Source organism: Microbacterium sp. B35-04 (assembly GCF_010634885.1).
GTDB lineage: Bacteria > Actinomycetota > Actinomycetes > Actinomycetales > Microbacteriaceae > Microbacterium.
Genome location: NZ_MWLP01000014.1, coordinates 1 through 113919, shown reverse-complemented (window position 1 = coordinate 113919; position 113919 = coordinate 1). Strand labels below are relative to the sequence as shown.

General features: G+C 71.1%; 98 protein-coding genes, 1 tRNA gene and 1 pseudogene (1 of these 100 only partly in view). 61 read left to right on the top strand and 39 right to left on the bottom strand.

All coding sequences use genetic code 11. The annotated features are described in order from the left end of the window. A protein-coding gene (locus B1729_RS04650; protein WP_163618567.1) for a DUF445 domain-containing protein crosses the window boundary here: on the bottom strand, positions 1–374 show its 5' end (the start). It extends 898 nt beyond the left edge of the window; the window shows 374 of its 1272 coding nt (coding positions 1–374); it begins with the start codon at positions 372–374; its stop codon lies beyond the left edge, outside the window. A 36-nt stretch (positions 375–410) separates the two neighbouring features. After that, positions 411–947, bottom strand: coding sequence for a helix-turn-helix transcriptional regulator (locus tag B1729_RS04645; protein ID WP_163630942.1), 537 nt, complete (start codon positions 945–947; stop codon positions 411–413). Between the two features lie 51 nt (positions 948–998). On the opposite strand from B1729_RS04645, the gene B1729_RS04640 reads away from it, so the two are divergent. Continuing rightward, positions 999–2135 (top strand): serine hydrolase domain-containing protein, encoded by a 1137-nt coding sequence (locus B1729_RS04640; protein WP_163630941.1) that lies wholly within the window; start codon positions 999–1001, stop codon positions 2133–2135. 27 nt (positions 2136–2162) lie between these two features. Here the strand turns inward: B1729_RS04640 and B1729_RS04635 are convergent, their stop codons facing one another. After that, a complete protein-coding gene (locus B1729_RS04635; RefSeq protein ID WP_163630967.1) occupies positions 2163–3365 on the bottom strand; it encodes an acyl-CoA dehydrogenase family protein in 1203 nt (400 codons plus the stop codon). On the opposite strand from B1729_RS04635, the gene B1729_RS04630 reads away from it, so the two are divergent. Then, complete coding sequence (locus B1729_RS04630; protein ID WP_163618570.1) at positions 3364–4371, top strand: TIGR00341 family protein; 1008 nt, start codon at positions 3364–3366, stop codon at positions 4369–4371. The genes B1729_RS04635 and B1729_RS04630 overlap by 2 nt on opposite strands. A 33-nt stretch (positions 4372–4404) precedes the next feature. Here B1729_RS04630 and B1729_RS04625 read toward each other — a convergent pair whose 3' ends face one another. Continuing rightward, complete coding sequence (locus B1729_RS04625; RefSeq protein ID WP_163630939.1) at positions 4405–5163, bottom strand: alpha/beta hydrolase; 759 nt, start codon at positions 5161–5163, stop codon at positions 4405–4407. A gap of 65 nt (positions 5164–5228) precedes the next feature. On the opposite strand from B1729_RS04625, the gene B1729_RS04620 reads away from it, so the two are divergent. Next, positions 5229–5633 (top strand): pilus assembly protein CpaE, encoded by a 405-nt coding sequence (locus B1729_RS04620; RefSeq protein ID WP_163618572.1) that lies wholly within the window; start codon positions 5229–5231, stop codon positions 5631–5633. A 21-nt stretch (positions 5634–5654) separates the two neighbouring features. Here B1729_RS04620 and B1729_RS04615 read toward each other — a convergent pair whose 3' ends face one another. Further along, positions 5655–6863, bottom strand: coding sequence for an MFS transporter (locus B1729_RS04615; RefSeq protein WP_163618573.1), 1209 nt, complete (start codon positions 6861–6863; stop codon positions 5655–5657). A 406-nt stretch (positions 6864–7269) separates the two neighbouring features. On the opposite strand from B1729_RS04615, the gene nrdH reads away from it, so the two are divergent. From nrdH to B1729_RS04590, 5 genes are all read left to right on the top strand, one after another. Then, entirely contained in the window at positions 7270–7503 is a 234-nt protein-coding gene (nrdH, locus tag B1729_RS04610; protein ID WP_163618574.1) for a glutaredoxin-like protein NrdH, read from the top strand. A gap of 72 nt (positions 7504–7575) precedes the next feature. Then, a complete protein-coding gene (gene nrdI, locus B1729_RS04605; RefSeq protein ID WP_163618575.1) occupies positions 7576–8007 on the top strand; it encodes a class Ib ribonucleoside-diphosphate reductase assembly flavoprotein NrdI in 432 nt (143 codons plus the stop codon). Next, a complete protein-coding gene (nrdE, locus tag B1729_RS04600; RefSeq protein WP_163618576.1) occupies positions 7992–10145 on the top strand; it encodes a class 1b ribonucleoside-diphosphate reductase subunit alpha in 2154 nt (717 codons plus the stop codon). The genes nrdI and nrdE overlap by 16 nt, the downstream gene beginning before the upstream one ends. Before the next feature lie 28 nt (positions 10146–10173). Next, complete coding sequence (gene nrdF, locus B1729_RS04595) at positions 10174–11148, top strand: class 1b ribonucleoside-diphosphate reductase subunit beta (protein WP_163618577.1); 975 nt, start codon at positions 10174–10176, stop codon at positions 11146–11148. Positions 11149–11644: 496 nt separating this feature from the next. Then, a complete protein-coding gene (locus B1729_RS04590; RefSeq protein WP_204318854.1) occupies positions 11645–12292 on the top strand; it encodes a hypothetical protein in 648 nt (215 codons plus the stop codon). 4 nt (positions 12293–12296) lie between these two features. Here B1729_RS04590 and B1729_RS04585 read toward each other — a convergent pair whose 3' ends face one another. Next, entirely contained in the window at positions 12297–13427 is a 1131-nt protein-coding gene (locus B1729_RS04585; RefSeq protein WP_163618578.1) for a methyltransferase, read from the bottom strand. 83 nt (positions 13428–13510) lie between these two features. On the opposite strand from B1729_RS04585, the gene B1729_RS04580 reads away from it, so the two are divergent. Both B1729_RS04580 and B1729_RS04575 read left to right on the top strand, forming a co-directional pair. Continuing rightward, positions 13511–13939 (top strand): helix-turn-helix domain-containing protein, encoded by a 429-nt coding sequence (locus B1729_RS04580; protein WP_163618579.1) that lies wholly within the window; start codon positions 13511–13513, stop codon positions 13937–13939. A gap of 39 nt (positions 13940–13978) precedes the next feature. Next, positions 13979–14443 carry a DUF3817 domain-containing protein gene (locus tag B1729_RS04575; RefSeq protein WP_163618580.1) on the top strand — a complete coding sequence of 155 codons (465 nt, stop codon included), beginning with the start codon at positions 13979–13981 and terminating at the stop codon, positions 14441–14443. Between the two features lie 95 nt (positions 14444–14538). On the opposite strand, the gene B1729_RS04570 is transcribed toward B1729_RS04575, so the two are convergent. Beyond that, positions 14539–14910 (bottom strand): GNAT family N-acetyltransferase, encoded by a 372-nt coding sequence (locus B1729_RS04570; protein ID WP_163618581.1) that lies wholly within the window; start codon positions 14908–14910, stop codon positions 14539–14541. 190 nt (positions 14911–15100) lie between these two features. On the opposite strand from B1729_RS04570, the gene B1729_RS04565 reads away from it, so the two are divergent. Continuing rightward, positions 15101–17677 (top strand): ATP-dependent Clp protease ATP-binding subunit, encoded by a 2577-nt coding sequence (locus B1729_RS04565; RefSeq protein ID WP_163618582.1) that lies wholly within the window; start codon positions 15101–15103, stop codon positions 17675–17677. Between the two features lie 107 nt (positions 17678–17784). On the opposite strand, the gene B1729_RS04560 is transcribed toward B1729_RS04565, so the two are convergent. Further along, positions 17785–18504, bottom strand: a complete 720-nt coding sequence (locus tag B1729_RS04560; RefSeq protein ID WP_163618583.1) for a DUF72 domain-containing protein — start codon at positions 18502–18504, stop codon at positions 17785–17787. 137 nt (positions 18505–18641) lie between these two features. Between B1729_RS04560 and B1729_RS04555 the strand changes: the two genes are divergently transcribed. From B1729_RS04555 to B1729_RS04535, 5 genes are all read left to right on the top strand, one after another. Further along, complete coding sequence (locus B1729_RS04555) at positions 18642–19517, top strand: LLM class flavin-dependent oxidoreductase (protein WP_163630937.1); 876 nt, start codon at positions 18642–18644, stop codon at positions 19515–19517. Beyond that, complete coding sequence (locus tag B1729_RS04550; protein ID WP_163618585.1) at positions 19514–20278, top strand: LLM class flavin-dependent oxidoreductase; 765 nt, start codon at positions 19514–19516, stop codon at positions 20276–20278. Before B1729_RS04555 ends, B1729_RS04550 begins: the two co-directional genes overlap by 4 nt. Further along, positions 20278–20703, top strand: a complete 426-nt coding sequence (locus B1729_RS04545; protein ID WP_163618692.1) for a hypothetical protein — start codon at positions 20278–20280, stop codon at positions 20701–20703. The genes B1729_RS04550 and B1729_RS04545 overlap by 1 nt, the downstream gene beginning before the upstream one ends. A 10-nt stretch (positions 20704–20713) precedes the next feature. Next, positions 20714–21706, top strand: a complete 993-nt coding sequence (locus B1729_RS04540; protein WP_163618586.1) for a DUF1731 domain-containing protein — start codon at positions 20714–20716, stop codon at positions 21704–21706. A 66-nt stretch (positions 21707–21772) separates the two neighbouring features. Next, positions 21773–23308, top strand: coding sequence for an ATP-dependent DNA ligase (locus B1729_RS04535; protein WP_163618587.1), 1536 nt, complete (start codon positions 21773–21775; stop codon positions 23306–23308). Positions 23309–23327: 19 nt separating this feature from the next. Here B1729_RS04535 and B1729_RS04530 read toward each other — a convergent pair whose 3' ends face one another. Both B1729_RS04530 and B1729_RS04525 read right to left on the bottom strand, forming a co-directional pair. Beyond that, positions 23328–23984: a response regulator gene (locus B1729_RS04530; protein WP_163618588.1), complete on the bottom strand. Its 657-nt coding sequence runs from the start codon at positions 23982–23984 to the stop codon at positions 23328–23330. Then, the gene (locus B1729_RS04525; RefSeq protein ID WP_204260109.1) at positions 23981–25630 is read right to left on the bottom strand and encodes a sensor histidine kinase; all 1650 of its coding nucleotides are present in this window, start codon (positions 25628–25630) and stop codon (positions 23981–23983) included. The genes B1729_RS04530 and B1729_RS04525 overlap by 4 nt, the downstream gene beginning before the upstream one ends. A 256-nt stretch (positions 25631–25886) precedes the next feature. On the opposite strand from B1729_RS04525, the gene B1729_RS04520 reads away from it, so the two are divergent. The 3 genes from B1729_RS04520 to B1729_RS04510 all read left to right on the top strand — a co-directional run bounded on the left by B1729_RS04520 (position 25887) and on the right by B1729_RS04510 (position 28868). Continuing rightward, entirely contained in the window at positions 25887–27419 is a 1533-nt protein-coding gene (locus B1729_RS04520) for a CitMHS family transporter (RefSeq protein ID WP_163618589.1), read from the top strand. Positions 27420–27516: 97 nt separating this feature from the next. Continuing rightward, a complete protein-coding gene (locus B1729_RS04515) occupies positions 27517–28137 on the top strand; it encodes a hypothetical protein (protein ID WP_163618590.1) in 621 nt (206 codons plus the stop codon). Then, positions 28134–28868 (top strand): NAD-dependent deacylase, encoded by a 735-nt coding sequence (locus B1729_RS04510; RefSeq protein WP_163618591.1) that lies wholly within the window; start codon positions 28134–28136, stop codon positions 28866–28868. The genes B1729_RS04515 and B1729_RS04510 overlap by 4 nt, the downstream gene beginning before the upstream one ends. Before the next feature lie 72 nt (positions 28869–28940). Here the strand turns inward: B1729_RS04510 and B1729_RS04505 are convergent, their stop codons facing one another. The 7 genes from B1729_RS04505 to B1729_RS04475 all read right to left on the bottom strand — a co-directional run bounded on the left by B1729_RS04505 (position 28941) and on the right by B1729_RS04475 (position 37033). Continuing rightward, positions 28941–30212: an ABC transporter permease gene (locus B1729_RS04505; RefSeq protein ID WP_163618592.1), complete on the bottom strand. Its 1272-nt coding sequence runs from the start codon at positions 30210–30212 to the stop codon at positions 28941–28943. Beyond that, a complete protein-coding gene (locus tag B1729_RS04500) occupies positions 30209–31018 on the bottom strand; it encodes an ATP-binding cassette domain-containing protein (protein WP_163618593.1) in 810 nt (269 codons plus the stop codon). Before B1729_RS04500 ends, B1729_RS04505 begins: the two co-directional genes overlap by 4 nt. Positions 31019–31100: 82 nt before the next feature. Then, positions 31101–32180: a substrate-binding domain-containing protein gene (locus B1729_RS04495; protein WP_163618594.1), complete on the bottom strand. Its 1080-nt coding sequence runs from the start codon at positions 32178–32180 to the stop codon at positions 31101–31103. A 297-nt stretch (positions 32181–32477) separates the two neighbouring features. Further along, the gene (locus B1729_RS04490) at positions 32478–33722 is read right to left on the bottom strand and encodes a sugar ABC transporter permease (protein ID WP_163618595.1); all 1245 of its coding nucleotides are present in this window, start codon (positions 33720–33722) and stop codon (positions 32478–32480) included. Continuing rightward, positions 33719–34654 carry an ATP-binding cassette domain-containing protein gene (locus tag B1729_RS04485; RefSeq protein ID WP_239525999.1) on the bottom strand — a complete coding sequence of 312 codons (936 nt, stop codon included), beginning with the start codon at positions 34652–34654 and terminating at the stop codon, positions 33719–33721. Before B1729_RS04485 ends, B1729_RS04490 begins: the two co-directional genes overlap by 4 nt. 69 nt (positions 34655–34723) lie before the next feature. After that, positions 34724–35821 (bottom strand): substrate-binding domain-containing protein, encoded by a 1098-nt coding sequence (locus B1729_RS04480; protein WP_163618597.1) that lies wholly within the window; start codon positions 35819–35821, stop codon positions 34724–34726. A 9-nt stretch (positions 35822–35830) separates the two neighbouring features. Continuing rightward, a complete protein-coding gene (locus B1729_RS04475; protein ID WP_204260110.1) occupies positions 35831–37033 on the bottom strand; it encodes an ROK family transcriptional regulator in 1203 nt (400 codons plus the stop codon). A gap of 121 nt (positions 37034–37154) precedes the next feature. Between B1729_RS04475 and B1729_RS04470 the strand changes: the two genes are divergently transcribed. Both B1729_RS04470 and B1729_RS04465 read left to right on the top strand, forming a co-directional pair. Next, complete coding sequence (locus tag B1729_RS04470) at positions 37155–38540, top strand: FAD-linked oxidase C-terminal domain-containing protein (RefSeq protein WP_163618598.1); 1386 nt, start codon at positions 37155–37157, stop codon at positions 38538–38540. A gap of 1 nt (position 38541) precedes the next feature. Next, positions 38542–39369 (top strand): alpha/beta hydrolase, encoded by an 828-nt coding sequence (locus B1729_RS04465; protein ID WP_163618599.1) that lies wholly within the window; start codon positions 38542–38544, stop codon positions 39367–39369. A gap of 41 nt (positions 39370–39410) precedes the next feature. Here the strand turns inward: B1729_RS04465 and B1729_RS20935 are convergent, their stop codons facing one another. From B1729_RS20935 to B1729_RS04445, 4 genes and pseudogenes are all read right to left on the bottom strand, one after another. Beyond that, positions 39411–39668, bottom strand: coding sequence for an OST-HTH/LOTUS domain-containing protein (locus B1729_RS20935; RefSeq protein WP_345770802.1), 258 nt, complete (start codon positions 39666–39668; stop codon positions 39411–39413). A gap of 453 nt (positions 39669–40121) precedes the next feature. Next, a pseudogene (locus B1729_RS20930) lies at positions 40122–40682 on the bottom strand (NYN domain-containing protein); the annotation flags it as partial. A gap of 1 nt (position 40683) precedes the next feature. Next, positions 40684–41709 carry a Gfo/Idh/MocA family oxidoreductase gene (locus B1729_RS04450; RefSeq protein WP_163630935.1) on the bottom strand — a complete coding sequence of 342 codons (1026 nt, stop codon included), beginning with the start codon at positions 41707–41709 and terminating at the stop codon, positions 40684–40686. Between the two features lie 41 nt (positions 41710–41750). Next, positions 41751–43157, bottom strand: a complete 1407-nt coding sequence (locus tag B1729_RS04445; RefSeq protein ID WP_163630933.1) for a PLP-dependent transferase — start codon at positions 43155–43157, stop codon at positions 41751–41753. 138 nt (positions 43158–43295) lie between these two features. Here B1729_RS04445 and B1729_RS04440 point away from each other — a divergent pair, with 138 nt between their 5' ends. Beyond that, entirely contained in the window at positions 43296–44147 is an 852-nt protein-coding gene (locus B1729_RS04440; protein ID WP_163630931.1) for a sulfurtransferase, read from the top strand. A gap of 9 nt (positions 44148–44156) precedes the next feature. Here B1729_RS04440 and B1729_RS04435 read toward each other — a convergent pair whose 3' ends face one another. Beyond that, positions 44157–45098, bottom strand: coding sequence for an NADP-dependent oxidoreductase (locus B1729_RS04435; RefSeq protein ID WP_163630929.1), 942 nt, complete (start codon positions 45096–45098; stop codon positions 44157–44159). Between the two features lie 61 nt (positions 45099–45159). Next, positions 45160–49173: an ATP-dependent RNA helicase HrpA gene (gene hrpA, locus B1729_RS04430; protein ID WP_163630927.1), complete on the bottom strand. Its 4014-nt coding sequence runs from the start codon at positions 49171–49173 to the stop codon at positions 45160–45162. A gap of 116 nt (positions 49174–49289) precedes the next feature. Here hrpA and B1729_RS04425 point away from each other — a divergent pair, with 116 nt between their 5' ends. Genes B1729_RS04425 through B1729_RS04395 form a run of 7 tightly spaced genes read left to right on the top strand, consistent with a single transcriptional unit; the run spans position 49290 to position 55587 of the window. Continuing rightward, the gene (locus B1729_RS04425; protein ID WP_163630925.1) at positions 49290–50111 is read left to right on the top strand and encodes a CPBP family intramembrane glutamic endopeptidase; all 822 of its coding nucleotides are present in this window, start codon (positions 49290–49292) and stop codon (positions 50109–50111) included. Beyond that, positions 50108–50809, top strand: a complete 702-nt coding sequence (locus B1729_RS04420) for a hypothetical protein (RefSeq protein WP_163630923.1) — start codon at positions 50108–50110, stop codon at positions 50807–50809. The genes B1729_RS04425 and B1729_RS04420 overlap by 4 nt, the downstream gene beginning before the upstream one ends. Continuing rightward, positions 50802–51098: a transcriptional regulator gene (locus B1729_RS04415; protein ID WP_163618607.1), complete on the top strand. Its 297-nt coding sequence runs from the start codon at positions 50802–50804 to the stop codon at positions 51096–51098. Before B1729_RS04420 ends, B1729_RS04415 begins: the two co-directional genes overlap by 8 nt. Next, positions 51095–52018 carry an ABC transporter ATP-binding protein gene (locus tag B1729_RS04410; RefSeq protein WP_163630921.1) on the top strand — a complete coding sequence of 308 codons (924 nt, stop codon included), beginning with the start codon at positions 51095–51097 and terminating at the stop codon, positions 52016–52018. Before B1729_RS04415 ends, B1729_RS04410 begins: the two co-directional genes overlap by 4 nt. After that, positions 52015–52824, top strand: a complete 810-nt coding sequence (locus B1729_RS04405) for an ABC transporter permease (protein ID WP_163630919.1) — start codon at positions 52015–52017, stop codon at positions 52822–52824. Before B1729_RS04410 ends, B1729_RS04405 begins: the two co-directional genes overlap by 4 nt. Positions 52825–52856: 32 nt before the next feature. Next, positions 52857–53693, top strand: a complete 837-nt coding sequence (locus B1729_RS04400; protein ID WP_163630917.1) for an aldo/keto reductase — start codon at positions 52857–52859, stop codon at positions 53691–53693. 28 nt (positions 53694–53721) lie between these two features. Continuing rightward, on the top strand, positions 53722–55587 hold the full coding sequence (locus B1729_RS04395) for a DUF255 domain-containing protein (RefSeq protein WP_163630915.1): 1866 nt from the start codon (positions 53722–53724) through the stop codon (positions 55585–55587). A gap of 13 nt (positions 55588–55600) precedes the next feature. On the opposite strand, the gene B1729_RS04390 is transcribed toward B1729_RS04395, so the two are convergent. Continuing rightward, the gene (locus tag B1729_RS04390) at positions 55601–57289 is read right to left on the bottom strand and encodes a glycosyltransferase family 39 protein (RefSeq protein ID WP_239539409.1); all 1689 of its coding nucleotides are present in this window, start codon (positions 57287–57289) and stop codon (positions 55601–55603) included. A gap of 23 nt (positions 57290–57312) precedes the next feature. Here B1729_RS04390 and rsmI point away from each other — a divergent pair, with 23 nt between their 5' ends. Next, the gene (rsmI, locus tag B1729_RS04385) at positions 57313–58131 is read left to right on the top strand and encodes a 16S rRNA (cytidine(1402)-2'-O)-methyltransferase (protein WP_163630913.1); all 819 of its coding nucleotides are present in this window, start codon (positions 57313–57315) and stop codon (positions 58129–58131) included. Here the strand turns inward: rsmI and B1729_RS04380 are convergent. After that, on the bottom strand, positions 58104–62462 hold the full coding sequence (locus B1729_RS04380; protein WP_163630911.1) for a hypothetical protein: 4359 nt from the start codon (positions 62460–62462) through the stop codon (positions 58104–58106). The two genes, rsmI and B1729_RS04380, sit on opposite strands and share 28 nt — an antisense overlap. Before the next feature lie 90 nt (positions 62463–62552). Between B1729_RS04380 and B1729_RS04375 the strand changes: the two genes are divergently transcribed. The 4 genes from B1729_RS04375 to B1729_RS04360 all read left to right on the top strand — a co-directional run bounded on the left by B1729_RS04375 (position 62553) and on the right by B1729_RS04360 (position 65922). Continuing rightward, positions 62553–62705: a hypothetical protein gene (locus tag B1729_RS04375; RefSeq protein ID WP_163630909.1), complete on the top strand. Its 153-nt coding sequence runs from the start codon at positions 62553–62555 to the stop codon at positions 62703–62705. A gap of 88 nt (positions 62706–62793) precedes the next feature. Next, a complete protein-coding gene (metG, locus tag B1729_RS04370) occupies positions 62794–64374 on the top strand; it encodes a methionine--tRNA ligase (protein WP_163630907.1) in 1581 nt (526 codons plus the stop codon). A 93-nt stretch (positions 64375–64467) separates the two neighbouring features. Beyond that, positions 64468–65388 (top strand): TatD family hydrolase, encoded by a 921-nt coding sequence (locus B1729_RS04365; RefSeq protein ID WP_163618617.1) that lies wholly within the window; start codon positions 64468–64470, stop codon positions 65386–65388. 21 nt (positions 65389–65409) lie between these two features. Next, a complete protein-coding gene (locus B1729_RS04360; RefSeq protein ID WP_163618618.1) occupies positions 65410–65922 on the top strand; it encodes an NUDIX hydrolase in 513 nt (170 codons plus the stop codon). A gap of 10 nt (positions 65923–65932) precedes the next feature. On the opposite strand, the gene B1729_RS04355 is transcribed toward B1729_RS04360, so the two are convergent. Then, positions 65933–67237, bottom strand: a complete 1305-nt coding sequence (locus B1729_RS04355; protein ID WP_163630905.1) for an MFS transporter — start codon at positions 67235–67237, stop codon at positions 65933–65935. 44 nt (positions 67238–67281) lie between these two features. Continuing rightward, positions 67282–68745, bottom strand: a complete 1464-nt coding sequence (locus tag B1729_RS04350; RefSeq protein ID WP_163630903.1) for a sugar porter family MFS transporter — start codon at positions 68743–68745, stop codon at positions 67282–67284. A gap of 106 nt (positions 68746–68851) precedes the next feature. Here B1729_RS04350 and rsmA point away from each other — a divergent pair, with 106 nt between their 5' ends. Both rsmA and B1729_RS04340 read left to right on the top strand, forming a co-directional pair. After that, positions 68852–69712, top strand: a complete 861-nt coding sequence (gene rsmA, locus B1729_RS04345; protein WP_163630901.1) for a 16S rRNA (adenine(1518)-N(6)/adenine(1519)-N(6))-dimethyltransferase RsmA — start codon at positions 68852–68854, stop codon at positions 69710–69712. Between the two features lie 118 nt (positions 69713–69830). Further along, positions 69831–70751, top strand: coding sequence for a phosphodiesterase (locus tag B1729_RS04340; protein WP_163630899.1), 921 nt, complete (start codon positions 69831–69833; stop codon positions 70749–70751). Here the strand turns inward: B1729_RS04340 and B1729_RS04335 are convergent. Then, the gene (locus B1729_RS04335; RefSeq protein ID WP_163630897.1) at positions 70699–72285 is read right to left on the bottom strand and encodes a stealth conserved region 3 domain-containing protein; all 1587 of its coding nucleotides are present in this window, start codon (positions 72283–72285) and stop codon (positions 70699–70701) included. The two genes, B1729_RS04340 and B1729_RS04335, sit on opposite strands and share 53 nt — an antisense overlap. Positions 72286–72475: 190 nt before the next feature. On the opposite strand from B1729_RS04335, the gene B1729_RS04330 reads away from it, so the two are divergent. The 4 genes from B1729_RS04330 (at position 72476) to B1729_RS04315 (ending at position 77843) form a co-directional block, all read left to right on the top strand. Continuing rightward, a complete protein-coding gene (locus tag B1729_RS04330) occupies positions 72476–73561 on the top strand; it encodes an aldo/keto reductase (protein WP_163630895.1) in 1086 nt (361 codons plus the stop codon). Continuing rightward, positions 73558–74484, top strand: a complete 927-nt coding sequence (locus B1729_RS04325; RefSeq protein WP_163618625.1) for a 4-(cytidine 5'-diphospho)-2-C-methyl-D-erythritol kinase — start codon at positions 73558–73560, stop codon at positions 74482–74484. Before B1729_RS04330 ends, B1729_RS04325 begins: the two co-directional genes overlap by 4 nt. Positions 74485–74517: 33 nt before the next feature. Further along, positions 74518–75867: a GNAT family N-acetyltransferase gene (locus B1729_RS04320; protein ID WP_163630893.1), complete on the top strand. Its 1350-nt coding sequence runs from the start codon at positions 74518–74520 to the stop codon at positions 75865–75867. A gap of 164 nt (positions 75868–76031) precedes the next feature. After that, positions 76032–77843 carry an ABC-F family ATP-binding cassette domain-containing protein gene (locus tag B1729_RS04315; RefSeq protein ID WP_163618627.1) on the top strand — a complete coding sequence of 604 codons (1812 nt, stop codon included), beginning with the start codon at positions 76032–76034 and terminating at the stop codon, positions 77841–77843. Positions 77844–77853: 10 nt separating this feature from the next. Here B1729_RS04315 and B1729_RS04310 read toward each other — a convergent pair whose 3' ends face one another. Next, entirely contained in the window at positions 77854–78357 is a 504-nt protein-coding gene (locus B1729_RS04310) for a MarR family transcriptional regulator (protein ID WP_163618628.1), read from the bottom strand. A gap of 100 nt (positions 78358–78457) precedes the next feature. Here B1729_RS04310 and B1729_RS04305 point away from each other — a divergent pair. The 8 genes from B1729_RS04305 (at position 78458) to B1729_RS04270 (ending at position 87547) form a co-directional block, all read left to right on the top strand. Continuing rightward, a tRNA-Gln gene (locus tag B1729_RS04305) sits at positions 78458–78529 on the top strand. 1 nt (position 78530) lies between these two features. Then, entirely contained in the window at positions 78531–80003 is a 1473-nt protein-coding gene (gene glmU, locus B1729_RS04300) for a bifunctional UDP-N-acetylglucosamine diphosphorylase/glucosamine-1-phosphate N-acetyltransferase GlmU (RefSeq protein ID WP_163630891.1), read from the top strand. Further along, a complete protein-coding gene (locus B1729_RS04295) occupies positions 79978–81012 on the top strand; it encodes a ribose-phosphate diphosphokinase (protein ID WP_163618630.1) in 1035 nt (344 codons plus the stop codon). The genes glmU and B1729_RS04295 overlap by 26 nt, the downstream gene beginning before the upstream one ends. A 57-nt stretch (positions 81013–81069) precedes the next feature. After that, complete coding sequence (locus B1729_RS04290) at positions 81070–83907, top strand: HAD-IC family P-type ATPase (protein ID WP_163630889.1); 2838 nt, start codon at positions 81070–81072, stop codon at positions 83905–83907. A 90-nt stretch (positions 83908–83997) separates the two neighbouring features. Next, positions 83998–84477 carry an FMN-binding protein gene (locus tag B1729_RS04285; RefSeq protein ID WP_163630887.1) on the top strand — a complete coding sequence of 160 codons (480 nt, stop codon included), beginning with the start codon at positions 83998–84000 and terminating at the stop codon, positions 84475–84477. Positions 84478–84480: 3 nt separating this feature from the next. After that, positions 84481–85416, top strand: coding sequence for an FAD:protein FMN transferase (locus B1729_RS04280; RefSeq protein ID WP_163630885.1), 936 nt, complete (start codon positions 84481–84483; stop codon positions 85414–85416). Then, positions 85413–85979 (top strand): MOSC domain-containing protein, encoded by a 567-nt coding sequence (locus B1729_RS04275; protein ID WP_163618634.1) that lies wholly within the window; start codon positions 85413–85415, stop codon positions 85977–85979. Before B1729_RS04280 ends, B1729_RS04275 begins: the two co-directional genes overlap by 4 nt. Positions 85980–85984: 5 nt before the next feature. After that, on the top strand, positions 85985–87547 hold the full coding sequence (locus B1729_RS04270; RefSeq protein ID WP_163618635.1) for a flavodoxin reductase: 1563 nt from the start codon (positions 85985–85987) through the stop codon (positions 87545–87547). A 10-nt stretch (positions 87548–87557) separates the two neighbouring features. Here B1729_RS04270 and B1729_RS04265 read toward each other — a convergent pair whose 3' ends face one another. Together B1729_RS04265 and B1729_RS04260 are read right to left on the bottom strand one after the other, a co-directional pair. Beyond that, the gene (locus B1729_RS04265) at positions 87558–88949 is read right to left on the bottom strand and encodes a HAMP domain-containing sensor histidine kinase (protein ID WP_163630960.1); all 1392 of its coding nucleotides are present in this window, start codon (positions 88947–88949) and stop codon (positions 87558–87560) included. A gap of 197 nt (positions 88950–89146) precedes the next feature. Further along, on the bottom strand, positions 89147–89875 hold the full coding sequence (locus tag B1729_RS04260) for a response regulator transcription factor (protein ID WP_163630883.1): 729 nt from the start codon (positions 89873–89875) through the stop codon (positions 89147–89149). A gap of 195 nt (positions 89876–90070) precedes the next feature. On the opposite strand from B1729_RS04260, the gene B1729_RS04255 reads away from it, so the two are divergent. Together B1729_RS04255 and B1729_RS04250 are read left to right on the top strand one after the other, a co-directional pair. After that, on the top strand, positions 90071–91540 hold the full coding sequence (locus B1729_RS04255) for an ABC transporter permease (RefSeq protein WP_163630881.1): 1470 nt from the start codon (positions 90071–90073) through the stop codon (positions 91538–91540). A gap of 95 nt (positions 91541–91635) precedes the next feature. Beyond that, complete coding sequence (locus B1729_RS04250; RefSeq protein WP_163630879.1) at positions 91636–92364, top strand: ABC transporter ATP-binding protein; 729 nt, start codon at positions 91636–91638, stop codon at positions 92362–92364. A 62-nt stretch (positions 92365–92426) separates the two neighbouring features. Here the strand turns inward: B1729_RS04250 and B1729_RS04245 are convergent, their stop codons facing one another. Then, complete coding sequence (locus B1729_RS04245) at positions 92427–93431, bottom strand: SDR family oxidoreductase (RefSeq protein WP_163630877.1); 1005 nt, start codon at positions 93429–93431, stop codon at positions 92427–92429. 105 nt (positions 93432–93536) lie between these two features. On the opposite strand from B1729_RS04245, the gene B1729_RS04240 reads away from it, so the two are divergent. After that, the gene (locus B1729_RS04240) at positions 93537–94880 is read left to right on the top strand and encodes an FAD-binding protein (RefSeq protein ID WP_163630875.1); all 1344 of its coding nucleotides are present in this window, start codon (positions 93537–93539) and stop codon (positions 94878–94880) included. 115 nt (positions 94881–94995) lie between these two features. Here the strand turns inward: B1729_RS04240 and gndA are convergent, their stop codons facing one another. Next, entirely contained in the window at positions 94996–96438 is a 1443-nt protein-coding gene (gene gndA, locus B1729_RS04235) for an NADP-dependent phosphogluconate dehydrogenase (RefSeq protein WP_275575837.1), read from the bottom strand. Between the two features lie 411 nt (positions 96439–96849). Here gndA and B1729_RS04230 point away from each other — a divergent pair, with 411 nt between their 5' ends. Then, positions 96850–97338, top strand: coding sequence for a gluconokinase (locus B1729_RS04230; RefSeq protein ID WP_163630958.1), 489 nt, complete (start codon positions 96850–96852; stop codon positions 97336–97338). Here B1729_RS04230 and B1729_RS20865 read toward each other — a convergent pair. Beyond that, positions 97323–97445, bottom strand: a complete 123-nt coding sequence (locus tag B1729_RS20865) for a hypothetical protein (protein WP_275575836.1) — start codon at positions 97443–97445, stop codon at positions 97323–97325. The genes B1729_RS04230 and B1729_RS20865 overlap by 16 nt on opposite strands. A gap of 280 nt (positions 97446–97725) precedes the next feature. Between B1729_RS20865 and B1729_RS04225 the strand changes: the two genes are divergently transcribed. Together B1729_RS04225 and pth are read left to right on the top strand one after the other, a co-directional pair. Then, positions 97726–98361 (top strand): 50S ribosomal protein L25/general stress protein Ctc, encoded by a 636-nt coding sequence (locus B1729_RS04225; RefSeq protein ID WP_163618642.1) that lies wholly within the window; start codon positions 97726–97728, stop codon positions 98359–98361. A 110-nt stretch (positions 98362–98471) separates the two neighbouring features. Further along, positions 98472–99056, top strand: a complete 585-nt coding sequence (gene pth, locus B1729_RS04220) for an aminoacyl-tRNA hydrolase (RefSeq protein WP_163618643.1) — start codon at positions 98472–98474, stop codon at positions 99054–99056. Between the two features lie 171 nt (positions 99057–99227). Here the strand turns inward: pth and B1729_RS04215 are convergent, their stop codons facing one another. Beyond that, positions 99228–99878 (bottom strand): hypothetical protein, encoded by a 651-nt coding sequence (locus tag B1729_RS04215; protein ID WP_163618644.1) that lies wholly within the window; start codon positions 99876–99878, stop codon positions 99228–99230. A 157-nt stretch (positions 99879–100035) separates the two neighbouring features. On the opposite strand from B1729_RS04215, the gene mfd reads away from it, so the two are divergent. Further along, entirely contained in the window at positions 100036–103668 is a 3633-nt protein-coding gene (gene mfd, locus B1729_RS04210) for a transcription-repair coupling factor (RefSeq protein ID WP_163618645.1), read from the top strand. Between the two features lie 133 nt (positions 103669–103801). Here the strand turns inward: mfd and gdhA are convergent, their stop codons facing one another. After that, entirely contained in the window at positions 103802–105184 is a 1383-nt protein-coding gene (gene gdhA, locus B1729_RS04205) for an NADP-specific glutamate dehydrogenase (RefSeq protein WP_163618646.1), read from the bottom strand. A 173-nt stretch (positions 105185–105357) separates the two neighbouring features. On the opposite strand from gdhA, the gene B1729_RS04200 reads away from it, so the two are divergent. Both B1729_RS04200 and B1729_RS04195 read left to right on the top strand, forming a co-directional pair. Then, positions 105358–105729 carry a VOC family protein gene (locus tag B1729_RS04200; protein ID WP_163618647.1) on the top strand — a complete coding sequence of 124 codons (372 nt, stop codon included), beginning with the start codon at positions 105358–105360 and terminating at the stop codon, positions 105727–105729. A 106-nt stretch (positions 105730–105835) separates the two neighbouring features. Then, positions 105836–106435, top strand: coding sequence for a gamma carbonic anhydrase family protein (locus B1729_RS04195; RefSeq protein WP_163618648.1), 600 nt, complete (start codon positions 105836–105838; stop codon positions 106433–106435). 440 nt (positions 106436–106875) lie between these two features. On the opposite strand, the gene B1729_RS20560 is transcribed toward B1729_RS04195, so the two are convergent. Next, on the bottom strand, positions 106876–107058 hold the full coding sequence (locus B1729_RS20560) for a hypothetical protein (RefSeq protein WP_204318855.1): 183 nt from the start codon (positions 107056–107058) through the stop codon (positions 106876–106878). A gap of 146 nt (positions 107059–107204) precedes the next feature. Between B1729_RS20560 and B1729_RS04185 the strand changes: the two genes are divergently transcribed. Both B1729_RS04185 and B1729_RS04180 read left to right on the top strand, forming a co-directional pair. Beyond that, positions 107205–108224: a cyclic nucleotide-binding domain-containing protein gene (locus B1729_RS04185; RefSeq protein WP_163630869.1), complete on the top strand. Its 1020-nt coding sequence runs from the start codon at positions 107205–107207 to the stop codon at positions 108222–108224. Positions 108225–108248: 24 nt separating this feature from the next. Then, positions 108249–108956: a DUF2652 domain-containing protein gene (locus tag B1729_RS04180; protein ID WP_163618650.1), complete on the top strand. Its 708-nt coding sequence runs from the start codon at positions 108249–108251 to the stop codon at positions 108954–108956. A gap of 109 nt (positions 108957–109065) precedes the next feature. Here the strand turns inward: B1729_RS04180 and B1729_RS04175 are convergent, their stop codons facing one another. Beyond that, entirely contained in the window at positions 109066–109236 is a 171-nt protein-coding gene (locus B1729_RS04175) for a hypothetical protein (protein ID WP_163618651.1), read from the bottom strand. 69 nt (positions 109237–109305) lie between these two features. Then, a complete protein-coding gene (locus B1729_RS04170; protein ID WP_163618652.1) occupies positions 109306–111993 on the bottom strand; it encodes a phosphoenolpyruvate carboxylase in 2688 nt (895 codons plus the stop codon). Positions 111994–112167: 174 nt separating this feature from the next. Here B1729_RS04170 and nhaA point away from each other — a divergent pair, with 174 nt between their 5' ends. Both nhaA and B1729_RS04160 read left to right on the top strand, forming a co-directional pair. After that, positions 112168–113328, top strand: a complete 1161-nt coding sequence (gene nhaA, locus B1729_RS04165) for a Na+/H+ antiporter NhaA (protein WP_163618653.1) — start codon at positions 112168–112170, stop codon at positions 113326–113328. Between the two features lie 53 nt (positions 113329–113381). After that, positions 113382–113919: MazG family protein (locus B1729_RS04160; protein WP_239539420.1), on the top strand; the 538-nt coding region annotated here is incomplete at its 3' end.

The window sequence follows — 113919 nt, the reverse complement described above, 5'->3', positions numbered from 1 at the left end:
GCGATCGAGGTCTGCTCGAGTTTTGCGCGCACGACGTCGCCGCGCAGGAACTCGGTCTCGACGAACTCGCCCAGCGTCTGGCCGATCTCGTCCTTGCGGCTCGGGATGATCGCGGTGTGCGGGATCGGGATGCCGAGCGGATGCCGGAACAGCGCCGTCACCGCGAACCAGTCCGCGAGCGCACCGACCATTCCGCCCTCCGCCGCGGCCCGCACGTAGGCGAGGGCGGGGATGTCCTGCTGGAACGCGAACGAGAACGCGAACAGCACCGCCATGAACACCAGCGCGCCGAGGGCGACGCCTTTCATGGTGCGCAGGCCCCGTCGGCGCTCCTGGTCGGCGGGGCTCAGCAGCTGGGTCGGGGTCCGCGCCATGGGGTCATCCTCGCACGCGCTCGCCGGGCACGGGCCTTACGCCCTGAGGCTTGCGGCGAGCTCGTCGCACCAGGTAAGAGCGAGCAGATTCGAGCGGATGCCGTAGTCCAGCGTCGCGCGCTGGAAGGCGAACACGTCGGCGAACTCCGCCGGGATCTCTGCCGCGTCGACGCCGCGCGCGACGGCTTCCAGCTCCGCGAGGTCGGACGCCACGCGGGCGCGGATCGCGGCGACGACCTCCCGGCGTTCGGTCCGCTCTTCCAGCAGGCCGACGAAGAACGTGCGCGCCAGGGCGGTGGTCTCGACGTCTCCGCCGGTGACGGGCGAGAGCATCCACTCCCGCCAGGCGCGGCGTCCGGCATCCGTCACCGTGTACGGCTTGCTGCCTCGGGCGTCGGCGGCGGCATCCGCGACGGTTGCGAGTCCCTGCTCGGCCAGCTGCTTCAGCGCGCGCTGGATGCTGCCGAAGCTCGCGCTGTAGAAGAGCGACACGCCCTGCTGGAACTGCCGCTGCACGGCGTAGAGCGACAGCGGGCCGTGCAGGATCAGCAGTCCGAGGATGACCTGTTGCATCTGCGCGCCTTCCTGCGGTATATCTAACAGATATATCTAGGAGGTATATCTGTGAGCGATGTCGAGACCGATCTTCCCACGCACACCGTCTCCGAGCCCGACCGCCTCGCTGCCGCGATGGCGCGCGTCGTCGCGACGGCCGATCGTGCGCGTACCCGGCGCCGCCTGCCGGCGGCGCAGGTGCTGGTGCAGGGGCCGGGCTTCGAGTTCAGCTCCGGCGACCGATCCGGGCGCTTCCATGCGGCGAGCGTCGGCAAGTCCATGACGGCGACGCGCGCCTTCCAGCTCGCCGAGGCGGGTGCGCTCGACCTCGACGCGCCGATCACCGAGGTGCTGCCCGACACCGACTGGCGCGGCCTCTTCGTCCGCGACGGGCGCGATCGGGCCGCCGCCGTCACCACCCGGCATCTGCTGACCCACACGAGCGGCGTCGCGGACTACTTCGAGGGCAAGGTGACCGGCGGCCCGCGCTTCGGGCAGCTTCTCGTGAGCGAGCCCGACCGGCTGTGGACGCCCGCCGATCTGCTGGCATTCAGTCGCGATCACCAGCGACCCGTCGCCGAGCCGGGGCGCCGGTTCTCGTATTCCGACACCGGCTACGTGCTGCTCGGCCGTGTGATCGAGCACGTCGGCGGTGCTACGCTCGGCGCCCAGCTGAACGAGGGGATCTTCGCGCCGGCCGGGATGGCGGACTCGTGCCTGCTGTTCCACACGCTGCCCGGTGGCGCACCGTCCGACGCGGCGGATCCGGCCGCGCAGCTCGACATCGCTCCTCTCCGGCTCGGCCGCGACGAAGTCAGCCAGGCCCGCAGCCTCAGCTGCGACTGGGGCGGCGGCGGGGTCGTCACGACGCTCGACGACCTCGCACGGTTCTGGGCGGCGTGGGGAGAGGGCGCCCTCGTGGGCGAGCGGTCACGCCGCGCGATGGCCGACATCCGCAGCAGCTTCCGCCCCGGCATTCGCTACGGGGCAGGGCTCATGCGCCTGCACTACGAGGGATTCTCCCCGTTCCTCCGCGGGCTGCCGCGGCCGGTGGGCCACCTCGGGGTGACGGGCGCTCACGCCTTCACGGTGCCCGAGCGCGGCATCCGCATCGTCTTGAACTTCCACTCCACCCGCGAGATGCTGCGGAGTTTCCGCGTGCACGTCCGCCTCATGCAGCTGCTGACGCGGGCGCTGCCTGACTGAGGGCGATCCGCTCAGTCCTGGAGCGGCTCAGTCCTGGAGCGGGCCGAGCCACGCCGTCGCGACGGTGGAGTGCGCCGACTCCGGGTCGGACGGGTGGAAGGGTCCTGCGAGCACGTCGCGGTAGAGCCGGCTCAGCTCGTTGCCCGAGAAGTACGACGAACCTCCGGCGACCAGCACGGCGTCGTCGACGATCGACTTCGCCGCCGTCACCGCCCGGTGCTTGACGCCGGCGAGCAGCGAGAACCACTGGGCGCCGTGGTCGGCGAGCTCGTCGACGTCGCGCGCGAGCGTCTGAATCTGCGGTGGCAGCGCGTCGTACGCGAGCGCCATGTCGGCGATGCGCCAGCGGATGTCGGGGTCCTGGCTGTACGCCTTGCCGGTGCGCTTCGAGGTGCGCTTGCCCGCCGCGGCCACCGCGAGATCGAGCGCCCGGCGCGCGATTCCGGTGTACACCGACGCCAGGAGCAGCTCGAAGACGCTGAAGATGCCGAACACGAGCGGGTCCGGGTTGGGGCCCGGCGCGAGCCGGCGCACGACCCGGTCGGCAGGCGCCACCGCATCGCGCAGCTCGGTGGTGCGGGACTGCGTGCCGCGCATGCCGAGGGTGTCCCAGTCGTCGCGCACCACCACGCGGCCGACCTGCACCTCCGACCGTGGCACGAACGCGTAGACCATCCGCGGGGCATCCTCGGACGACGTGTCGAGGCCGTGCAGGCCCAGCTGCGTCCACACCGGCGCGAGCGAGGTGAAGATCTTGGTGCCCGTGAACGAATAGCCGCCGTCGGGCAGAGGCGCGGCATCCGTCCCGCTGCCGAACAGCACGAGGTCGTTGCCGGCCTCGCTGATGCCGAACGCGAACACCTCGCCGGCGGCCGCGCCCTCCTGCACGAACCGCAGCGCGTCGATTCCGCGATCGGCCAGCACCTTCGCGACGCCGGTCCACACCAGGTGCATGTTGATCGCGAGCGCCGTCGCCGGTGCGGCGCCCGCCAGGCGCTGCTGGAGGACGGATGCCTCGGCGAGGCCCAGCCCCGCACCGCCGAGCTCGCGGGGCACGAGGATCGCCAGGTAACCGGCATCCTTCAGGTCCGCCAGATCGTCGTCGGGGAACGTGTTCTCGCGGTCGTGCACGGCCGCCCGGGCGCGGAACCGCTCGAGGAGTTCGTCCGGGAGGAGGGCAGCGGCATCGTTGGGGGTCACCCCGCCATTCTTGCGCCATGATGTGCCCATGGCGACGCTCTCCCAGATGATGCAGGCGCTCATCCCCGCGACGCAGCGGCAGACGGCGGCGGAGGTCACCGAAGCGCTCGACCTCGGGTCAGGGGACCGGGTCGGCAAGCGCAGCGGGTTCCTCATCATGCTGACGCTCGCGGGGATCATCGCCATCGCGGGGGTGCTCACGGACTCGACGGCGACGGTGATCGGCGCGATGATCATCGCGCCGCTCGGTACCCCGATCCTCGCCATCGGCCTCGGCATCGTGCGGGGGCACCTCAGCCTCGTGGTGCGCTCGATCCTCTGGGTGCTCCTCGGGGTCGCCATCGTCATCGTGCTGGGGCTCGCGTTCTCGGGGTTCGTCGCGACGCCCGAGAGTCTGGAGACCAACTCCCAAGTCGTGGGCCGCACGTCGCCGAGCTTCATGGATCTGGTGGCGGCGCTCGCCACCGGGTTCGCGGGCGGCTTCGCCATGTGCCGCAAGGACCTGAGCGCCATCCTCCCCGGTGTCGCGATCGCGATCTCGCTCGTTCCCCCGCTCGGAGTGGTCGGCGTGTGCGCAGGCCAGGGTCTCTGGACGGACGCCGTAGGCGCGCTGTGGCTGTTCCTCTCCAACGTGGTCGCGCTCATCATCGCGGGCAGCATCGTGTTCACCCTCGCGGGGTACGCCCGCGATCCCGGGTCGTCACGCGTCGCCAACCGGCGCCGCGCCTACATCATCGTCACGGTGCTGGCGGTCGTCATCACGATCCCGCTGGTCGTCAACTCGGTCGTCTCGGTGGCACTCGCGCGGTGGTCGGTCGGCATCCAGGATGCCGCCACGCAGTGGCTCGCCGATGAGGAGGGGGCTCGCGTCTACGGCGTCGACTGGTCGGGCGCGACGGCGACGATCGAGGTCACGACCGGCGACGGCGAGACCCCGTCCGTCGACGACCTCCAGCAAGCGGTCGCGGAGGTCGTCCCCGCGTTCATCGGCGTGGTCGTCGATGTCGGGCAGGGCGTCGAGATCCCCGTGCAGTAGACCCGGCCTTCGAGGGTCCGGCTCCGCGCATCGTCAGGCCAGCGCGGCGCGCAGCGCCGCCAGGGTGTCCTCGGGCCTGTCACGGTGCGGTGAGTGGCCCGCGTCCGGGACCACCGAGACGGTGAACAGCGGGTTGGCGGCGACGGCCGATTCGGCGGGCTTGCCGCGGAAGATCGAGTACACGCGCGGGTCGGACGCGATGACGTGGGTGGGCACGCTCACCCGGAGCGCGGCATCCGTCACATCCCAGCGCGGGTTCTGCGCGCTGGTCTGCTCGACCGCCCACCGGCTCGCCTGCTGCGCCGACAGCGCCTTCAGCTCGATGTCCTGCGGGTGCCAGTGCGGGTGCTCGGCACGCACCGCCTCTTCGGTCGGGTCGTCGAACGAGCGGGTCTGGCTGTTGCGGACGATGTCGCGATCCCGGTCGGTGAGCGAGATCGCCGGGTCGATCAGGACGAGCCGGCGCGTCCACGACGCATCCGCTGCGGCGGCGAGGACGGATGCCGCACCCCCGAGCGAATGCCCGATCACCAGGTCCCACGGCCGGCCGTCGCCGGCGCGGGCCGCCGCGACGTCGGCGCCGTATGCGCCCAGCGTGTAGTCGAGCGCACGCGGGGCGATGCCGTGTCCGCGGAGGTCCACGGCATCCGCTCGCCATCCGGCGTCCGCGAGGGCGACGCCGTAGCGCCACATCAGCGCGCCGTTCGAGCCGAGGCCGTGGATGAGCAGTGCGCGGCGCTCGGCGGAGGGGGAGCCCCACGACAGACGGGGGAGGGCGACGGGACTGGGCATACTCTCAGCCTAGAAGCGCGGCCCCGGCCGCCTCGGCGCACGGCAGGATGGGAACGGGGGTTGGCATGATCTCGACGGAACTGGCGGTGGCGCTGCGCGACGCGGGCCTGGTGTGGCATCCGCACTCCGGCGACCGGTTCCAGCTCGACGAGCCGGAGTTCGAGGCCGACGTCTTCACCGTCAGCGAGATGACCATCGAGCCGCGCGAGTACCCGACCGGTCGCATCCTCGCCTTCAACGGCACCACCGAATGGGCGCTGGATTCGGTCGCGCTGGAGGACGCGCTGTGGCTGCCGCACGAGCACCAGCTGCGCGAGCTGCTGCGCGGCGCCTTCCGGGGCCTCCGGCGCCTGCCGGACACCCACGAGGTGGAGATCGTCATGGGCGGCGAGCGGCGGGTGTTCGAGCATCCCGAACCCGCCGACGCCTACGGCCTCGCCCTGCTGGAGATGCTCCGGCGCCTGGAGTGACCCCGGCGTGCGCCCAGGGGCTCAGCGGATGGTCGGCACCGGCTCGGTATCGGGGATCGGGCTCGCCCCGCGGACGCGGAGATCGGGCAGGCCCCGCGCGAACACGATCGCGACGAGGAGTCCGAGCGCGCAGAACGCCGCGGCGGCGATGTAGGCAGCGGTCACGCCGCCCGGGCCGTCGATGAGCAGGCCGGCCACGGCCGAGCCGGCCGCGGCGCCGATGAGCTGACCGGTGCCCACCCATCCGAAGGCCTCGGCGGTGTCGCTGAACTTGACGCTCGCCGTCGTCACGGCCGAGAGCACCGCGAGGGCGGGAGCGATGCCGATGCCGGCCACGAACAGCGTGGCGCCGATCCACCACACGTTGATCCAGATGCCGGTCAGGGCCAGCCCGATCGCCACCACGGTCAGCCGTCGCGCCAGCGCCCAGCGCCCCATCGGCAGGTGCCCGAACGCGAAGCCGCCGGCGAGGCTGCCGATCGAGAAGACCGCGAGCACGAGCCCGGCCTCGAGTCCGCCATGGTCGAACGTCGCCACGACGCCCGCCTCGACGGCGGCGAACGAGCCGATGAGGAGGAAGCCGATGACGGTTGCGAGCAGGATGGGCGGGCGGGTGAGCACCGTGCCGAACGACCGCTTGCTGCGGGGGATGCGCACCCGGCCGACCTCGGGGGAGAGGATGAACCACGCGCCGCCCCCGACCAGGAACACCACGACGAGCACGAGGCCGACGACGGTGCCGGACTGCGTCGCGACGAAGGTGATGAGCACCGGGGCGAGGATCCAGATGACCTCCTGCAGGGAGGCGTCGAGCGAGTACAGCGCCGTGAGCTGGGTCGAGTTGACCATCTTGGCGTAGATCGTGCGGACCGCCGCCACGATCGGCGGCGTCGAGGCGCCGGCGATGAACCCCAGCACGATGTACGCCGGCACGGGCACGACGAGGAACGCGATCGCCAGCAGGGATGCCGCCGACACGGCCGTCGTGAGGGTCAGCACGCGACGCATGCCCCAGCGGCCCATCCAGCGGCTCGTGACCGGGCCCGCCAGCGCCTGGCCGATCGACACGGCGGCCAGCACGATGCCCGCGGCCCCGTAGGAGCCGGTGATCCCCTCGATGTGCAGGAGGATCACGAGGCTGATCATCCCGTTCGGGAAGCGCGCGGTCAGCTGTGCCGCGATGATGCGAGCGACCCCGGGGGTGCGCAGAAGATCCCGGTAGCCGGCCACCCGACAACGTTACGCCACCGGCCCCGACGCACGACTCGCTGGGCAGGCGTCCGCGACGCGCCCGCGACGCGTCCACGACACGCCCGCGACACGCCGGAGGACTTCTCCACAGGCGGATCCGATGTCGGACCCCGGATCTACCGTCGTGCCTGTGGAGGGATGCGGCCGTGGCGTCCGAAAGCCCCGTGATCCTGGACTTTTCCAGACCCTTCGGGCTGTGGATGAATCCGTGGAGAACCTGTGTTGTACATGGGGAGAACGGTGGAAAATGACACCGATGTAACTACTAGCCCTTGTGGTGCTATCGGATGTCGGTACCCATATGTAGTATTGGACTCCCGGTGGGGGGACTACCGGGAAGAGCACCGGATGCCACCGGGGGAAGCACTGAGGAGACGGAATCGACATGGCGATCACGGTTTACACGAAGCCCGCGTGCGTGCAGTGCACGGCGACGTATCGAGCACTCGATTCCAAGGGGATCGAGTACGAAATCCACGACCTCTCCGAGGACCCGTCGGCCCTCGAGCAGGTCAAGGCGCTGGGGTACCTCCAGGCGCCGGTCGTCATCACCGATGAAGACCACTGGTCGGGCTTTCGTCCCGACAAGATCGACGAACTCGCAGCGCGGCTCGCGTAGTTCGGCGCAGCGCGCCCGTCCGTCTCGACGGAGCTCGACGACCCGACGGGTGCACCCGAGCAGGGGGGCGTCATGGGTGTCGTAGCGACGGAGACACCGCTGCTTGTCTACTTCTCGAGCGTGTCGGGCAACACCGCGCGCTTCATCGAGAAGCTCGGAGCACGCGCGCTCCGGATCCCGCTCCATGCGACGGATCCGGCGCTCGTCGTCGACGAGCCGTACGTCCTCGTGACACCGACCTATGGCGGAGGCCAGGGGCGCGGCGTCGAGAAGGGCGCCGTTCCGAAGCAGGTGATCCGGTTCCTCAACGATGAGCGCAACCGGCGCCTCATCCGCGGAGTGATCTCCGCGGGGAACACCAACTTCGGCGAGCACTTCTGTCTCGCCGGCGACATCATCAGCCGCAAGTGCCACGTGCCGCACTTGTACCGGCTCGAAGTATTCGGCACGCCTGAAGATGTGGAACGCGTGAACGCGGGATTGGAACGATGGTGGGAACTCTGACGCAGACCGACTTCAAGACGGAGGCACGCTTCGAGGGCATGGACTATCACGCCCTCAACGCGATGCTCAACCTCTATGACGCCGACGGCAAGATCCAGTTCGGGGCCGACAAGCGCGCGGCGCGGGAGTACTTCCTGCAGCACGTGAACCAGAACACGGTGTTCTTCCACTCCCTCAAGGAGCGCCTGGACTACCTGGTCGAGAAGGAGTACTACGAGGGCGCCGTGCTCGAGAAGTACTCGTTCGAGTACATCCAGAAGCTCAACGACCTGGCCTACTCCAAGAAGTTCCGCTTCGAGACGTTCCTCGGGGCGTTCAAGTACTACACGAGCTACACGCTGAAGACCTTCGACGGCAAGCGGTACCTCGAGCGCTTCGAGGACCGGGTCGTGATGACCGCGCTCGCGCTGGCGGACGGCGACGAGAAGCTCGCCACCGCGCTGGTCGAGGAGATCATCTCGGGCCGGTTCCAGCCGGCGACGCCCACCTTCCTCAACGCCGGCAAGGCGCAGCGCGGAGAACTGGTGTCGTGCTTCCTGCTGCGCATCGAAGACAACATGGAGTCGATCGCCCGCGGCATCAACTCCGCGCTGCAGCTCTCCAAGCGCGGCGGCGGCGTGGCGCTGCTGCTGTCGAACATCCGCGAGTCGGGTGCGCCGATCAAGCAGATCGAGAACCAGTCGAGCGGCATCATCCCCGTGATGAAGCTCCTCGAAGACTCGTTCTCGTACGCCAACCAGCTGGGGGCACGTCAGGGTGCGGGGGCGGTCTACCTCAACGCGCACCACCCCGACATCCTGCGCTTCCTCGACACCAAGCGTGAGAACGCCGACGAGAAGATCCGCATCAAGACGCTGTCGCTCGGCGTCGTCATCCCCGACATCACGTTCGAGCTCGCCAAGAACGGCGAGGACATGTACCTGTTCTCCCCGTACGACGTCGAGCGCGTCTACGGCGTGCCGTTCGGCGACATCTCGGTGTCCGAGAAGTACCGCGAGATGGTCGACGACCCGCGCATCAAGAAGACCAAGATCAACGCGCGCGAGTTCTTCCAGACCCTCGCCGAGATCCAGTTCGAGTCGGGCTACCCGTACATCATGTTCGAGGACACGGTGAACAAGGCCAACCCGATCAAGGGCCGGATCAACATGTCCAACCTGTGCTCCGAGATCCTCCAGGTGAACACGCCCACCACGTTCAACGAGGACCTCTCCTACGCCCAGATCGGCAAGGACATCTCGTGCAACCTGGGATCGCTCAACATCGCGCTGGCGATGGACGGCGGTGACCTGGCGCAGACCGTGGACACCAGCATCCGTGCCCTCACCGCGGTGAGCGACCAGAGCCACATCCGCTCGGTGCGCTCGATCGAGGACGGCAACGACCGCTCGCACGCCATTGGCCTCGGCCAGATGAATCTGCATGGCTACCTCGCCCGCGAGCACGTCTACTACGGGTCGGAAGAGGGTGTCGACTTCACGAACATCTACTTCTATTCGATCCTGTTCCACGCGCTGCGCGCGTCGAACCGCATCGCGATCGAGCGCGGGGAGACGTTCGACGGGTTCGCCGACTCGACCTACGCGTCCGGCGAGTTCTTCGACAAGTACATCGAGCAGGAGTGGGTGCCCGCGACCGACAAGGTCAAGGAGATGTTCGCCGGTCACCACATCCCCACGCAGGACGACTGGCGTGAGCTGAAGGCCTCGATCCAGCAGCACGGCATCTACAACCAGAACCTGCAGGCGGTGCCGCCGACCGGCTCGATCTCGTACATCAACAACTCGACGAGCTCGATCCACCCGATCGCGGCGAAGGTCGAGATCCGCAAGGAAGGCAAGCTCGGCCGCGTCTACTACCCGGCGGCGTTCATGACGAACGACAACCTGGAGTACTACCAGGACGCCTACGAGATCGGCTACGAGAAGGTCATCGACACGTACGCCGCGGCCACCCAGCACGTCGACCAGGGCCTGTCGCTCACGCTGTTCTTCAAGGACACCGCGACCACGCGCGACATCAACAAGGCTCAGATCTACGCCTGGCGCAAGGGCATCAAGACGATCTACTACATCCGCCTGCGTCAGATGGCGCTGGAGGGCACGGACATGTCCGAATGCGTCTCCTGCACGCTGTGACGCTGATCCGGACTTCGAAAGAGGAGAGATGAGCGAGAAGCTCCAGCTCCTGGACCACGTCCAGGCCATCAACTGGAACCGCATCCAGGACGACAAGGACCTCGAGGTGTGGAACCGCCTCGTGAACAACTTCTGGCTGCCCGAGAAGGTGCCGCTGTCGAACGACATCCAGTCGTGGAACACGCTGACGCCCGACGAGCAGACCCTCACGATGCGCGTGTTCACGGGCCTCACCTTGCTCGACACGATCCAGGGCACGGTGGGCGCCGTCTCGCTCATCCCCGACGCGCTCACCCCGCACGAGGAGGCCGTCTACACGAACATCGCGTTCATGGAGTCGGTGCACGCCAAGTCGTATTCGTCGATCTTCTCGACGCTGTGCTCGACGAAGGAGATCGACGAGGCCTTCCGCTGGTCAATCGAGAACCCGAACCTTCAGAAGAAGGCTCAGATCGTCATGGAGTACTACCGCGGCGATGAGCCGCTCAAGCGCAAGGTCGCCTCGACCCTGCTCGAGAGCTTCCTGTTCTACTCGGGCTTCTACCTGCCGATGCACTGGTCCAGCCGCGCGAAGCTCACCAACACGGCCGACCTCATCCGCCTCATCATCCGCGACGAGGCCGTGCACGGGTACTACATCGGCTACAAGTTCCAGAAGGGGCTCGAGAAGGTCGACGAGGCCACGCGCAACGAGATCAAGGACTACACGTTCTCGCTGCTGTACGAGCTCTACGACAACGAGATCCAGTACACGCAGGACCTCTACGACGGCGTCGGCCTCACCGAGGACGTCAAGAAGTTCCTGCACTACAACGCCAACAAGGCCCTCATGAACCTGGGCTATGAGGCGATGTTCCCCTCGACGGTCACCGACGTGAACCCGGCGATCCTGTCGGCCCTGTCACCGAACGCCGACGAGAACCACGACTTCTTCTCGGGGTCGGGCTCGTCGTACGTCATCGGCAAGGCGGAGGCCACCGAGGACGAGGACTGGGACTTCTGAGGCCGGACTGAAGACACCGAGGACGGATGCCGCGACCCGCGGCATCCGTCCTCTCTTTCGTTGCCGGCGCTGGCAGAAGGCGCCGCGTGCTCGGGTATCGGCAGAGTCGCGTAATAGACGGCCGTCGATGCTGTCTCTTGAGTGGGGGATGCGCCGGAGCCCCGGTCCGGCATCCCGGCCGTGGGTCCCGAGCCCGCGGCTACCGGGGGCGCCGGCATTCTCGCGTCGGCCCCCCGGTCAGCCTCTCGCTCCGCCTCCCGGTCGACTATCTGCTCCCTCGGCCGGCTCCATCGTGAAAGCGAATTCCCCTGGAGCAGGTGACACGGAGCCCCCGGGTTCCTACAGTTGTGGCAGCGGCGTCTGGTTGTGGGAACCGCCGCCGCCGGCGGTGCACGCGGCGGAAGGGGACCTTGCCGTGGACAGTGAAGCCCGTCCGACAGGTGGTTCCGGTAGCGCGCATGCGGCGGAGCCTGCGCCCGCGCCGGCGGGTACGGCTGTGACGCGCACCACTCTGGTGTGGTTCGGGCTGGGCTTCGTGCTGCTCTCGTTCTTCGCGGCGTTCCTCGGCTCGTGGCTCGCGCGATCGGTCGATACGGCCGAGCCGGCGCCGTCGGCGTCGGCGTCGGCGACGCCGGCTCCCGACTACGAGGAGGCGCTCGCGGAGATCCTCCCGGCCGGCTCGGCCGTCCGGGCGGGATCGGGCGCGCCGGAATCGGGCAAGGGGTACGAGGGCGACGTCTACATCGACGTCCTCACCGCCGACGTGTATCTCTTCCAGGACGACTGGACCTTCGTCGGCAACATCCGCCAGTCGGCCGCCGAGAACCTCAGCGGCGAACAGGGGCCTGAAGGCGCGCCGGGTGCGCAGGGGGAGCAGGGGGAGCAGGGGGAGCAGGGGGAGCAGGGGGAGCAGGGGGAGCAGGGGGAGCAGGGGGAGCAGGGGGAGCAGGGGCCGACCGGAGCGCCCGGCACCCAGGTGACGCTCGGCACGGCGGCCCCCGACGCCGCGGACTGCACTGCGGACGGCGACGTGTTCATCGACACCGCAGCGGTGCAGTTCTACGAGTGCGCCGACGGCGCGTGGGCGCTGTTCGGCCCGACGCCGGAGTCGGAGCCGGAGACCGAGGCGGAGCCGACCGAGTAGGGGGTCAGCGCCGGGTCGAGGCGGTCACGGTGAACTTCGCGTTGCGCGCGATCTGCCGCGTCGGGCCCACCACCTTCTCGAGTGTCTGCCGGTAGCGCAGACCCGAGTTCCACACCGTCCACAGCTCGCCGCCGGGACGCAGCACGCGCGCCGCCTCGGCGAACATCTGCGGCGCGATGCCCTCGTGCACGGCCGAGCCCGAATGGAACGGCGGATTGAGTGCGATGAACGACGCGCTGCCGTCGGGCTGCTCGCCGAGCATGTCGTCGCGCACCACCTCCACGCGCTCGTCCACCCCGTTCGCCCGCGCCGTCGCCGTCGCCGAGGCGACGGCTGCGGCCGACTGATCCGTCGCCAGGATGCGGAGATCGGGATGCCGCACCGCAAGTCCCGCGGCGATCACCCCCGTGCCGCACGCGAAGTCGATCACCGCTCCCGGCTCATCGGCGAGTCCGTGCGGTCGGCCGGTCGGCCCCGGCAGATGGTCGAGCAGGAACCTCGTGCCGATGTCGATCGACGCGCCTGCGAACGCTCCGCCGAAGGCGCACACCACGATGCCGTCGTGGGACGCCCGGCGAGGCGCCGGGTCGCGGCCGTCGTGGGGCTCCCGCGCCACGAGAACCCGGGACTTCTGCCGCGCGTGGCTGACGTCGAGCCGGCCGAAGCTCTCGCGCAGGACGTCGTTCATGCCGAGCGTCATGTGCTTGATGCGCCCGCCGGCGAAGACGACGACCTCGGGCGCCGCATGCGCGGCGATGAGTCCCGCGATGTCGCGCAGCGCCTCGAGCGACCGGGGCAGGCGAACCAGCACCACCCGTGCGCCACGCACGAGGTCGGGCGCGAGCGGGAGCGACGCGAACGCGCCGCCGAGTCCGAACCGCCCGGCATTGGCGGCCAGCGCTCGTTCGCCCGTGAGCGGGTCCTGATGGACACGGATGCCGCGGCCGCCGTCCGCCGCTGCTCCCAGGGTCAGTGCGCCGTAGCCGTCGCCGATCACCGTGAGCCCGCCGTCCCCGACGCCGGCACGCGCAGCGGCTGATTCGTCGAGCAGCAGCCGGTCCGCGGCATCCGTCGCCACGAGGCCCGGAGCCTCGACGTCGGGCCAGCGGCGCAGTCCGTCGAGTGAGAACGTCACAGTCCCACGGTAGCGGGCGGGCGATCGCACCGGAGACCGGCGAATGCGCCGCGTCGCGCGGCAGCCGGACTAGCATTCAGCACATGTCCGAGCGCGCTTTCAGTCCCGTCATCTCACTGCTGACGGTCGCGAGCGTCTGGGACGGCCACCTGGGTGCGCAGCTGCGCGACCTCGGGCTCACCACCCGCAAGTACGCGCTCCTGGCCCACATCGAGGCGACGCCGGGCATCTCGTTCAGCGAGCTCTCGCGGCGGTCGCAGATCACCGTGCAGTCGGCTCACACCGCCGTGCAGACCCTCGTCGCCGACGGGCTCGTCGAGGACGCCACGAAGCACGCCGGCTCGGCGTCCGACCTGCGGGTCACCGCGCGGGGGAGTGACGTGCTGGAGGCGGCGCAGCAGCGCCTCGCCGCGCTCGACGCCGACCTCACGCGCGACGCCCCCGCCCTCGCCACCGCGCTGGAAGGTCTGCACGAACAGCCGTACACCGCGGCCGGTGGGCCCGCCCGCTGACCTTCAGGTCGACTGAAGTCTTTCAGTTAGACTGAAGGTGTGTTCCGCAACCCTCACTCCCTCTTCCGTGCGCTCGCGATCGCCGAAGCGATCTCGTGGACGCTTCTCATCGGGGGTCTCATCCTCCGTGCCGTCACCGGCTGGGCGCTCGGTGTCACGATCGGCGGCGGCATCCACGGCTTCGTCTTCCTGTCGTACGCCGCCACGGCGATCCTCGTCGCGCTGAACAACCGCTGGCCCGCCTGGCCGGCCGTTGTCGCGCTCGTCAGCGCCGTCATCCCGTACGCCACCATCCCGGCCGAGCTGTGGCTCCAGCGCAGCGGGCGGCTGGCCGGCGCCTGGCGGCTCGAGCCGACCGACGACCCGCGGGACGGCGCCTGGTACGACCGGCTCATGCGGTGGTTCCTGCGGCGCCCGTGGGTGCTCGCCGCGCTCATCGCCCTCGCCGTGGTGGCGCTGTTCGTCGTGCTGCTGATCCTCGGGCCGCCGGGGGGCCGCGACTGACGGTCGCCACCCGTCAGCCGGACCGCTCAGTCGCCGCGGCCGGGTAGCTCAGTCGCGCGGCGGGCGGACCGCTCAGTTGCTCGCGGCTCGAAAGCTCAGTCGCGCGGCGGGAGCTGCTGCAGCGTCCAGGTGTTGCCGTCGGGGTCGTCGAACTGCACGAACCTGCCCCAGCCCTGCTCGTCGACGCCTCGTGCCTCCACGCCCACGTTCCGCAGGTGGGCGAGCGCCTCGTCGGCGTCGGGGACGACGACCTGGATCGTGTTCTGGCGGCCCGGTTCGAGATCGTTGCCGAGGCCGGTGCCGAACGCGATCGAGCAGGCCGACCCCGGCGGCGTCATCTGCACGAACCGCAGGCCCTCGAAGGGGACCTGGTCGTGGTCGGCGTGGAATCCGATCCGCTCGTAGAACTCCTTCGCCCGGTCGACGTCGGTGACGGGCACGAAGATGAGCTCGATCTTCCAGTCCATGGTTCTCTCCTCTGAGACGCGGTCCCCCCGAGTGACGAGGCTACGCCGCGCCACCGACGTCGACGCGGGCGGAGTCCGGGGGAAACCGAAAGGGAAGGGAATACCTGCGCGCGGGTGCCGTTGAACTTGACAATCCCTGTATCAAGTTCAAAACTTGATGCTCGATCACTCAAGTTTCAGGAGAGACGGAATGCCCGAAGACTTCACTCCCCAGGCCGGCGACGACGGGAGCTCGTTCGACGAGTTCCTGGCGCGCTACCTCGCGGGGGAGCGTGCGCGTGTCGAGCGGTCGATCGACCTCAGCCGCTATCTCGGCGCCCGCACCCAGGAGATGCTGCAGCGTGCCGGCAAGTACGCCCTCGACCGCGGTCAGCGCGAGCTCGACGCCCTGCACATCCTGCGCATCCTCGTCACCGAGGCTCCGGCCCGTGACGCGGTCCGGCGCATCGGCGCGGATCCCGACGCCATCTCGCGCGCGACCGAGGAGCGCCTTCCCGCAGCCTCCGCCGCGGCGGACGTCGACGGGGCCGTGGTCACCGCGTCGGTGCAGCGCGCGCTGTTCCACGCCTTCCAGGTCGCGCGCTCGTCCGGCTCGACGTACGTCGACCCGGAGCACCTGTTCTTCGCCCTGGTCCTCGCCCAGGACACGCCCGCCGGCCAGGTGCTGGCGCACGCCGGCGTGACGGCCGAGGCGCTCATGCAGGGCGCGCGCGAGACGGTGACGCCGGGCGAAGCCGCCTCGGCCGAAGCGGGGACGGATGCCGCGGCATCCGTCACCCCCATGCTCGACACCTACGGCACCGACCTCACGGCACGCGCCGTGGCGGGCGAGCTCGACCCCGTGATCGGACGCGCCGACGAGATCGAGCAGACCATCGAGATCCTCAGCCGCCGCACCAAGAACAACCCGGTGCTCGTCGGCGAGGCCGGCGTCGGCAAGACCGCGATCGTCGAGGGACTCGCGCAGGCGATCGTCGACGGCGGCGTGCCCGAGCAGCTGCTCGGCAAGCGCGTGGTCGCACTGGACCTTCCTGCGATGCTCGCGGGCACCCGCTACCGCGGCGACTTCGAGGAGCGTCTCACCAAGACGATGGACGAGATCGCCGAGCACAGGGGCGAGCTGATCGTCTTCATCGACGAGGTGCACACCGTGGTGGGCGCCGGCGGTGCCGGCGACGGCGGCATGGATGCCGGAAACATCCTCAAGCCCCGCCTCGCGCGCGGCGAGCTGCACCTGGTGGGCGCGACGACGCTCAAGGAGCACCGCGTCATCGAGAAGGATCCCGCGCTCGAGCGCCGGTTCCAGCCGGTGCGGGTGGGGGAGCCGTCCGTCGAGGACGCCGTGCTCATCCTGCGCGGACTGAAGCCCGCGTACGAGGAGCACCACGGCATCGTCTACACCGACGAGGCCCTCCGTGCCGCGGTCGAGCTCAGCGACCGCTACGTCACCGAGCGCGTGCTGCCCGACAAGGCCATCGACCTCATCGACCAGGCGGGTGCGCGGCTGCGCCTGCGCCTGGGCTCCAAGGTCGACGTGAGCGGCCTCATCGAGCGTCTGGCGACGCTCGAGGCCGACAAGAACGCCGCCGTGTCCGCCGAGCACTACGAGGAGGCCTCGCGCATCCGCGACCAGATCGCCGCGGTGCAGGCCAAGCTCGACGAGGCGACGGCGTCCGGCGCTTCGACGGGCTCAGCGACCGGTGGACGCGTCGACGCGATCGTCGGCGAGCCCGAGATCGCGGCCGTCATCAGCCGGGCCACCGGCATCCCGGTCAACCGTCTCACCGAGACCGAGCGCGAGCGGCTGGCGTCCCTCGAGGACGAGCTGCACCACCGCGTGATCGGCCAGGACGACGCCGTCGTCGCGGTCGCGAAGGCCGTGCGCCGCAATCGGACCGGCATGGGCGACGCGCACCGCCCCGTGGGCTCGTTCCTGTTCCTCGGCCCGACCGGCGTCGGCAAGACCGAGCTGGCCAAGGCGCTCGCCGCCAGCCTGTTCGACGACGAGAGCGCCGTCATCCGCTTCGACATGAGCGAGTTCGGCGAGCGGCACACGGTGTCGCGCCTGGTCGGCGCCCCTCCGGGATACGTCGGCTACGACGAGGCCGGGCAGCTCACCGAGCGCGTGCGACGCAACCCGTACTCGATCGTGCTGTTCGACGAGATCGAGAAGGCGCACCCCGACGTGTTCAACCTGCTGCTGCAGGTGCTCGACGACGGCCGCCTCACCGACGGCCAGGGACGCACGGTCGACTTCCGCAACACCGTGGTGGTGATGACGTCGAACCTCGGCTCGGAGTTCCTCGCCTCGCGCGGCGGTGCCATCGGCTTCCTCGCCGACGGCGGCGGCTCGACCGGCTTCGGCTCGGAGAAGGATCTGCGCGACCGCGTGTTCGCCAAGCTCCGCGAGGCGATGCGGCCCGAGTTCCTCAACCGCATCGACGAGATCGTGCTGTTCCGCAAGCTCGACAAGCCGCAGCTGCAGCGCATCGTGCGGCTGCTGCTCGGCGCGTCCGAGGCGCGGCTCGCGAAGCGCGAGGTCGACCTCGTCGTCACCGACGGTGCCGTCGCCTGGCTCGCCGAGCACGGGTACGAGCCCGAGTACGGCGCCCGGCCGCTGCGCCGCCTGATCCAGCGCGAGGTCGACGACCGCATCGCCGACCTGTTCGTCACGGGTGCGCTCGTCGACGGTGGTGCCGTGACGGTGGATGCCGTGAGCGACGAGCTCTCGGTGGTCGCCGGGGCGTCGTTCCCGCTCGCCGCGTGAGCTGAGCACCACCTCTGCGAGAGGCGCCGCGCCTTCGGGCCGGCGCCTCTCGCCGTGTCGCGGGACGTCTGTGACCCGGCGCCCGGCGCCCGGCGCCCGGATCGGCGTCAGGCCTCCAGCATCCGTTTCAGCGTGATCGCGTTGCGGACGGCGTTGCCCTCGCCGTCGTTGTTGAAGTACGCCTGCACCTCATGCCCGCCGCGCTCCCATTCGCGGATGCGCTCCGCCCACCAGGCGAGGTCGTCGTCGGAGTACGAGCCCCCGTACAGGTGCTCCGGATCGGGGCCGTGCAGCCGCACGTAGACGAGGGGAGCGGTGGCGCGCAGGACGCAGGGCAGCCGCGCGCCGCTCATCACGCAGTACGCGGCGCCGTGGCGCTCGAGCATCGCGAAGACGGCGTCATCCACCCACGACGGATGCCGGAACTCGATCGCCGGGCGGGTCCACTCCGGCAGCTGCGCCAGGAAGTGCTCCAGCCGCGCGTCGTCGCGCTCCATCGCCGGGTGCAGCTGGACGATGAGCGGCCCGCGGCGGCCGTAGAGCTCATGGAGTCCCCGCGTGACCCGCGAGATCCAGACCTCGGGATCGCGGAGCCGCCGCGCATGGGTGAGGCCGCGCGGCGCCTTGACGGCCATCTGGAAGCCGTCCGGCATCCGTTCTCGCCATGCCGAGAACCTGGCGTCGGCCGGCCAGCGATAGAAGCTGCCGTTGAGCTCGACCGCGTCGAACGCCGCGATGTACTGCGAGAGCCAGTGGCTCTGGGGCCCTTCGTAGAGCACACCCCGCCAGTGGGGATAGACCCAGCCGGATGTCCCGATGCGCGCCATCCCCCCAGCGTGCGCGGTGGGCGCGGTACGAGCGACGGGGTTGCGTCGGCGCGCCCGCCGCGATAACCGCGTGCGGCGGTCGGCCAGGCGTCCCGCGTCAGGATGCGCGTGTCGGCGACCGCTGACAGAGTGGGGGGATGACCCGCATCGGCGCGATCTTCAACCCCTATACGCACGCTCCCGACGAGTTCCGTGACGCGGTGCTCGCCGCCGAGTCCGCGGGCCTCCCCGAACTGTGGATCTGGGAGGACTGCTTCCGGCAGTCCGCGTTCGCCACGGTCGGCGCGGCGCTCGCGTGGACCGACGCCCTGCGCATCGGGATCGGCATCGCGCCCATGCCGCTGCGCAACGTCGCCGCGACCGCCATGGAGCTGGCGACCATCGAGCGGCTCTTCCCCGGCCGCCTGCTGCCGGGCGTCGGGCACGGCGTGCTCGACTGGATGGGACAGGCGGGTGCGCGGGTGGCCTCGCCGCTGACGCTGATGCGCGAGTACGTCCCGGCGCTGCGAAGCCTGCTCGCGGGCGATGAGGTCACCACGGCCGGGCGCTACGTGTCGCTCGACGGCGTGCGGCTCGACTACCCGCCGGCGAGCCCGCCGCTGGTCTACGCGGCGGCCGAGGGCCCCAAGACGCTCCGGCTGAGCGGCGAGGTCGCCGACGGCACGGTGCTCGCCAGCGGGCACACCGCCGAGGAGTACGCGACCGCGACGGCCGCGATCCGCGAGGCGCGCGAACTCGCCGGGCGCGGCGGCCGCCACGACGTGGTCGCCTACGTCGTCACGGCGTTCGGCGCGGATGCCGAGGCGCGGGCGATCGCGGACGTCGGCGACAAGCCCGACCCGGCCGAGCGCGCGCTGTGGGGCGATCCGGCGCAGGTCGCCGCCGGCGCGCAGCGGTTCTTCGACGCGGGGGTCGACGACGTGATCCTCCTTCCGGCCTCCCGCGGCGACATCGCCGAGTTCTACCGCGGGGCCGCCGACGTGGCGCGCCTGGTCGCGGCGGACGCCTCGTGACGGCGGCGCTGTCCCTCGGGATCGCGGCCGCCGCAGGCCCGGACCTCGCGGAGCGGGTGGCACCCGCCGCCGAGGCGGCCGGATTCCACGCCCTCTGGGTGAACGACACACCGGGCCACGACGCGCTCGCCGTGCTCGCCGCGGCTGCCACCGCGACCGAGCGCCTGGTGCTCGCCACGGGCGTCCTGCCGGTGGACCGCCGCACCCCCGACGACATCGCCGTCGCGGCGTCGGGCCTCCCGGCCGGCCGCCTCGTGCTCGGCATCGGCTCGGGGCAGGCGCGCAGCGGCGCGGTGGAGCTGGTGACGGATGCCGCGGCCGCGCTGCGCCGCCGCACCGACGCGCGCGTCGTCGTCGGTGCGCTGGGCCCGAGGATGCGACGGGCAGCGGCTGCGGCATCCGATGGCGTCCTGCTGAGCTGGCTCACCCCGCAGACCGCCGCCGCGCAGGCCGCGGAGGCGCACGCGATCACGCCGGAGACCCACGTCGCGCTGTACGTGCGCACGGCCGTCGACGACGCGGCTGTCGCCGCCCTCGACGAGGAGACTGCCCGTTACGCCGGCTACCCCGCGTACGCCGCGAACTTCGCCCGACTGGGTGTGGACCCCGCAGAAACCGTGATCCGTCCGGCAGTGCTGCGCGACCGGATCGCGGCCTACCGGGCCGGCGTGGACGAAGTCGTGCTGCGGGCCATCACGCCGACGGGCAGCGCCGACGATCATCTGCGGTTCATCGACGCGATCGTCGAGGCCGTCGCGTGATGCGCGTCATCGCCCGGTGGGCGCTCGCGGCGCTCCTCGTGGTCGCGGGCGCCTCGCACCTGACCTGGGGCCGCCGCGGCTACCGCATCGTCGTGCCGGACTGGGCGACGCGCCTGCTCCGCACCGACGAGGACACCATCGTCGTCGCCTCAGGTGTGGTCGAGCTGATGCTCGGCGGCGCGCTCGTGGCGCTTCCGGCTGAGCGCCGCCGCGTGGGCTGGGTCATCGCGGCGTTCTTCGTCGCGGTCTTTCCCGGCAACGTCCATCAGTGGCGCACCGGCAGGTCGGCGCCGATGCTGCGCACCGGCCGGGCACGGTTCGTGAGGCTGCTGCTGCAGCCGCTGCTCGTGGCCTGGGCGCTGTGGAGCGCCGACGCCGTGCCGGCCCGCCGCGCCCGTCCGAGGCGGAAGAGGTCGCGCCGGTGAGGCAGGGTCGATGAGCCGACCGGTCGCCGTCGTCGCGGGCGCCTCGGGCTTCGTCGGTCGCGCGCTCGTGCGAGCTTTCGCCGAGGACGGCTACGACGTGCGCACCATCGGCCGGGCGGGCGCCGACGCGACGTGGCCCGATGCCGACGGCATCCGCGCCCTCATCGACGGCGCGGCGATCGTGGTGAACCTCGCGGGCAAGTCGGTCGACTGCCGCTACACCGACGAGAACCGCGACGATATCCTGCGTTCGCGCGTCGAGACCACCCGCGCGCTGCGTCACGCCATCGAGGGCGCCGCCGCCCCGCCGCCGCTGTGGCTGAATGCGAGCACGGCGACCATCTACCGCTACGCCCTCGACCGGCCGCAGACGGAGCAGCAGGGTGAGCTCGGCACGGGGTTCTCCGTCGACGTGGCCCGCACCTGGGAGGACGAGTTCTTCGCGGCGAGTCTTCCGTCCACCCGTCGGGTGGCACTGCGCATGGCGATCGTGCTCGGCGACGGTCCCGCGACGCGCAGCCTCGTGCGGCTGGCCCGTGTCGGACTCGGCGGTCCCCAGTACGACGGATGGTGGTTCCCGCACACGCGCTATCGCGGCATCGGCCCGGAACCGACCGGTGACGGTCGCGCGCCGCGCCACCGATCGCGCGGCCGGCAGCGGTTCAGCTGGATCCACCTCGACGACGTGGTCGGAGCGGTGCGGTTCGTGCGCGACGACCCGAAGATCGCGGGACCGGTCAACCTCGCGGCTCCCGAGACCTCCGACAACCGCGGGCTCATGGCGACGCTGCGCCGCATCGTCGGCGCGCCGATCGGACTGCCCGCCTGGCGGTTCATGCTCGAACCGGCGATGTGGGTGCTGCGCACCGAGCCGGAGCTCATACTCAAGAGCCGCTGGGTGGTTCCCGAGGCGCTCACCGCGGCGGGGTACGGGTTCGCCCATCCCGAGCTGGAACCGGCGCTGCGCGACGTCGTCGCGTCGCTCGGGTCGCGACGGCGCTGACGCCGGTCGTGGTCCCCGACGCCTGCGGGGTGGGCGCGTGTCGGGGCCGGGTGCGAGAATGCGGGCATGCTGCTCCACGAGCTCGTGACGGCGACGGATGCCGTGGCCTCGACGTCGTCGCGACTGGCCAAGGTCGCCGCGCTCGCGGAGGTGCTCCGCCGGCTCGACGCCGATGAGATCCGGCCGGCGATCGGGTTCCTGACCGCGAGTCCGCGGCAGGGGCGCCTCGGCGTCGGGTGGCGGAGTCTCTCGAATCTCGCCGTGACGCACGCCGACGAGCCGACGCTGACCGTGGGCGACGTCGATGAGGCGCTCGACCGGCTCGCCGGGGCAGACGGCCCGGGGTCCGTCGCCACCCGCGCCGCCGCTCTCGACCAGCTGGCGCGCACCGCCACGGCGGGGGAGTGGGACTTCCTCGCCCGCGTCATGCTCGGCGAACTGCGCACCGGGGCGCTCGAGGGCGTGCTGCTCGACGCCGTCGCGAAGGCATCCGACCGCGACGCGCCGACCGTGCGGCGTGCCGCCATGCTGTCGGGCGACCTCGGCGCCACGGCGCGGACCGCCCTCATCGGCGCGCCCGAAGAGCTGGCCGCCATCGGCCTCGAGGTGGGGCGCGGCGTGCTGCCGATGCTCGCCGCGACGGCGGGCTCGACGGCGGAGGCGCTCGAGACGCTCGGCGGCGCGGCATCCGTCGAGTACAAGCTCGACGGCGCACGCATCCAGGTGCACCGCGACGGCGACGACGTGCGCGTGTTCACCCGCAGCCTCGCCGACATCACCCACCGCGTGCCCGAGATCGTGTCCGCCGTGCGGGCGCTGCCGGCCGACCGGGTGATCCTCGACGGCGAGACCCTCTCGCTCGATGAGGACGGCGGCCCGCGTCCTTTCCAGGACACGATGGCCCGCTTCGGCTCGCTCGGGGCGGACGACGCGGCCGCCGTCGTGCTGCGGCCGTGGTTCTTCGACATCCTGCATCTGGACGGCCGCGACCTCATCGACGAGCCGCTCGCGACGCGCCTCGAGCTGCTCGACCGTGCCGTCGGCGATGCCCGCGTGCCCGGCATCGTCACCGACGACGCGGCGCGCGCCGAGGAGTTCTCGCGCGAGGCGCTCGCCGCCGGGCACGAGGGCGTGATGGTGAAGGGGCTCGATGCCCCCTACGCCGCCGGGCGCCGGGGAAAGAGCTGGCTCAAGGTCAAGCCCGTGCTGACCTACGACCTCGTCGTGCTCGCCGTCGAGTGGGGATCGGGCCGGCGCACCGGGCAGCTCTCGAACCTGCGCCTGGGTGCCCGCGACCCCGAGGGGGCGTTCGGCGAGCCGGGAGCCTTCGTGATGGTGGGCAAGACCTTCAAGGGCCTCACCGATGCGACGCTGCGCTGGCAGACCGAGTTCTTCCCGACCATCGAGACGCACCGCTCGTCGCATGCGGTGCACGTGCGGCCCGAGACAGTCGTCGAGGTCGCCATCGACGGGGTGCAGCGCTCGACGCGCTACCCGGGCGGTGTCGCTCTGCGCTTCGCGCGTGTGAAGGGCTATCGGCCCGACAAGGGCCCCGCGGAGGCGGACACGATCGACGCGCTGCGGAGTCTGCTGCGGGGATGAGTGGGGGGCCGCCCCGACGTCAGCGGCGGACCGCGATGTACCGGTGCTCGGGCCTGCCCGTCGTCCCATAGCGCAGTCGCACATCGACCAGGCCGCGGCTGGCGAGCCCCGCGAGGTGCCGCTGGGCGGTCGCTCGCGAGATGCCGACCCGGTCGGCGATCTCCGCAGCGGACGCCTCGTCGTCGCCGAGCCCCTCGAGGATCAGCTGCTCGGTCGCCGAGCGGGTGACGGTCGCGGGCTCCGCGCCGCCGTGCATGATCGCGAGGGCGCGATCGATCTGCTCCTGCTCCAGCGGCCGGTCGGTGACCAGCAGGTTGCGCATCCGCGCATAGCGGTCGAGCCGCTCGGCGAGCACCCGGGCGTCGAAGGGCTTCGTCAGATAGGCGAGCGCCCCCGCCTGCAGGGCGCGGCGCACCGTGGCGGCATCGGTGGCAGCCGACAGCACGAACGCGTCGATGTCGGCCGCGGCGGCGAACTCGACGCCGTCGCCGTCGGGAAGGAAGGCGTCGACGAGCAGCAGATCGGGGGCGTGCGCCCGCACCGCCTGCCGTGCGGCGCCGAGCGACTGCACGGCATCGAGTGCGGTGAATCCGGGCCGCGACGCCACGATGTCACGGTGCAGTCCGGCGACGCGGAAGTCGTCGTCGACGACCAGCACCCGGATGGGACGATTCATGCGCTCTTCTCCTCGGGGTTCCCGCTGGCGGGGCGCAGTGCGCCGGGCAGCCGAGCGCCGAACACGGCACCGGACCCCTGGCCGCCGGGGTCGATCAGCCACACGTCACCGCCGCGGCGGCGTGCGAGGTCGCGTGAGAGCGGAAGCCCGAAGCCGTGCCCGTGCACGGTGTCGCTCCGGCTCGCCGCCGCGTCTCGGGTGGTGGCGCGTGCAAAGGGGTCGGCTCCCGGCGGCTGGATGCCGCCACCCGAGTCGGCCACCGTGATCACCAGTTCGCCGCCGTCGCCCAGCAGCGCGATCTCGACCCAGCCGGGCTGTGCGCCGCCGACCGCCGCGGTGACGGCGTTGCCGACGAGGTTGCCCAGCACCGCCGCCACGTCCTCCGCCTCGGCCACCTCGCTCAGCAGCAGGGTGTCCTCCGAGACGCGGACCGTCACGCCGCGCTCCCGCGCCGTCGCGGCCGTCGCGCCGAGCAGCGACGTCAGGAACGCGTCGGGCACGCGCTCGAGCCCGGCGACGCCGAAGTCCACGGCGCCGCGCTCGGTCAGGTCGCCGAGGAACGCGCGCGCCTCGTCGACGCGTTCCGCGTCGATCAAGCCGGACGCGACGTGCAGGCGATTGGCGAACTCGTGCCGCTGCACCCGCAGCGCCTCGGTCATGGCACGCACGGTCTCGAGCCGGCCGGCGAGCGCCTCGACGTCGGTGCGGTCCCGCACGACCACGATCTGGCCCAGCGCCCGTGCGTCCCGCTGCACCGGCCGGGTGTCGAGGTACAGCACCCGGTCGCCGACGACGGCCTCGACGCCCGACGCCCCGTCGCGCACGGCGTCGCGCACGGTCTCGGGCAATGGGAGCTCGTCGAAGCGGCGCCCGGCCGCCGCGTCGATCCCCAGCATCCGTTCGGCGGCCTCATTGCACACCCGCACGACGCCGTCGGGATCCAGCGCCACGACGCCGTCGCCGACCCCCTCGAGCACCGCCGCCTGATTCTGCACGAGTGTCACGAGCTCTTCCGGCTGGAGCCCGAGGGTGAGCCGCTCGAACCGACGTCGAAGCAGCAGCGTGGCCACGGCGGCCAGCGCCAGCCCGCCGACCGCGGCGATCGCGATGGTGGCGACGAGTGCGGGGAGGTCGTCGAAGACGCTCGCGCGTTCGAATCCGACACTCACCTCGCCCACGGGCGCGCCGCCGTCCTCCGGGTAGACCGGCACCTTGGCACGGGCGGATTCGCCGAGGGTGCCCACCTCCCAGTCGACGACCTCGTTGCCCTCGAGCACCTCGGCGAAGGGCGTCGAGACGACCTGGCCCAGAAGCTCCTCCGTCGGGTGGGCGAGACGGATGCCGTGATCGTCGGTGATGACGACGAACAGCGCGTCCGTGCGATCTGCCACGTCGGCCGCGATCTGCTGGAGGGCGCCGGTGCGCAGCTGCGCGGCATCCGGCGTTCCCGGGTCGGCGGAGAACTCGGCGACCAGCGACTTCACGTCGGGATCCTCCGCGACCGTGCGGGCGATGTTGAGGGCGGCGGCCTCGGACTCCGCCCGGAGCTGGCGCACGCCCAGCCACCCGAAGACGAGCGCGCACACGGCGACGACGGCGGTCACCGTCGCCAGCTGCATCAGCAGCAGCCGTGTCGCGAAGCGCATCCCACCTCCCTGGGCTGATGTGTGGACGGGCTGATGTGTGGACGGGCTGATGTGGGGACGGGCCGACGAATGGCCGGGACCGATGAGGGGACCCGTCTCCGCGTACGTGAGCACAATGCGCAGAACACACGCTACGCGCACAACCTGCGGGAATGCGACTTAACGCGCGACGAGCCGTGCCTCGCGCCTAGCCTCGCGGGAACGCACCGAGACCGGTGCGACGCCACCACCCGCACGACACGACGAAGGAGTCGAGATGAACGCGGCAGTTCCGATCCTGTTCCAGGCCGCCGAGGCCGACGAGGGCTACGCCACCGCCTTCGTGCCGTCCGAGGGCGTGCTCGTCGCGCTGGGCTTCACGATGGTGCTGGTCTTCATGGCGCTCATCATGACGCGCCGGCTGACGCCGATGGTCGCGCTCATCCTCGTGCCGACCGTGTTCGGGCTGTTCGCCGGCGCCGGACTCGGGCTCGGCGACATGATCCTCGACGCCATCGGCAGCATGGCGCCGACCGCCGCGCTGCTGATGTTCGCCATCATGTACTTCGGCATCATGATCGATGTCGGACTGTTCGATCCGCTCATCCGCGCGATCACGCGGCTGCTCGGCGACGATCCCGCCAAGGTCGTGCTGGGCACGGCGGTGCTGGCCGGAGCGGTCTCGCTCGACGGCGACGGGTCGACGACCTTCATCATCACGACCTCCGCGATGCTGCCGATCTACCTGCGCCTGGGCATGAGCCCCGTCGTGCTCACCTGCGTCGCAGGCCTCATGAACGGCACGCTGAACATCGTCCCGTGGGGCGGCCCCACGGTGCGCGCGGCGACCGCGCTGGGCCTGCAGCCCACCGACATCTTCGTGCCGATGCTGCCCTCGCTCGCTGCCGGCATCGTCATCTCCCTGGCCTTCGCCTGGTTCCTCGGACTCTCCGAGCGCAAGCGCATCGGCAGCATCGACGAGTCGCGCCTCGACGGCGGGGGAGTGCTCGCCGGACCTCGCATCTTCCGCGGCAGCGACACGAAGCCGGGCGCCCGCGCGACGCTGCGCACCGGCAACATCGTGACGCTCGCCGGCGGGCGGGGCAGCCTGCCCATCGCCACGGCCGTCGTCGACCGCGAAGACACCGCGATGGCTGACACGATGCTCGACCCGAACCGCGCCACCCTGCGGCCGAAGCTCATCTGGTTCAACCTGGCACTGACCCTCGCGGTGATGGTGCTGCTGGTGCTCGACGTCTTCCCGCTCGCCTACGTCTTCATGGTCGGCGCCGCGATCGCGCTGTTCGTGAACTTCCCGAAGCTCAAGAGCCAGGCCGACGAGATCGTCGCCCATGCGCCGAGCATCGTCGGCGTCGTCTCGATGGTGCTGGCGGCCGGTGTGCTGGTCGGCGTGCTGAACGGCACCGGCATGGTCGATGCGATGGCGACCTGGATCACGACTGTGATCCCCGCCTCGCTCGGACCCTTCCTGGCCGTGATCACCGGCATCCTGTCGATCCCGTTCACGTTCTTCATGTCGAACGATGCGTTCTACTACGGCATCCTCCCCGTGCTGGCGCAGAGCGCCGAGCACTTCGGGATCGCGCCGGTCGAGATGGCCCGCGCCTCGATCACGGGCCAGCCGGTGCACCTGCAGAGCCCGCTCGTGCCCGCCATCCTGCTGCTGGTCTCGCTGGCGAGCGTCAACCTCGGCGATCACCACAAGAAGGTGCTGTGGCGGGCCTGCGTCGTGTCGCTCGCGATGCTCGCCGTCGGCGTGCTGGTGGGTGCGATCCCGCTCATCGCCTGAGCGGGGGATGCCTGCTCCCGGCGCGCGCCTGATTCTCGGCGCGCGCCGGCCGCGCGGTGACTGCCCCGGCGGCTCCTGCGGCTCGTAGGCTTTCGCCATGACCAGAGCAGCTGCACCCGACGCCGCCTACGAGCACCGCAGCTTCGGGGCACCCGGCGCAGAGCGCACCGTCTTCCTTCTCCGCGGAGGCGCCTCGGCGCTGTCCGATCCGCTGCCCGACGCCACGATGCGACGCGACGCGCGCGTCGTGGCCATCGGACTGACTGTCGACGACGTCGACGACCCGGTGGCCTACCGCGGAACGACGCCCGCGGAGGCCACCGCCCGGCGGATCGCGCAGTTCGTCACCGAGGAGCGTGAGGATCGCCCCGCCGGCATCGTCGGCGTGGCCGCCGCCGGGGAGCTGGCCGTCAGGGTCGCCGCCCTCGTCGGCGTCGGAGTCGACCGGCTCGCCCTCGTGGCCGTGCCGCGTCCCGAGTCCGAGCTCGGGGGCTACGAGCTCGGACAGCTGCTGCAGCGCATCGACGCGAAGACGCTGCTGATGAACGGGCGGGACGACCCGGATGCCGCCGCCGGCGCGGCGCGCTGGTTCGCCGAGCGGCTCCCGTCTGCGCGCGTCGAGATGGTCCCGAAGACCACCGATCCCACCTCTCGCCTGATCCTCGCCGACGTGTGGGAGCGCGTGCTGTCGCACGTGGCGCCGGGAACGGTCCGATGACGCGGATCGTCGTCCTCACCGGGGCCGGCATCTCCGCCGAGAGCGGCGTGCCCACCTTCCGCGGCGCCGACGGCCTGTGGGAGGGGCACCGCGTCGAAGACGTCGCGACGCCGGAGGCCTACGAGCGCGACCCCGACACCGTGCTCGCCTTCTACGACGAGAGGCGCCGTGCCCTCGGAGCCGTGGCGCCCAACGCCGCCCATCGCGCCCTCGCCCGGCTCGAAGGCGCGATCGGGGACGACTTGCTCGTGGTCACGCAGAACGTCGACGACCTGCACGAGCGCGCCGGCAGCCGCCGCCTCGTGCACATGCACGGCGAGCTGCGCCGGGCGCTGTGCGGCGCGTGCGGCTCACGGCCCGAGTGGGACGGCGACCTCATCGATCGCCCGCCCTGCCCCGAGTGCGGAGAGCGGATGCTGCGCCCCGACGTGGTCTGGTTCGGCGAGATGCCGTACGAGCTCGAGCGCATCGAGAACGCGGTGGTGGCGTGCGATGAGTTCGTCTCCATCGGCACGTCCGGGGCGGTCTATCCCGCCGCGGGGTACGTCGCGCTCGCGGCGGCCTTCGGCGCGCGGACGACCGAGCTCAACCTCGAGCCGCGCGACACCCTGCTGCTCTTCGAGGACGCGGTGCCGTTCGACGAGGCGCGCGCCGGTCGTGCGACCGAGCTCGTGCCGGCATGGGTCGACGAGGTGATCGCGGCACAGCGCGATCGGATCGTTGAGTCCTGAGGTCGCCACGGAGGCGGACGACGAAGGCGCCGAGCGGTCCTCCGCCCGGCGCCTCCGCGTTGCCCGATGGATCTACGTTCTGCCGCCGCCCGATCGCACACGCGACAGCGCATCCACCGTTGCGGCAAGGATGAGGACGCCGCCTGTGACGAGCAGGTTGATGCCTGCAGGGAGGTTCAGCAGGCCGAGGCCGTTGGTGATCGTCGCGATCACGAGCGCACCGATCGCGGCGTGCATCAGGCGCCCCTTCCCGCCGAAGAGGCTCACGCCGCCGACGACGGCCGCGGCCACGCCCGAGAGCACGATGTCACGGCCGACGGTGGCATCCACCGAGCCGACCCGCGACACGCTGAGGAGGGCTGAGGCCACCGCCAGGCTCGAGCAGATCACGAAAGCCCACCACTTGATCCAGCGGACCTTTATGCCCGATCGTCGGGCCGCCTCCGCATTCCCACCGATCGCGTATATGTAGCGACCGAATTTCGTGCGGTCCAGCACGAAGGTGCCGACCCAGAGGATCGCCAGGACGATCGGGACGACGAGGGGAACCCCCGAGACCTCTACGACCGACTGACCCCGGTCCCGATTGAGCACGTACACAACCGCTCCGCCGAGGACCGCGATCACCGCGAGCTTGATGAACACGAGCGAGACCGTGCGGTTGGGCACGCCGGCGCGACGGCGCCGAGCGCGATCCCAGAACGATGTCGCCGCCGAGATTGCGAGGATCACCGCCAACAGCACCCAGCCGCCCCACGTCGGCAGGTTCGCACGCTGCAGCGCGATGAGCTCGGGAACCTCGATGCGGTAGAGCCCTCCCGCTCCGATGACGGTCAGCGCCAGACCCTGGAACCCCAGGAAGAGACCCAGCGTCACGACGAATGACGGGATGCCGATCCTGGCGACGAAGAAACCTATCAGCGCACCGGTCAGGAAGCCGAACCCGAACCCGACGAGGAGCGCCAGCGGCCAGGGGAAACCCCACACCGTGTTGAGAACCACGAACAGGGCCATTCCGACCCCGCCCGTGACGCCGGCGGAAAGGTCGATCTCGCCGAGCAGCAGCACGAAGACCAGCGCCATCCCGAGCACGACGAGTGTTGCGGCCTGGTTGAGCAGATTGGCGAAGTTGCGCTCGGTGAGGAAGAAGTCGCTCAGCAGTGAGAAGAGGATGCCGAGGACGATGAGGCCGCCGATGGCGGGGAGGGCTCCCATGTCGCCTGCGCGAACGCGCTGCCACCATGCCTGCGCCTGCTCGCGCAGGCCGCCTTCGACACCGCTCCCGATGAGGTCGCTCGCCACCGGATCGGGTGCAGCTTCGGTGCGTGTCGCGTTGGTGCTCATTCCGCGCCCCCTTCGGTGCGAATCGTCTCGGTGCTCATGATCTGGACTCCGCCGAGCGTCTTGGTGCCGGTGATGTACCCCACGACGTCGTCGCGGTTGGTGTCCTTCGTGTCGATCTGCGCCACCATCTGGCCGAGATAGAGCACAGCGATGTCGTCGGCCACCTCGAAGACGTCGGCGAGGTTGTGACTGATGAGAATGACGGCGACGCCCTGCTCGGAGAGCCGCTTCACGAGGTTGAGCACCTGCTCCGTCTGGGCGACGCCCAGTGCGGCGGTCGGCTCGTCGAGGATGACCACTCGGGCCTTCTTCAGGACCGCGCGCGCGATCGCAACCGTCTGCCGCTGGCCGCCGGAAAGGCTCGACACCTTTTGTCGGACCGATCTCACCGTGCGCACTGAGAGCGATCGGAGGGTGTCGGACGCCTCCTTCTCCATGCGCCCTTCGTCGAACGTCCCGAACGCCGTCTCCTCGCGGCCGAGGAACATGTTCTGCACGATATCGAGGTTGTCGGCCAGGGCGAGGTCCTGGTAGACGACCTCGATGCCGAGCGCCGAGGCATCTCTTGGCGCGTGAAGGTCCCGATGGACGCCGTCGATCAGCACTTCGCCTTGATCGTACGGCTGGACGCCCGCGAGGCCTTTGATGAGGGTGGACTTTCCGGCGCCGTTGTCGCCGACCAGGGCGGTGACCCGTCCTGGATGAACGCGGAGGTCCACTCCCTTGAGGACGCTGACGGGACCGAATGACTTCTTGACGCCGACGAGCCGGATGATCGGCTCCGTCGCCGTGAGGGTTTCTGACATGCTCGCTCCTTGGGATGCGCCGTGTCGCCGGACGGGGCGCCGCGCCTTAGACGCGACGCCCCGTGGCGATGAACTGCAGGACTTACTCGGTCACTCCGTACTGTTCGCAGGCGGCCAGGACCTCGGCGGTGCAGACCTCGTCGTACGCCGTCTGTCCTGACGCGACGACGTCCTTGACCTCTTCTGGGCCGACGAGGATGGGCGTCGACTGGAAGAACGGCGTGCCGTCCTCGAGCTCCGCGTCCGCCTCAGGGGTCTCGCCTTCCAGCAGCGCTACCGCGAGCTCGACAGCCTGGGTGGCAAGCTCTTCGATCGGCTTCCAGACGGTCGCCGTCTGCCAGCCGAGCAGGACGTTCTGCAGCCCGGCGACATCGGCGTCCTGCCCGGACACTGCGACACCGGTCAGGTTGTTGTCCTGAAGGACCTTGATCACGCCCGCGGCGTTCGTGTCATTGGCCACCCAGACGCCGTCGACCTGGCCGTTCAAGCTGGTCAGCGCCTGCTCGAAGTTGGTCTGCGACTGCGCGCCGTCCCAGACTCCCGGCGGCTCTGCGGCGGGAGTGATCCCGGCCGCTTCCATGACCTCCACCGCGCCTTCCTTGAACATCCCGGCGTTGTTGTCGGTCGGGTCGCCGCCCATGTACACGACGGTGGCGGTGGCGGGGTCCTTCCCCGCGGCCTCGAGTCCGTCCAGCACCGTCTGGCCCTGCAGTCGCCCGACCTCGACGTTGTCGAACGAGACGTAGTAGTCGGAGCCCTTGAAGGAGCGGTCATAGGCGATGACCGGGATGCCCTCGGCCTTCGCCCTCTCGGCAACCGAGACGGCAGCGCCGTTGATGTCGACGAGCATCATGACGCCGCAGCCCTGCGTGAGCTGCTGGTCCGCGATGGTCGCGAACGCCTCGACGTCGTCCTGGGCGTTCTGGATGTCGGCCTCGAAGCCCGCGGCCTCGAGCCCTTCCTGGAGGTAGCGGCGGTCGAGGTTCTCCCAGCGGGCCGACGAGGCGGCGTCGGGGAGGATGACGCACGCTCGCGTGCTCGCGGCGTCGCCGCCGTCGTCACCGCCGTCCCCGGTGTCGCCGTTGCCGCCGGCGCAGCCGGCCAGCATCACCGCGGCCGCGCCCGTGAGGGCGGCCACCGCGAGGAGTGAAGACTTCTTCATCATTCGCCTTTCGTCATTGAAGCGAGCGAGCCCCAGGATCGTCCCCGGTTTCTTCGCGCTGATGCGATCATCGATGACGGGCATTCTTGGCGTCAAGTCTTGAACGTAACGCTTTGGCAACGCCGGCGGTTTGACCACGGGCCAGCCGAGAAGCTCGCGCCGAAGAGAGCGCTTACCGTGCAGAATGTGTGCGAGACCCGCCTTGCGCATGCATAATGCGCACCGGGGCTGGCCAAGCGTCGGAGTGCCCCTCGCCGAGTGTTCGCCAAGTGAACCCAGTGCGTCGCCGCACTGGGTTCAGGCGCGGCCGGTGGCTGCGCGTGTGCGGCGGGAGAGCGAGTCGACGATCACCGCGAGCACGAGCACCACGCCGGTGACCATGAACTGCACCGACGAGTCGAGGTTCATGAGGGTCAGGCCCGACGAGATCGACTGGATCACGACGACGCCGACGAGCGCCGAGAACGCCGATCCGCGCCCGCCGAAGAGGCTCGTCCCGCCGATGACGGCCGCCGCGATCGCGTTGAGGTTCACATCCCCCGTGCCCGAGCTCTGGTTCGCCGATGCCAGCCGTGCGGCCGCCAGGATGCCTCCCACCGCGGCGAGCGTGGAGCACATCGCGAACACCGAGAGGTAGATGCGGTCGACCCGGATGCCGGCACGCCGGGCGGCCTCGACCGATCCGCCGACGGCGTACACGGCCCGTCCCCAGCGGGTGCGGGTCAGCACGAAGTTCATGGCGACGATGAGACCGAGGAAGAACAGGAACATCACGCCGACGCCGCGGTAGATGTTCAGGTACCACGTCGCCACCAGGAGGAAGGCGAGCAGGACGGCGCTGCGCACCGCGATCTCGGTGTAGCTCTGACTCACCAGATTCGCCGCCGCCCGCCGTCGCGCGCGGCGCAGGAGCGACCAGGCGAACGCGGCCGCCGCCAGCACCGCCACGACGTAGGACGCCCACGCGGGCAGGAACATCTGCTGCGCGAACTGCACGAGCCAGGAGTCGAACGGGATGGCGATCGAGCCCGTCTCGCCGAGCACCCACAGCTGCAGTCCGAGGAACCCGAGAAGACCGGCCAGCGTGATGACGAAGCTCGGCAGCCCGAAGCGCGTGAAGAGATAGCCGTAGAGCAGCCCGACGAGGCAGCCGACGACGATCGCGGCGGCCAGCGCCAGGAAGAGGTTCCACTGCAGCTGCACGAAGCTCACGGCGAGCACCGCGGCGGCGAGCCCTGAGACCGAGCCGACCGAGAGGTCGATCTCGCCGACGAGCAGCACCAGGACGACGCCGAGTGCGATCGTGCCGATGGCGGCGCACTGCATCGTGAGGTTGACGAGATTCTCGCTGGAGAGGAAGACCGGGTTCAGCAGCTGGAACACCGTCCAGATCACCGCGATCCCCAGCACGACGGGGAGAGCCCCGAGGTCGCCGCCCCGGATGCGCGTCAGGAAGCCTTCCAGAGCGAGACGGATGCCGCTGCCGCTCAGGAGCCGTTCGTCGCCGGTCGGCTCGGTCAGTCGCTCACCGCGCGCGCTCATCGGCTCCCGTCCCCGCGGGGTCGGGGAGTGCGGCGGGAGCCGGCGCGCGGCATGCGGATCACCGTGCCGCCGGCGGTCTGCTCGTCGGACGGTTCCTCATCACGCGGAGCGGTGGCTACGGCATCCGACCGCTCCGGCACGCGCTCCGGTGTACGCCGCGGTGCCGCGGAGTGGTCGACCGCCCCCGTGATGGCGGCGATGAGGATCTCGCTCGTCACGTCGGCGACGTTGTACACGCCGTTGTTGCGGCCGAGGCGCAGCACCACCACGCGATCGGCGACGGCCATGACGTCCGCCATGTTGTGGCTGATGAGGATCACGCCGTGCCCGCGCTCCCGGAGGCGCTCGATGAGGTTCAGCACTTCGGCGGTCTGCGCGACGCCCAGCGCCGCCGTCGGCTCGTCGAGGATGACGACGCGAGGCTCGCCGATCAGCGAACGGGCGATCGCGACGGTCTGGCGCTGACCTCCCGACAGGGAGGCGACGGGGACGCGTACGGAAGGGATCTTGGCCGACAGCTCGCGCAGCAGCGTCCAGGTGCGCTGCTCCATGTCGACCTCGTCGAGGGTGGCGCCGTCGCGGAGCTCGCGGCCGAGCCACAGATTCGCGACGACGTCGAGGTTGTCGCACAGCGCGAGGTCCTGGAAGATCGTCTCGATCCCGAGCTGCTGGGCGTCCGCGGGGGAGCCGATGCCCACCTCTTCGCCGTCGAACTCGATCGATCCGCTGTCGGGCGGGTGCACGCCGGCCAGCACCTTGACGAGGGTGGACTTGCCGGCGCCGTTGTCGCCGACGAGTGCGACCACCTCGCCCTCGTTGACCCAGAAGTCCACGTCGGTGAGCGCTTTGACCGCGCCGAACCGCTTGCCGATGCCGCGCATCGTCAGCACGCGTTCGCGCGGCCGCCCCGTCCGCGGGTGCGTCATCGACATCCTCGCCTCGTCCTCGCTTCGTCCTCGTCGTCGTTCCGGCCCCAGCCGACCCCTGCCAGAGTCGAGACCCTACCCGATGCCCGCAGCTTGGCACGCATCGGCGTAGGCCGGCGTGCAGATGTCGTCGACGCTCCAGAACCCGTCGGCGACCACGGTGTCCATGATCTCGTCGATCGTCACCGCCACGGGGTCGAGCAGCGTGGCCGGCGTCCCCTCGATCTCCAGCGGTGCGGTGACCTCCTCGCCGTGCAGCAGCTTGACGGCGACCTCGGCGGCGAGCTCGGCCTGCGGCTTGATCGCCTTGTACACCGTCATGTACTGGTCGCCGGTGAGGATCCGCTGGATGGCCGAGAGCTCGGCATCCTGTCCGGTCACGATCGGGAGCGGATCCACGTTCGCGACCCGCAGCGCCGCGATCGCGCCGCCGGCGGTGGCGTCGTTCGCGGCGTAGACCCCCGCGATCGCATCGCCGTGCTGGGCGATCTGGCCCGACACCCACTCCTGCGCCTTCTCGGGACTCCACCCCGGCGTGTCGTACTCGGCCAGCACGCGTAGGCCGCTGTCGTCGATGATGCTGTGGGCGCCCTGCTTGAACAGCGCCGCGTTGCTGTCGGTCGGCGAGCCGTTCACCATCAGGATGCCGCTGCCGTCGTCCGTCGCGCGCATCGCGTCGACGAATGCCTGCGCCTGCAGCACGCCGACCTTCTCGTTGTCGAAGGAGATGTAGTACGCCAGGTCGCCCCCGGCGATCAGGCGGTCGTACGAGATGACCGGCACGCCCTTGGCGTTGGCGGTGCTCACGATGCTGACGGCGGCGTTGGCATCCACCGGATCGAGGACGAGCACGCCCGCGCCGGAGGTGAGGGCGGACTCCGCCTGCTGCTGCTGCTTCGCGGCGTCCTGATCGGCGTTGGCGTACAGGACGTCGTAGTCCCCGAGCTCGGCCACGCGGGCTTCGAACAGCGGCCTGTCGAACGTCTCGTAGCGTGCCGTCTTCGCATCGGGCAGGAGGAGCGCGATGGTGTCATCGCTGGGCGGGTCGTTCTCGGTGGGTGTCCCGGTGCAGGCCGAGAGCAGCGCCGCCGCGACGAGCACGACGGCGGCGGCCACCGCGGTGCGGCGCCCGCCCGGGCGCCGCCACGGCCGATCGTGTCGGATGCGGGACATCGGACGAGCCTATGCGGTGATGGGAAGCGAGGTTGCCGTCGGGAGCTGAGCGCTGACCGTCACATGGTCGAGCGCGATGGCGATCGCCCCGCGCGTCTCGGCCCACTCGCCGAAGGAGGCGCCCACGATCTCGGGCAGGCCGCCTGCCGACGGCAGTGCGGTGCGCTCGAGCGAGTGCCGCATCGGCGCCATCAGGATCTCGCCCGCCAGCCCCAGTTCGCCGCCGACGACGATGACCTCGGGATCGAAGAGATTGCAGAGGCTCGCCGCGGCGATGCCGATGTGGCGTCCCGCATCGGCGATGACGCGGCGTGCGGCGCCGTCCCCGGCCTCCGCGGCGTGGAGCAGGTCGCCGAGGCGGTGCATGCCCTCGCTCGGCGGGAACAGCGACAGCAGCGCCGGTCCGCCCGCGTAGGTCTCGAGGCACCCGCGGTTGCTGCAGCGGCAGATCGGCCCGTTCTCGTCGAGCGTGACGTGGCCGATCTGGCCCGCCTTGCCGTTGACGCCGCGGAACAGGTCCCCGCCGACCACGAGTCCGGCGCTGATGGTGTGGCCGACGCGGATGAACACGGAGGATGCGGCGGCGCGGCCGTTGCCCTCGCGCGCCTCGGCGAGTCCGCCGAGGTTCGCCTCGCTGTCGACGTGCACCGGCCGGCCGATGCGCACCGAGAGGCTCTCGGCGACGTCGACGCCCTCCCAGCCGCGCAGCAGGCCGGGGGTCGACACCATGCCGGTGCGCGGATCGATCGGCGCGGGCAGTGCCAGCCCGACGGCGAGGAGGTCCGCCAGCGACCCGCCGAGCGACTCCATCATGTCGCCGAGCAGCAGCGCGAGGCGGTCGAGCTCGGAGTCGTGGCGGTGATCCAGGGGGAGCGGGAGCGAGGACTGCGTGACGATGGTGCGCGCGGTGTCGGCGATCGCGATGTGCAGCTGCCGCGAGCTGTAGTGGACGCCGGCGACGAGACCCAGCCGCCGCGCGAGCGACACGAGGGTGGCGCGGCGACCGCTGCTCGTGGTGAACGACGTGTGGAGCAGTCCCGAGGCCGTCAGCTCTTTGACGATGTTCGACACCGTGGCGGGAGAGAGACCGGTGCTGCCGGCGAGCTCGATCTGGGTGAGGCGGCCGTGGCGCTTGAGCGACTCGACGACGCGCGCGCGATTGGCCTCGCGCAGCGAGGTCTGCGAGCCCGGCGGGGCATTACGGCGTGCCACAGGTCACACTGTAGCCCACCCCCTCGATCGTGGACCGGGCGTGGCGATTTCCCAGGTCGGCCATGGGTTCGCGGTGCAGAGACGATCCCCGTGGGGCCGCACGGACTAGCATCGGTACGCCATGCACTCCGTCGCCGAGGCGCTCCGCGCCGCACTGCCGCCGCACACCGTCGCCACCGACGCCGAGACGCTCGAGCGGCTGAGTCACGACGACGCGGAGTGGGCCGAGTTCGGGCTGCCCGCCGCCGTCGTCTTCGCATCGCGCATCGACGATGTCGTCGCGACCGTCCGCATCGCGGCGGCGCACGGGGTCGCGATCGTGCCGCGCGGCGCGGGCACCGGTCTCTCAGGAGGCGCGAACGCGACGAGCGGATGCCTCGTCCTCTCGCTCGAGCGGATGACGAGGATCGTCGAGGTCGACGCCGCCGAACGCTACGCCGTCGTGGAGGCGGGGGTGCTGAACGACGACCTGCGCCGCCACGTCGCCGCGCACGGGCTCTGGTACCCGCCCGACCCGGCGAGCCAGGCGATCTCGACCATCGGCGGGAACGTGGCGACCAACGCCGGCGGCATCTGCTGCGTGAAATACGGGGTGACCCGCGACTATGTCATCGGTATGACGGTGGTGCTCGCCGACGGCAGCATCGCGAAGCTCGGCCGCACGACCGCCAAGGGCGTCACGGGGTACGACCTGACCGGCCTGTTCGTCGGCTCCGAGGGCACGCTGGGCATCATCGTCGACGTCACGGTGAAGCTGCGACCGCTCGGCGGCCGCGAGGAACGCGCGGTCGTCGGCTATTTCCGGACGCTGACGGATGCCGGACGCGCGGTCGCCGCCGTGTCCGAGGCGGGCATCGTGCCGTCGGCGCTCGAGCTGATCGACCGCACCTGCCTGCACGCCGTGGCGCAATGGCAGGGCTGGGACCTGCCGGAGGACGCGAACGCGCTGCTGCTGGCCAAGGTGGACGAGCCCGGTGCGCGCGGCGAGGAGCTCGCCGCCGCGATCGAGGCGCACTTCCGCACGGAAGGCGGCGACCGCGTCGAACGGGCGGTGGAGCCCGCCGACATCGACCGGCTCTTCGCGGCCCGGCGCCTCGCGTACCCCGCACTGGAGCGGCTGGGCCCGGTGCTGACCGAGGACGTCTGCGTTCCGCGCGGCGCCGTTCCCGAGATGCTCGCGCGGATCGAGGCGGCAGCGGCCGACGCGGGTGTCGTGATCGCCAACATCGCGCACGCGGGCGACGGCAACCTGCATCCGCTGATCATCGCGCCGGAGGGTGACGACGATGCGAAGTCGCGTGCGAAGGCGGCGTTCGACCGCATCGTCGACGACTGCCGCGCCCTCGGCGGAACCGTCACCGGTGAGCACGGCGTGGGCCTCCTCAAGCTGGGCGGCGCGGCGGCGGAGCTCAGCCCGGTGGTGCGAGGACTGCACCGCTCGATCAAGCACGCCCTCGACCCGGCCGGGATGCTCAACCCCGGCAAGGCCTTTCCGAACGGAGACTGAGATGCCCTCGATCCACGCCGACGACTCCGTGATCCACGCGGATGACGGGGTGCGGCTGCACGTCGACGAGGCGGGAGATCCCACCGGCAGGCCGATCGTGCTGCTGGCCGGGTTCAAGGCCGCCGCCACCACTTGGCGGTACCAGGTGCCGGCGCTGGCGCGCGCGGGCTATCGGGTGCTGTCCGTCGACGTCCGCGGCCACGGCGCCGCCGAGCGACCGGCGTCGGGCGTCGACATGGCTCGTCGGGGGAGCGACGTCCGCGACGTGCTCGCGGCGCTCGACCTACGCGACGCCGTCCTGGTGGGCGGCTCGATGGGAGCGAACACCATCTGGTCGTACCTCGGCCAGGAAGGCGCGGAGCGCGTCGCCGCGGTCGTGTCGGTCGATCAGACGCCGAAGATGCTCAACACCGCCGACTGGTCGCACGGCTTCTACGGCTACACCCCGGAGAACGTGGACACGTACTTCGCCACGGGCATTCCCGAGACCGGGCACGGCACCCCGATGCTCCGGCGCGGCATGCGGCTGGTGCGCCTGCTGCGAGCCATGAAGGGCGCCGAGCGCGCGCTGAGCCCCGGCGAGCTCGCGCTCCTCAACGACCACGCCAAGGCCGACTGGCGGCCGGTGATCGCGGCGACGCCGCTGCCGGTGCTCTTCGTCGCGGGCGCCGAGAGCGAGTTCTGGCCGAGCTCGCACGCGGCGGCCGCCGCTGCGCTCGCACCGCGGGGCGAGTCGGCGGTCATCGCGCACGACGGCCATGCGGCGAACATCGAGCAGCCGGCGGCGTTCAACGCCGGGCTGCTCGACTTCCTCGCCCGCATCGGCTGACGTGCCCGCCCCCGGGCGGCGGGCGGCGGGCGGCGGAACCGCTACTCGCGCAGCCGCACCAGTCGCTCGTGCCCCGTCTCCTCGAGCTCGGCGATCGACTCGCGCGCCTTCACGAAGTCGTTGAACGAGCGATAGCCCAGCGCCTTCTCGCTGAACGACGGGTCCATGCGTCGCATGTGCGTCTTGACCGCCGAGCTGTGGAGCCACTCGGAGTCGTCGTTCTTGTCGTGGCCGAGCCGCAGCGCGCGCTCGAGCAGCCGGGTCGCCGTCTCCTGCGGATCCTCTGCCGGCTCCTCCACGGGCTGCGGCTCCACGGGCTCCGGCGCCTCGGGAGCCGCGGCCTCGGCGCGCGCAGCGACCGTCTTGGACGAGGCACGACGATTCGTGCGCTTAGGCGGCGCCGCGGTCTCCAGCGCCTCGTTGAGCGCGGCCTCGATCTCGGGCGCCGACCGGGTCGGGGCCGCCTCGGCGGCGTCGTCTGCAACCGCGTCGGACGTGACGGCCTCGGGCGTGACGGCCTCGGGCGTGACGGCCTCGGGCGTGACGGCTTCCTGAGCCGCGGCATCCGTCACTGCCGTCTTCGCCGTCCCTCGACGGCCTCCCGAGCGCGGCGCCGCGGTGGCTGCTGCGCCGCCATTCTCCTTCGCCTTCGTCGCACGACTCGAAGAAGCGGCCTTCGCCTTCGCCGGCGCCTTCTCCGGCGCTCTGTCGGGGGCCTTCACCGCCTTCGCGGGCTCACGCGAGAAGCGCGGGACGCCGGGCAGCGAGTCGTACGCCTCGAACTCGTCGCAGGCGGCGGCCAGCGACTTCGCCGTCGACCCGGCCACGCCGACACCCACCACGTAGCGGCCGAGGCGCTTGCATCGCTGGGCGAGCGGGACGTAGTCCGAGTCACCGGCGACGATGACGACGTGCGTGAGGTCGGGCAGGCGGAACATGTCTTCGACGGCATCCACGGCGAGGCGGATGTCGGCGCCGTTCTTGGCGTATGCCGCGGCGGGGAAGAGCTGCACCAGATCCACAGCACGGGCGACGAGCTGCGAGCGATAGATCGCGTTGACGGGAGCCGACCAGTCGGCGTACGCACGGGTGAGGACCAGCGTGCCGAAGGATGCCGCGAAGTCGATGATCGCGCCGACGTCGATCGTCGCCGCCGAGAGCCGGTCGGCGATCTCGGGATCGGCCGGGTTCTCGGCGATGCGCTGGCGGTCGCGCGAGTACGAGTTGCGGCCGTGCACGCGGTCGTACCAGGACATCACGATGTTGTCGAAGTCGAGGTACACCGCGACGCGGGGATTCTGCAGATCGGGCATGTCAGGCCTCTCCGGGGTAGCGCACGCCCACGAGCGCGCGGATCTCATCGAGCGCGGCCATGATCGCGACGGTCTCGTCGATGGGCAGCACGTCCGAGTCGGTGCGACCCTCGGCGAGATAGCGCGCGGCCGCCAGCGCCTGGTACTGCATCCCGCGGCCGGCGACGTCGGAGACGAAGTCCTCGAGCACCGTGCCGTCGTGCGAGACGACACGGAATGACGTCGGGGTGTACCAGACGCGCGCGATCTCGAGGCGGGCGTCGGTTCCGATGATCGCGGCCGTGTTGGGGCCGGCCGCGCGGGAGGCGGAGAGCGTCGTGGAGAGCGCCCCGGACTCGTGGGCCATGATGGTGGCGATCTCGGTGTCTGCTCCGGTGTCGCCCAGGCGGGCGGACGCCCCGATCGACAGCGGCTCGCCGAGGATGTCCCACACGAACGACACCGGGTAGATCCCGAGGTCGAGCAGGGCGCCGCCGCCGAGTGCCAGGTCGTTGAGCCGGTGGGCGGGATCGCTCGAGATCCGCTGGGTGTGGTCGGCGGTGATCGCACGGATCTCGCCGAGCGCGCCCGAGGCCACGATCTCTCGTATGCGCACCATGTGGGGCAGATACCGCGTCCACATGGCCTCCATTGCGAGCAGTCCGCGCTCGGCCGCGGCGTCGCGGACCGCTGCGGCCTCTGCGGCGTTCAGCGTGAAGGGCTTCTCGACGAGCACGTGCTTTCCGGCCTCGAGCGCCAGCAGGGCGTTGGCGGCATGCATCGGATGCGGTGTGGCGATGTAGACGATGTCGACGTCGGGGTCGGCGACCAGGTCCTCGTACGAGCCGTGGGCGCGGGGGATGTCGAAGTCGGCGGCGAACGCCTCCGCGGTCTCGCGGCGACGCGATCCCACCGCGGCGACGTCGAGCCCCGCGGTGCGGAGGTCCGCGGTGAATGCCCGTGCGATGCCTCCGGGACCGAGGATGCCCCAGCGTGGGGAGGACGAGCCGGGGGACTGCCGGCCCGATGGTGAGGACTCTGAGGTCATGACACGAGGCTAGTGGCGGGAGCGCACCGGCGCCCGATCTGCTAGCGCGCGACGGCCTCCGGCTGCCGCGCCGCGTCGGCGCTCTGGGCGCTCGGGGCGCTCTCGGTGATCCGGTCGAGCGCGCGGGCGAGGTCGTCGACGATGTCGCGGGCGTCCTCCAGACCGATCGACAGGCGCACCGTCGTCGGGCCGATGTGGGCCTCGGCCAGCTGCGTCGGCGACATGTGGCTGTGCGTCATCGAGGCGGGGTGGGCGACGAGGCTGCGGGCGTCGCCGATGTTGGCGACGAGCCTGACCACCTGCAGGCGCGAGATGAACTCCTCGACGAGGCGGAAGTCGGCCTCGGCATCGCCCGTCGCGGGCAGATCGAACGCGAACACCGAGCTCACCCCGTGCGGGAGGTAGGTCTGCGCCTGGGCCCGCCACGGGCTGGAGTCGAGCCCCGGGTGGTGCACCCGCGCGACCGCGGGATGGGTCTCGAGGAACCGCGCGACGGCGAGCGCGCTCTCGGTGTGGCGCTGCATGCGGAGGTCGAGCGTCTCGAGACCCTGCAGCAGCTGGAAGGCATTGAACGCCGACAGCGACGGGCCCAGGTCGTGGACGTACTTCGTCTTGACGAGCGCGATGTACGGCGACCCCGTCTGGCCGAAGCGCTCGACGAGGCTGCCGTCGGGGACGCGCGGGTAGGTCTGCGTCAGCTGGGGCCAGCGCTCGGGCTGGGCGGTGAAGTCGAACGTGCCCAGGTCGACGACGACCCCGCCGAGCGAGGTGCCGTGGCCGCCCAGGAACTTCGTCGCGGAATGAACCACGATGTCGGCCCCGAAATCCTTGGCCCGCTGCAGGTACGGCGTCGCGACGGTGTTGTCGATCACGAGGGGCACGCTCGCGGCGCGGGCGACGGCTGCGACCGCGCCGAGGTCGAGCACCTGCGCGATGGGGTTCGAGATCGACTCGGCGAAGAGCGCGCGGGTGGTCGGACGCACGGCGGCGCGCCACGCCTCGATGTCGTCCTGGTCGACGAACGAGACCTCGATGCCCCAGTCGGCGAACGTGTCCTGCAGCAGGTCGACCGTGCCGCCGTAGAGCTGGCGCGCGGCGACGATGTGCTCGCCCTGCTTGGCGAGCGCGAGCAGCGCCACCGCGACGGCCGCCTGGCCGGACGCCACGCCCGCGGCGCCGATGCCGCCCTCGAGCTCGGCCACCCTGCGCTCGAACACGAGCACGGTCGGGTTCGCGGCCCGGCTGTAGATGTTGCCGTCCTTGCGGAGTGCGAAGAGGTCGCGCGCCTCGGACAGCGATCGGAACTCGAAGCCGTTGGACTGGTGGATGGCGGGAACAGCGGTGTTCTCCGCGACGCCGGAGTCGAACCCGGCCTGCACCTGCGCCGTCGCGAACGAGCGAGGGGCGGCCGGACGAGGCGGCAGGTCGTTGTCGGTGGCACGAGGCATGCTGACCATTGTCGAGCCGGGTGGGCCGTGCCGGTACGTCGTGTGTCGAACTGTTGCGGCGCCGGCTCCGGCGCCCCCGCGCGGCGGTAGAGCGCGCGCGGGTGAGAGGCGAGCCGGAATGGAAGCCAGAATGGACCAGTGGCGCAGCTGATCACCCCCGCAGAACTCGACGACCTCATCCGTGCCGGCGCCGTCCGCGTGCTCGACGTCCGCTACCGCCTCGACCGTCCGGACGGCAGCGTCGAGCACCTCGAGGGACATGTGCCCGGCGCCGTGTACGTCGACATGGAGACCGAGCTCTCGCAGCACGGCCGGCCCGAGGATGGGCGGCATCCGCTCCCGTCCACCGAGGGTCTGCAGGCCGCCGCCCGCCGCTGGGGCCTTCGCGACGGCGACACCGTCGTGATCTACGACGACGACCGTTCCCTCGGCGCCTCGCGCGCGTGGTGGCTGCTCACGCGCTCGGGCGTCGGCGACGTGCGCATCCTCGACGGTGGGCTCGGCGCGTGGCCGGCCGCCGGCCTGCCGCTCGAGACCGGACCCGTGGTGCCCGAGCCGGGCGACGTGTCGCTCGCCCCGCTGGCGGAGCCGGTGCTCTCGATCGACGGGGCCGCGGCGCTCGCCGCCTCCGGGGTGCTCATCGACGTGCGCGCCGCCGAGCGCTACCGCGGCGAGGTCGAGCCCGTCGACCCGATCGCGGGGCACATCCCCGGAGCCGTGAACCTTCCGACCGGCGCGTACATGGACGGTGAGCGCTTCCGGGATGCCGCGAGCCTGCGTGCGCTGTTCGCCACCGTCGGCGTCACCGAGGACGTGACCGCGGCCGCCTACTGCGGGTCGGGCGTCACCGCCGCGCAGGCGGTGTTCGCCGCCGAGCGGGCGGGACTGCGGCTCGGCATCTACCCGGGCTCATGGAGCCAGTGGTCGAACACTCCTGGGCGCCCGATCGCCACCGGCGCCGCGCCGGCCGAGGTCACCGCCGGCGTGTGACCGCCGGCGTCAGGGCACCAGGGTGATCTTGCCGTCCACGCCCGCCTCGATCGCGCGGTGCGCGTCTGCTGCGTCGGCGAGGGCGAACGACGGGCCGAGCTCCACCGAGAAGCGCCCCGCCGCCATCAGGGCGACCGCGACCGGCACAGCCTCGGTGCGCCACACCTGCTGCTGAGCGGTGAGCGGCTGGGGAGACCCGCCCGAGAACGCACGGATGCCGCGGCCCGCGGCATCCCGTCCCCGCACCAGCGTCGCGATCCGCTGCCGATCGGGCACCAGTTCGATCGACGTCTCCAGGGCCTCATCGGTGCCGGCCGCGTCGATCGCGACCGTCACGCCGTGCGGGGAGACGTCGCGCACGCGGTCGATGAGCCCCTCGCCGTACTCCACGGGCGTGGCGCCGAGCGCACTCACCCGTTCGAACCGGCGCTCGGACGAGGTCGCCACGACGCTCGCGCCCCACAGCACGGCCAGTTGGATGAGCGCCTGCCCGACGGCACCCGATCCGCCGTGCACGAGGAGGGTGTCGCCGTTGCCGACGGCGAGCGAGCGCAGCGCCTGGTAGGCGGTGCCGACCGGGATGCCGAGTGCGGCGCCTTCGGCGGCGCTCACGTGCGGTGCGCGGGCGAAGACCCGCCCGGCGGGGACGACCACCTCGGTCGCGTACGCGCCGGACGCACCAGCGAACACGACCGGGTCGCCGGCCCGGAACCCGTCCACCTCGTCGCCGACGGCGACCACGACGCCCGCGCCGTCGCCGCCCACGCGTCGCGGCTCGGTGATCTCGCCCGACGGGCGTGCGCCGGAGCGCAGCTTCGCATCGATCGGGTTGACGCCGGCCGCGGTGACGCGGATCGCGACCTCGTCGGGGCCGGGCACCGGCTCGGGGACGGGGATCTCGTGCAGCACTTCGGGGCCGCCGAACTCGGTGTACACGATCGCGGTGGTCATGGCGGGGGCAACTCCTGTCGTCGAGGCCGCTCTTCGCGCAGGGACTGCTCCCATCGAGCACCTAGCCGCGCAGGGCTCGCTGAATCCGCTGCAGCGACACGGGCTCCGCCGTGCCGAGCGACTGCGCGAACAGGCTCACACGGTACTCCTCGAGAAGCCACCGTGCGTGCACGAGCGGCCCCGGAGCGTCATCGAGCGGCGGGATGGTGCCGCCGGCCTCGGCGAAGACGGTCGCGGCGCGCTCGAACTCCGTCATCCGCTGCCGGTCGCGGCCCGGATTGTCGGCGAGGGTGCGGACGCGGTCGAGCGCGCCACGCAGGTACCGCGGAAGGTGCGCGAGGCGCGCCGTGCCGGTGCGCGACACGAAGCCCGGGAACACCAGACCCGCGAGCTGGCCCTTGACGTCGTTGAGGGCGCCGAGCAGCGTCAGCGAATTGCCCTCGCGCATCGCCTTCTCGACCTCGCGCGACGCCGTGAGGATCCGTGCGGCGAGCGACACGGTCTGGAAGAGCTCGTCCACGACGGCGCTCGAGAACGCGTCGCGCACCGCCTCGAAGCCGGCCCGTGTGCGCACCGGCCCGTTCGCCGCGGTGCGCGTGATGACGGCATCCGCCACCGCCACACGGCAGTCCTCGATCAGCGCCTTCGCCGACGGATACGGGGATGCCGCGAGCGCGAGCTTCTCGGCGGACGTCAGGTGCTCGAGCACGTACGCCGTGGGAGAGGCGACCGACAGTAGCACGAGCCGGCGCACGCCCGCCCGCGTGGCACGGGCCGCCGCTTCGGGAGTGGTCTCGATGCGGACGGCCACCGAGGCGTTCTCGTCGACGAGCGCGGGGTAGCCGCGCACGACGCCGCCGGCGACCTTCGTGTCGACGACCTCGGGGAGGTCGCCGAACGTCCAGTCGGTCAGCCCTGCGCGCTCGGCGAACGTCGACTCGGGCCGCGCCGCAGCACCCGGCGCGGCCGCCGATCGCGGTGCCGGCACGCCTGCCGCCGGCCCGGACGCCGGCGCCCGCGTGGTGAGCGAGCGGGAGACGGATGCCCGTGCCCGGTCGGCGAGCCGTGCCTGAAGGGCCGTGAGGTCACGGTCCGAGCCGACGGCACGGCCGCGTTCGTCGACCGCACGGAACGAGACCTGCAGGTGACCGGGCACGCGCTCCATCTCGAAGTCGGCGGTGCTCACCGGCTGACTCGCGACGCGCTGGATCCGCGCGGCGAGCGCCTCTCGCAGCCCCGTCGGCGGCAGGCCGTCGTGGGCCTCCGGACCCTGTGCGGCGAGGTCGGCCGAGAAGGTGGCCGCCCAGTCGGCGGCGGGCACCACATGGCGGCGGATGGACTTGGGAAGCGAGCGCAGCAGGGCCGTGATGAGCTCGTCGCGCATGCCCGGCACCTGCCAGTCGAACCCGTCCGGGCGCAGCTGTGCGAGGAGCGCGAGCGGCACGACCGCCGTGACGCCGTCGTCGGCGGCACCGGGTTCGAAGCGGTACGCGAGCGAGAGCACCTGGTCGCCCTGCGTCCACCGCGCCGGGAAGTCGCGCTCATCGCCGCGCGAGGCCTCGTCGACGAGGTCGGCCTCGGTCATGTCCAGGAGGCGCGGCGTTCGGGCGGAGGCTTCGCGCCACCACGCCTCGAACGACCGCGCGTCGAACACGTCGCGCGGGATCCGCGCGTCGTAGAAGCGGTACACGGCCTCGTCACCCACCAGGATGTCGCGGCGCCGCTCGCGCTCCTCGACCTTCTCGAGGCGCCGCCGCAGCTCCAGGTTGCGCCGCTTGAAGGCGGTCAGCCGCTTGTCGAGGTGCGTCGAGTCCCAGTCGCCCTCGACCAGCGCGTGGCGCAGGAACAGCTCGCGCGCGAACGGACGGTCGAAACGTGCGAGCTGCACACGGCGCTTCGGCACGATCTCGAGCCCGAACAGCGTGACCTTCTCGTAGGCGGATGCCGCACCCGACGCCTTCGACCAGTGCGGCTCGCTCAGCGACCGCTTGGCGAGGTCGCCTGCCAGCGGCTCGGCCCACTCCGGGTCGATCGCGGCGACCGTGCGGGCGAACAGCCGGCTGGTCTCGACGACCTCGGCCGCCATCACCGCGCTCGGGCGCTTCTTCTTGAGCCCCGAGCCCGGGAAGATCGCGAAGCGCGTGCCACGCGAGCCCAGGTACTCGGCGCCGCGGCGCTGGTCGGCGCGGTCGGCACGGTCGGACGATCGGCCGCGTACGGCGGTGCCGGTCGTGCGCTCGTCGAGGATGCCGAGCTGCGACAGCAGGCCCGAGAGGATCGCCTTGTGGATCTGGTCGGCGTCGGCGGCGCCTCCGTGACCGCTCCCTGACTCTGCGTGACCGGTCTCTGCGCCTGCGTGACCGGTCCCTGCGCCTGTCGAAGGGCGCGGAGCTTTCACCAGGGTGCTCAGCTGCCGGTGCACGTCGGCCCACTCGCGGACGCGCACATAGTTGAGGTGCTCGGCGCGGCACAGCCGCCGGAACGCGCTCGAGCCGAGCTCGGACTGCTTCTCCCGCAGATGGTTCCAGAGGTTCAGGAGGCTCACGAAGTCGCTGGTCGGGTCGGTGAACCGCGCGTGCAGGCGGTCGGCCTCCTCGCGCCGGTCTTCGGGGCGCTCCCGCACATCCTGGATGGACAGCCCCGCGACGATCGCCAGCACGTCGCGGAGGACCCCGGTGCGGCGGGCCTCGACGAGCATGCGGGCGAAGCGCGGGTCGATCGGCAGGCGCGCGATCTCGCGGCCGAGGTCGGTGAGCGTCGGGTGGCGTTTCGTCTCGCTCGTTCCTCGCTCGCTCAACGACCGATCCGTCACAGCGCCGAGCTCGACCAGCAGGTCGAACGCCGCCTTCACGCCGCGGGAGTCCGGCGGGGTGAGGAACGGGAACGACGAGATGTCGCCGAACCCGAGCGACAGCATCTGCAGGATGACCGAGGCCAGGCTCGTGCGCAGGATCTCGGGCTCGGTGAACTCGGGCCGGCTGTCGAAATCCTCCTCGGAGTACAGCCGGATCGCGATGCCGTCGCTGGTGCGTCCGGCGCGGCCGGAGCGCTGCTGCGCGGACGCCTGCGACACGGCCTCGATCGGCAGACGCTGCACCTTGCTGCGGTTGCTGTACCGCGAGATGCGGGCCGTGCCGGTGTCGACGACGTACCGGATGCCGGGCACCGTAAGGCTCGTCTCGGCCACGTTCGTCGCGAGGATCACACGACGACGGATGCCGGCGACCCGCGACCGCTCGAACACGCGGTGCTGCTCGGCCGCCGAGAGCCGCCCGTACAGCGGCAGCACTTCGGTGGGTGCGGCATCCTTCGCGTACATGCCCCGCACCGCATCCGCGGCGTCCCGGATCTCGGCCTCGCCGGGAAGGAAGACCAGCACGTCGCCCGCGGGCTCCCGGTCCAGTTCGCGAAGCGCCGACGTGATGCCGTCGACGTCGTCGGTCTCGTCCGCGTCCTTGGTGGGGCGAGCCGGCGGGCGGTAGCGGATCTCCACCGGGTAGGTGCGTCCCGACACCTCGATGATGGGCGCAGGGGTGCCGTCGGGTTTCGCGAAGTGCTCGGCGAAGCTCTGCGGGTCGATCGTCGCACTGGTGATGACGACCTTGAGATCGGGGCGCTTGGGGAGGATCCGCCGCAGGTACCCGAGCAGGAAGTCGACGTTGAGAGACCGCTCGTGGGCCTCGTCGACGATGACCATGTCGTAGCGACGCAGCAGCCGGTCTCGGTGGATCTCGTTGAGGAGGATCCCATCGGTCACGAGAGCGATGCGCGTCTCCTCCGACACCTTGTCGGTGAAGCGCACCTTGTAGCCGACGGTCGAGCCGAGCGGCACCTGCATCTCCTCGGCGATGCGCTCGGCGATCGTCCGGGCAGCGATGCGGCGGGGCTGCGTGTGGGCGATGCGCGTGCGGCCGAGCTCCAGCGCGATCTTGGGGAGCTGGGTCGTCTTGCCCGAGCCGGTCGCACCGGCCACGATGACGACCTGGTTGTCGCGGATCGCGCGCGCGATCTCGTCCCGCGCGGCGCTGACGGGAAGCTCCGGCGGAAACGAGATGACGGGTGCGGGCGCAGACATAGCCTTCGATCGTATCCCGTCCGCCGGCCGGTCAGCCCTGCCTGCCGCGTCACGTCGTGCGAGGGGGCCGCGCAAAGGGGGTTGTGTCGCAGAGAACTTTGCGATACAAAGTTGACATGACGATCGACACGAACCGCGGATCCGCGCCGTCGCACCCGCGACCGCGGACCGGCGACGGCGCGCTCGCCTGGGGCATCGGCCTGCCGGCCCTGCGCGTGGCACTGGTCGCGGTGGCCTGCACGCTGGCGTGGCTCGTGGTCGGCCTCAGTGCGGAGTGGATGCCGTACCCCTTGCCGCCGATGTTCGCTGCGATCGCGATGCTGCCGGTCAACCTCGTGTGCCTCGCGCTGGTGGTACGGCGGCTGCGATCGCAGGGCCGCCACGTGGGCGATCTCGTCGGCTACCGCCGCGGCCGGCTGGGCCGCGACATCCTGTGGGGCCTGCTGTGGCTGGTGGTGCTCTACGTGCCGTTCACGCTGACCGTCATGCTGGTGATGGCGCTGCTGCACGGCGATGCCATGTACGTCGCGTTCGAGACCGTCTTCTTCGATCCCGAGGCGAGCTTCCCCGTCTCTCCGGGGGTCGCCGCCGTGCTGGCCGTCGTCGCCGTGGTGACCTTCGCGCCGCTGAACGCTCCCGCAGAAGAGCTGCTGTACCGCGGCACGGCGCAGCAGGATCTGACGAGACGGATGCCGGTGGTCGTCGCGATCCTCGTGGCATCGGCGTTCTACGGGCTGCAGCATGTCTGGTACGCGCCGACGCCCGACGCGGTGCTCGTGTACGCGTGCGCCTTCTTCGTCTGGGGAGTCGGCTCCGGTCTCATCGCGTGGCGACAGCGCCGGCTGCTGCCCATCATCGTCGCCCACTTCCTGGTCGACCTGCTCACGTCGCTGCCCGCCCTCGCCGTGCCCTTCCTCCTCGCGAACGGAGCATCATGATCCTTCCCGATCCGCCCGCCGGCCCGGGTGACGACATGCGGGACGATCCGCGCGAAGTCGCGGCGATGCTGGAGCTGGTCCGCTCCGAGCAGGATCGGATGACTCGGCGCCTCGCCGCCGGCGTCCCGGTCATCCTGCTCGCCTGGGGGCTGGCGTGGTTCGTCGGGTTCCTGCTGCTGTGGATGATCGATGGAGCGCGGCCCGCCTTCGCGATCCCCGTCGCGGTGGCCGCGGTGGCATTCGCGGTGCTCATGGCGGGAGCGCTGGTCGTCAGCGCTGTCGTGGGGGCGCGCATGGGCCGCGGCATCCGTCAGGCTCCCGGCGCGGCGTGGACCGGCATCGTGTTCGGACTCACGTGGCCCATCGGGTTCCTTGCGATCATGGCGCTCGGTCGCGCACTGGTGGTGAACGGGATGCCGCCGGAGCTGGGCAGCATCTACTACCCGACGTCGGCGACGATCTTCGTCGGCATCATGTACGTGCTGGCCGGCGGAATCTGGCGCAACTGGCAGTCGATCGCGATGGGCGCCTGGATCCTCGTCGTCGCCGCCGTGGCCCCCTTCTTCGGCTATCCCACCCACTACCTGGTGTTCGCGCTCGCGGGCGGCGGCGTCTTCCTGGTGGGTGCGCTGGTCGCCTGGCTGTGGCTGCGCGAGAGCCGTCGCCGTCCCGAGCCCGACGAGGACGCCGATGAGTGAGCTGGATCCGATCATCCACGCCGCCGCGCGGCTGCGCATCACCGCGGCGCTGGCGACGCTCGACGCGGGTGAGAGCATCACCTTCCCCCGCCTGCAGGAGCTGCTCGACATGACCGCGGGCAACCTGTCCACGCACCTGCGCAAGCTCGAGGAGGCGGGGTACGTCGCGGTCGACAAGACCCACCGCGGGCGCACGCCGGTGACGTATCTGGCTCTCACCAAACAGGGGCGACGCGCCTTCGAGGACTACGTCGAGACCCTCCGATCCGTGCTGGGAGAATCCGCATGACCATCGCCGAGTTCGCACACGTCACACGCCGCTACGGAGATCTCGTCGCCGTCGACGACGTCAGCCTCGGGATCGACCCCGGCGTCATCGTCGGGCTCCTCGGGCCCAACGGGGCGGGCAAGACCACGCTCCTCTCGCTGCTGCAGGGTCTGCGCCGCCCGACCTCCGGGCGAGTGACACTGTTCGGCGCAGACCCCTCCGACGCGCACGCGCGACGCCTGCTCGGATCGACCCCGCAGGAGACCGCACTGCCCGACACGCTGCGCGTCGGCGAGGTGCTCGACTACGTCGGCGGACACTTCGCCGATCGGGCGCCGACGGGGGAGCTGGCCGTGGAGTTCGGCCTCGACGAGCTGCTGCGGCGGCAGTGCGGGTCGCTCTCCGGCGGCCAGAAGAGACGTGTCGCGGTCGCCCTCGCGTTCGTCGGGCGCCCGCGGCTCGTCCTCCTCGACGAGCCGACGACCGGCCTCGACGTGGATGCGCGCCGCACGCTATGGGCCGCCATCCGTCGCCAGCACGAGGCGGGTGCGACGGTCGTCGTCACCAGCCACTACCTCGAAGAGATCGAGGCGCTCGCCCAGCGCGTCGTGGTGCTCGGAGACGGGCGCGTGCTCGCCGACGACACCGTCGCGCGCGTGATCTCGCGCGTGGGCGTCAGCCGCGTCGAGCTGTCCGCGTCCGACAGCGGCGCGATCGCCGCACTCCCGAGCGTCGTGCAGCACGAGAGTATCGACGGGCGCGAGATGTTCACCGTGACCGACGCCGATGCGTTCGTGCGGGAGCTCGTGGTGTCGGGTGCCGACTTCCGCGCTCTCACCGTGCGGGGAGCAACGCTCGAGGAGGCCTTCCTCGCGCTCACCGAGGCGTCCGCGCCGGGCTCGGGCCCGGCGGCGGCCTCCCGCCGGAAGGACGTCGCATGACCAGCTCGCCCACCGCCGCGCCGGCGACCCGTCGAACCGACGGGCGAACGCCGCCGTCGACCCTGCGCCTCACGACGCTGCACGCGAGGTACGTTCTCATCGAGACGTTCCGTGTGCCGATCGCCGTGATCGGGACCATCGTCTTCCCGGCCGTCTCGCTGCTGTTCTTCGTCGTGCCCCAGCGCGCGGTCGCCGACCACCCGCTCTTTGCGACGCAGGCCGTCATTTCGGTGTGCGTGTTCGCGGTCATGGCGAACGCGCTGTTCTCGTTCGGGCTCACGATCTCGGAGAACCGCGAGAAGCCGTGGGATCCGTACCTGCGGACGCTGCCCGCGCCGGGACTCGCCCGTGTGCTGGCGCAGATCCTCTCCACCGGCGCACTGGGGATCGTGGCCATCGTGCCCGTGATCGTCATCGGCGGCCTCTTCACCGCGGCCGAAGCGCCGCCGCACCGGGTCGTTGCGGGACTCATCGCGCTCGCGGTGTCGGCCGTCCCCTTCATGCTGATCGGCACGGCGGTCGGCTACGCGTTCCCCTTCAAGGCGGCGATCGCCGTGATCCAGATCGTGATGTTCGCGCTGGCGTTCATCGGCGGGCTGTTCCTGCCTCCGATCCTCTTCGCCGACTGGCTCAACGCGATCTCGAAGTTCACCCCCTCGCGGCAGGCCCGCGAGTTCGTGATCTGGGCCGTCTCCGGCGGTCCGCTCGAGTGGTGGGTGTGGGTCGGGATCCTGGCGTGGACGGTCGCGATGCTCGTCCTCTCGCTGGTGCTCTACCAGCGTGACGAGGGCAAGCGCTACCGCTGACCGGCACGCGGCGACGCGCCTAGGCTGGAAACATGACAGTCCCCAGCGTGACCTTGAACGACGGCAACACCATCCCGCAGCTCGGCTACGGCGTCTTCAAGGTGCCGCCGGCCGACACCGAGCGGGCCGTCGCCGAGGCGCTCGAGGTCGGCTACCGTCACATCGACACCGCCGCGATCTACGGCAACGAGGAGGGCGTGGGAGCGGCGATCGCCGCGAGCAGTATCCCGCGCGACGAGCTGTTCATCACGACGAAGCTCTGGAACGACCGTCACGACGGCGACGAGCCGAACGCCGCGATCACCGAGAGCCTCGACAAGCTCGGGCTCGAGCGCGTCGATCTGTACCTGGTGCACTGGCCGACGCCGGCGCGCGACAACTATCTGCACGCGTGGGAGAAGCTCATCGAGCTGCGGGACGCCGGCCTCACGCGCAGCATCGGCGTCTCGAACCACCTGGTGCCCCACCTCGAGAAGATCGTCTCGGCCACCGGCGTCGCGCCCGCCGTCAACCAGATCGAGCTGCACCCGGCCTACCAGCAGCGCGAGATCACCGACTGGGCAGCGGCCCACGACGTCAGGATCGAGTCCTGGGGGCCGCTCGGACAGGGCAAGTACGACCTCTTCAACGCGGTGCCCGTGGCGACCGCCGCCGCGGCGCATGGCAGGACGCCCGCGCAGGCCGTGCTGCGCTGGCACCTGCAGAAGGGCTTCATCGTCTTCCCGAAGTCGGTGCGTCGCGAGCGCCTCGAGGAGAACCTCGACGTCTTCGGCTTCGAGCTCACCCCCGAAGAGATGGCCGGCATCGACGCGATGGACCCCGGCGACGGCAGCGGTCGCGTCAGCGCGCACCCCGACGAGTTGAACTGACCGCTCGAGAGCGGGAGGAGCGGATGCCGTGAACCCACGTCTCGCGGAAGCAACGAGCCCGTACCTGAGAGCCCACGCGGGCAATCCGGTCGCGTGGTTCCCGTGGGGCGAGGAGGCGTTCGCCGAGGCGCGGCGCCGGGACGTGCCCGTGATGGTGTCGATCGGCTACTCGACCTGCCACTGGTGCCACGTGATGGCCCGCGAGTCGTTCGAGGACGCAGCGACCGCTGCGGAGCTCGACGCCGGCTTCGTGTCGATCAAGGTGGACCGCGAGGAGCACCCTGAGGTCGATGCGGCGTACATGGCAGCGGCCGCCGCGTTCACCCCGAGCCTCGGGTGGCCGCTCACGGTGTTCGCGACACCAGAGGGCCGGCCGTTCTATGCGGGCACCTACTTCCCGCCGCAGCCGCGCGCCGGCTTCCCCGCCTTCCGGCAGGTGCTGGCCGCGGTGCAGGAGGCGTGGACCGAACGGCGCGAACAGATCGACGAGACCGCGAACGCGATCGCCGGCGCGCTCGCCGACGTGCGCGACGCTGCGCCGGCCTCCCAGAACGCCGTGCCCGCCGCTGACGACCTCGTCGCAGCGGCTCACGCTCTCGCCGGCCGCGAGGATCCACGCCACGGCGGGTTCGGCGACCCCGCGTCCGACGCCCCCAAGTTCCCGGTGGCGACGGCACTGCGGTTCCTGCAGACCCGCGTGGTCCGGGAGCGGGCGGGGGAGGCATCCGTCGTCGCCGACCGTGCTCTCGCGGCCATGGCGTCGTCGCCGCTGCGCGACGCCGTCGAGGGAGGCTTCTTCCGCTACGCGACCCGCCCCGACTGGACCGTGCCCCACTACGAGCGCATGCTCACCGACAACGCCCAGCTGCTGGATGTCGCCATGGACGCAGCGGCGATGGACACGGCGGACGCTCGGCACGATGTCGCGCGCGGCATCGCCGGCTTCCTCATCGAGGTGCTCCAGCAGCCGGGCGGCGGTTTCGGCGCCGCCCAGGACTCGGAGTCGTGGATCGACGGCGTCCGCAGCGAGGGCGGCTACTACTTCCGCGACGCCGCCGGGCGCGCCCCGCTCGAGCCGCCGGCCGTGGACGGCAAGGTGGTCAGCGGCTGGAACGGCCTCGCGATCGGCGCGCTGGCCCGTGCGGGTGCACGCCTCGACGAGGCGTCGTGGATCGACGCCGCGCGCTGGGCGGCCGACGCCGTTCTCGAGACGAACGTGGCCGCCGACGGCCGGCTGCTGCGCGCCTCGCTCGACGAGATCCCGTCACGGGCGCACGCGACCCTCGCCGACCACGGCCAGCTCGCGGGCGGACTCCTCGCTCTCGCGGTGGCGACCGGCGAGGTCGCCTACGCGGTCCGGGCGCGGGAGCTCGTCGACTCCTGTGTGGCACCGGACGGCCACGTGGCGGTGCCCGGCGGAGGAGACCCGGTGCTGACGCGGCAGGGGATCGGAGCGCCGGATGCCGCCTCCGACGCCGACGAGCCCTCCGGCCCGGCGGCGCTCGCCGAAGCAGCCGCGGCGCTCTGGACCCTCGGCGCCGGCGAGCAGTACCGCGCTCTCGCCGAGCGGCTCGTCTCGACGCACGCATCGGCCGCCCTCGCGCAGCCGCTCGCGTACGGCGCGCTGCTGCGGGTCGCCACGAGCGTCGCCGTCGCGCCGCGGCAGGTCGTGGTCGTCACGACGGACACCGGCGCCGCGATCGCGACCGCGGCCCGCGGCATCCGTGCCGACGTCGTCAGCATCGTGTCGCCGGAGCAGGTCACCGCGTGGGAGGACGCCGGATTCGGGCTGTTCGCCGACAAGGCGCTGCGCGACGGGCGGGCGACCGCCTACGACTGCCGCGATTTCGCGTGCCGACTGCCGGTCACCGACCCCGAGGACCTGCAGGCCTGAGGCCCAGACCGCCTCAGACCCAGCTGTCGAGCCACATGTGCAGGTGCCAGAAGTCGTACGGCACGTTGACCGCCGAGATGACCGGGTACCAGAAGACGGAGAGCGCGAGCGCGACCCCGAGGAACACCAGCACCAGGCGCTGACCGGTCAGACGGCGGTAGGTGCCCGCCGTCGGGGGGCCGGCGATGTCCTTGAGCGCGAAGGTCAGCGCCAGCAGCATGAACGGCAGGATGAGCACGGTGTAGAACTGGAACACCGTGCGCGCGGGCAGGAACAGCCAGGGGACGTACGTGACGGCGATGCCGGTGAGCACGAGCGCGTAGCGCCAGTCGCGGGCGACCACGAAGCGGTACGCCACGTACAGGACCGCGGCCACTCCTGCGTACCAGATGAGCGGGTTCGGCATCGTCGCGATGACTTCGCTGCACCCGTTCGGGGCGGTGCATCCGTTCACGCCGAACGCGTCGTGGTGGTAGTAGACGCCGGTCGGCCGGATCAGGAGCGGCCACTGCCAGGCCGGGCTGGCGTACGCGTGGGCCGAGGTGATGCCCGCCGTCGACGTGTACATCGCCACGTGGTAGAGCCAGAGGCTCTCGAGCGGGTTGCTTCCGGCATGACGGTCGTACCCGCCGTCGGTGACGAGCCAGCCGGTCCACGACGCCAGGTACACGAGCACCGCGACGGGGACGAACAGCACGAACGTGACGAGACCCTGGCGCACGGCATCCGTCGGCCAGAACACCACGCCCGCCCGCCGGCGGGCGAGCGCGTCCGTCACCACGAGGTAGACGCCGAGACCCGCCAGCACCCACGCGCCCGACCATTTGACGGCGGTCGCGGCGCCCAGCGCCGCACCGGCCGCGATGAGCCACGGCCGGTTCCACAGCAGGGGCCCCCACGAGGTCTGTCTCGCACCGGACGGCTCGTCGCCGTCGTGGCGTGCGGCGACCGTCTCGGCGATGCGCGTCATCGTGCGCTCGCGATCGCGCAGTACGAACAGGAACGCGAGCAGCACGAAGAAGGTCAGCGGGGTGTCGAGCAGCGCGACGCGGCTCATCGAGATCGCGAGGCCGTCGACGGCCATGAGGAGCCCCACGACGACCGCGAAGGTGGTAGACCTCGTCAGGCGCTTCGCGATGAGCATCAGCAGGAGCACCGAGGCGATGCCGAGGAGCGCGGTCGTGATGCGCCAGCCCCACCCGGACTCGGGGCCGAGCACCATCATGCCCAGCGCGATGATCCACTTGCCGAGCGGGGGATGCACCACGAAGGCCGGGTTCGTGGTGAACACGCCGGGGTCGCCCGAGAGGAACCGCTCGTTGCCAGCGCCGGGCCAGGATGCCTCGTACCCGAGGTTCAGCAGCGTCCAGGCGTCCTTGACGTAGTACGTCTCGTCGAACTGGTTCATCAGGTCGTGCGCGGCGGCGAGGTTCCAGAGGCGCAGCACGGCGGCGATCACGAGGACGATCGCGGGCCCCAGCCATGCGTACAGCCGCCGGGCGCGCGCGTCCTCGCTCAGGCGGCGTGCGAAGCGGTCGTAGAGACTCGGTCGTGCCGGGGGGAGGAGCGGCGCGGCGGGCGGGTCGGCAGCGGGCGGGTCGGCCGCGGGCGGGTCGGCAGCGGGCTGGTCCCCAGCGGGCGGGTCGGCAGCGGGCGGGTCGACAGCGGGCCGGTCGACAGCGGGCCGCGGGGCATCCGTCACCCGGCCAAGTCTAGGCTGAGGGCGTGATCATCCTCGCGGCGACCCCGATCGGAAACCTCGGGGACGCGTCCCGCCGCCTCGTCGAGGCCCTCTCCGAGGCGACCGTCATCGCCGCCGAGGACACTCGCACGACCCAGCGCCTGCTGGCCGCTCTCGGCATCGCGAACCGCCCGCGGCTGATCGCGCTCCACGACCACAACGAGAAGGAGCGGGCGCCCGAGCTCGTCGAGCTCGCCCGCGACCAGGACGTGCTCGTGCTGAGCGACGCCGGCATGCCCACGGTGAGCGACCCCGGCTACGGGCTGGTGGCAGCGGCGGCCGCCGCGGGCGTCGAGGTGACCGCTATTCCGGGGCCCAGCGCCGTCGTGACCGCGCTCGCGGTATCGGGGCTGCCGACCGACCGCTTCACGTTCGAGGGTTTCGTGGCCCGCAAGCCGGGGGAGCGCGCGGCGGCCTTCCGGGGCCTCGCCTCCGAGCCCCGCACGATGGTCTTCTTCGAGGCGCCCTCGCGTGCGGCGGCGACGCTGGCCGACATGGCGACCGCCTTCGGCGCCGACCGTCGCGCCGCCGTCTGCCGCGAGCTGACGAAGCTCCACGAGGAGGTGGCGCGCGGCTCCCTCGCCGACCTCGCCGCGTGGGCCGAGGCCGGTGTGCGCGGTGAGCTGGTGATCGTGGTCGAAGGCGCGCCCGCGCGGGAGGTGCCTTTCGCCGACGCCGTCACACAGGTTCTCGGGCTCGTCCGCGACGGCACCCGGCTGAAGGCAGCCGCCGCCGAAGTGTCCGGTGAGACCGGACACTCCAGCCGCGAGCTGTATCAGGCCGCGCTCTCCGCACGCGGGTAGCGGCGCCGGCGGATCGCGAACAGGATCCCACCGCCCGCGAGCATCACCAGCCCGACCCACAGGGCGGTCAGGGTGACGCCCGTCGGCGGCAGCGACGCCGGGACCGGCGCGCAGGCGGTGGCGGCGGCATCCCCGTCGGTGAACGCGATCGTGGCGGCGTTGAGCAGCCCCGTGCCCTCGGCATCCGACCCGGTCGTGCAGTCCGCCTGATCGGTGGTGATGTTCGCCGCGACGCGGGCCGTCACGCGGACTTCGTAGGTGTGGGTCAGTCCGCCGTCGATCGTGACGGCGGTGGCGACTCGCGTGTCTTCGATGCCGTCCCAGCCCGGCTCGACGGGGAGGCCGTCGACCGACGCCACGGTGGCCGTGACCACGGTGATGCCTGCGCCGAAGCGCAGCTCGTCGTCGAGGTCGTAGGTGTCGGCGAGAGCGCCGGGGTTCGTCACGGTCAGCGAGTATGAGATGGCGTATGCGCCGTCGGATTGCGCAGTGGGCCCGGACGCGACCGACTTCGCGATCTCGAGCGGAGCGAGGTAGGCGTTCACGAACGTGCAGTACACCGTGGCCTGAAGCGGCACCACGACCGCCACCGACGACCCCTCGACGAGCGGGTCGCTCTCCGAGCCGACGCACTCGACGTCGTCGAGCATCCAGCGCTCGAGCACGGTCGTCTCGGTGACCGTGTACTCGCCGGGGGCGACGAGGCCCGTGGAGTAGGGGTCGGACTCGTCGGTGAGGGTGAACTCCGCCCCATCGGGACCCCACTCGAAGTCGAACTCCTGCGGCGAGCCGGCGGGCAGGGTCGTCTTGTCGACGACGATCGAGCCCCACTGCGTGTTCGTGAAGGTGCAGACCACGATCTCACCGGGGTCGAGCACGATCGTGCCGACGAGGTCTTCCACCGTCGACGCGCCGCCCTCGGGGTCGCTGTCGGCGCAGAGGAGCTCCGTGTTGTCATACCCCTCGGGCGACCACTCCGTGACCTCGTACTCTCCCGGGGTGATGTCCAGGAAAGTGGCTGATCCGGTGCCGTCGGACGTCTCGATCGAGAAGTTCTCGGGGTCGAGCCACGAGCCGGTGAAGTCGAACGTCCCGTCCGCGCCCTCGACGTTCTTTACCACGACGATGCGTCCGACCGCGATGTTCTCGAGGTCGCAGGAGATCTGGTCGCCGGGCTCGACGAGGAAGCCGGTCACATCGAGCTCCGTGATCTCGCCATCGGCGTGGGCGACGGTGCAGAGGAGTTCGCCCTCGATCCAGCCCGGCAGGTCGATCTCCGACAGCGAGTAGAGTCCGCCCGGGGTGAGACCCGTGAACGTCGCAATGCCCGTGCCGCCCTCGGTGGCCACCGACGCGACGATCGCCTCACCCGCGGGATCGATCGGCGTCAGCACCCACTGGAACGTCGAGTCGCCGCCGAGCGCGGTCTTGGCGATCGTGATGTCGATGGGCTCGGGGACGTTCTGGATGGCGCAGGCGACCGCGACGCCCGGCTGGGCGACGAAGGTCACCGCAGCGGGGTCGGCGTTGGAGTCGTCGATCCCGGTGCAGGTGAGCGTGCCCTGCACCCAGCCCGCCGCGGACTGCTCGGTCAGCGTGTAGGTCTCGCCGGCGAGCAGGCCCGTCCATGTGGCCGTCTGGGAACCCGGACCGGTCCCGGAGATCGACTGAGCGCCGCCGACGGGCGTGACGCCCTCGGAGGGCGTCAGCGCGAACGGGAACGACCATTCATAGTCGCTCGTCACGCCGGTGACGCTCTTGGTGACCGACACGGATGCCGGAGCCGCCGTGTTCTCGGCGGTGCAGACGAATGAGGTGCCGGGTTCCAGGGTGAACTGCCAGCCGTCCTCGCCGGTCCTCGTGTCGACCACATCGCACTCGAGCGCGCTGGTCCACCCGGGTTGCGCGACTTCGGTCAGGCTGTACTCGGTCCCCGGGGCGATGTCGGTGATTTCGATCGACGGGGCTTCGGACGTGAGCGTGATGGTGCGGACGTCGCCCGTCGCGATGTCGGTGAGCAGGAAGTCGAACGACCAGGGAACGCCGTCGGCGATGCCGGTGGCCGTCTTCTCCAACTGGAGCGACACCGGATCGGCCGTGTTGAGGAAGACGCACTGAGCGATGCCCGCCGGCGGGAGGTCCACCGTCGCGGTCAGCGTCTGGAGGTCGATTGCCGAGCTGCCTCCGTCGGAGACCTCGCAGGTGATGTCCGTCAGGGTCCAGTTGGGCAGAGCCCCCAGGTCCTCGCTGATGTCGTACTGGCCGCCCTCGAGCGCCGGACTGACCCACGTCGCCTGACCGGGGAGGGGGTTCAGCGTGAATGTGTCCGTGGGCTCCTCGCCTGAGGGCCCGAACTGGAACGCGAAGTCCTCGTCGTACTCGAACGGGTCGGACTCCTTGACGACGATGATCTGTCCCGGGCTGGCGTTGACGAAGTAGCACGTGACGGTGTCGCCCGGCGCGAGGTCGAAGGCCGCGGTCGCGGTGTCGAAGACCACGTCCTGTCCGCCGATCGTGCAGATCAGCGATCCGAGCAGGGTGCCGTGCTGGCCGCCGGGCTCCGTCACCGAGTACTGGCCGGGGGTCACCCCGGTGAAGGTCTGGGTGTAGTTCGTGCCGTCGCCGGTCTCGGCGTTGATCGAGAAGCCGCCTCCGGCAGGAAGGGCCGGCGACCCGGACGTCCACGTGCCGGTGAAGGCGAACTCGGTGTTCGGCGGTGTCCCGAACGCCTCCTTGCTGATGACGATGGTGCTCAGCTGCGTGTTCGTGAAGGTGCACGACACATCCTGCCCGGCGACCGTCGTCACCTCCGCGAAGGCGTCGGATTCGTTGATCACCGAGTTCGGGTCGCTGCATGTGATGTCGGGCTCGCCGACCCAGCCGTCGGGCACGACCTCGGTGATGTCGACCGTCGAGCCGGGCGCGAACGCGAAGGTGGCGCTCTCCCCGTCGGTGAGCGTCGCGGCGTTGCCTCCGACATCGAACGAGAACTCCTGGGGCGATCCGTCGGGGAGCGTCTGCTTGGTCACGGTGACCGTCGAGATGGCGTTCGTGATCACGCAGTCGGTCTGTGCATCCGGGTAGACGGTGAAGGGGTCGGTGGGAGTGCTGAGCTCGAACACGATCGGCTCGGCGGTGCCCGGTCGTGTCGTCGTGCACACGATCGACTGCTGCGCCCATGGCGCGGTCAGCGCTTCGGTCAGACGGTAGTCCGTCGCCGCGAGCACGTTCGGGAACGTGTCCGTCTCATCGATGCCGAGGTCGTCGACGATCTCGGTCGCACCGGAGTCGGGAAGCACGATGCCCGCGCTCGCGCGATCCACGCGGTAGTCGAAGCGATCGTCGGAGGCGAATCCCGCTGGGACGACGTCCTTCGTCACCGTGAGCGTGCCGCAGTTCGAGATGGTGAGCGGGTCGGCGGCGTCCAGGTAGTCCTGCGTCTGCGCGGTGAAGTCCGACCCGGTGCGTGAGATCTGGGTCGACACCGAGAATGAGCTGCAGGCCGAGGGGTCGAACAGCCCAGCCGTGGTGAGGTCGACGGCGAACTCTCCGAACGTCGCCTGCGGCTGGTTGCCGACCGGCAGAGGGCCCTCGGTGCGCACGCCGACCGACCAGGCGAAGTCGACGGGCTGACCGGTGTCGACCCACTGTCCCGGACCGTTCGGATTCGCGCATGCGTCGTTCGCCGTCGGCGTCCAGCGGCGGAAGTGCACCGTCACCGTGCCGAGGTTCGACTCGTAGTCGAACACCACCAGGATGTCGTCGCATCGGCCTGCGGCGGGTCCTTCCAGGCTTTGGAGCAAGCTCAGACTGCCGTTGCCGACCAGCCGCGTCCAGTAGGCGTACAGGATGGCGTGCCGCCGGCCCTGGTCGTCGGTCACCACCTCGTACGCCGAGCCCGTACTGCAGATGTCGCCCTTCTCGTTCACGTTCGCAGGGCCGGGCGCCCACGGGACCGTGTTCGGAGTCTGAGAGCCCGGAGCGCCGGTCGCATCGGCGGTATCAGGGCAGGCGCCGGCGAGGCTGCCGTTGTCCCACGAGAAGGCGGCATCGAGGATGCCCGTCGACGGCAGCCCTTCGGCGGTCGTGTAGGGCCCCGTCGGGGTGAAGGTGTAGCTGCCGTCCGGTGCGGGCGGGGTGAGGAAGGAGTCCCAGTCGAAGGTGGCGGGGGGAGCGCCTCCGACCTTGTCGCCGTCGAGCTCGAAACCCGTCTCCAGGCCCGAAGGCTCGAGCGTGGCGGCTGTCGCTGCGCCAGCGCCCGCGACGGGCACCAGCAGCGCGCCGAGGAGTGCGCCGACGGCGACGAGGGAGACGAAGCGGGTGCGCGACATGGCTGACCTTCCTTCGGAGGAGGCCGACGCCCAAACTGAGGCGCCCACAGCCTCTCGCCGGATAGGTCTGAGAATGTGCAGACCACCGACTTGAGCGAGAACCTACCGGATACCGCCTTCCGGCGCGACCAGTTGAAGCAATCCGCTCCTCGCTCGTCCTCCCTGGCCGGTCTGCGCGTCGCCGGCGCGCACCCCGCGCCCATCACACTGCCGACGACCCTCGTGGTGCGCGAGAGCGCCTGAGTATTACGTTCGGGGCGTTTCCCCGACGCGCCCGACGGCGTCCGGTCACAGCGGCGGCGGCGGCATCCCGTCGAACTAGACTCGTCGGGTGACTTCCGGCCCCTCGTCCTTCTACATCACGACGCCGATCTACTATCCGAGCGACGTGCCCCACATCGGCCACGGCTACACCACCGTGGCGGTCGACACCCTCGCGCGCTGGCACCGCCAGGCGGGCGACGACACCTGGATGCTGACGGGCACCGACGAGCACGGTCAGAAGATGATGCGTGCCGCGTCGGCGAACGGCGTGACGCCGCAGGAGTGGGTCGACAAGCTCGTCACCGAGGCCTGGTTCCCGGTGCTGCAGACGCTGGATGTCGCCAACGACGACTTCATCCGCACGACGCAGCAGCGCCACGAGGAGCGCGTGCAGCAGTTCGTGCAGGCGATCTACGACCGCGGCTACATCTACGCCGGCGAGTACGAGGCGCTGTACTGCGTGGGCTGTGAGGAGTTCAAGCCCGAGTCCGAGATCGTCGACGGCACCGGTGCGTTCGAGGGCCTCAAGGTCTGCGCGATCCACTCGAAGCCGCTCGAGCTGCTCCAGGAGAAGAACTACTTCTTCAAGCTGAGCGAGTTCCAGGACAAGCTTCTCGAGCTGTACTCGAGCGTGCCCGACTTCGTGCGCCCCGAGTCGGCGCGGAACGAGGTCGTCTCGTTCGTCAAGAACGGGCTGAAGGACCTCTCGATCTCGCGCTCCGCGTTCGACTGGGGCATCCCGCTCCCGTGGGACGAGTCGCACGTCATCTACGTCTGGGTCGACGCGCTGCTCAACTACGCCACGGCGATCGGGTACGGCACCGACCCCGAGGAGTTCGCCCGCCGCTGGCCGGCGTACCACATCGTCGGCAAGGACATCCTCCGCTTCCACGCCGTGATCTGGCCGGCGATGCTCATGGCTGCCGGCCTCGAAGTGCCCCGCGGCGTCTTCGCGCACGGCTGGCTGCTCGTCGGCGGCGAGAAGATGTCGAAGTCGAAGCTGACCGGCATCGCGCCCACCGAGATCACCGACGTCTTCGGCTCGGACGCGTACCGGTTCTACTTCCTGTCGGCGATCGCGTTCGGTCAGGACGGCTCGTTCTCGTGGGAGGACCTGTCGGCCCGCTACCAGGCCGAGCTCGCGAACGGCTTCGGCAACCTCGCCTCGCGCACGACCGCCATGGTCGAGCGCTACTTCGAGGGTGTCGTGCCGCCGCCCGCCGAGTACACCGCGGCGGATGTGCACATCCAGAAGACGGTGGCGGATGCCGCGGCCAACGCGGACGCCGCGATCGAGCGCTTCCGCATCGACGAGGCGATCAGCTCGGTGTGGACGATCGTCGACGCGCTGAACCTGTACATCACCGAGAACGAGCCGTGGGCGCTGGCGAAGGACGAGGCCCAGCGCGAGCGCCTCGGCACCGTGCTGTACACGGCGGTCGAGGGCCTGCGGGCGCTCGCGGTGCTGCTGTCGCCGGTCATGCCGGAATCGACGGAGAAGCTCTGGGTCGCGCTCGGCGCCGCCGAGTCGCTCGGGCGCCTCCAGGACCAGCGGATCCGCGAGACCGGCGCCTGGGGCGTGCTGAAGCCCGGCACGTCGGTCAACGGTCTGGCGCCGCTGTTCCCGCGCGTCGAGCAGTCGGTCTGACTCGGTACCAATATCCATGTCCCGATTTCGCGGCGTCGTGTCCCGATAAGGCGGCGTTCGGGGCCGAAGAGCGCAAGAAAGTGGGACACATCAGTGAGTGAAGCGACCGCCGCAGTCCCGTACCCCGCGGAGGGCTCCGACCCCTCGCAGTACGTCCGCACCCGCGAGAAGGGATCGCGGGACGTCACCTATCCCGACGCCCCGGAGCCGCTGTCGGTACCGGTGTACGACAACCACGCGCACCTCGAGATCGAGGACGGCGAGGTCGGTCTGTCGCTCGACGAGCAGCTCCAGCGCGCCGGCGAGGTCGGCGTCGCCGGCGTCGTGCAGGCCGGCGGCGACATCGAGTCGAGCCGGTGGTCGGCATGGGCCGCGGCATCCCATCCCCGCGTGCTGGCAGCCGTCGCGATCCACCCGAACGAAGCGCCCGCATACGCGGCCGCCGGCCGGCTCGACGAGGCGATCGCCGTCATCGACGAGCTGGCGGCGCAGCCGCGTGTGAGGGCGATCGGCGAGACGGGGCTGGACTTCTTCCGCACCGGCGAAGATGGCCTGCCCGCCCAGTTCGAGAGCTTCGAGGCGCACATCGGTCTCGCGAAGAAGCACGGGATCGCGATGCAGATCCACGACCGTGACGCCCACGACGCCGTGCTCGAGACCCTCGCACGGGTCGGCGCGCCGGATCGCACAGTCTTCCACTGCTTCTCTGGCGACGACGCCATGGCGCGGATCGCCGCCGAGCGCGGCTACTACCTGTCGTTCGCGGGCAACGTCACGTTCAAGAACGCCCAGAACCTGCGCGATGCGCTCGCGGTGACGCCGCGCGAGCGGATCCTGGTCGAGACGGATGCCCCGTTCCTGACGCCGATTCCGCACCGCGGCCGTCCGAACGCGCCGTATCTGGTGCCGGTGACCGTGCGCTTCATGGCCGCCGAGCTCGGCGTCGATGTCGACGAGTTCTGCGCCCAGGTCGCCGCCAACACCCTCGAGGCCTACGGCTCGTTCGAGGACTGACCGGAGCCTCGAGGAGCAGACGTGGACGACGAGCTGTGGGACGTGACGGATGCCGCCGGCATCCCGACCGGACGCACGCACCGTCGCGGCGACCCGGACTTCCCGGCAGGGATGTTCCACATCGTGGCGTCGGTGTGCGTCGTGCGTGGCGACGGGCTCGTTCTCATGACGCGCCGCGCGGCCACCAAGGATTTCCCGCTGGACTGGGAGTTCCCCGCCGGCAGCGCGCTCGTCGGCGAGACGAGCCCTCAGGCCGCGGTGCGCGAGCTCGTCGAGGAAACCGGGGTCCAGGTCGGCGCCGACGACGTGGTCCTGGTCGGTCGGCTCACCGAGCGGACGGCGCTGTTCGACGTCTACGTCGCGGTCGTGGCGGGCGACCCGGCACTGGCGCTCGATCCGGAAGAGGTGTGCGAGAGCGCGTGGGTCCCCTTCGCGGAGGCGCTTCGCCGCGCAGCGGCGGGCGAGATGGCAGCGCCCTGGGTGCCGCGGCTGCAGGAGCTGGGCGCCCGGCTCGCACAGCGCGTTCAGCCGTAGGCGAGCCGCGTCAGTCGGGCAGCGGCATGCCGCCGGCGCCCGGGTCGCTCCCGCGATCGATCTCGTCGGCCGACTCCGCATCCAGCACCGGCTTCGCGGCGGCGATGTGCGAGATCGACCGCCACACCAAGGCGAGGGTGATGGCGGAGCCGGCGAAGGCGAACCACCACGGCGCCGTGAGCCCCCACGTCTGCGCGATGATCCCGCCGAGGAACTGACCGATCACCAGTCCGCCGAAGACTCCCACCATGTTCACCGAGGCGATGCGGCCCTGCAGTTCCATCGGCACGAGACGCTGGCGGACGGTGGTCGAGATCGTGCCCCACACGAAGGCGTACAGGCCGAAGCCGAACATGATGACGAACGCCACCGCGGGCGAGGTCGTGAGCGCGAACGAGAGGTGCATGAGCACCTCGAGCGACAGGCACACCCGCATCAGCGTCGAGAACGATACGTGCTTCTCGAGCCAGCCGAAGCTGAAGATCGCGATGAAGCCGCCGAGCGCCGAGGCGGTGGCCAGGGCGCCGTAGCCGACCGGTCCCATGCCGAGGTATTCGGTGGCGTACAGCACGAGGACGCCCCACGGGGCGGCCCAGGTCACGTTGAAGACCAGGATGATGATCACCAACGTGCGCACCGGCGCATTGTGGCGCAGCCACTGCAGCCCCTCGCGTATCGCGTGCACCTTGGTCCCGGGGGACGATTCCGGATGCTGGGGGACGGGCGTGCGTGCGATGCGGGAGATCAGCAGCACCGCCAGCGACACGCACAGCACCTGCAGCAGGAACGGCCAGAACGAGCCGAGGGCGAACAGGAACGCACCGAGCGGTGGTCCGGCGAGCTGGTTCGCGACGAGGTAACCCGCCTGCATGCGGGCGTTGCCGATGCCGAGGTCGGCGGGCTTGACGAGCATCGGCAGCAGGGTGCTGCCGGCCGAGTCGGCGAAAACCTCGGCGGTGCCGTAGAGGAAGCTGGTCGCCAGCACGAGCCAGACGGTCGCGTTCCCGGTGAGGAGGAACACCACCAGGGCGAGCACGACGAGCGCCCGCACACCGTTGGCGAGCATCACCAGGCGCCGCCGGTCGTGGTGGTCTGCGACGGCACCGGCGAGCAGGCCGAACAGCAGCCACGGCAGGAACTGCATCATGGCGCCGGCGGCCACGAGGATGGGCGACGAGGTGAGCGAGGCGATCAGCAGCGGCGCGGCGGCCAGGGCGATGCCGTCGCCCAGGTTGCTCGTCCACGAGGACGCGAGGAGCCACCGGAAATCGGTGCCCAGGCGGCGTGGTGCGATCAGTTCGCCGAGCGAGGGCATCCGTTCATCCTAGAGGCGGGACGGATGCCGCAGCCGCCGCGGTCTCAGCTCGTGGGCGTGGCGGCGCCCTTGTGCGTGAAGAGCGTCTCGGTCTGCTCGATGTCCATGCCCTTGGTCTCGGGGATGCGCAGCAGGACGTAGAAGAACGACAGCGCCGCGAACACCGCGTACATGCCGTACGTGAGGGGCAGCGACCACGACGACATCGCGGGGAACGAGATCGTGATGAGGAAGTTCGCGATCCACTGCGCCCCGGCGGCGACGCCGAGCGCCTTGCCGCGGATGCGACTGGGGAAGATCTCGCCGAGCAGCACCCACACGAGGGGCCCCCACGACGCGCCGAAGCCTACGACGAACACGTTGGCCGCGATGAGCGCGATCGGCCCCCACGGTGCGGGCAAGGTGACCGCGCCCTCGGCATCCGTCTCGGAGAACACGAAGGAGATCGCCATCAGTCCGAGCGACACGGCCATCATGACGGAGCCGGTCAGCAGGATGGGCTTCCGGCCCACGCGGTCGACCAGGAAGATCGCGATGAGGGTCACGAGCACGTTGGTGATCGAGGTCACGACGCTGATCGTGAACGAGTCGCTCTCATCGAATCCGACCGACTGCCAAAGGCTCGTGGAGTAGTAGAAGATCACGTTGATGCCGACGAACTGCTGGAACACCGACAGGATGATGCCGACCCAGACGATCCGCTGCAGGCCCAGCACGGGACCCCGCAGCGAGACGCCGGCGTTCTTGCGGTCGCTCTCGATCGCGGTCTGCAGGTCGCGGATGGTGTGGTCGAGGTCGGCGGCCGGCACGAGGCGCGAGAAGATCTCCTTCGCTTCGGCGTACCGTCCCTTCGCGATGAGATAGCGCGGCGACTCCGGCAGGGTGAACGACAGGATGCCGTACACCGCGGACGGGATGACGCCCACGAGGAACATCCAGCGCCACGCCTCGAGGCCGAACCACAGCACCTCGTCGGCGCCGCCGGCGCTGTTCGCCAGGAGCGCGTCCGACAGCAGGGCGGCGAAGATGCCCAGCGTGATCGCGAGCTGCTGCAGCGAGGCGAGCCCGCCGCGGATGTGCCGCGGCGCGATCTCGGCGATGTAGGCAGGGGCGATGACGGACGCGATGCCGATGCCGAGACCGCCGATCACGCGCCAGAGCGCGAGGTCCCAGGCGGAGAAGGCGAGCCCGGCGCCGATCGAGCTGACGAAGAACATGATGGCGCCGAGGAACATGACCCGCAGGCGCCCCCAGCGGTCCGACAGGTTGCCGGCGATGATCGCGCCGACGGCGCAGCCGAGCAGCGCGATCGCGACGACGAAGCCGGTGATGACGTCGTTCAGCCCGAAATCCTGCGAGATCGAGTCGACGGCGCCGTTGATCACCGACGAGTCGAAGCCGAACAGGAATCCGCCGACCGCGGCGGCGACCGAGAGGCCGATCGCGCGGCGCCCGTACGGGCTGCGGAGGGAGAACGCGTCTGCGGGGATTGATCCGGTCGAGCTCATGGTCGTACGCTAGCGGCCGGGTGCGACCGGAGCGAGGTCATCAGCGGCCGGTCGGCGAACCTCGGACGATCCGGGTTTGCGCACCCGCACACCGTACAGTGAACGCATGCCCGTGACACTCCTCGGCGCGGCCGAGATCCGTGCCCTCGCCGCCGAACTCGACGTGACGCCGACGAAGAAGCTCGGGCAGAACTTCGTCGTCGACGCCAACACCGTCCGCAAGATCGTGAATGTCGCCGAGGTGGTTCCGGGCGACCGCGTGGTCGAGGTGGGGCCGGGTCTCGGATCGCTGACCCTCGCGATCCTGGAGGCCGGGGCATCCGTCACCGCCGTCGAGATCGACCACCGCCTCGCGGAGCGTCTGCCCGCGACCGCCGCCGCACACGGCGTCGCGGACGGGGCGCTCACGGTGGTCGATGCCGATGCGCTGCGTGTCACCGAGCTGCCCGGCGACCCCGCGGTGCTCGTCGCGAACCTGCCCTACAACGTGAGCGTGCCGGTGCTGCTGCACTTCCTCGAGCACTTTCCGGGGTTGGATCGCGGCGTCGTGATGGTGCAGGCAGAGGTGGGGGAGAGGCTCGCCGCCCCGCCCGGGTCGAAGGTGTACGGCGCACCCAGCGTCAAAGCGGCCTGGTACGGCCCCTGGCGGCTGGCGGGAACCGTCTCGCGACAGGTCTTCTGGCCCGTCCCCAATGTCGACAGCGTGCTGGTCGGGTTCCGCCGGGATGCGGAGCCGCGCGGTGACGAGGCCCTGCGCCGGAGGACGTTCGGCATCGTCGACGCGGCGTTCCAGCAGCGGCGCAAGATGCTGCGGCAGGCGACGTCCGCGGTGCTCGGTGGATCCGCAGCCGCCGCGTCCGCGGTGCTGGAGAGCGCCGGCGTGGCGCCGACCGCGCGCGGCGAGGACCTCTCGATCGACGATTTCGTCCGAATCGCGCACGCGGCCGGAGATCCCGACGCGGTGTGAGTTTGGTCATTGTTCACCGTGTGGTGACCGAATAGCCCGAAACATGCCGGTAACATTTCTGCGTCTGCCGTCCCGCTACACGGGCAGCTTGCCTCGCGGCCGACCGGAGTGAACCGACATGCGACCCGCCGAGCACCCGGCCCCTGAACGCATCCTGCTGCACATCAGTGACACCCACCTGCGCGCGGCGTCCACGCCGCGCCTGTTCGATGCCCTCGACGGGGCGGCTCAGCTGTCACGCGCGCTGGACGTCATCGAGGCATCGGGCGTGCGGCCCGATGCGGTCGTCTTCACGGGCGACCTCGTCGACCTCGGCGAACGCGGTGCCTATGCGGATCTGCGGGCCCTCGTCGAGCCGTTCGCCGAACGGATCGGCGCGCGCGTGCTCTGGGTGATGGGCAACCACGACGATCGCGCGGCGTTCCGCGCCCAGCTGCTGGACGAGGCCCCCGATCTGCGTCCCGTCGACCGCGTCGACGAGCTCGACGGGCTCCGCGTCGTCACCCTCGACACCAGCGTTCCGGGGCACCACTACGGCGAGCTGCGCGACGAGCAGCTGGCCTGGTTGGCCGGGGTGCTCGCCACCCCGGCGCCGCTCGGCACCATCGTCGCGATGCACCACCCGCCGGTTCCCGCGGTGCTGCAGCTCGCTGCGAGCGTCGAGCTGCGCGATCAGTCACGGCTGGCGGCGGTGCTGCGCGGCACCGATGTGCGGGCCATCATCGCCGGCCACCTGCACTACTCGACGTTCGCCACCTTCGCCGGCATTCCGGTGTCGGTCGCTTCGTCCACCTGCTACGCGCAGGACCTCACGGTTCCCGTCGGCGGCACCCGCCCCCAGGACGGCGCGCAGGCCTTCAACCTCGTGCACGTCTACGACGACACCGTCGTGCATTCGGTTGTGCCGGTCGACGCGCCGCGGACCCTGGAGCACATCGACGCCGACGAGGCGCAGCGCCGGCTGCGTGCCGCCGACGTCGCGCCGCTCAGCGTCGTCCGGAGGGATGCGCCGACCGAGCCGATTCCTCTGCTGCGCTGAGCTCGGCGCGCTCCCACGGCGCCCGCACCGGGAACATGCGCTCCAGCGAGTCCCGGAGGCTCTGCACCCGGACGTCCTCGGGGACCTCGGCGTTGCCGCCGTCGTTGAGGCAGAACATGTCGACGTCGGTGCGCTCGGCGAGACGCTGCATGCGCCGGAGCCCGGACGCCATCGTGGTCTGCGCGTAGCGCACGCGCGGCTCGTGAGTGGCGACCGCGCGCCCGGTCATGAGGGCGTAGTAGTGGTAGAGGCTGTTCGTGACCGAGATGTCGGTGGCGGAGCGGAAGCGGGATGCCGCGGTCCGCGCGAAGTCGTCGGGGAAGGCCTCCTCGAGTTCCGCCATGACGCTCTTGCGCAGCGGCGTCGCGCAGTGGTCGAGGTCGCGCACGATGGTGCGGCCGAATCGCTCGCTCAGCAGGGCCCGGTTGACGCGGAGCCCGTTGTCGTGACCGCTGCGGTGCGACGCCGGGGCGCCGGCGCCGATCCGCACCTCGCACTCGACGAACTTGGTCACGCCCGCCGGGGTGAAGAAGAGTTCGGGCTCGACCAGGCGGCCGAAGAACATGTCGTCGTTGGAGTACAGGAAGTGCTCGGCGAGGCCCGGGATCCGGTGCAGCTGCGCCTCGACGGCGTGCGAGTTGTGGGTCGGCAGCACCGAGGGGTCGGCGAAGAACTCCTCGCTGCGCACGATCGTCACCTTCGGGTGCTCGAGCAGCCACGACGGCGCCGGCGAGTCGGTCGCGATGAAGATCCGCCGCACCCAGGGCGCGTACATGTGGACGCTCCGCAGCGCGTAGCGCAGCTCGTCCACGTGCCGGTAGCGCGCGGGACCGTCGTCGCCGTCGCCGACCACGTACTCGGCCATCTGGGCGGCGCGCATGCGCTGGAAGGCGCTCGACGAGCCGTCCACCCACGAGAAGACGAGGTCGACGTCTTCGGTGAACTCGTGCGGCTGCGGGTCGAACATGCCGTCCAGCGTCCGCCACGCACGCCCGTACCGCTCGACGGTCCTGTAGGTGACATCGTCGGCGGGCGTGAGCTTGCGCGTGAGGGCGTTGTCGTGGGGCGCCTCGACGACGTCGTCGGCGAAGCGCCAGAACTCGAGGTGGGCGCCGAGGGCGGCGGTGTAGCGGAGCGTGCCGTTGCGGCTGATGCGCGGCCGGTAGACGCGGACGCCGGACGGGGCCGCGGGGAACGGCGAGGCGTCGGAGGCGAGCACGGGCGGACGCCCCTTCGCCTTGATGTACACGGGCTCCGTCGCGCAGAGGCCGGCGAGCGCGGCCAGCGCGCTCTCGCGATCGGCGAGGTCGACGGCCAGCGCGGGGATCGCGCGGTCGTGGCGGATCAGGGTCACGGCGATGCCGGCTGCCTCCAGGGCACCGGCGGCGAGCAGGAGATCCGTCGTGCGGGCCTCGACCGGCGTGACATCGTCGTGCACGACGTGCAGGATGCCGCGGTCGACGGCGATGTCCGCGCGCTCCAGCAGTCCCGTCCACGTGAGGGCGGGCTGCGGCAGAGCCGAGAGTGCGGCCATATTTCCTCCTTCGCTGGCGACGCGGTGTCGCCGTCCGGTGTGGTCACCTTAGGCATCATCCGTTACGAAGACGTTTCCGACCGCATCCTTGACATGCTGGCATCCCGTGTGTCCAGTGTGCACCGGTGCGGGGGAGCACACACCGGGGGCGCCACCTGCGTTCCGCACGCCGCGCCGATAGCCTGGACCGGTGACCGAAGACGCGCGCTACCAGTCCCGTGGAGGAGACCTCCACCGCCCCTACGCCGCCGCTGCCGACCGCTACGCTGCGACGGGCTCAGCGGCAGGGAGGGAGTACCGCCGCGTCGGCACGTCGGGCCTCACCCTTCCTCCCGTTTCGCTGGGCCTCTGGTGGAACTTCGGCGACAACATCCCCTTCGACAACCAGCGGGCACTGCTGCGCCACGCGTTCGACCGTGGCATCACCCACTTCGATCTCGCCAACAACTACGGCCCGCCGTACGGCAGCGCCGAGACGAACTTCGGCCGCATGATGCGGGAGGACTTCGCGCCGTACCGCGACGAGCTCATGATCTCTTCGAAGGCCGGCTACGACATGTGGCACGGGCCGTACGGCAACGGCGGCTCGCGCAAGTACCTGCTCGCCAGCGCGGAGCAGTCCCTGCAGCGCATGAGCATCGATTACGTCGACATCTTCTATTCGCATCGCGTCGACCCCGACGTCCCGGTCGAAGAGACGGTGGGCGCGCTCGATACCCTGGTACGTCAGGGCAAGGCCCTCTACGTCGGAATCTCGTCGTACAGCGCGGAGCGCACGGCGGCCGCGGCATCCGTCGCCCGCTCGCTCGGCACGCCGCTGGTGATCCACCAGCCGTCGTACTCGATCCTCAACCGCTGGGTCGAAGACGGCCTGACCGGGGTGCTGCGGCAGGAGGGCATGGGGGCGATCGCGTTCACGCCGCTGGCGCAGGGCCTGCTGACCGACAAGTACCTCGGCGACGGCTCGGCGGAGCGCGCCCAGAAGCGGGCGTCGCTTCCCGCCGGATCGCTGAGCGAGAAGGGCCTCTCGACGCTCCGCTCGCTCGACGTCATCGCCAAGGAGCGCGGGCAGACGCTTGCCCAGATGGCGATCCAGTGGGTGCTGCGCGACCCGGTGGTCGCCTCCGCGCTGATCGGCGCGTCGCGCCCGGCGCAGCTCGATGAGAACCTCGAGGCCCTCGCGGGTCCGGCGTTCGACACCGAGGAGCTGGAGCGCATCGACGCGCTGTCGGACGGCATCGACGTGGACCTCTGGGCGGAATCGGCGAACCGGTGACGCAGGCCCTCGCCGCCGACGGCGTCCGGGTGCGGGCCCCGGGAAAGCTGAACCTCTTCTTCGAGGTCGGCGGTGTGCACGACGACGGCTACCACGACGTCGCCTCGGCGTATCAAGCGGTGTCGCTGTACGAGGACGTGTGGGCGTCGCCCTCCGACGAGTTCACCGTGGCGATCTCGGGCACCGTCGACGTGGCGGGCGTGCCGGCTGACGATCGCAACCTCGCGGTGCGCGCGGCGCGGCTCGTGGCGCAGCGCATCGGATACGACGGCGGCGTGCACCTCGACATCGTCAAGCACGTGCCGGTCGCGGGCGGGATGGGCGGCGGATCAGCGGATGCCGCGGCCGCCCTCGTCGCGTGCGATGCGCTGTGGGGTGCGGAGCTGGGCACCGCCGAGCTGCACAAGCTCGCCTCCCGGCTCGGCGCCGACGTGCCGTTCGCGCTCATGGGCGGAACGGCGATCGGGACCGGCCGCGGCGACCAGCTGAGCCCCGCCCTCGCGAAGGGCCGGTTCGACTGGGTCGTGGTGCCGTCGAAGGCCGGACTGTCGACGCCCGAGGTGTACGCGCATCTCGACGAGCTGCGGGCGCGCCCCGACATCGCCACCGCCGCCCGCGTGCCCGCCGTCGACCCCACGGTGCTGCAGGCGCTCCGCGCCGGCGACCCGGTCGCGCTCGCCGAGCACACCCGCAACGACCTGCAGGTCGCCGCCCTGTCGATGCGGCCGCAGCTGCGCGAGGTGCTGGAGCTGGGTGAGGAGTCCGGAGCGCTGGCCGGGCTGGTGTCGGGGTCCGGCCCTACGCTGGCCTTCCTGGCGGTCGATCCCGAGTCGGCACTCGAGCTGCAGATCACGCTTTCGGCCGCCGGGTACGAGGCGCTCCACGTGCACGGGCCGGTGGCCGGCGCGCGCGTGGTGGCGTGAGACCGGCGTCCTGACCCCAGAGAGGAAGACACCATGAACACCGTCGATTCCACGCGCGGTTCCGGCGAGTCCGAGCACGCCGCGTTCCGCGGCGGACCCGTGGACGAGCAGTCCCGCACGCGGCTCGCCGCGAACGGCCTCGACTACCGCCGCCTCCCGGTCGACCACGACGGGTTCGTCGGCTGGCTGCAGAGCGTGGCGAGAGGCTTCCAGGACGGGGAACGCACCGACGAGCAGGTCGCGGCGTCGCGCGATCGCAGCGGCTACCGGCGGCTCACGGGGGTCTACGATCCCCTCGGCCCCATGGCCGACGCGCCGGTGGCGACCATCGCCTCCTGGCTCGGCGAGCTCACTGTGCCCGGCGGCGCGGCGATCCCGTCGTGCGCGATCTCGGCCGTCACGGTGGCGCCCACCCACCGCCGGCGCGGCGTGGCCCGAGCGATGCTCGAGGGCGAGCTGCGGGCCGCTCAGGCGACCGGCATCCCCATGGCGATGCTCACCGTGAGCGAGTCGCCGCTGTACGGCCGCTACGGATTCGCGCCGGCCGCGGCAGGCGCGTCGTGGCGGATCGAGACCAAGCGCGCGTCATGGATCGGTCCGCAGCCTGCCGGGCGCATCGACTTCGTGAGCCGCGAGCGCGTCCGCGAGCTGCTGCCGGCGCTGCACGAGCAGGTGCGCCACCGTTTCCCGGGTGAGATCGACGTGCCGGGCGGTCACTGGGACAACGTCTCCGGTGTATGGCCCGGCGCCGAGAAGGCGACCGAGAAGCGCGCCGTGCAGTACACCGACGCCGCAGGCGAGGTGCGCGGTGCCGCGGTCTACGCCGTGCGCGAGAACCACGACGACTTCACCAAGGCGACGGTCACCGTCCACTACCTCCTGGCCGAGACCGACGACGCGTACGCCGCGCTCTGGCGGTTCCTCCTCGAGCTCGACCTGGTCGCCGAGGTGCACGCGGGAGAGCTCTCGATCGACGAGCCGCTGCTGTGGATGATCGCCGACCAGCGGGCGGCGAAGGTGACGGTGCGCGACCACCAGTACGTGCGGATCATCGACGTGGCGGCATGCCTCGAGACACGCCGCTACGGCGCCGCGGGCACGCTCGTGCTCGACGTGTCCGACCCGCTGGGGCTCTCGAGCGGACGGTATCTGCTCGAGGTCGACGCTGAGGGCGTCGGACGGGTGAGTGCTCTCGCCGACGGTGAGTCGCCCGAGGGGGCCCTGGAGGTCGCACTCGGCATCACCGAGCTGTCGGCCACCTACCTCGGGGCGGTGTCGCCGGCGACGCTCGCCGCGGCGGGCCGCATCACGACGACGGATGCCGCGGCCGCCGCTCGCGTGCTGGGCTGGCACACGGCGCCGCGGCTGAGCATCTGGTACTGACTCGCGGTCGCTCGGCGCGCAGGACCTCCGGCGGGAACACATCGCTGCCGGGCCGGTCGCGAGTGCGGGGTCGAGCACGACCATGTGCGGTAGGTGTGCTGACCAGGTCTCCTCGGCGTCCCGCGCGCGGCCGGGCCCCGCACCTCGCCTAGCCTGGAGGGGACATGGCACATCTTCTGGGGGCCGAGGCCCTGCATCTGGAGTTCCCGACGAAGGTCGTCTTCGACCGGGTCTCGCTCGGCATCGACGAGGGCGACCGCATCGGCGTCGTCGGCCGCAACGGCGACGGCAAGTCGAGCCTGCTGGCGATGCTCGCCGGCCGGCTCGAACCAGACGGCGGTCGCGTGACCGTGCGCGGCGGCATCCGTGTCGGCGTGCTCGACCAGGCGGACACTCTCGACGACACGCTCACGGTGCACCAGGCCGTCGTCGGCGATCGCCCCGACCACGAGTGGGCGGGCGACCCCCGGGCGCGCGATGTCATCGCGGGGCTGCTGGGCGATCTGCCCTGGGACGGACCCGTGGCGGGCCTATCGGGCGGCCAGCGCCGGCGCGTGTCGCTCGCGACGCTGCTGGTCGGCGACCACGACGTGCTCTTCCTCGACGAGCCCACCAACCATCTCGACGTCGAGGCGATCTCCTGGCTGGCCGAGCACATCAAGGGCCGGTGGCCCGCAAACCAGGGCGGCCTCCTGGTCGTGACGCACGATCGCTGGTTCCTCGACGAGGTGTGCAACACCACGTGGGAGGTGCACGACCGGATCGTCGAGCCGTTCGAGGGCGGCTATGCGGCGTACATCCTCCAGCGGGTGGAGCGCGACCGCCAGTCCGCGGTGATCGAGCAGCGGCGGCAGAACCTCGCCCGCAAAGAACTGGCCTGGCTGCGCCGCGGCGCTCCGGCCCGTACGTCCAAGCCGAAGTTCCGCATCGACGCCGCCAACGTCCTCATCGCCGACGTGCCCGAGATCCGCGACGCCACCGAGCTGCGCTCGCTCGCCGTCTCGCGCCTCGGCAAGGACGTCGTCGACCTCCTCGACGCGGCCGTCGCCTACGACGGCCGCGAGGTGCTGCATCCGGTCGAGTGGCGGATCGCACCCGGCGAGCGCACCGGGATCCTCGGCGTCAACGGCGCCGGCAAGTCGACCCTCCTGGGTCTGGTGTCGGGCGACGTCGAGCCCACGTCGGGGCGTGTCAAGCGCGGCAAGACCGTGAAGGTCGCCACCCTCACACAGCGCCTCGACGAGCTCGAGGAGCATCTCAACGATCCGGTGCGCGTCGTCATCTCGCGGCTGCGCACGACCTACACGTTCGGCGCCGGCTCCAAGGCGCAGGAGCTCACTCCCGGCCAGCTGCTCGAGAGCATGGGCTTCCAGAGTGCGCAGCTCTCGACGCCGGTGAAGGACCTCTCCGGCGGTCAGAAGCGCCGGCTGCAGCTGCTGCTGATCCTGCTCGAGCAGCCGAACGTGCTCATCCTCGACGAGCCCACGAACGATCTCGACACCGACATGCTGGCCGCCATCGAGGACCTGCTCGACTCCTGGCCGGGCACGCTCCTGGTCGTGTCGCACGACCGGTACTTCATCGAGCGCGTCACCGACCAGCAGTACGCGATACTCGACGGCCACCTGCGCCACCTCCCGGGAGGCGTCGACGAGTATCTGCGGCTGCGCGCCCGGGCATTGAGCGAGCGTGACGATACGAGACGCGGCGCCGCAGCGGATGCCGCAGCCCCCGCATCCGCGTCCCCTTCGCTGTCGGGGGCCGACCTGCGCGCCGCGCAGAAGGAGGTGTCGGCGCTCGAGCGTCGGCTCGAGAAGCTCGAGTCGCAGATCGGTGCCGCCCGCATCGCGCTCGCCGAGCACGACCAGGCGGACTATGTGGGCCTCGGAGCGGAGATGGCGCGCATCGGCGACCTCGAGAAGGAGCGCGACGACGTCGAGGAGCGCTGGTTCGAGCTCACCGAGCAGATCGGCTGAGCGCAGCGATCTAGTCCTGGGCGTCGAAGCCCAGGCTGAGCTTGCGCAGCAGGGCTGCCAGCCGCTCGCGGTCGCCGCGCGAGAGCGTGTCGAGGAGGAGCGCCTCGGCATCGACGAGACGCGTGATCGCGGCATCCACCCGGATCTTCCCCTCGTCGGTCAGCGTGACCAGCACGCTGCGACCGTCGTCGGGGTCCGACTCGCGGCGCACCAGCCGGCGGCCGACCAGGCGATCGATGCGGTTCGTCATCGTGCCGCTCGACACGAGCGTCTGCTGCAGCAGCTGCTTCGGGCTCAGCTGGAACGGCTCGCCGGCGCGACGCAGGGCCGACAGCACGTCCCACTCCCACGGCTCGAGCTCGCTGCGGCGGAACGCGTCGCGGCGCGCCCGGTCGAGGTGACGCGACAGCCGGTCGACGCGAGACAGCACGCCCAGCGGCGAGAAGTCGAGGTCGGGGCGCTGCGTCGTCCACGCCTCGACGATGCGGTCCACCTCGTCGCTCTGCCCCGTCATGCCCCCATTATCGCGGTGTCGTGCACCCGAGCGCGGGCCGAGCCCGGCGACACGGTCTGGCAGACTTGTCGGGCGGCATCCGGAGCATCGGTCGCCGTGGTCCGCCGTGGTGTAATGGCAGCACGACAGCCTTTGGAGCTGTGAGGCCCAGGTTCGAGTCCTGGCGGCGGAGCATGACCGACACCCCCCGCGACCGCGCTCTGGCCATCATCGTCCTCGCCGCCGGCCAGGGCACCCGCATGAAGTCCTCGCTGCCGAAGGTGCTGCACCGCATCGGGGGTCGCCCGCTCGTCGGGCACGTGCTCGACACCGCCCTCGCCCTCGAGCCGGAGCGGGTCGTGGTGGTCGTGCGGCACGAGCGCGACCTCGTCGCGGGTGCGGTCGCCGAGGCCGCGCCAGGTGTCATCGTGGTCGACCAGGACGAGATCCCGGGAACCGGCCGTGCGGTCGAGGTGGCCCTCGACGCGCTCGACGACTTCACGGGCGACGTGCTCGTGCTGAGCGGTGATGTGCCGCTCCTCGATGCCGATACCCTCGCCGAGCTCGTCCGCCGGCACCGCGACGGTGCCGTCGCCGCGACGGTGCTCAGCGCGTCGCTCGACGATCCCACAGGCTACGGCCGCGTCATCCGTGACGCCGACGGCGCCGTGTCGCGGATCGTGGAGCAGAAGGATGCGGCGGCGGATGAGGCATCCGTCTCCGAGATCAACGCGGGGGTGTACGTCTTCCAGCTGCAGGCGCTCCGCACCGAGCTGGCGCTCGTCGGAACCGCCAACGCGCAGGGCGAGAAGTACCTGACCGACGTGGTCGAGCTGCTGCGCGGCGATGGCCTCGCCGTGGCGGCGCAGACCGCTCCGGATGCCGCCGCCGCCCTGGGCGTCAACGACCGCGTGCAGCTGGCCGAGGCCGCTCGGCTGCTCAACGCCCGCACGGTGCGCCGCTGGCAGCTCGAGGGCGCGACGATCCTGGACCCTGCGACGACCTGGATCGACGTCACCGCGACGCTCGCCCCCGACGTCACGGTGCTCCCGAACACGCACATCCTGCGGGCGACGACGATCGCGACCGGTGCCGTCGTCGGGCCCGACACGAGCCTCGTCGACTGCGAGGTGGGCGAGGACGCCACCGTCACCCGCACCGACGCGACGCTCGCCGTCATCGGCGCCCGCGCGACGGTCGGCCCGTTCGCGTACCTCCGACCGGGCACCTACCTCGGGGAGAACGGCAAGATCGGCACCTTCGTCGAGACGAAGAACTCCACGATCGGCGCGGGCAGCAAGGTGCCACACCTGTCGTACGTCGGCGACACCACGATCGGCCGCGGGGTCAACCTCGGCGCGGGTGCGATCACCGCGAACTACGACGACCTGACCAAGCACCGCACCGAGATCGGCGACGAAGTGCACACCGGCTCGCATAACGTCTTCGTGGCGCCCGTTAGGATCGGAGACGGCGCGAAGACGGGGGCGGGGGCGGTCATCCGAAAGGATGTGCCCGCCGGTGCTCTCGCTCTCAGCGTGGCCCCTCAGCGCAACGTCGAGGGGTGGGTCGAGCAGAACAGACCGGGTACCGGAGCGGCGGACGTCGCCGCCAAGGCCCGCAGCGCACAGAAGGCGGACGATGGCGCGCAAGAAGAAGACCGTTGAACTCGACCGGGCGAATGACATCGCCCCGGGCCTCGTCGCCAAGACGAAGAAGCGGCTCGTCATCGCGCGCGGGAGCTCGCACCCCGAGCTCGCGGCGCAGGTCGCCGAGCAGCTGAGCACGGAGCTGGTGCCCACCGAGTACCGCACCTTCGCGTCCGGCGAGATCCTGACGCGGTTCGAGGTCTCGATCCGCGGCTGCGACCTCTTCCTCATCCAGAGCTTCGGGCCGCCGGTCAACGAGTGGATGATGGAGACCCTCATCATGCTCGACGCCGCCAAGCGCGCGTCGGCCAAGCGCATCACCGTCGTCGCGCCGTACTTCCCCTACTCCCGCCAGGACAAGAAGGGCCGCGGCCGCGAGCCGATCAGCGCGCGACTGGTCGCCGACCTCTTCAAGACCGCGGGGGCCGACCGCATCATGAGCGTCGACCTGCACGCCGCGCAGATCCAGGGCTTCTTCGACGGTCCGGTCGACCACCTGTTCGCCAAGCCGGTGCTGCTGGAGTACTTCGAGAACACGCTCAGTGAACCAGACCGCGAGCGCCTCACCGTCGTCTCGCCCGACACCGGGCGCGTGCGCGTCGCCGACCAGTGGTCCGACAGCCTCGGCGCGCCGCTGGCGATCATCCACAAGCGCCGCGACCCCAACGTCGCCAACCAGGTCACCGTCAACGAGATCGTCGGCGCGGTGGACGGCCGCGTCTGCCTGCTGGTCGACGACATGATCGACACCGGCGGCACGATCGTCAAGGCCGCCGAGGCGCTCAAGGCCAATGGGGCGACCAAGGTCATCGTCGCCGCGACACACGCGATCTTCAGCGATCCGGCGGCCGAGCGGCTGCAGAGCCCGGCGATCGACGAGGTCGTGGTGACCGACACGGTGCCGATCCCCGACGAGAAGCGGTTCCCGAGCCTTACGATTCTGCCTATCGCCCCGCTGCTCGCACGGGCGATCCACGAAGTGTTCGAGGACGGCTCCGTCACCAGCATGTTCGACGGGGCGGCCTGACGCCGGCACAGGGTCTCACCACCGACTCCGCGGCGGCGACGGAAGGACGTAGCATCCATGACGCAGCCGCTGGATTCCGCACCGCTCGACTCCGGACAGATGACGGAGGCCCGCCTCACCGTCGCCCGTCCCTGGGGGCTTCCCGTCGAGCAGGTGCTGGCGCAGCTCGACGCCGACGCCGGGGGACTGCGGGCGGCTGACGCCGAGGCGCGCCTCGAGATCGCCGGTCCCAACCGCCTGCCGGATCCCGTGCGCAAGCCGGCGGTGCTGCGCTTCCTGGCGCACTTCAACGACACCCTGATCTACATCCTGCTGGGCGCCGCCGTCATCAAGGCGCTCATGGGGGACTGGCTCGACTTCTGGGTGATCATGGTCGTCGCAGTCATCAACGCCGTGATCGGGTACATCCAGGAGGGGCGCGCCGAGAAGGCCCTCGCCGGCATCCGGGGCATGCTGTCGGCCGACGCCAGCGTGCGGCGCGACGGCGGCTGGGTGACCGTGCCTGCTGCCGATCTGGTGCCGGGCGATGTCGTGCGGCTGATGCCGGGCGACAAGGTGCCTGCCGATCTGCGGCTGCTGCAGGCGTTCCAGCTGCGCATCGACGAGGCCGCGCTCACCGGCGAGTCCGTCCCGTCGTCGAAGACCACCGAACCGTCGGCGCCCGAGGCGGGCGTGGGGGACCGGGGATCGATGGCCTTCTCGGGCACCATCGTGAGTGCCGGTCAGGGGCGCGGTGTCGTCACCGCGACGGGCCCCACGACCGAGCTCGGCCGCATCCAGAGCCTCGCCGACGAGGCCGAGTCGCTCGCGACCCCGCTCACGCGTCAGCTCGACGGCTTCGGGCGCGTGCTCACCGTCGTGATCCTCGCGATGGCCGCGATCATGATGATGATCGGGCGGTTCCTGCACGGGATGCCGTACCCCGAGCTCATCTCGGCGGCGATCGGCTTCGCCGTGGCGGCGATCCCCGAGGGCCTGCCGGCGCTCGTGACGATCCCCCTCGCCATCGGCGTGCAGCAGATGGCCCGCCACAACGCCATCACCCGCAAGCTCCCCGCGGTCGAGGCGCTCGGCTCGGTGACGACGGTGTGCTCCGACAAGACGGGCACGCTGACGCGCAACGAGATGACGGTGCGGCACATCGTCACGCCGCTCGGCCAGTACGACGTGACCGGGCTCGGCTACGTCCCCGAGGGCGAGATCGTCCCGGCGGGCACGGGCACGGGCACGGGCACGGGCACGGGCACGGGCACGGCCGCGGACGCGGTGCCGGGGGCGGCCGCCGACCGCGGCGATCTGGCCGCGATCCTCGCGATCGCGACGCTGTGCAACGACGCGCACATCGTGCGCGGCGACGACGGCGCGTGGAACCTCGTGGGCGAGCCGACGGAGGGCGCCCTCAAGGTCGTCGCGATGAAGGGCGGCGTCGGGAGCGCCGGCGGGCGCCGGGTCGCCGTCATCCCGTTCGACTCGGCCCACAAGCTGATGGCGACGCTCAACGAAGGGGCCCGTTCGGGTGGCGCGGCCGGCGAGGTGTCGCGGGCGATCCTCGTCAAGGGCGCGCCCGACCGGCTGCTCGAGCGGTCGCTCACGCAGCGCGGCGCCGACGGGTCGGAGCCGCTCGACCTCGCCCGGTGGGACGCGGCCGTCGCCGACCTGAGCTCGCAGGGTCTCCGCGTCCTCGCGGCGGCGCGCAAGCCGGTGCGGCCGACCACCGACGAGTTCGAGCTCGACGACCTCATCGACCTCGAGTTCATCGGGCTGTGGGGGATCGTCGACCCGCCCCGGCCCGAAGCGGTCGAGGCCATCGCGGACTGCCACACCGCCGGCATCCGCGTGAAGATGATCACGGGCGACCACGCCGGCACAGCCCTCGCCATCGCGCACGAGATGGGTCTGGCGGGCGCCGACGCCGAGGTGCTCACCGGCGCCGAGCTCGAGGCGCTCAGCCAGGAGCAGCTGCGAGAGGTCGTGCGCGACGTCGACGTGTACGCCCGCACGAGCCCCGAGCACAAGATCCGGATCGTCCGGGCGCTGCAGTCGCACGGCGAGGTCGTCGCCATGACCGGGGACGGCGTCAACGACGCGCCCGCCCTGACGCGCGCCGACGTCGGGATCGCCATGGGCATCAAGGGGACGGAAGCCACCAAGGAGGCCGCCGAGTTCGTGCTGGCCGACGACAACTTCGCGACGATCCGCAGCGCGATCGCCGAGGGCCGGCGCATCTACGACAACCTCCGCAAGTCGATCGTGTTCCTGCTGCCCACCAACGGCGCGCAGTCGCTCGTGATCCTCGTGGCCGTCGTCTTCGGTCTGGCGCTGCCCATCACGAGCGTGCAGGTGCTGTGGGTCAACATGGTGACGGCAGTGACCCTGTCGCTCGCGCTCGCGTACGAGCCCGCCGAGCGCGGCATCATGCGCCGTCCGCCGCGCGCCACCGGCGGCCCGATCATCGATCGCCGCGAACTGGGGTTCGTGCTCCTCGTGTCGTTCGTCATCGGCGGCGCCGCGATGGGCGTCTTCTACGGCGTCGTCGCGGCGGGGGAAGACATCGAGGTGGCCCGCACCGAAGCGGTCCTCATGCTGGCGCTGGGCCAGCTCGCGTACCTGTTCAACTGCCGGTTCCTCAGCCGTTCGAGCCTCACGCTCGACGTGCTGCGCGGAAACCGCGCGGTCTGGTGGTCGGCCATCGCCCTGATCGTGCTCCAGGTGATCTACACGTACGTGCCGGCCATGAACGTGCTGTTCGATTCGCGGCCCTTGGCGGCGACATCCTGGATCCTTCCGATCGTCGTGTCGATCGGCATCTTCCTCGCGGTCGAGGCGCTCAAGGCCGCACTGCGTGCGCGCGGCACGACGTCGTCCTCCGCCGACGCGCTCAAAGGCGGCTCATAGGACGGGTTGGCAGGATCTTCCCGACGCTGCTGCGTCCGCCGCTCGCACCGACCGAGCACCGACCGAGCACCACGAGCCAGGAGGACCGTCATGATCCGCACCGCACTCGCTTCCCGCCCCGGCCGCGCCGGGGCCGCGCTGACCGCCGTCACCGGGATCGCCCTCCTCGCCGGCTGTGCGCCGACGGCATCGGAGGCCGAGGAACCGGCCACGACCGACACCACGGAGAGCACCGACACCGGCTCGACCGACGCAGGCTCCGCAGGCACCGGCTCGTACGCCGACGGCACCTACACGGCTGACGGCTCGTACGCCACGCCCGAATCGGTGGAGACGATCTCGGTCACCGTCACCCTCGAGGGTGACGTGATCACCGACGTCGAGGTGACCGGCGACCCGCAGAAGCGCGAATCGGAGCAGTACCAGGGCGAGTTCATCGGCGGCATCGCCGACGTGGTGGTGGGACAGGACATCGACGACATCCAGGTCAGCCGCGTCGCGGGATCCTCGCTCACCAGCAACGGGTTCAACGAGGCCATCGAGACCATCAAGGCCGAGGCGGCGAGCTAGGCCGTGACAGGGGCGCCGGCGCCGTGGCGCTTCGACGCCATCGGCACGACGTGGGAGATCGTCACCGAGCACCGCCTGCCCACGGCGGTGCGCGACGAGGTCTCCTCCCGCATCGACGAATTCGACCGCACGTGGTCGCGGTTCCGCGTGGACTCTGCGGTGACCGCCCTCGGGCGCAGCGGGGGCACGATCCCTGCGCCCGCGGACGCCGTGCCGATGCTCGACGCCCTCGCGGCCCTCTCGAAGGCGACGCAGGGCGCCGTCAACCCGCTCATCGGGGCGTCGCTCGACGCCCTCGGCTACGACGCCGGGTACACGCTGCACGACCATGGGGCGCTCCCTGCCCCGGCCGACTGGCGGCAGCGGCTCACCTGGGACGAGGGGCGCCTCGCGCTCATCGAGCCCGCCACCATCGACGTCGGCGCCCTGGGCAAGGGCCGCCTCGTCGACCTCGTGCTCGGCATCCTGATGCGCACCGAGACCGGCGACATCACGGTCGACGCCGGCGGCGACCTCGCGGTGCGGGGGCGGCCGCAGCGCATCGGGCTGGAGCATCCGTTCGATCCGCGTCGTGCGATCGGCGTGTGGGCGGTGACGGATGCCGCGCTCTGCGGCTCCGCCGTCAACCGGCGCTCATGGCCCTCTGCTGTGGGCACGATCCTGCACCACGTGCTCGACGCGCGCACCGGGCAGCCGGTGCGGACGATCGCCGCGACGTGGGCGGTGACGCAGGATGCGATGATCGCGGATGCCGTCGCGACGGCCCTGTTCTTCGACGGCGGCCCTCGCCTCGCTCACGAGTGGGGCGTCGACTGGGTGCGCATGACCACGGACGGCCGCGTGGAGTGGTCTCCGGGCTGCCGCGCCGATCTGTTCGTGCGAACGGACCGCGGGGCCCGGACCGCGCCGGCTTCGCGACCGAATAGCCTTGAGCAGTGACCGAACCCCGCCCCGAACCCCCCACCGGACAGGTCGTCGCCGTCGCGCGCGACGACGCGCATCGCTTCAGCAAGCCGACGCGCGAGAGCATCGCCCTGATCGCGGGTCTCGGCGTCGAGGGCGACGCCCACGCCGGCACCACCGTGCAGCACCTGTCCCGCATCCGGCGAGACCCCACGACGCCGAATCTGCGGCAGGTGCACCTGATCCACGCCGAACTGTTCGACGACATGGCCGAGCGGGGCCACGAGGTGCACCCGGGTGCGCTGGGCGAGAATGTCACCACCGCGGGCATCGACCTGCTCGGGCTGTCGCGCGGCACGCGCCTGGAACTGGGCGACGAAGCCGTGGTCGAGATCACGGGCCTCCGCAACCCCTGCGTGCAGATCGACGGCGTCTCGGCAGGGCTGATGAAGGAGCTGGTCCACGTCGACGACACGGGCGCCACCGTGCGCCTGGCGGGCGTGATGTCGGTCGTGCTCGAGGGCGGCATCGTGCGCCCGGGCGACGGCATCCGTGTCATCCCGCCTGCGGGCCCCCACGAGCCCCTGCAGCCGGTGTGACCCCGATGGGCACCCTCACCGCCGTCTGGAACCGCGTCTTCGCGGTGCTCGGCCGCATGTCGATGTACCGCCTCGTCTACCTCGCGCTCGCCGCGCTGGCCGTCGTGGCGCTGCTGCTGTCGTTCTTCGGCCTCGTCGGCCCCGATCCGCTGCAGCTCGTGGTGACGCTCGCCGTGCTCGCGGCCGTGTGCGTGGGGGTGGATGCCGCGGCCCAGCGCCTGCTGAACCTGCCCTGGCGCCTGGAGTCCTCGCTGATCACGGCGCACATCCTGCTGTTCGTGCTGCGTCCCACGATCGAGCTCGCCGGTCTTCTCGGGATCGTGATCGCGGCCGCCGTCGCGTCGCTGTCGAAGTACGTGCTCGCCTGGCGCGGGCGCCACATCTTCAACCCCGCAGCCGTGGGCGCGACGGTGCTCACCCTGCTGAGCCTGGTGTGGCCGGATCTCGGCGCGTCGTCATGGTGGGTCGGGACGCCGGCGCTCGCGGCGCCCGTGATCCTGCTCGGGCTCGCGGTGCTGGTGCGCACCGAGAAGCTCAGGGTGGTCGCGGTGTTCCTGGTGTTCGCGGTCGCTGTGGCGGTCTTCCGCACCGCTGCGCAGTACCAGGCGGCCGGGGTCGACCTCGATGTGCTCGACGTGCTGTGGCCGGTGCTCTGGTCGTCCCCGTTCCTCTTCCTCGGCGCGTTCATGCTCTCCGAGCCGCTCACGCTGCCGCCGCGGCGCTGGCAGCAGCTCACGGTGGCCACCGTCGTCGGCGTGCTGGCGGGCTGGCCCATCCCCATCGGCGACATCACCCTCGGCCAGGAGCGGGCGCTGCTCGTCGGAAACCTCGTGGCCTTCGCGTTCGCGGTGCGCACGGCCGTGCGGCTCACCCTCGTGTCGCGTTCGGAGCGCACGCCGAGCGTGCAGGAGCTGACGTTCCGGGTGCATGACCGGCTGGCGTTCCTCCCGGGTCAGTACCTCGAGCTCGAGGTGCCGCACCGCCACCCCGACGCCCGGGGCACGCGCCGCGAGTTCAGCATCGCGTCGGCCCCCGAAGAGCTGCCGCTCCTGAAGGTCGCGTTCAAGGACGGCAAGACCACCAAGCCGCTGAGCTCGTACAAGAAGGCGCTCGCAGAGGTGCAACCCGGCGACGCCCTTGCGATCACGGGCGTCTGGGGCGACTTCCTGCTGCCCAAGCGAGACGCCGCGCCGATCCTGATGGTGGCCGCCGGCATCGGCGTCACGCCGTTCGTGTCGCAGCTGCGCCACGCGCAGGAAGCGGGCCTCGACCGCGACATCGTGCTGGTCTACGTCGCGTCCGACTCCTCGGAGCTCGCGTACCGCGACGAGATCGCGGCATCCGGAGCCCACGTCATCGTGTTCACGCGCGATCGACCGGCCGACCTGCCCGACCACTGGGTCTGGGCGCGGGGCGTGCGCCTCGACGCCGACGGGCTGCTGCGTGTGGTGCCCGACATCGCCTCGCGGCACGCGTACATCTCGGGCCCGGCGGCCCTGATCGCCGATCTCGCACCGGCGCTCGAGCGCGCCCGCTCGATCACCACGGACGCCTTCAGCGGCTACTGAGGGCCGGGGCTCAGGCCGGGCCGGCGGGTCGAGCGGGCAGGCGCACCTCGAACGTCGTGTCGCCGGGAACGCTGTCGACACGGATGCTGCCGCCGTGGGCATCGACGATGGCTCGGGCGATCGAGAGGCCGAGGCCGGTGCCGCCGGTCTGGCGCGCACGCGAGCGGTCGGCGCGCGAGAACCGCTCGAACAGCTCGTCGCTGATCGACGGATCGATGCCGGGTCCGTTGTCGTGCACCCGGAGTACCGCGGTGCCGTCGTCGCGAGCGACGCCCACCGTCACGGTCGTACCTGCCGGCGTGTGGGTGCGGGCGTTGGCCAGGAGGTTGGCGGCGACCTGGTGCAGCCGGCCGGTGTCGCCGGCGACGAGCACGGGCTCATCGCCCACCTCGAGCACCCACTCGTGGTCGGGACCCGTGGGCCGCGCATCGCCGACCGCGTCGATCACGAGCCGCGTCAGGTCGACCGTGCCGTAGACGAGTTCCTGGCCTTCATCGAGGCGCGCCAGCAGCAGCAGGTCCTCCACGAGCGAGGTCATGCGCAGCGACTGCGCCTGGATGCGCTCGAGCGACGCCTCTGTGGTCTCGATGGTGGCGGCGCCCTGACCGCGGCTGAGCGCCTTGAGCGAGAGCTCGGAGTAGCCGCGGATCGACGAGAGCGGAGTGCGCAGCTCATGGCTGGCGTCCGCGACGAACGCGCGCATGCGCTCCTCGTTGCGCTGACGCGCCGTGAGCGACTCGTCGACGTGGTCGAGGAGCGTGTTCAGCGCCTCTCCCACCCGGCCGACCTCCGTGCGGGGGTCGGCCTCACGTGCCGGCACCCGCTCGGCGATGGTGACCTCGCCCTGGTCGAGCCGCTGCGTCGAGACCCTGGCCGCGGTGTCGGCGACGGCGCGCAGCGGCGCGAGGCCCCGGCGGATGGTCCAGGCCGTGGCGACCGCGAGGAGGAGGAGCCCGCCTGCCGTGAGGAGGCCGATCGTCGTGAGCATGCGGCCGATCGTCGCCGCGACGTCGTCGCGGGACAGTCCCAGGACGACGATGGATCCCCCGACCGGCTCTCCCTGCACGCGGAAGGTCCCCACGTCGTCGATCTTCACGACGAGGGGGCCTTCGTCGGGGATGCGTTCGATGAGCTGCGCGATCTGGTCCTCGGTGAGGGCCTCCACCGAGCCATCCTCCGCGGTGTAGGCGGCCGTCGGAGCATCCGGAGGCGTCTCGACGACGAGCAGGGTTCCCGGCGGCATCGGCTGCTCGGCGAGGATCTGCTCCGCCGTGAAGCCGGCGGCGATGGGTCCGCGAACCATGTTCGCGGTGCGTGCGGTCTGCGACTCCAGGTCCTTCGCCAGGCCGTCCTCCAGGACGCTGCCGAGGATCGCGCTGGTCGCGACCGCGACGAGCACCATGATGAACGACGTGATGCCCACCACCGTGACGATGAGCTTGCGCTGCAGCGTCCACGGCGCTCGGCGGGGGAGCGGCCTGTCGGCGGGCGAGCCGGTCGCGGTGTCGGACGCGTCGAGGGGGGCTTCGGCGGCCGCCGAGGCGCCGGCCGCGGCATCCGTCCCCGTCTTCGCCGCGGGTCCTCCGGCGGTCCTGTCGGTCACTGGGGCGCCTTGATCATGTAGCCGACGCCGCGCACGGTGTGGATGAGGGGCTCGCGACCGGCGTCGATCTTCTTGCGCAGGTACGAGATGTAGAGCTCGACGACGCTGGAGCGGCCGCCGAAGTCGTAGTTCCACACGCGGTCGAGGATCTGCGCCTTCGAGACCACGCGGCGCTGGTTGCGCATGAGGTAGCGGAGCAGTTCGAACTCGGTGGCGGTGAGCTCGATCTCCTCGCCCGAGCGCTCGACCTCGTGGCTGTCCTCGTTGAGGCTGAGGTCGCCGACGCGGAGGATCGGCTCCGCCCCTGCCGCGTGGGCGGTCCCGGCGCGGCGCATGAGGCCGCGGAGACGTGCGACCACCTCCTCGAGGCTGAAGGGCTTGGTGACATAGTCGTCGCCGCCGGCGGTGAGCCCGGCGACACGGTCGTTCACGGCATCCTTCGCGGTCAGGAACAGCACCGGAACGTCGTCGCCGGCCTGACGCAGCCGCTGCAGCACGGCCATGCCGTCGAGGTCGGGCATCATGATGTCGAGCACCATGGCGTCCGGCTCGAACTCGCGCGCCGCCTGCAGCGCCTCGAACCCCGAGCCGGCCGTCCGCACCTCCCAGCCCTCCATGCGCAGCGCCATCGACAGCAGGTCGGTGAGCATCTGCTCGTCGTCCACCACGAGCACGCGGAGGTTCGAGCCGTCGGGACGCAGCAGGGTGGGCGGGGGGTTGGTCATGCGTCCAGTGTGGCGGTCTTCCTATGTGGTTCCTATGGAGCCCGCTATGCGCCGGCTGTGAACCGCGCCGCCGACGCGGGCTTCGCCGCGGCATCCGGCTTCATACCGTCTCCATAGCTCCCGCTGGCGGCGCACATGAGCGGGCTCCGTAGCTTCCCCTCGACGGCCGGCATTCCGCCCGCCGAGAGGAGACCCATGTACCTGACCTATCTGCGGCGGGAGCTGGCCGGCCGCAAGAAGCAGACGATCATCGTGGCGGCGGGCCTCGCGATCGCCATCGCGCTCGTGATGATCGTGAACTCGCTCGCCGCCGGCGTCAGCGCCGCGCAGGCCGAGGCGCTCGAGTCGGTGTACGGCGTCGGCACCGACCTCACCGTCACGGGCGCGCAGGCCGAGCCCGGGCAGGGCGGCGCGCGCTTCGACTTCGCCGAGGACGGCGGTGAGACCACCGACGACGGCACCACCGAGCTCAGCCAGTCGCGCCTGGTGACCGAGCCCATGCGCTCGACCCTCGACGTGTCGACGCTCGACACCGTCACCGGCGTGGAGGGCGTGGCCGCGGCATCCGGTGCGCTCAGCCTCACCAACATGACCTTCGCCGGGGAGCTGCCCCAGCGTCCTGATGACTCGGGGGACTCCACCCAGGCCATGCCCCCGCAGCAGACCGAAGGCGAGGCCGGGGGCGGCGGATTCGTCGGCGGCTCGTTCGACGTGGATTCGTTCACGGTGCTCGGCATCGACCCGTCGGCGGATGCCGTGGGTCCGCTGTCCGCTGTGGAACTCGGCGACGGCCGGGGCCTCGAGGCATCCGACGCCGGCGCGTACGTGGCGGTGCTCGATGCGATCTACGCCGCGACCGCCGACCTCGCGGTCGGCGACACCATCGACGTCGGCGGCGAGGAGTTCGAGGTCGTCGGGATCGCGGCATCGACCTCGGACGAGGCCGACACTGCGTCGAACGTGTACATCCCGCTGGACGTGGCCCAGCAGCTCTCGGGCGCGGGAGACGTGATCTCGACGGTCTACGTGCAGGCCGAGACCTCCGACGACATCTCGGCGGTGCAGACGGCGCTCCAGGAGGAGCTGCCCGAGGCGACCGTGAGCTCGCAGTCCGAGCTCGCCTCGACCGTGTCGGGGTCGCTCTCGAGCGCGTCGTCGCTGATCACGAACCTGGGCACCTGGCTGTCCCTCATCGTGCTCGTCGTCGCACTGGTGCTCGCGGTGCTGTTCACGATCTCGGGCGTCTCGCGCCGCACCCGCGAGTTCGGCACGCTCAAGGCGATCGGCTGGTCCAACGGCCGCGTCGTGGGGCAGGTCGCGGGCGAATCGGTCGTGCAGGGGCTCATCGGCGGTGTCGCCGGTCTCCTGATCGGCTTCGCCGGCATCCTGGCCATCAACCTCATCTCGCCCACCATCTCGACGGCTCCCGCCGCCGAGAGCTTCGGCCCCGGTGACGGCGGGGGCGCGGTGTCCCGCGGTGGCCCGTTCGGCGCTGCGGTCATGCAACAGACGGGAGCCGACATCGTGCTGCAGGCGCCGGTCACGCTCTGGGTCGTCGTCGCGGCCGTCGGCATCGCGGTGCTCGGGGGCCTCGTGGCCGGCGCGTTCGGCGGCTGGCGGGCCGCGCGGCTGAGTCCCGCCGAAGCGCTCCGCTCGGTCGGTTGAGGCATCCGATGTCCGACGCCATCCGCACCGCCCCCGAACCCGTCTCCGCAGAAGCCATCTCCGCAGAACCCGCCTCCAGGAAGGGAGAGCACGTCATGACCATGATCGACACCGAGGCCCATTCGGCTCCGGATGCCGCAGCCCCGGCGCAGTACCGGCTCGAGGGTGTCACCCGCACCTACACGCAGAAGGGCCGCATCGTGAAGGCGCTGGCCGGCGTCGACCTCACGATCGACGCGGGAGACTTCGTCACGATCCAGGGACCGACCGGCGGGGGCAAGTCCACCTTGCTGCAGCTGCTGGGTGCGCTCGACCGTCCCAGCACCGGCTCGGTGCACCTGGGCGAGATCGACATCGCGACGGCGAGCAACCGCGAGTTGGGGCGGATCCGCGCGCACGAGATCGGTTTCGTGTTCCAGGGGTTCAACCTCATCCCGACGCTCACCGCGCACGAGAACGTCGACATGGCGCTGGAGCCGCTCGGGCTGTCGAAGGACGAGCGCTCCGCCCGCGTCACGGAGGCCCTCTCGCACGTCGGTCTCGCGGACCGCGCCGACCACCGCCCCGGTGAGCTCTCAGGCGGCCAGCAGCAGCGGGTCGCGATCGCGCGCGCGATCGTGAAGCGCCCGCGCGTCCTCCTCGCCGACGAGCCGACCGGCAACCTCGACGAGAGCATGCGCGACGAGATCCTCTCGGTGCTGCAGGCTCTCAACGCGGAAGGCCTCACGCTCATCGTCGTCACGCACGACTCCGCTGTCGCGCGCCGCGCCCGGCGCCGGCTGCGTCTGGACAAGGGCTCGGTGCGCGAGATCACCCGCCGGTGATCGGCCGGCGCCGCTGATCAGCCCGACGCTGATCAGCCCGACGCTGATCAGCCCGACGCTGATCAGCCCGACGCTGATCGGCCGGCCGAGCGCGCATGGGCCGCGATGCGATCGAACAGCGCGTCGCGGCCCTCGTCGATCCGCTGCTCGTCGGGGTGCGCGTCGTAGTGGGCGAGGATGCGGCGGGCGCCCTCGTCGAAGGTGATCGTGGTGCGGAAGTCGGGCACCAGCTGCGTCACCTTCGACGCGTCGAACAGCATCGAATGGGCCTTGTCGCCGATGAGAGTGGGCCCGAGTTCCGGCGCGAACGCCGCAATCGTGTCGGAGGCCACGTGCACGAGGTCGGGGGAGTCCACCCCCGCGGCATCGGCCAGCCAGCCGTAGATCTGGTTCCAGGTCGGCGCGTGCGTCCCGGTGATGGTGAACGCCTCGCCGATCGCGGCCGGATTGCCGAGCAGCCCGGTGAACGCGACCGCGAAGTCGTCGGAATGCGTGATGGTCCACTGGCTCGTTCCGTCGCCGTGGACGATGACGGGGCGCCCCGCGCGCATGCGCGCGATGTCGGTCCAGCCGCCGATGGTCGGCAGCAGTCGCTCGTCGTAGGTGTGCGACGGCCGCACGATGGTCACCGGCAGGCCGCGCTCGCGGTGTGCGGCGACGAGGACGTCCTCACACGCGATCTTGTCGCGCGAGTACTGCCAGAACGGGTTGCGCAGCGGCGTCGACTCGGTCACCGGCATCCGGCGCGGCGGCTTCTCGTAGGCGGATGCCGAGCTGATGAACACGTACTGCCCGATGCGGCCCTCGAACAGCTCGAGGTCGGTCGCGATGTGCTCGGGTGTGAAGGCCAGGAACTCGGCGACGACGTCGAACCGGCGGTCGCCGAGGGCGGTGCGCACTGCGCCGGCGTCGCGCACGTCGGCCTCGATCAGTTCGACCTGCGGCGGCAGCGGGCGTCTCGCGGTGCCGCGGTTGAGCACCGCGACCTCGTGCCCGAGTGCCACGGAGCGGCGCACGCACGCCGCGCTGATCGTTCCGGTACCGCCGATGTAGAGGATGCTCGTCACCCACGCGAGCCTACGCCGGACGGGGACACCCCGCGGCGGAAGGCGCTCTCTCGCTGACGGCGAACATCTTCCCCGATGTCGGCGGGGGCCTCTAGCGTTGCCGTCATGAGCAACGACGACCTCAGTGCCGGATCCGTCGGCACCGTCATCCGTCCGGGCGACTCCGAGTGGGAGTCCGCCCGCCGTTTCCACTCCGGCATCGGCGAACCTGCTGCCGTGATCCGCGCCGCGAGCGTCGACGACGTGCGCGGCGCCGTCCGCTACGCCGCAGCCGAGCGGCTCGACATCATGATCCGCGGCGGCGGCCACAGCGCCTGGGGCGGGGTGCCCGGTGGCCTCACCCTCGACATCTCGGCCCTCGACGCGGTCGAGGTCGACGGCACGCGTGTGCGCGTCGGCGGCGGTGCCCTCTGGGGCGGCGTCGCCCATGCGCTCGCCGAACGGGGGCTCGGGCTCAGCTCGGGTGACACGGCCTCGGTGGGCGTGGGCGGTCTCACCCTCGGTGGCGGCATCGGCTGGATGGTGCGGGCGTGGGGACTCGCCGCCGATCAGCTGGTGGGGGCGCAGCTCGTCACCGCGCGCGGCGACGTGGTCGAGGTGACCCAGACCTCGCACCCGGAGCTGCTGTGGGCGCTGCGCGGCGGCGGCGGCAACTTCGGCGTCGTGACGCGGTTCGACTTCGAGGCACACCCGCTCGACGGCGTCGTGCATGCCGTCTACGGGCTCGAGGGGGACGCGCGCCCGGTCCTGCGGGTGCTGGCCGATGTCCTGGCCGACGCCCCGCGAGAGCTCACCGTCACCTACATGGACGTCCCCGCGATGGACCCGAATGCGCCGGCGGGCGCCTCGATCACGGCGGTGTGGGCCGGCACCGATGAGGACGCCGCCCGTCGTGCGCTCGCGCCGCTCGCGGGTGTGCCCGGCGTCACCGAGAGGGAGTTCGGCGTGCAGGACTACCCCGACGTGCTGCTGGAGGCCCCCGAGTTCGATCCCGAGCAGCCGATGCCGGGCTTCGTCGGAGGGAACACGCTGCTCGGGGCGCTCGACGACGACGCCATCGACCGCCTCGTCGCGTTCCGCGAGCAGCACCCGGCCTCCGTGGTGCTGCTGCGCTCGCTCGGCGGCGCGTACGGCGACGTCGCACAGGACGACACGGCCTTCCCGGCGCGTGACGCGACGTGGTTCGCGATGGCCGGGGCGTTCGACATCCCCGGCATGCTCGACGACGCGGGGCGTGCCGACGTCACCGCCGAGTGGGAGGCCGTCGAGGCCAAGGGCTCAGGCGTCTACGGCAACTTCACCGTCTCGACGGACGAGACGATCGCCCAGCGCATGTACCCGCCGGCGACGATGGCGCGTCTGGCCGCGGTCAAGCACACCTGGGATCCGGGCAACATGTTCTGCCGCAACCACAACGTGAAGCCCGTGCCGAACGGCCACGCGGGCTGACGCGGGGCGCGGACGCAGATACGCACCGAGGGCGGATCCCCGTGATGGAGACCCGCCCTCGGTGTTTCGAGCTGATGTGTCGACCTGACGTGGTGTCCGGCGCGCCGGACCCGCGTCAGTGGGTGTCTTCGGCCTCGATCTCGGTGCGGTCGCCCGACCACAGCGTATGGAAGGTGCCGTCCTTGTCGACGCGCTTGTAGGTGTGGGCGCCGAAGAAGTCGCGCTGACCCTGGATGAGCGCGGCCGGCAGGCGCTCGGCGCGCAGGCCGTCGTAGTACGACAGCGACGATGAGAACGCGGGGGCCGGGATGCCGGCACCGGCCGCCGTCGACACGATCCGGCGCCAGGCGCCCTGTGCGCGGCCCAGTGCCTCGACGAAGTACGGCGCGGTCAGCAGCACGGCAAGATCCGGCGTCTCGTCGTAGGCGTCGGCGATGCGGTTGAGGAACTGCGCGCGGATGATGCAGCCCGCGCGCCAGATCTTCGAGACCGCGCCGAGGTCGATCTGCCAGTCGTACTCGGCAGCGCCCGCGCGGATCTCGTCGAAGCCCTGCGAGTACGCGACGATCTTCGAGGCGTACAGCGCGAGGCGCACGTCCTCGATGAACGCGTCGGCGTCCTCGACCGCGAGGCCCTCGCCCGGGCCGGGCAGGTCGCGCGAGATCTCGCGCTGCTCGGGGTGCGACGAGAGCGAGCGGGCGAAAGTGGCCTCGGCGATGCCCGAGACCGGCACGCCGAGCGACAGCGCGGTCTGCACGGTCCACGCGCCGGTGCCCTTGGCGCCGGCCTGATCGAGGATGACGTCGACGAGCGGACCGCCGGTCTCGGCATCCACCTGGCGGAGCACCTCGGCGGTGATCTCGATGAGGTACGACTCCAGCTCGCCGCGGTTCCACTCGGCGAACACGTCGGCGATCTCGGCCGGCGTCTTGCCGGTGCCGCGCCGGATGAGGTCGTACGCCTCGGCGATCAGCTGCATGTCGGCGTATTCGATGCCGTTGTGCACCATCTTCACGAAGTGGCCGGCGCCGTCGTGGCCGATGTGCGTGACGCACGGCTCGCCCTCGGCGACCGCCGCGATGGACTTGAGGATCGGGCCGAGGGTCACCCACGATTCGTCGGAGCCGCCGGGCATGATCGACGGGCCGTTGAGGGCCCCCTCCTCGCCGCCCGAGATGCCGGCGCCGACGAAGTTGATGCCCGTCTCGCGCACGGCCTTCTCGCGGCGGATCGTGTCGGTGAACAGCGCGTTGCCGCCGTCGACGATGATGTCGCCGGGCTCGAACACCTCCACCAGCGCGTCGATGACGGCGTCGGTGGGGCGGCCGGCCTTCACCATGATGATCGCGGCGCGCGGCTTCTGCAGCGACGCGGCGAACTCCTGGTACGAGAACGCGGGCACGAAGCCGGCCTCGGGGTGGGCGGCGAGCAGCTCGTCGGTCTTGGACCGGCTGCGGTTGTGCACCGCGACGGTGTTTCCCTCGCGGCTGGCGAGGTTGCGCGCGAGGTTCGACCCCATCACCGCGAGACCCACGACGCCGATGTTCGCCGTGGCCACACGATCGGCCCCGGGACCCTTCGGCTCCGGGGTCTGGCGGGCCACGTCCTCGGGTGCCGGTGCGGCCTCGTGCGCGGTCGTCGCCTCGTCAGGAGCCTGGTCCTGATCCGTCGAGATGTTCGTCTCGGCCTGATTGCCGCTCGCTGAAGGGTCGTTCGAAGACACACGCGCTCCTGAGGTTAGATCGTCTCTTTCAGCCTAGAGTCTGACGGGTCCGTGTTACGCCGCAGCGGCGGGACGCTCACACTCCGAACCGGCCGGGTGTGACGCGTCGTCCGGCGGTGGGCTACCGTGGCCGTCGTGACCGAGCCCTTCCTTCCGGGGTCCCCCCTCCCGGAGCCCACTCTGCCGGAGCACGCCGCGCCGGGAGCCGCCGACCTCAGCCCCACAGCGGCGGCGCGGATCGTGGTGATGGGACCGAGCGGTTCGGGCAAATCCGCCGTCGGTCTGGCGCTGGCGCAGCGCCTCGGACTGCCGTTCGTCGATGCGGACGATCTCCATCCCGCGGCGAACGTCGCCAAGATGGCCGCGGGGTTCCCGCTCGACGACGGAGATCGGATGCCGTGGCTCGACGTGGTGGCCGCGGCGCTGCGTGATGCGCCCGGGGGAGTGGTGATGGCCTGCTCGGCACTCGCCCGCCGGTACCGCGACCGCATCCGTGGCGGAGCGGCGGCACCCGGCGTCGTCTTCGTCGAACTGCGCGTGCCGCGGGACGAGCTCGCGCGTCGCATGGGCTCGCGCGAGCACTTCATGCCCTCGTCGCTGCTGATCTCGCAGCTGCAGACGCTCGAGCACCTCGAGCCGGATGAGGCGGGGGTCGTCGTGGCGGGCGACCCGCCGCTGGCCGATGTCGTCGACGCCGCGTTGGCGGCGCTCGAGCGGTATCAGTCCTTGCGGTAGCCCTGGCGGCCGAGGCTCCAGAACGCCAGCGCGGTCAGGAGGGCACCGACCGCGGCCATGGCGCCGATGAGCCAGAGAAGAGCGTGGCTCAAGAAGCCGTAGTCCATGGGGTCCTCCGTGGGAGCGGGAAGCAGTGCGTTCCTCATCGTAGCGGGGGCGCTGGTAGACTCGTGTCGAACTTCGGCGAGGGATGCCTCGCGCCCGTCGATTCCGGTGGGCTGCGGCATCCGTGATCGACGCAGTGATGCCGGCCCAACGGGCTTTCCTCACGCGCGTGCGTTCGAGTCGAAGACATCCCGAATACCCCGGGCCCGCCACCGCGCAGGCCGAGTCAGAACGGCCACGCGCCGCAGCTTACCGGGCCAGTGCGCCCACAAGGAGAACCCCATGTCGTCCGAGCCCGATACCAAGGTCCAGGCCGAGTTCCGCGAGAGCTTCGGCAAGGGCTTCGCCCGCCGCCTCCGCGCCGCCGGCAAGATCCCCGCCGTCATCTACGGTCACGGCACCGACCCCGTGCACGTCGCCCTGCCGGGCCACCAGGTCTCGCTGCTCATCCGCCGCGCGAACGCGGTGCTCGAGCTGGACCTCGACGGCAAGTCGCAGCTCACGCTGGTCAAGGATGTGCAGAAGGACCCGGTGCACCAGGTCATCGAGCACATCGACCTGCTCGTTGTGAAGAAGGGCGAGAAGGTCGAGATCGAGGTGCCGATCGTCGTCGTGGGCGAGTCCGCTCCCGGCACGATCGCGAACCTCGACAACACGACGGTCACCCTGCAGGCCGAGGCCACGCACATCCCCGAGCACATCGAGGTCGACGTGGAGGGCCTCGAGGAGGGCACGCACATCACCGCCGCCGACCTGAAGCTGCCGAAGGGGTCGGTCCTCATCGCCGACGCCGAGCTGCTCATTGTCGCCATCTCGGTCCCGGCTGCGACGCTCGCCGCCGAGGACGAGATCGCCGAGGCCGATGCCGAGGTCGCCGCCGAGCAGGCCGAGGCGTCGGAAGAGTCCGCCTCCGAGTAATTCCTTCACGAAGGCGAGGGGGTGCGGATGCCGCGCCCCCTCGCCTTCGTTTCACCGGGTGCCGTTCGGGATTTCGCGGGGAGCCGCCCCGCTCGGGCAGGATGGATGACATGGCAGAGACGTGGCTGATCATCGGACTGGGAAACCCCGGCCCGCGCTACGAGCTCACGCGCCACAACGTCGGACAGCTCGTGGTCGACGAGCTCGCCGGGCGGCGCGGCGAGTCCTTCAAGGCGCACAAGGCGAACGCGCGCGTCGTCGAGACGTGGCTGCGTCCCGGTGCGGCCAAGCTCATCCTCGCCAAGCCGAACACGTTCATGAACGTGTCGGGCGGACCCGTCGCCGGGCTCGCGAAGTTCTACGGCATCGCCCCCGACCACGTGGTGGTCGTGCACGACGAGCTCGACATCCCGTTCGACACCATCAAGCTCAAGGTCGGCGGTGGCCACGGCGGTCATAACGGCGTGCGCGACGTCGCGAAAGCGCTCGACACGGCGGAGTTCCCGCGTGTGCGCGTCGGTATCGGGCGTCCCATGGGGCGGCAGGATCCCGCCGACTGGGTGCTGGACCCGTTCGGCGCCACGGAGCGCAAGAACCTGCCGATCCTCATCGGCGACGCCGCGGACGCCATCGAGCAGCTCGTGGCTGATGGCCTCCTGGCCGCGCAGCAGAAGCACCACGCGCCGCGCGTCTGACCTCTCGCGTCCGCTGATCGCCGGCTGAGGCATCCGCGTTCCTCAGTTGAGGAATGGTGCCGAGGTGCGGAGACGCGGGCCGAGATCGGCCCTCGTTTCGGCTCTGGTCCTCAACTGAGGAAACAGCAACGGAGAGGACGGATGCCGCGGGCCGAGGGTTCGTGCGACCCGTCAGCTGCCCATGCCGGTGCCGGCGGCGAGGCCGGCGGTCAGGAACCCCTGCACCACGCCGCCGAAGACGATCGGGCCGAGGGCGGCGACGATCACCGCGGCGATGCCGGCGCCGCGTCCGCGCGCCGTCACGATCGCGACGACGCCCTGCACCAGAGCCCACACGCCGAGGGCCGTGCCGACCCAGAACGCGACCTCGCCCAGCATCACCCAGTCCCGTACCGGAGTGAGGATCGACCAGTCGAAGTCGGCGTCGAGCGCCCGCGCGGTGATCTCGCGACCGGCGCCGAGTCCGATCCGGTAGCTCGCGATCGCGCCCATGATGCCCGCCCCGACCGTCGCGACGAGGGCGAGGGCGAGAGCGACGACGCCGAGGACGCTGCTGCGACGCGCCGGCGGGCCGCCGTACGCGGGAGCCGTACCGGGCGCGACCGCGTAGCCGACGGGCGGGGCGTACCCGGGCGGCGGGGCGTACGCTCCTGCCGGAGGCGCGGACCAGCCGGGCGGAACCCCCGGCTGTCCACCGGCGGCCTGCGCGGGGCCCGCGGTCGTTCCCGCTGGCGGTCCGAACGGTGGTGCAGCGGGCGGCGCCCACGCCCCGGGCGGGACGGGCGGGTTCTGAGGCGCGTCAGGGGCGGCGGGCTGGCTCACAGGCTCATCCTAGGAGTCCGCCCGGCGCCGGAGCGCGCTGCTCGCCTACGGCGACGCTGCGGCTCGCTCTCTCGCCCGAGAAGCCCGCTGTCCGTCCCGAGGGGCTGCTCCCGCGCCCGCGGAGCCCGGTGTCGGTCCTGCGCCTTAGACTCGTGCGGTGACAGTTCCCGGGATCGTTCGCGCCCTCGAGCAGGCTGAGCCGTTTCGGGACGCGGTGGCCGCGGCATCCGTCGATGCCGACTTCTCGCTCGTCGAAGGACTCGACGCTCCGCTCCTCGCCGCGCTGATCGAGCGCCGCCGCGCCGCCGGCAAGCCACCGGTGGTGCTGCTGATCGCGCCCACGGGTCGCCGTGCGGAGTCGCTCGGTCCCGCGCTGGGTGCGCTGCTGCCCGGCGCCGAGGTGCTCCACTTCCCGGCGTGGGAGACACTGCCGCACGAGCGGCTGAGCCCGAGCGCCGAGACCGTCGGCACCCGGCTCGAGATCCTCACGCGCATCGCGCGCTGGGATGCCGCGACGCCGCTCGTGATCACCGCCTCGGTGCGCGGCGCCATCCAGCCGCTGGCGGCCGGACTCACCGATGTCCCGCCGATCGAGCTCGTCGTCGGCGCCCGCGGGCATGACCTGGGCAACGTGTCGGCGCGGCTCGTCGAACTCGCCTATCACCGCGTCGACATGGTGTCGCGGCGCGGCGAGTTCGCGGTGCGCGGCGGCATCCTCGACGTCTTCCCGCCGACCGCACCCCACCCGTACCGCGTCGAGTTCTTCGGCGACGAGGTGGACGAGATGCGCGCCTTCTCTGTCGCCGATCAGCGGTCGCTGCCCGGCGAGGTGCGCGAGGTCACCCTGCTGCCCAGCCGGGAGCTGCTGCTCACCGAGGCGGTGCGCGGCCGTGCCCGAGAACTCAAGGACGAGCTGCCGGGCCTTGCCGGCATGCTCGAGAAGATGGCCGAGGGCATCCCGGTCGAGGGCATGGAGTCCCTGCTCCCGGCCGTCGTGGATCGGCTCGTGGCCGTCGTCGACTATCTGCCCGAGGGGTCGGCCGTCGCGCTCGTCGATCCTGAGCGCGCCGTCGCACGCGCCATCACCCTCGGGGACACGAACCGTGAGTTCCTCGAGGCGGCGTGGAGCGCGGCGACGGCCGGAGCCAGCACCCCGATCGACCTGGGCGCCGGCGACTTCCTGGCTCTTCCCACAGTGCGTGAGGCCGCCCGCGCGCGCGGCGGCGTCTGGTGGAGTCTCAGCGCTTTCGATTCCGGACAGGCGGATGCCGCCGCCGAAGGTCTGATCGACGACGACATCGACGTCGCGCTCGAGGCCGCCGCCGCGATCCGCGTGCCGGGGTCGGCGGTCCCGTCGTTCCAGGGCAACGTGGAAGGCGCGACAGCGCACGTCGGAGCGCTCCTGGCGGACGGCTGGCGCGTCGTCGTCGCGGCATCCGGAGCCGGCCTCGTCGAACGTGCGCGGGACGTGCTCGCCGAGCGCGGCATCGCGGCGCGCAAGGTCGACGAGGTGCTGCAGGCCCCCGAGCCCGGCGTCGCCCATGTGGTGCTGAGCGTGCTCGAGCGCGGATTCGAGGCGGCGGACGCGAAGCTCGCCGTGCTCACCGAGTCGGAGTTCTACGGCCGCACGATCGGCGGCGACAACCGCGTCGTCAAGAAGCTCGCATCGCGGCGCAAGGCCGTCGTGGACCCGCTGCAGCTGAAGGCCGGCGACTACGTCGTCCACGCGACGCACGGCATCGGCAAGTTCGTCGAGCTCACGCAGCGCGAGGTGTCCAGCGGCGGACGCAACGCGGTGAAGAGCGTGCGCGAGTACCTCGTGCTGGAGTACGCGCCGTCCAAGCGCGGCTACCCCGGCGACAAGCTCTTCGTGCCGACCGACCAGCTCGACCTGCTGTCCCGCTATGTCGGCGGCGAGGCACCCTCGCTGTCGAAGATGGGCGGCAGCGATTGGGCGCAGGCCAAGAGCAAGGCCCGCCGTGCCGTGCGCGACATCGCCGTCGAGCTCGTCAAGCTCTACTCGGCGCGCATGGCGTCGAAGGGACACGCCTTCGGGCCGGACACCCCCTGGCAGCGCGAGCTCGAAGAGGCGTTCCCGTTCGCCGAGACCCCCGACCAGCTGCAGACGATCGACGAGATCAAGGCCGACATGGAGAAGCCGATCCCGATGGACCGCCTGCTGTCCGGCGATGTCGGCTTCGGCAAGACCGAGGTTGCCGTACGCGCCGCGTTCAAGGCCATCCAGGACGGCAAGCAGGTCGCGATGCTCGTGCCGACGACGCTGCTCGTCAAGCAGCACCTCGAGACGTTCACCGAGCGCTTCGCCGGCTTCCCGGTGAAGGTCAAGGCGCTCTCGCGGTTCCAGAGCGACAAGCAGGCGCGCGAGGTGCTCGCCGGCCTCACCGACGGCACCGTCGACATGGTCATCGGCACGCACCGGATCCTGACGGAGAAGGTGATCTTCAAGGATCTCGGCCTCATGATCATCGACGAGGAGCAGCGTTTCGGCGTCGAGCACAAGGACCAGCTCAAGAAGCTGAAGACCAACGTCGACATCCTCGCGATGAGCGCGACGCCGATTCCGCGCACGCTCGAGATGGCAGTCACCGGCATCCGCGAGATGTCGACGCTGCAGACGCCGCCCGAGGACCGGCATCCGATCCTGTCGTATGTCGGGCCGCGCAACGACAAGCAGATCACCGCAGCGATCCGCCGGGAGCTGCTGCGCGAGGGCCAGGTGTTCTACGTGCACAACCGGGTGCAGTCGATCCAGCGCGTGGCGGCCGAGCTCGCCGAGCTGGTGCCCGAGGCGCGTATCGCGGTCGCACACGGCCAGATGGGCGAGCACGCGCTCGAGGAGGTCGTCGACGCCTTCTGGGAGCGGCGCTCGGACGTCCTGGTCTGCACGACGATCGTCGAGACCGGTCTCGACATCTCCAATGCCAACACGATCATCATCGACCGCGCCGACAAGTACGGTCTCAGCCAGCTGCACCAGCTGCGCGGCCGGGTCGGCCGAGCCCGTGAGCGCGCCTACGCGTACTTCCTCTACGACGACATGAAGCCGCTCAGCGAGACCGCCGCCGACCGCCTCGAGACGATCGCGGTCAACAACGATCTCGGCTCCGGCATGCAGGTCGCGCTCAAGGACCTCGAGCTCCGCGGCGCCGGCAATCTCCTGGGCGCCGAGCAGGCCGGCCACATCGCCGGCGTGGGCTTCGACCTGTACCTGCGCATGATCGGCGAGGCCGTCGCCACGTTCCGGGGCGAAGAGACCGAAGGACCGGCCGAGCTGCGCCTCGAGCTGCCGGTGCAGGCCCGCATCCCCGAGTCGTACATCGACAGCGAGCGCCTGCGACTCGAGGCGTATCAGAAGCTCTCGGCGGCGGCATCCGTCACCGCGCAGCCCGACGCGATCGACCTCGTGGTCGAGGAGCTGACCGACCGCTACGGCGAGCCGCCGGCCGAGGTCGAAGGGCTGCTCGCGGTCGCGCGGCTGCGACGCCGCGCGGGACAGGCGGGGCTCGCCGACGTCGTCGCGATGGGCCCGAACCTGCGGATCGCGCCCGCGAACCTGCCCGATTCGATGCGCGTGCGCCTGCAGCGACTGCACCCCAGGGCCAAGCTCGTCGCGGGAGGCGAGGCCATGGTCGTGCCGCTTCCGTCGGCCGGCGGCGAGCCGCTCGGCGATGACGAGCTCATCGCCTGGGTCGCGCAGCTGATCGAGCAGCTGTGGCCGCCCAAGAAGACGGACGCGGACGCCGCAGCCGAGGCGGCCGTCAACGCCTGACCGTCTGCGTGCGTCATCCGCCCGTCAGCCGGCGGGAGAAACGGCGGCGGCCGACGGCATCGACGTTCACGTGAAGAGCTGAGACGTCGATCCGCACAGCGTTACGGGCACCCGTTGCGCGGCCGTGACCGGGTCAGATGACACCCTGCGCCAGCATGGCGTGCGCGACCCGTTCGAAGCCGGCCGAGTTCGCCCCCACGACATAGTCGCCCGGGCGGCCGTACCTCTCAGCGGCGGCGAACGCGGCGTGGTGCACGTCGGCCATGATCGAGCGCAGCTTCGTCTCGCTGTCGTCGAAGGTCCAGCGCTGGCGGGCGGCGTTCTGGCTCATCTCGAGCGCTGAGGTCGCGACGCCGCCCGCGTTCGCCGCCTTGCCCGGCCCGAACAGGACGCCCGCGGACTGGAAGAGCTCGATCGCCTCGGGAGTCGAGGGCATGTTGGCGCCTTCGGCGACGGCGCGCACGCCATTCGCGATGAGCGCTCGCGCGTCGTCGGCGTCGAGCTCGTTCTGCGTGGCCGACGGGATCGCGACGTCGACCGCCACCTCCCAGGGGCGTGCGCCTTCGACGTAGCGGGCCGTCGGGCGGCGCGCCGCGTACTCGGCGATGCGAGCGCGCTCGACCTCCTTGACCTGGCGGAGCAGGCCGACGTCGATGCCGGCGTCGTCGACGACATAGCCGGAGGAATCGGATGCCGTCACCGGCGTCGCACCGAGCTGGTGGGCCTTGTCGATGGCGTAGATCGCCACGTTGCCCGAGCCCGACACACCGACCCGCTTGCCCGCGAGCGTCTCGCCACGGACGCCGAGCATCTCCGCCGTGAAGAAGACCGCGCCGTAGCCGGTCGCTTCGGTGCGGACCTCGGCGCCGCCCCACTGCACGCCTTTGCCGGTGAACATGCCCGACTCGTGGCGGTTGGTGACCTTCCGGTACTGGCCGAACAGGTAGCCGATCTCACGGGCACCCACGCCGATGTCTCCGGCAGGCACGTCGGTGTGCTCGCCGAGGTGGCGGTAGAGCTCGTTCATGAACGACTGGCAGAAGCGCATGATCTCGGCATCCGAGCGGCCGTGCGGGTCGAAGTCGCTGCCGCCTTTGGCGCCGCCGATGCCCTGGCCGGTGAGGGCGTTCTTGAAGATCTGCTCGAAGCCGAGGAACTTGATGATCGACAGGTTCACCGAGGGGTGGAAGCGGAGACCGCCCTTGTAGGGGCCGAGCACCGAGGAGAACTGCACGCGGAAACCGCGGTTGACCTGCAGGCGCCCGGCGTCATCGACCCACGGCACGCGGAAGATGATCTGCCGCTCCGGCTCGACGAGCCGCTCCAAGATGCCGCCGTCGATGAACTCCGGGTGCGCTTCCAGTACCGGTGCGATCGATTCGAGCACCTCGTGCACCGCCTGCAGGAACTCCGGCTCGTGGGGATTGCGGGCCTCGACGGTATCGAGGACGAGGCGGATCGATTCGGCGGACGTGAGGGTGTCGGGAGCAGAGGTGGTAGGCAGTGCAGAGGGCATGTGGAGGGAGCTTTCGGGGTGGAGCGATGCGCTCTGGGGCGGCGCTTCTTCACCCTACCTACCGCTCGGAACGTCGGCCGTTCTTGTGACGACGGCGCCCGCCGTCCTCCGCACAGCGTGTCTGCGTGCCCTCGGCGCGACGCAAACGGAATCGGGTGCGGGAGAGTGGAGGGATGGTGGCCGACCTTCGCATCGAAATCTTCCCCGACGACCTCGACCGCGCCGTCGACTTCTACGTCCGCGTGCTCGGGTTCTCCCTCGTGCGCGATGAGCGGCACGTCGAGTGGGCCTACGTCGCGCTCGAGCTCGGCCGCGTGCGCGTCGGGGCGGCATGGCGCTCATCGGTCGACACCGCACCGCGCCGACCACCGGTCGGGGTCGAGCTCGTGCTCGAGACGGACGATCTGGATGCCGCCCGCCGGCGGGTCGTCGACGAGGGCTGGCCCATCGACGACGACGTGCAGGCGCAGCCGTGGGGCCTCCGGGACTTCCGGGTGCTCGATCCGAGCGGCTACTACTGGCGGTTGACCGAGCACCCGAACTGACGCGCACGCCGTCTTCCGGGTGCCGTGGCGATGCACCGCACTACGCTGTGAACCGACCGCGACGGCCCCGGGGATGGGCGAGCCGGCACGGGATCGAGGAGGCATGATGCGTTTCGAGCACCTCGGGGCCCAGCCCCGCATCCACCCCGACGCTGTCGTGGCGGCGACCGCGGTGATCAGCGGCGACGTCGAGATCGGCGCCGACTGCCAGATCCTCCACGGTGCGGTGATCACCGCCGAGGGCGGTGCGGTCACCCTCGGCGCGAACGTGATCGTCATGGAGAACGCGCTGATCCGTGCCACCTCGACGAATCCGGTGCACATCGCCGATCACGTGCTCGTCGGCCCGATGGCCAGCGTCTCGGGCGCCGTCGTCGAGGAGGAGGTGTTCCTCGCGACCGGCACCCGCGTCTTCAACGGCGCGCGCATCGGCGCGCGCAGCGAGGTGCGCATCAACGCCGTCGTGCACCTGCGCACGACGCTCCCGCCGGACTCGACGGTGCCGATCGCCTGGGTCGCCGTGGGGGATCCGGTCCAGATCCTCCCGCCGGATCGCCACGAAGAGATCTGGGCGGCGCAGCGCGAGCTCGACTTCCCCGGCTACGTGTTCGGGCTCGACCGTGAGACACCCGACCTCATGGTGCAGCTCACCGAACGCTACGGCCGCAGCCTCGCCCGTCACGCCGACGACCGCCGCATCGACTGACATCCTCGCGTATCGGCCGCACACGCCGGCGGTCACGAGATCGACGGGACGCTGGCCTTCCCCGGGCCCAGGCCGTAAGGTCGCGACATGGGCCGTCTGGGGACCCGTTCGAGGCTCGATCAGGCCGTGGGGGCCTTCTCGAGCAACTGGCGCAACCCCAATCTGCGGCGCGCGCAGCTGAGCTTCCTCGGGGCCTGGACCGCGGAGTGGGCATTCACCGTGGCGCTCGGCATCGTCGCGTACAACGCCGGCGGCGCGCTCGCCCTAGGCGCGGTGGGACTGCTGCGCATGCTCCCCTCCGCGCTGCTGGCGCCCATCCTGTCGCCGTTCGCCGATCGCGGGCGGCGTGAGCGCGTGCTCGTCGTGGTGTCGGTCGTGCGGGGCGCTGCCACCGCGGTCGCGGCGGTCGTCGTGGCAGTGGCGGGCCCGATCGCCGTCGTCTACGCGCTCGCCGTCGTCTCGACGATCGCGGCGACCATGTTCCGGCCGGCGCACTCCGCCCTCCTGCCCACGCTCTGCCGCACCGGGCACGAATTGGCCAGCGCCAACGTCGTGCGGGGGCTGCTGGACTCCGTCGCGACGCTCGTCGGGCCGCTCGTCGCCGCGATCCTGCTGGCCTTCACCGATGTCTCCGTCGTGTTCGCCGGCGCGGCGGTCGCGTCGTTCTGGGCAGCGCTGCTGCTCTTCCGTGTGCGCTACGACGCGCCGCCGAGGCCGGCGGCGCCCCGGCGCGACCTGCTGAGGGAGGCCGCGGAGGGACTCACCGTCGTTGTGGCGGAGCCGCGATCTGCAACTGATCCTCGGCCTGGCCGCCGCCCAAGCGCTCACCCGGGGCGCGCTCACCGTGTTCTCGGTCGTGGTCGCCATCGAGCTGCTCGGCATGGGGGAGTCCGGCGCCGGATCGCTGATGGCGTCGGTCGGCGTGGGAGCGGTCCTCGGCTCGCTCGCGGCCTCGCTGCTCGTCGGAACCCGGCGGCTGGGCGGGTGGTTCGCCGTCGGTGTGGCGTTGTGGGGACTGCCCATCGCCCTCGTCGGCGTCTTCCCGGCACAGGCGGCGGCGCTCGTCCTGCTCGCATTCGTCGGGGTCGGTAACGCGCTGATCGACCTCGCCGGGTTCACGCTGATCGGCAGGCTGACCCCGGACGCCCTGATGGCGCGTGTCTTCGGCGTGCTCGAGAGCCTGGTCGCCGTCTCCATCGGCGTCGGGGCGATCATCGCGTCGGTGATGATCGCGTGGCTCGGCGTCGAGGGTGCCCTCATCGCGATCGGCGTGCTGTGTCCGGTGCTCGCACTCGCATCATGGTGGCGGCTGCGCGGCCTTGATCGATCCGTCGGTGCGTTGGACGCCGAAGTCGGCCTCCTCCAGCGCGTGCCCATGTTCCAGCCGCTCCCGCTGCCCGCGATCGAGCAGCTCGCTCGCGGGCTGGAACCGGTCGAGGTGGCACCGGGCAGCGCGGTCTTCACTCAGGGGGACCTCGGCGATCACTACTACGTGATCGAGAGCGGCCGAGCCGACGTGCGGGGCGATGGTCGCGTGATCGCGACGCTCGGCGAGGGGGAGGGATTCGGCGAGATCGCGCTGCTCCGTCGCACGCCGCGAACGGCGACGGTGGTCGCGCGCACGCGTCTCGAACTGAAGGCGCTCGCCGCCGACCGGTTCACCGCCGTCGTCCTCGGCTACGCGCCCAGCGCACAGGCGGCCGCCACGACGGTGGAGGACCAGCTGGAGCGGTACGCGCCCGACGACCCGCCTGACGGGCCGAGGGCATCGCGAGACCCGCTGGGATGAACGACCGACGAAGGGACTGGGCACATGGGGACAGAGCGAACGGCACTGCTGATCGCCGACATCGGCGGATATACCGAGTACATGGGCTCGCACCGCATGACGCTCGCGCACGCCGAGGTCAACACGGCGCGGATGCTGGAGAGCATCGTCCGCGCAGCCAGCGGCTTCGAGCTCGTCGAGATCGAGGGCGACGCCGCCTTCCTCTCGCGCCGCGCGGCGGCACGGCAGCCCGACACCACGGTCTCCGACATCCTCGTGCTGGCGGTCGCGATGCATCGGGCGTTCCACCTTGAGCGCGAGTACGTGGTGCAGAACCTCTGCCCATGTGGGGGATGCCGCCAGGCGCGCAATCTGACGCTGAAGTTCGTGGCGCACATCGGTGATGTCGCGACCCAGCGGGTGAGCGGACGGTCCAAGCTCGTAGGCATCGACGTGATCCTCGTGCACCGGCTGCTGAAGAACTCCGTCGAAATCCCCGAGTACGTCCTGCTGACCGAGGAGCTGTACGGCACAGGGACCACGCCGCTGCCCACGTCCGTCGGCGAGATCACGCCTGAGGTGGAGGGCATCGGCAGCGTCCGCGCGTACTTCGTCGACGTCGCCGATCTGGATGACGTCGGCGTCGCTCCTCCATCGCCGACCCTGCGCTCCCGACTCGGCAGCACGTTCTCAGCGGTCGGCCGCGGGCTCCCGTACATGCTGGGCACGAGGAAGCCGCGTCGGGTGCGCTAGCGGCAGGGCGCAGGCGCGCGACCTGCGCCGCTTCGCCCGCCCCATCGCTTCGCTGGGGCGGGGTTCGGCACCGCGTGACCTCCGCCCGCGGCATCCGTTCTTCGTCTTGTCACTCCCAGAGCAGGCCGCAGTCGAGGCAGCCGAACTCCAGGCGGTCGACCCTGCCGTCGTCGAGGGCGTCTCGTCGATCCCACTCGATCCGGAACCACCTCGGCTCGTTCGCCCGCACATCGAGCGACCCGCACTGGGGGCAGACTTCGGCGGCGACGATGCGTGCCATGGGTGCTACGGTACGCCGGGCCATCGGGGATTCCGGGTGCGACGCGCGTGTCGCCGCACTCGGCGCGGATCAGCCCGTGTTCTGCAGGCCGGCGGCGACGCCCGACACCGACAGCAGCAGGAGCCTCTGCAGCTCCGGATCGACCGGTGCGCCCTCCGGAGCCTCGCGGAGCGCCCGCAGGGCCCGCAGCTGCAGCAGCGAGAGAGCGTCGACGTAGGGGCTGCGCATCTTGACCGCCCGCTGCAGGACAGGCTTGTTGCCGAGCAGCTCCGTGCCGCCCGTGATGCGGACGACCCAGTCACGTGTCACCCGCATCTCGTCGCGCACCAACGCGGCGAGATCGTCCCGGTCGCCGAGCTCGAGGTAGTGCAGCGCGATGCGATCGTCGGTCTTCGCGAGGCTCATGGCCACGTTGTCGATGAGCGTGCGGAACAGCGGCCACTCCTGATAGGCCTGCTGCAGCAGCGGCTCGTCGCCGACGGCGTCGAGGGCGGTGCCGAGCCCGAACCATCCGGCGAGATTGATGCGCGCCTGCGTCCACGCGAACACCCAGGGGATCGCCCGCAGGTCCTCGAGGGACTCGACCGACAGCCCTCGGCGGGCCGGGCGCGAGCCCAGCGCGAGCAGGCCGATCTCCTCCATCGGTGTGACGCGCGCGAACCACGGCGCGAAGCCGGGAGCCTTCACCAGCGAGAAGAAGCGCTCGCGGGATGCCGCGTCCAGCGTCGCCGCGACGCCCGCGTACTTCTCGGCCGCCGCGCGGTTGCGCTCTTCGTTCGAAGGCGACGAGGCGAGCAGGATCGCCGCGGCGACCTGGTCGATGTGCCGCATGGCGATCGCCGGATCGCCGTAGCGCGCGAAGATCACCTCGCCCTGCTCGGTGAGCTTGAACCGGCCATCGACCGAGTGCGGCGGCTGGGCCATGATCGCGGAATTGGCGGGGCCGCCGCCACGGCCGAGCGCGCCGCCGCGCCCGTGGAACAGCGTCAGCTCGATCCGGTTATCGTCGGCCCAGGCCGCGATCTTGGCCTGCGCCTCGTAGAGGGCGAGGTTCGCGGCGACGGGTCCGACGTCCTTCGACGAGTCGGAGTAGCCGAGCATGACCTCCAGCCGCCGTCCGGTGGCCTCCAGGCGGGCCGCGAACTCCGGGTGTTCGACGATCTCGGCGAGGATGCGGGGCGCTGCCTGCAGATCGGCGAAGGTCTCGAACAGCGGGATGACGTCGAGCACGGGAGGCCGGCCGTCGGGACCGACCGCGTACGCCGCGAGCTTGTGGACGGCGGCGAGGTCCTCGGCGGACTGCGTGAACGACACGATGTAGCGGCCTGCCGCGCGCGGGCCGTAGCGCTCCTGCAGGAACCCGACGGTGCGGATCACGTCGAGCACCTCCTCGGCGAGCTCGCTGCGCGGCGACCCCGACCCGAGTTCTGCGAGCACCTTGGCGTGCACCGCCGAGTGCTGACGCACCTCGAGCTCGGTGAGGTGGAACCCGTACGTCTCGACCTGCCACAGCAGCTGCTGCAGGTGCCCGTACGCCTGGCGCGGTGCGCCGGCCCGCACGAGGGAGTCCTGCACGACGCGGAGGTCCGCCAGCAGGTGCTCGGGGTCGGCATACGCGAGGTCGGCGTCGCGGGCGCGCGTCGCTTCGATCTTCCGCGCGATCAGCAGCACGATGCGGCGATGCGGCTCGTCGGGCGACCGCTTGGCGATATCCTTCGCGGCATCCTCGTCGGCGGCCTTCAAGCGCCGCCAGAGTGCCAGCAGCGCGTCGCTCGGCGGTGTGGTCGTCGCATCCAGCGTGAGCGTGCGGCCGATGCGGCCCGCCGTGCGGGCAAGGCCCAGCAGCACGTGCTCGCTCGCGATGGCGGACGCCTTGCGGGTGACGGATGCCGTCACGAACGGGTTGCCGTCGCGATCGCCGCCGACCCAGGAGCCGACCCGCACGAAGGGGCGCACAACGGGCGCGCGGCCGCCGGCCGCCGGTCCCTGCAGTGCGTCGTCGACGCGGCGGTAGACGTGCGGCACCGCGGTGTAGAGCGTGTCGTCGAAGACGGCCATGACCGCGCGGACCTCGTCGGTGGGCGCGGGCTTCTCGGACCGCAGCGGGGCCGTCCGCCACAGCGTGTCGATCTCTTCGAGCATGCGCCGCTCGGCGCGGCGCTGGTCGGCACGCTGCTGGTTCACGCCGCCGCGTCGCGACGCGTCATGTTCTTCGAGGAGCGCCGCGAGGCGGCGGATGCTGGTGGAGACGGCCCGGCGGCGCGCCTCGGTCGGGTGGGCGGTGAAGACGGGGTGGAACCGCATGTTCTGCAGCCGGCGCAGCGCGGTGTCGTCACCGACCTCGGCGGCGAGCCGCACGAACGCCGCCGCAACGGAGTCGGTCGCCTGCTCGCGGTCGGGGCGCCCGTCGCGCTCGCGCAGGATGCGCACCCGCTGGTGCTCCTCGGCGAGGTTCACGAGGTGGAAGTACGCGGTGAACGCCCGGGCGACCTCATCGGCGCGGGCGACCGTGAAGGAGTCGGCGATCGCGGCGGCACGGGCGAACGCCTCCGGCGTCTCGTCGGTGTAGGCCTGGATGGTCGCGGTGCGCAGTCGCTCGACATCCTCGTACAGCCCGGGCGATCCGCTCTCGCGCAGCACCTGCCCGAGGAGGGTGCCCAGCATGCGCACGTCGCTGCGCATCTGCTCGGGGATCGCCTGCTCCGCCTCGTATCGGCCCACGAGGTCGATCGCTTCGGTCTGGGTGAGTTCGCGCATCTCTCCAGGCTAACGGCGCGCTGTCGCCCGGCTGTCACGGCCGACGCTGTGTGACGACGGCGCCGCATGGCGCCGGTCGGGAAGGAGGAGGGGCCTCGCTACACTGGCACGTGGAGAGCCGGGAAGTCTGGTCGGCGCACCATTGTCGACCCGCGATCCCCTCCCGGAGGCCCGATGTCGCTTCTTCGCTCCGCTCGCTTTCCCGCCGTCATCCTGCTCGTCGCCGCAGGCCTCGGACTCTTCGTCGCCAACTCGTCCCTGGCGCCCGCCGTCGACGCGGCGATGCACGCCGAGTTCGGCATCCCGGGCGTCTTCGAGCTGAGCCTGTCGCACTGGATCAAGGACGGCCTCCTCGCCGTCTTCTTCTTCGTCGTCGCCGTCGAGCTGCAGTACGAGCTCACGAGCGGGCAGCTCAACTCCGCCCGCAAGGCGCTGCAGCCGGCCATCGCGGCGGCCGGGGGTGTGCTGGTGCCCATCGCGATCTACGCCGCGATGGCGTGGGGCACCGACGCGACGGCAGGATGGCCGATCCCGACGGCGACCGACATCGCCTTCGCGCTCGGCGTGCTCGCGGTGTTCGGCAAGGGGCTGCCGGCGGCGCTGCGGGTCTTCCTCCTCGCGCTCGCCATCCTCGACGACATCGTCGGCATCATCTTCATCGCGGTGCTCTTCACCGACGGGGTGAACATCGCGGCGCTCGCCGGGGCGGCGGTCGCAGTCGTCGCGTTCGGCATCCTGAGCAGGCAGCTCGATACCCGCGCCCGCATCCCGATCGCGGTGGTGCTGGTGCTGCTCGCGATCACCACCTGGGTGCTGGTGTACCTGTCGGGCGTCCACGCGACGATCGCGGGCGTCGTCCTCGGGCTCGCGATGGCGCAGCGGCCCGCGCTGCGCGTGCGGCACGAGCTCGAGCCGTGGGTGAACGTCATCGTGCTGCCGGTGTTCGCGTTCTCCGCCGCGCTGGTGGCCATCCCGTCCGTCCCGCTGTCGCAGCTGTCGCCGGCGTTCTGGGGGGTGCTGGTGGCGCTGCCGGTCGGCAAGATCGTCGGCATCGCGGCGTTCGGCTGGCTGTCGCTGCGCGTCGCGCACCGGGGGAGTGCGCCGCCGCTGGCGTTCGCCGACCTCGTCGCCGCCGGAGCGCTGGGCGGCATCGGGTTCACGGTGTCGCTCCTGCTGTCGGAGCTCGCCTTCACGGATGCTGCCGCCCTGCGCGATCAGGCCACGCTCGGCGTGCTGGCAGGTTCGGTCATCTCGCTCCTGCTGGCCGCGGGCCTCGTATCCTGGCGGGCATGGCATTACCGGCACCGGGCGACGACCGCATCCGCGACGACGTGACAGACGCACGCCCGCACGACGCGGCCGACCCGCTCCGCGAGGCGGCGGAGGTCATGCGCGCGGTCCGCGATCGCTGCGTATGGACGCAGCAGATCGACCATCGCGCGCTGGTGCCCTACCTCGTGGAAGAGAGCGCGGAGCTCATCGACGCCGTCGAGGGCGGCTCTCGCGACGAGTTGCGCGAAGAGCTCGGCGATCTGCTCTGGCAGGTGCTGTTCCACGCCGAGATCGCCTCGCGCGACGAGGCCGCGCCGTTCGACATCGACGACGTCGCACGCGGGCTGACCGACAAGATGGTGCGACGGCATCCGCATGTCTTCGGCGATGCGATCGCGACGACGCCCGAAGAGGTGCTGGTGCACTGGAACGCCGCGAAGGCCGCGGAGAAGAGCACGCGCACGAGCGTGCTGGACGGCGTGAGCGAGCGGATGCCGAGCCTCGCGCTCGCCCAGAAGCTCCTGTCGAAGGCGGCCCAGGCCGGTGTCCCCGCCCCTGTGACGTCGAACCAGGGGATCCCCGCCGACACGGAGGGCGACGCCACCGGTCTCGGCGGAGCTGCCCGGTCTCGGCGAGATATCCGGTCGTTGAGCG

What these genes read in the sequence shown, in the direction of transcription:
- B1729_RS04445 (WP_163630933.1), bottom strand. Translation starts at nt 43,157, where the DNA reads ATGCCTCGTGCCACCGACAACGACCTGCCGCCTCGTCCGGCCGCCCCT.
- B1729_RS04355 (WP_163630905.1), bottom strand. Translation starts at nt 67,237, where the DNA reads ATGCCCTCGCTCGGCGAACTGATCGCACCACGCCGCCTGGGCACCGAT.
- hrpA (WP_163630927.1), bottom strand. Translation starts at nt 49,173, where the DNA reads ATGTCTGCGCCCGCACCCGTCATCTCGTTTCCGCCGGAGCTTCCCGTC.
- B1729_RS04405 (WP_163630919.1), top strand. Translation starts at nt 52,015, where the DNA reads ATGACCAGCTCGCCCACCGCCGCGCCGGCGACCCGTCGAACCGACGGG.
- glmU (WP_163630891.1), top strand. Translation starts at nt 78,531, where the DNA reads ATGACCGACACCCCCCGCGACCGCGCTCTGGCCATCATCGTCCTCGCC.
- B1729_RS04285 (WP_163630887.1), top strand. Translation starts at nt 83,998, where the DNA reads ATGATCCGCACCGCACTCGCTTCCCGCCCCGGCCGCGCCGGGGCCGCG.
- B1729_RS04435 (WP_163630929.1), bottom strand. Translation starts at nt 45,098, where the DNA reads ATGACCACCGCGATCGTGTACACCGAGTTCGGCGGCCCCGAAGTGCTG.
- B1729_RS04350 (WP_163630903.1), bottom strand. Translation starts at nt 68,745, where the DNA reads ATGAGCTCGACCGGATCAATCCCCGCAGACGCGTTCTCCCTCCGCAGC.
- B1729_RS04485 (WP_239525999.1), bottom strand. Translation starts at nt 34,654, where the DNA reads ATGTCGATGACGCACCCGCGGACGGGGCGGCCGCGCGAACGCGTGCTG.
- B1729_RS04580 (WP_163618579.1), top strand. Translation starts at nt 13,511, where the DNA reads ATGTCCGAGCGCGCTTTCAGTCCCGTCATCTCACTGCTGACGGTCGCG.
- B1729_RS04255 (WP_163630881.1), top strand. Translation starts at nt 90,071, where the DNA reads ATGTACCTGACCTATCTGCGGCGGGAGCTGGCCGGCCGCAAGAAGCAG.
- B1729_RS04540 (WP_163618586.1), top strand. Translation starts at nt 20,714, where the DNA reads ATGAGCCGACCGGTCGCCGTCGTCGCGGGCGCCTCGGGCTTCGTCGGT.
- B1729_RS04645 (WP_163630942.1), bottom strand. Translation starts at nt 947, where the DNA reads ATGCAACAGGTCATCCTCGGACTGCTGATCCTGCACGGCCCGCTGTCG.
- B1729_RS04400 (WP_163630917.1), top strand. Translation starts at nt 52,857, where the DNA reads ATGACAGTCCCCAGCGTGACCTTGAACGACGGCAACACCATCCCGCAG.
- B1729_RS04620 (WP_163618572.1), top strand. Translation starts at nt 5,229, where the DNA reads ATGATCTCGACGGAACTGGCGGTGGCGCTGCGCGACGCGGGCCTGGTG.
- B1729_RS04505 (WP_163618592.1), bottom strand. Translation starts at nt 30,212, where the DNA reads ATGAGCACCAACGCGACACGCACCGAAGCTGCACCCGATCCGGTGGCG.
- B1729_RS04555 (WP_163630937.1), top strand. Translation starts at nt 18,642, where the DNA reads ATGACCCGCATCGGCGCGATCTTCAACCCCTATACGCACGCTCCCGAC.
- B1729_RS04450 (WP_163630935.1), bottom strand. Translation starts at nt 41,709, where the DNA reads ATGACCTCAGAGTCCTCACCATCGGGCCGGCAGTCCCCCGGCTCGTCC.
- B1729_RS04515 (WP_163618590.1), top strand. Translation starts at nt 27,517, where the DNA reads ATGACCAGAGCAGCTGCACCCGACGCCGCCTACGAGCACCGCAGCTTC.
- B1729_RS04635 (WP_163630967.1), bottom strand. Translation starts at nt 3,365, where the DNA reads ATGGGCACATCATGGCGCAAGAATGGCGGGGTGACCCCCAACGATGCC.
- B1729_RS04480 (WP_163618597.1), bottom strand. Translation starts at nt 35,821, where the DNA reads ATGTCCCGCATCCGACACGATCGGCCGTGGCGGCGCCCGGGCGGGCGC.
- B1729_RS04250 (WP_163630879.1), top strand. Translation starts at nt 91,636, where the DNA reads ATGACCATGATCGACACCGAGGCCCATTCGGCTCCGGATGCCGCAGCC.
- B1729_RS04240 (WP_163630875.1), top strand. Translation starts at nt 93,537, where the DNA reads ATGAGCAACGACGACCTCAGTGCCGGATCCGTCGGCACCGTCATCCGT.
- pth (WP_163618643.1), top strand. Translation starts at nt 98,472, where the DNA reads ATGGCAGAGACGTGGCTGATCATCGGACTGGGAAACCCCGGCCCGCGC.
- B1729_RS04415 (WP_163618607.1), top strand. Translation starts at nt 50,802, where the DNA reads ATGAGTGAGCTGGATCCGATCATCCACGCCGCCGCGCGGCTGCGCATC.
- gdhA (WP_163618646.1), bottom strand. Translation starts at nt 105,184, where the DNA reads ATGCCCTCTGCACTGCCTACCACCTCTGCTCCCGACACCCTCACGTCC.
- B1729_RS04170 (WP_163618652.1), bottom strand. Translation starts at nt 111,993, where the DNA reads ATGCGCGAACTCACCCAGACCGAAGCGATCGACCTCGTGGGCCGATAC.
- B1729_RS04545 (WP_163618692.1), top strand. Translation starts at nt 20,278, where the DNA reads ATGCGCGTCATCGCCCGGTGGGCGCTCGCGGCGCTCCTCGTGGTCGCG.
- B1729_RS04315 (WP_163618627.1), top strand. Translation starts at nt 76,032, where the DNA reads ATGGCACATCTTCTGGGGGCCGAGGCCCTGCATCTGGAGTTCCCGACG.
- B1729_RS04495 (WP_163618594.1), bottom strand. Translation starts at nt 32,180, where the DNA reads ATGAAGAAGTCTTCACTCCTCGCGGTGGCCGCCCTCACGGGCGCGGCC.
- B1729_RS04530 (WP_163618588.1), bottom strand. Translation starts at nt 23,984, where the DNA reads ATGAATCGTCCCATCCGGGTGCTGGTCGTCGACGACGACTTCCGCGTC.
- B1729_RS04200 (WP_163618647.1), top strand. Translation starts at nt 105,358, where the DNA reads ATGGTGGCCGACCTTCGCATCGAAATCTTCCCCGACGACCTCGACCGC.
- B1729_RS04180 (WP_163618650.1), top strand. Translation starts at nt 108,249, where the DNA reads ATGGGGACAGAGCGAACGGCACTGCTGATCGCCGACATCGGCGGATAT.
- B1729_RS04520 (WP_163618589.1), top strand. Translation starts at nt 25,887, where the DNA reads ATGAACGCGGCAGTTCCGATCCTGTTCCAGGCCGCCGAGGCCGACGAG.
- B1729_RS04470 (WP_163618598.1), top strand. Translation starts at nt 37,155, where the DNA reads ATGCACTCCGTCGCCGAGGCGCTCCGCGCCGCACTGCCGCCGCACACC.
- B1729_RS04380 (WP_163630911.1), bottom strand. Translation starts at nt 62,462, where the DNA reads ATGTCGCGCACCCGCTTCGTCTCCCTCGTCGCCGTCGGCGCACTCCTC.
- B1729_RS04490 (WP_163618595.1), bottom strand. Translation starts at nt 33,722, where the DNA reads ATGAGCGCGCGCGGTGAGCGACTGACCGAGCCGACCGGCGACGAACGG.
- B1729_RS04320 (WP_163630893.1), top strand. Translation starts at nt 74,518, where the DNA reads ATGAACACCGTCGATTCCACGCGCGGTTCCGGCGAGTCCGAGCACGCC.
- B1729_RS04260 (WP_163630883.1), bottom strand. Translation starts at nt 89,875, where the DNA reads ATGACCAACCCCCCGCCCACCCTGCTGCGTCCCGACGGCTCGAACCTC.
- B1729_RS04310 (WP_163618628.1), bottom strand. Translation starts at nt 78,357, where the DNA reads ATGACGGGGCAGAGCGACGAGGTGGACCGCATCGTCGAGGCGTGGACG.
- B1729_RS04195 (WP_163618648.1), top strand. Translation starts at nt 105,836, where the DNA reads ATGCGTTTCGAGCACCTCGGGGCCCAGCCCCGCATCCACCCCGACGCT.
- B1729_RS04340 (WP_163630899.1), top strand. Translation starts at nt 69,831, where the DNA reads ATGCGACCCGCCGAGCACCCGGCCCCTGAACGCATCCTGCTGCACATC.
- B1729_RS04270 (WP_163618635.1), top strand. Translation starts at nt 85,985, where the DNA reads ATGGGCACCCTCACCGCCGTCTGGAACCGCGTCTTCGCGGTGCTCGGC.
- nrdH (WP_163618574.1), top strand. Translation starts at nt 7,270, where the DNA reads ATGGCGATCACGGTTTACACGAAGCCCGCGTGCGTGCAGTGCACGGCG.
- B1729_RS04500 (WP_163618593.1), bottom strand. Translation starts at nt 31,018, where the DNA reads ATGTCAGAAACCCTCACGGCGACGGAGCCGATCATCCGGCTCGTCGGC.
- B1729_RS04510 (WP_163618591.1), top strand. Translation starts at nt 28,134, where the DNA reads ATGACGCGGATCGTCGTCCTCACCGGGGCCGGCATCTCCGCCGAGAGC.
- B1729_RS04295 (WP_163618630.1), top strand. Translation starts at nt 79,978, where the DNA reads ATGGCGCGCAAGAAGAAGACCGTTGAACTCGACCGGGCGAATGACATC.
- nrdE (WP_163618576.1), top strand. Translation starts at nt 7,992, where the DNA reads ATGGTGGGAACTCTGACGCAGACCGACTTCAAGACGGAGGCACGCTTC.
- B1729_RS04230 (WP_163630958.1), top strand. Translation starts at nt 96,850, where the DNA reads ATGGGACCGAGCGGTTCGGGCAAATCCGCCGTCGGTCTGGCGCTGGCG.
- B1729_RS04630 (WP_163618570.1), top strand. Translation starts at nt 3,364, where the DNA reads ATGGCGACGCTCTCCCAGATGATGCAGGCGCTCATCCCCGCGACGCAG.
- B1729_RS04525 (WP_204260109.1), bottom strand. Translation starts at nt 25,630, where the DNA reads ATGCGCTTCGCGACACGGCTGCTGCTGATGCAGCTGGCGACGGTGACC.
- B1729_RS04570 (WP_163618581.1), bottom strand. Translation starts at nt 14,910, where the DNA reads ATGGACTGGAAGATCGAGCTCATCTTCGTGCCCGTCACCGACGTCGAC.
- B1729_RS04465 (WP_163618599.1), top strand. Translation starts at nt 38,542, where the DNA reads ATGCCCTCGATCCACGCCGACGACTCCGTGATCCACGCGGATGACGGG.
- B1729_RS04565 (WP_163618582.1), top strand. Translation starts at nt 15,101, where the DNA reads ATGCCCGAAGACTTCACTCCCCAGGCCGGCGACGACGGGAGCTCGTTC.
- B1729_RS04290 (WP_163630889.1), top strand. Translation starts at nt 81,070, where the DNA reads ATGACGCAGCCGCTGGATTCCGCACCGCTCGACTCCGGACAGATGACG.
- B1729_RS04265 (WP_163630960.1), bottom strand. Translation starts at nt 88,949, where the DNA reads ATGGTGCTCGTCGCGGTCGCGACCAGCGCGATCCTCGGCAGCGTCCTG.
- B1729_RS04420 (WP_163630923.1), top strand. Translation starts at nt 50,108, where the DNA reads ATGATCCTTCCCGATCCGCCCGCCGGCCCGGGTGACGACATGCGGGAC.
- nhaA (WP_163618653.1), top strand. Translation starts at nt 112,168, where the DNA reads ATGTCGCTTCTTCGCTCCGCTCGCTTTCCCGCCGTCATCCTGCTCGTC.
- nrdI (WP_163618575.1), top strand. Translation starts at nt 7,576, where the DNA reads ATGGGTGTCGTAGCGACGGAGACACCGCTGCTTGTCTACTTCTCGAGC.
- rsmA (WP_163630901.1), top strand. Translation starts at nt 68,852, where the DNA reads ATGCCCGTGACACTCCTCGGCGCGGCCGAGATCCGTGCCCTCGCCGCC.
- B1729_RS04225 (WP_163618642.1), top strand. Translation starts at nt 97,726, where the DNA reads ATGTCGTCCGAGCCCGATACCAAGGTCCAGGCCGAGTTCCGCGAGAGC.
- B1729_RS04535 (WP_163618587.1), top strand. Translation starts at nt 21,773, where the DNA reads ATGCTGCTCCACGAGCTCGTGACGGCGACGGATGCCGTGGCCTCGACG.
- B1729_RS20865 (WP_275575836.1), bottom strand. Translation starts at nt 97,445, where the DNA reads ATGGACTACGGCTTCTTGAGCCACGCTCTTCTCTGGCTCATCGGCGCC.
- B1729_RS04425 (WP_163630925.1), top strand. Translation starts at nt 49,290, where the DNA reads ATGACGATCGACACGAACCGCGGATCCGCGCCGTCGCACCCGCGACCG.
- B1729_RS04625 (WP_163630939.1), bottom strand. Translation starts at nt 5,163, where the DNA reads ATGCCCAGTCCCGTCGCCCTCCCCCGTCTGTCGTGGGGCTCCCCCTCC.
- B1729_RS04335 (WP_163630897.1), bottom strand. Translation starts at nt 72,285, where the DNA reads ATGGCCGCACTCTCGGCTCTGCCGCAGCCCGCCCTCACGTGGACGGGA.
- B1729_RS04560 (WP_163618583.1), bottom strand. Translation starts at nt 18,504, where the DNA reads ATGGCGCGCATCGGGACATCCGGCTGGGTCTATCCCCACTGGCGGGGT.
- nrdF (WP_163618577.1), top strand. Translation starts at nt 10,174, where the DNA reads ATGAGCGAGAAGCTCCAGCTCCTGGACCACGTCCAGGCCATCAACTGG.
- B1729_RS04410 (WP_163630921.1), top strand. Translation starts at nt 51,095, where the DNA reads ATGACCATCGCCGAGTTCGCACACGTCACACGCCGCTACGGAGATCTC.
- B1729_RS04175 (WP_163618651.1), bottom strand. Translation starts at nt 109,236, where the DNA reads ATGGCACGCATCGTCGCCGCCGAAGTCTGCCCCCAGTGCGGGTCGCTC.